103 protein-coding genes (1 of these 103 running past the window's edge) are annotated in these 103041 nt (G+C 64.1%); 49 read left to right on the forward strand and 54 right to left on the reverse strand.

Annotation, left to right across the window (positions count from 1 at the left end):
* A protein-coding gene (locus AC07SZ_RS16515) for a M3 family oligoendopeptidase (protein ID WP_056577928.1) crosses the window boundary here: on the reverse strand, positions 1-1018 show its 5' portion. Its footprint begins 821 nt before the window's first position; the window shows 1018 of its 1839 coding nt (coding positions 1-1018); it begins with the start codon at positions 1016-1018; its stop codon lies beyond the left edge, outside the window.
* Between the two features lie 172 nt (positions 1019-1190).
* Here AC07SZ_RS16515 and AC07SZ_RS16520 point away from each other — a divergent pair, with 172 nt between their 5' ends.
* The 3 genes from AC07SZ_RS16520 to AC07SZ_RS16530 all read left to right on the forward strand — a co-directional run bounded on the left by AC07SZ_RS16520 (position 1191) and on the right by AC07SZ_RS16530 (position 5368).
* Positions 1191-2711, forward strand: a complete 1521-nt coding sequence (locus AC07SZ_RS16520) for a sigma-54-dependent transcriptional regulator (RefSeq protein WP_494915100.1) — start codon at positions 1191-1193, stop codon at positions 2709-2711.
* Between the two features lie 502 nt (positions 2712-3213).
* Positions 3214-5016 (forward strand): peptidoglycan L,D-endopeptidase MepK, encoded by a 1803-nt coding sequence (locus AC07SZ_RS16525; RefSeq protein ID WP_494915102.1) that lies wholly within the window; start codon positions 3214-3216, stop codon positions 5014-5016.
* A 175-nt stretch (positions 5017-5191) separates the two neighbouring features.
* Positions 5192-5368, forward strand: a complete 177-nt coding sequence (locus AC07SZ_RS16530; protein ID WP_081295183.1) for a hypothetical protein — start codon at positions 5192-5194, stop codon at positions 5366-5368.
* Between the two features lie 103 nt (positions 5369-5471).
* Here AC07SZ_RS16530 and AC07SZ_RS16535 read toward each other — a convergent pair whose 3' ends face one another.
* The gene (locus AC07SZ_RS16535; protein WP_494915104.1) at positions 5472-6365 is read right to left on the reverse strand and encodes an AraC family transcriptional regulator; all 894 of its coding nucleotides are present in this window, start codon (positions 6363-6365) and stop codon (positions 5472-5474) included.
* 130 nt (positions 6366-6495) lie between these two features.
* On the opposite strand from AC07SZ_RS16535, the gene AC07SZ_RS16540 reads away from it, so the two are divergent.
* Positions 6496-7245: an SDR family oxidoreductase gene (locus tag AC07SZ_RS16540; protein WP_056578353.1), complete on the forward strand. Its 750-nt coding sequence runs from the start codon at positions 6496-6498 to the stop codon at positions 7243-7245.
* A gap of 11 nt (positions 7246-7256) precedes the next feature.
* Here AC07SZ_RS16540 and AC07SZ_RS16545 read toward each other — a convergent pair whose 3' ends face one another.
* A complete protein-coding gene (locus tag AC07SZ_RS16545) occupies positions 7257-7895 on the reverse strand; it encodes a 2-dehydro-3-deoxy-phosphogluconate aldolase (RefSeq protein ID WP_056578350.1) in 639 nt (212 codons plus the stop codon).
* Between the two features lie 229 nt (positions 7896-8124).
* On the opposite strand from AC07SZ_RS16545, the gene trhO reads away from it, so the two are divergent.
* The 3 genes from trhO (at position 8125) to AC07SZ_RS16560 (ending at position 10958) form a co-directional block, all read left to right on the forward strand.
* A complete protein-coding gene (trhO, locus tag AC07SZ_RS16550) occupies positions 8125-9054 on the forward strand; it encodes an oxygen-dependent tRNA uridine(34) hydroxylase TrhO (RefSeq protein WP_494915106.1) in 930 nt (309 codons plus the stop codon).
* 120 nt (positions 9055-9174) lie between these two features.
* Positions 9175-9915 (forward strand): tellurite resistance TerB family protein, encoded by a 741-nt coding sequence (locus AC07SZ_RS16555; RefSeq protein ID WP_056578345.1) that lies wholly within the window; start codon positions 9175-9177, stop codon positions 9913-9915.
* Between the two features lie 287 nt (positions 9916-10202).
* Entirely contained in the window at positions 10203-10958 is a 756-nt protein-coding gene (locus tag AC07SZ_RS16560) for an SDR family oxidoreductase (RefSeq protein WP_494915108.1), read from the forward strand.
* A gap of 30 nt (positions 10959-10988) precedes the next feature.
* On the opposite strand, the gene AC07SZ_RS16565 is transcribed toward AC07SZ_RS16560, so the two are convergent.
* A complete protein-coding gene (locus AC07SZ_RS16565) occupies positions 10989-11363 on the reverse strand; it encodes a YciI family protein (protein ID WP_056578342.1) in 375 nt (124 codons plus the stop codon).
* 151 nt (positions 11364-11514) lie between these two features.
* The gene (locus AC07SZ_RS16570; RefSeq protein ID WP_494915110.1) at positions 11515-12699 is read right to left on the reverse strand and encodes a pyridoxal phosphate-dependent aminotransferase; all 1185 of its coding nucleotides are present in this window, start codon (positions 12697-12699) and stop codon (positions 11515-11517) included.
* An 83-nt stretch (positions 12700-12782) separates the two neighbouring features.
* On the opposite strand from AC07SZ_RS16570, the gene AC07SZ_RS16575 reads away from it, so the two are divergent.
* The 4 genes from AC07SZ_RS16575 to denD all read left to right on the forward strand — a co-directional run bounded on the left by AC07SZ_RS16575 (position 12783) and on the right by denD (position 15765).
* Positions 12783-13469 carry a GNAT family N-acetyltransferase gene (locus tag AC07SZ_RS16575; RefSeq protein ID WP_056578405.1) on the forward strand — a complete coding sequence of 229 codons (687 nt, stop codon included), beginning with the start codon at positions 12783-12785 and terminating at the stop codon, positions 13467-13469.
* Between the two features lie 32 nt (positions 13470-13501).
* Positions 13502-14473, forward strand: coding sequence for a cation diffusion facilitator family transporter (locus AC07SZ_RS16580; protein WP_056578338.1), 972 nt, complete (start codon positions 13502-13504; stop codon positions 14471-14473).
* An 89-nt stretch (positions 14474-14562) separates the two neighbouring features.
* Positions 14563-14775 (forward strand): hypothetical protein, encoded by a 213-nt coding sequence (locus tag AC07SZ_RS16585; RefSeq protein WP_081295203.1) that lies wholly within the window; start codon positions 14563-14565, stop codon positions 14773-14775.
* Between the two features lie 12 nt (positions 14776-14787).
* The gene (gene denD / locus AC07SZ_RS16590; protein WP_056578337.1) at positions 14788-15765 is read left to right on the forward strand and encodes a D-erythronate dehydrogenase; all 978 of its coding nucleotides are present in this window, start codon (positions 14788-14790) and stop codon (positions 15763-15765) included.
* A 36-nt stretch (positions 15766-15801) separates the two neighbouring features.
* Here the strand turns inward: denD and AC07SZ_RS16595 are convergent, their stop codons facing one another.
* The 4 genes from AC07SZ_RS16595 to AC07SZ_RS16610 form a co-directional block, all read right to left on the reverse strand.
* Positions 15802-17022 carry a nickel/cobalt transporter gene (locus tag AC07SZ_RS16595; RefSeq protein WP_494915112.1) on the reverse strand — a complete coding sequence of 407 codons (1221 nt, stop codon included), beginning with the start codon at positions 17020-17022 and terminating at the stop codon, positions 15802-15804.
* A complete protein-coding gene (locus tag AC07SZ_RS16600) occupies positions 17019-17687 on the reverse strand; it encodes a DUF1007 family protein (RefSeq protein WP_056578333.1) in 669 nt (222 codons plus the stop codon). The genes AC07SZ_RS16595 and AC07SZ_RS16600 overlap by 4 nt, the downstream gene beginning before the upstream one ends.
* Before the next feature lie 200 nt (positions 17688-17887).
* Positions 17888-18787, reverse strand: coding sequence for a LysR family transcriptional regulator (locus tag AC07SZ_RS16605; protein ID WP_056578331.1), 900 nt, complete (start codon positions 18785-18787; stop codon positions 17888-17890).
* A 3-nt stretch (positions 18788-18790) separates the two neighbouring features.
* On the reverse strand, positions 18791-19987 hold the full coding sequence (locus tag AC07SZ_RS16610) for an amidase (protein ID WP_494915115.1): 1197 nt from the start codon (positions 19985-19987) through the stop codon (positions 18791-18793).
* 541 nt (positions 19988-20528) lie between these two features.
* Between AC07SZ_RS16610 and odc2 the strand changes: the two genes are divergently transcribed.
* The gene (odc2, locus tag AC07SZ_RS16615; RefSeq protein ID WP_056578400.1) at positions 20529-21662 is read left to right on the forward strand and encodes an ornithine/lysine decarboxylase; all 1134 of its coding nucleotides are present in this window, start codon (positions 20529-20531) and stop codon (positions 21660-21662) included.
* A gap of 152 nt (positions 21663-21814) precedes the next feature.
* Positions 21815-22384 carry a GNAT family N-acetyltransferase gene (locus tag AC07SZ_RS16620; RefSeq protein WP_056578328.1) on the forward strand — a complete coding sequence of 190 codons (570 nt, stop codon included), beginning with the start codon at positions 21815-21817 and terminating at the stop codon, positions 22382-22384.
* 84 nt (positions 22385-22468) lie between these two features.
* On the opposite strand, the gene AC07SZ_RS16625 is transcribed toward AC07SZ_RS16620, so the two are convergent.
* The 4 genes from AC07SZ_RS16625 to AC07SZ_RS16640 form a co-directional block, all read right to left on the reverse strand.
* Positions 22469-22753, reverse strand: coding sequence for an SCP2 sterol-binding domain-containing protein (locus tag AC07SZ_RS16625; protein ID WP_013529756.1), 285 nt, complete (start codon positions 22751-22753; stop codon positions 22469-22471).
* 193 nt (positions 22754-22946) lie between these two features.
* Positions 22947-23468, reverse strand: coding sequence for a hypothetical protein (locus AC07SZ_RS16630; protein WP_056578326.1), 522 nt, complete (start codon positions 23466-23468; stop codon positions 22947-22949).
* Between the two features lie 29 nt (positions 23469-23497).
* Positions 23498-23923: a hypothetical protein gene (locus AC07SZ_RS16635; protein ID WP_056578324.1), complete on the reverse strand. Its 426-nt coding sequence runs from the start codon at positions 23921-23923 to the stop codon at positions 23498-23500.
* A gap of 13 nt (positions 23924-23936) precedes the next feature.
* Positions 23937-24545 (reverse strand): rod-binding protein, encoded by a 609-nt coding sequence (locus AC07SZ_RS16640; RefSeq protein ID WP_494915117.1) that lies wholly within the window; start codon positions 24543-24545, stop codon positions 23937-23939.
* Positions 24546-24641: 96 nt separating this feature from the next.
* Here AC07SZ_RS16640 and AC07SZ_RS16645 point away from each other — a divergent pair, with 96 nt between their 5' ends.
* The 3 genes from AC07SZ_RS16645 to AC07SZ_RS16655 are packed head-to-tail and all read left to right on the forward strand — an operon-like array spanning position 24642 to position 27111.
* Entirely contained in the window at positions 24642-25499 is an 858-nt protein-coding gene (locus tag AC07SZ_RS16645; protein ID WP_494915119.1) for a DUF1295 domain-containing protein, read from the forward strand.
* The gene (locus tag AC07SZ_RS16650; RefSeq protein ID WP_172372231.1) at positions 25496-26524 is read left to right on the forward strand and encodes an SAM-dependent methyltransferase; all 1029 of its coding nucleotides are present in this window, start codon (positions 25496-25498) and stop codon (positions 26522-26524) included. The genes AC07SZ_RS16645 and AC07SZ_RS16650 overlap by 4 nt, the downstream gene beginning before the upstream one ends.
* The gene (locus AC07SZ_RS16655; protein WP_494915121.1) at positions 26521-27111 is read left to right on the forward strand and encodes a hypothetical protein; all 591 of its coding nucleotides are present in this window, start codon (positions 26521-26523) and stop codon (positions 27109-27111) included. Before AC07SZ_RS16650 ends, AC07SZ_RS16655 begins: the two co-directional genes overlap by 4 nt.
* A 6-nt stretch (positions 27112-27117) precedes the next feature.
* Here the strand turns inward: AC07SZ_RS16655 and AC07SZ_RS16660 are convergent, their stop codons facing one another.
* The gene (locus tag AC07SZ_RS16660) at positions 27118-27528 is read right to left on the reverse strand and encodes a DUF2177 family protein (RefSeq protein ID WP_081295205.1); all 411 of its coding nucleotides are present in this window, start codon (positions 27526-27528) and stop codon (positions 27118-27120) included.
* Positions 27529-27657: 129 nt separating this feature from the next.
* Between AC07SZ_RS16660 and AC07SZ_RS16665 the strand changes: the two genes are divergently transcribed.
* The 4 genes from AC07SZ_RS16665 (at position 27658) to AC07SZ_RS16680 (ending at position 31612) form a co-directional block, all read left to right on the forward strand.
* Positions 27658-28041 (forward strand): DUF2147 domain-containing protein, encoded by a 384-nt coding sequence (locus AC07SZ_RS16665; protein ID WP_494915123.1) that lies wholly within the window; start codon positions 27658-27660, stop codon positions 28039-28041.
* 152 nt (positions 28042-28193) lie between these two features.
* Positions 28194-29540: an NAD(P)/FAD-dependent oxidoreductase gene (locus AC07SZ_RS16670; protein WP_056578314.1), complete on the forward strand. Its 1347-nt coding sequence runs from the start codon at positions 28194-28196 to the stop codon at positions 29538-29540.
* Positions 29541-29553: 13 nt separating this feature from the next.
* Entirely contained in the window at positions 29554-30411 is an 858-nt protein-coding gene (locus tag AC07SZ_RS16675; protein ID WP_056578312.1) for a DUF1365 domain-containing protein, read from the forward strand.
* Positions 30395-31612, forward strand: coding sequence for a class I SAM-dependent methyltransferase (locus tag AC07SZ_RS16680; protein WP_494915125.1), 1218 nt, complete (start codon positions 30395-30397; stop codon positions 31610-31612). The genes AC07SZ_RS16675 and AC07SZ_RS16680 overlap by 17 nt, the downstream gene beginning before the upstream one ends.
* Positions 31613-31683: 71 nt before the next feature.
* Here AC07SZ_RS16680 and AC07SZ_RS16685 read toward each other — a convergent pair whose 3' ends face one another.
* From AC07SZ_RS16685 to flhA, 3 genes are read right to left on the reverse strand one after another with little or no spacing between them, the layout of a single operon-like run.
* Positions 31684-32067, reverse strand: a complete 384-nt coding sequence (locus AC07SZ_RS16685) for a hypothetical protein (RefSeq protein WP_056578308.1) — start codon at positions 32065-32067, stop codon at positions 31684-31686.
* Position 32068: 1 nt separating this feature from the next.
* Positions 32069-32821, reverse strand: coding sequence for a flagellar biosynthetic protein FliR (gene fliR, locus AC07SZ_RS16690; protein WP_038649353.1), 753 nt, complete (start codon positions 32819-32821; stop codon positions 32069-32071).
* On the reverse strand, positions 32818-34905 hold the full coding sequence (gene flhA / locus AC07SZ_RS16695; protein WP_056578306.1) for a flagellar biosynthesis protein FlhA: 2088 nt from the start codon (positions 34903-34905) through the stop codon (positions 32818-32820). The genes fliR and flhA overlap by 4 nt, the downstream gene beginning before the upstream one ends.
* A 172-nt stretch (positions 34906-35077) precedes the next feature.
* On the opposite strand from flhA, the gene AC07SZ_RS16700 reads away from it, so the two are divergent.
* Positions 35078-35377 carry a putative quinol monooxygenase gene (locus AC07SZ_RS16700; protein ID WP_494915128.1) on the forward strand — a complete coding sequence of 100 codons (300 nt, stop codon included), beginning with the start codon at positions 35078-35080 and terminating at the stop codon, positions 35375-35377.
* Positions 35378-35416: 39 nt separating this feature from the next.
* On the opposite strand, the gene AC07SZ_RS16705 is transcribed toward AC07SZ_RS16700, so the two are convergent.
* Complete coding sequence (locus AC07SZ_RS16705; protein WP_494915130.1) at positions 35417-35890, reverse strand: MarR family winged helix-turn-helix transcriptional regulator; 474 nt, start codon at positions 35888-35890, stop codon at positions 35417-35419.
* Between the two features lie 56 nt (positions 35891-35946).
* Between AC07SZ_RS16705 and AC07SZ_RS16710 the strand changes: the two genes are divergently transcribed.
* The 10 genes from AC07SZ_RS16710 (at position 35947) to AC07SZ_RS16755 (ending at position 45691) form a co-directional block, all read left to right on the forward strand.
* Entirely contained in the window at positions 35947-36681 is a 735-nt protein-coding gene (locus AC07SZ_RS16710) for an NAD-dependent epimerase/dehydratase family protein (RefSeq protein ID WP_494915132.1), read from the forward strand.
* A gap of 16 nt (positions 36682-36697) precedes the next feature.
* Positions 36698-37210: a cupin domain-containing protein gene (locus AC07SZ_RS16715; RefSeq protein ID WP_494915134.1), complete on the forward strand. Its 513-nt coding sequence runs from the start codon at positions 36698-36700 to the stop codon at positions 37208-37210.
* A gap of 156 nt (positions 37211-37366) precedes the next feature.
* Entirely contained in the window at positions 37367-39148 is a 1782-nt protein-coding gene (locus tag AC07SZ_RS16720) for a chloride channel protein (RefSeq protein ID WP_056578298.1), read from the forward strand.
* A gap of 123 nt (positions 39149-39271) precedes the next feature.
* Positions 39272-39931: a helix-turn-helix domain-containing protein gene (locus AC07SZ_RS16725; RefSeq protein WP_494915136.1), complete on the forward strand. Its 660-nt coding sequence runs from the start codon at positions 39272-39274 to the stop codon at positions 39929-39931.
* Between the two features lie 39 nt (positions 39932-39970).
* On the forward strand, positions 39971-41047 hold the full coding sequence (locus AC07SZ_RS16730; RefSeq protein ID WP_172348746.1) for an extracellular solute-binding protein: 1077 nt from the start codon (positions 39971-39973) through the stop codon (positions 41045-41047).
* A 24-nt stretch (positions 41048-41071) separates the two neighbouring features.
* Positions 41072-41941: an ABC transporter permease gene (locus AC07SZ_RS16735; protein ID WP_056578292.1), complete on the forward strand. Its 870-nt coding sequence runs from the start codon at positions 41072-41074 to the stop codon at positions 41939-41941.
* Positions 41941-42738: an ABC transporter permease gene (locus AC07SZ_RS16740; protein WP_056578290.1), complete on the forward strand. Its 798-nt coding sequence runs from the start codon at positions 41941-41943 to the stop codon at positions 42736-42738. The genes AC07SZ_RS16735 and AC07SZ_RS16740 overlap by 1 nt, the downstream gene beginning before the upstream one ends.
* The gene (locus AC07SZ_RS16745) at positions 42735-43850 is read left to right on the forward strand and encodes an ABC transporter ATP-binding protein (RefSeq protein ID WP_494915139.1); all 1116 of its coding nucleotides are present in this window, start codon (positions 42735-42737) and stop codon (positions 43848-43850) included. The genes AC07SZ_RS16740 and AC07SZ_RS16745 overlap by 4 nt, the downstream gene beginning before the upstream one ends.
* 83 nt (positions 43851-43933) lie before the next feature.
* A complete protein-coding gene (locus tag AC07SZ_RS16750) occupies positions 43934-45319 on the forward strand; it encodes an NAD(P)/FAD-dependent oxidoreductase (protein WP_056578391.1) in 1386 nt (461 codons plus the stop codon).
* A gap of 3 nt (positions 45320-45322) precedes the next feature.
* On the forward strand, positions 45323-45691 hold the full coding sequence (locus tag AC07SZ_RS16755; RefSeq protein WP_081295200.1) for a cupin domain-containing protein: 369 nt from the start codon (positions 45323-45325) through the stop codon (positions 45689-45691).
* 27 nt (positions 45692-45718) lie between these two features.
* Here the strand turns inward: AC07SZ_RS16755 and AC07SZ_RS16760 are convergent, their stop codons facing one another.
* From AC07SZ_RS16760 to AC07SZ_RS16910, 31 genes are all read right to left on the reverse strand, one after another.
* The gene (locus tag AC07SZ_RS16760; protein ID WP_056578287.1) at positions 45719-47362 is read right to left on the reverse strand and encodes an MFS transporter; all 1644 of its coding nucleotides are present in this window, start codon (positions 47360-47362) and stop codon (positions 45719-45721) included.
* Positions 47363-47701: 339 nt separating this feature from the next.
* Positions 47702-47968, reverse strand: coding sequence for a flagellar biosynthesis protein FliQ (gene fliQ, locus AC07SZ_RS16765; protein WP_013893193.1), 267 nt, complete (start codon positions 47966-47968; stop codon positions 47702-47704).
* A gap of 13 nt (positions 47969-47981) precedes the next feature.
* The gene (flgD, locus tag AC07SZ_RS16770) at positions 47982-48377 is read right to left on the reverse strand and encodes a flagellar hook assembly protein FlgD (protein WP_171883351.1); all 396 of its coding nucleotides are present in this window, start codon (positions 48375-48377) and stop codon (positions 47982-47984) included.
* 11 nt (positions 48378-48388) lie between these two features.
* Positions 48389-48832 (reverse strand): flagellar biosynthesis repressor FlbT, encoded by a 444-nt coding sequence (gene flbT, locus AC07SZ_RS16775; RefSeq protein WP_056578283.1) that lies wholly within the window; start codon positions 48830-48832, stop codon positions 48389-48391.
* Positions 48829-49176 (reverse strand): flagellar biosynthesis regulator FlaF, encoded by a 348-nt coding sequence (gene flaF / locus AC07SZ_RS16780; protein WP_056578281.1) that lies wholly within the window; start codon positions 49174-49176, stop codon positions 48829-48831. Before flaF ends, flbT begins: the two co-directional genes overlap by 4 nt.
* 29 nt (positions 49177-49205) lie before the next feature.
* Positions 49206-50249 (reverse strand): flagellar hook-associated family protein, encoded by a 1044-nt coding sequence (locus tag AC07SZ_RS16785; protein ID WP_056578279.1) that lies wholly within the window; start codon positions 50247-50249, stop codon positions 49206-49208.
* A 3-nt stretch (positions 50250-50252) separates the two neighbouring features.
* Complete coding sequence (flgK, locus tag AC07SZ_RS16790) at positions 50253-51707, reverse strand: flagellar hook-associated protein FlgK (protein WP_056578277.1); 1455 nt, start codon at positions 51705-51707, stop codon at positions 50253-50255.
* Positions 51708-51734: 27 nt separating this feature from the next.
* Positions 51735-52991, reverse strand: a complete 1257-nt coding sequence (locus AC07SZ_RS16795) for a flagellar hook protein FlgE (protein ID WP_056578275.1) — start codon at positions 52989-52991, stop codon at positions 51735-51737.
* A 79-nt stretch (positions 52992-53070) separates the two neighbouring features.
* A complete protein-coding gene (locus tag AC07SZ_RS16800) occupies positions 53071-53739 on the reverse strand; it encodes a response regulator transcription factor (protein ID WP_019860967.1) in 669 nt (222 codons plus the stop codon).
* Between the two features lie 224 nt (positions 53740-53963).
* Positions 53964-54551 (reverse strand): transglycosylase SLT domain-containing protein, encoded by a 588-nt coding sequence (locus AC07SZ_RS16805; RefSeq protein WP_494915180.1) that lies wholly within the window; start codon positions 54549-54551, stop codon positions 53964-53966.
* On the reverse strand, positions 54481-55842 hold the full coding sequence (gene fliK, locus AC07SZ_RS16810) for a flagellar hook-length control protein FliK (RefSeq protein WP_494915143.1): 1362 nt from the start codon (positions 55840-55842) through the stop codon (positions 54481-54483). Before fliK ends, AC07SZ_RS16805 begins: the two co-directional genes overlap by 71 nt.
* The gene (locus AC07SZ_RS16815; RefSeq protein WP_172372253.1) at positions 55839-57209 is read right to left on the reverse strand and encodes a MotC family chemotaxis protein; all 1371 of its coding nucleotides are present in this window, start codon (positions 57207-57209) and stop codon (positions 55839-55841) included. The genes fliK and AC07SZ_RS16815 overlap by 4 nt, the downstream gene beginning before the upstream one ends.
* Complete coding sequence (locus tag AC07SZ_RS16820; protein WP_494915145.1) at positions 57206-58555, reverse strand: MotB family protein; 1350 nt, start codon at positions 58553-58555, stop codon at positions 57206-57208. The genes AC07SZ_RS16815 and AC07SZ_RS16820 overlap by 4 nt, the downstream gene beginning before the upstream one ends.
* The gene (locus AC07SZ_RS16825) at positions 58552-59175 is read right to left on the reverse strand and encodes a hypothetical protein (protein ID WP_494915147.1); all 624 of its coding nucleotides are present in this window, start codon (positions 59173-59175) and stop codon (positions 58552-58554) included. Before AC07SZ_RS16825 ends, AC07SZ_RS16820 begins: the two co-directional genes overlap by 4 nt.
* Before the next feature lie 3 nt (positions 59176-59178).
* Complete coding sequence (gene fliF / locus AC07SZ_RS16830) at positions 59179-60831, reverse strand: flagellar basal-body MS-ring/collar protein FliF (protein WP_056578263.1); 1653 nt, start codon at positions 60829-60831, stop codon at positions 59179-59181.
* Positions 60832-60961: 130 nt separating this feature from the next.
* Positions 60962-62032 (reverse strand): flagellin N-terminal helical domain-containing protein, encoded by a 1071-nt coding sequence (locus AC07SZ_RS16835; protein ID WP_056578261.1) that lies wholly within the window; start codon positions 62030-62032, stop codon positions 60962-60964.
* Between the two features lie 274 nt (positions 62033-62306).
* Positions 62307-63302: a flagellin N-terminal helical domain-containing protein gene (locus AC07SZ_RS16840; protein WP_056578259.1), complete on the reverse strand. Its 996-nt coding sequence runs from the start codon at positions 63300-63302 to the stop codon at positions 62307-62309.
* A 251-nt stretch (positions 63303-63553) separates the two neighbouring features.
* Entirely contained in the window at positions 63554-64285 is a 732-nt protein-coding gene (gene fliP / locus AC07SZ_RS16845; RefSeq protein WP_056578257.1) for a flagellar type III secretion system pore protein FliP, read from the reverse strand.
* Positions 64282-64776: a flagellar basal body-associated FliL family protein gene (locus AC07SZ_RS16850; RefSeq protein ID WP_056578255.1), complete on the reverse strand. Its 495-nt coding sequence runs from the start codon at positions 64774-64776 to the stop codon at positions 64282-64284. Before AC07SZ_RS16850 ends, fliP begins: the two co-directional genes overlap by 4 nt.
* 20 nt (positions 64777-64796) lie before the next feature.
* Positions 64797-65507 (reverse strand): flagellar basal body L-ring protein FlgH, encoded by a 711-nt coding sequence (gene flgH / locus AC07SZ_RS16855; protein ID WP_056578253.1) that lies wholly within the window; start codon positions 65505-65507, stop codon positions 64797-64799.
* Positions 65504-66088, reverse strand: a complete 585-nt coding sequence (locus AC07SZ_RS16860; RefSeq protein WP_056578251.1) for a MotE family protein — start codon at positions 66086-66088, stop codon at positions 65504-65506. Before AC07SZ_RS16860 ends, flgH begins: the two co-directional genes overlap by 4 nt.
* Before the next feature lie 3 nt (positions 66089-66091).
* Positions 66092-67333: a flagellar basal body P-ring protein FlgI gene (locus AC07SZ_RS16865; protein ID WP_494915151.1), complete on the reverse strand. Its 1242-nt coding sequence runs from the start codon at positions 67331-67333 to the stop codon at positions 66092-66094.
* Positions 67330-67866 (reverse strand): flagellar basal body P-ring formation chaperone FlgA, encoded by a 537-nt coding sequence (gene flgA / locus AC07SZ_RS16870; protein ID WP_494915153.1) that lies wholly within the window; start codon positions 67864-67866, stop codon positions 67330-67332. The genes AC07SZ_RS16865 and flgA overlap by 4 nt, the downstream gene beginning before the upstream one ends.
* Positions 67867-67872: 6 nt before the next feature.
* Positions 67873-68661, reverse strand: a complete 789-nt coding sequence (gene flgG / locus AC07SZ_RS16875; protein WP_056578245.1) for a flagellar basal-body rod protein FlgG — start codon at positions 68659-68661, stop codon at positions 67873-67875.
* Positions 68662-68671: 10 nt separating this feature from the next.
* Positions 68672-68995, reverse strand: coding sequence for a flagellar hook-basal body complex protein FliE (gene fliE, locus AC07SZ_RS16880; RefSeq protein WP_172224748.1), 324 nt, complete (start codon positions 68993-68995; stop codon positions 68672-68674).
* Complete coding sequence (gene flgC, locus AC07SZ_RS16885) at positions 68992-69408, reverse strand: flagellar basal body rod protein FlgC (protein ID WP_056578241.1); 417 nt, start codon at positions 69406-69408, stop codon at positions 68992-68994. Before flgC ends, fliE begins: the two co-directional genes overlap by 4 nt.
* A 2-nt stretch (positions 69409-69410) precedes the next feature.
* Complete coding sequence (gene flgB / locus AC07SZ_RS16890; RefSeq protein WP_056578239.1) at positions 69411-69791, reverse strand: flagellar basal body rod protein FlgB; 381 nt, start codon at positions 69789-69791, stop codon at positions 69411-69413.
* A 155-nt stretch (positions 69792-69946) separates the two neighbouring features.
* Entirely contained in the window at positions 69947-70801 is an 855-nt protein-coding gene (locus AC07SZ_RS16895) for a hypothetical protein (RefSeq protein WP_494915156.1), read from the reverse strand.
* Positions 70782-72179: a flagellar protein export ATPase FliI gene (gene fliI, locus AC07SZ_RS16900; RefSeq protein WP_056578236.1), complete on the reverse strand. Its 1398-nt coding sequence runs from the start codon at positions 72177-72179 to the stop codon at positions 70782-70784. Before fliI ends, AC07SZ_RS16895 begins: the two co-directional genes overlap by 20 nt.
* Before the next feature lies 1 nt (position 72180).
* Complete coding sequence (gene flgF, locus AC07SZ_RS16905; RefSeq protein ID WP_056578233.1) at positions 72181-72906, reverse strand: flagellar basal-body rod protein FlgF; 726 nt, start codon at positions 72904-72906, stop codon at positions 72181-72183.
* Positions 72907-72908: 2 nt separating this feature from the next.
* Positions 72909-74030, reverse strand: coding sequence for a DUF1217 domain-containing protein (locus AC07SZ_RS16910; protein WP_056578231.1), 1122 nt, complete (start codon positions 74028-74030; stop codon positions 72909-72911).
* Positions 74031-74191: 161 nt separating this feature from the next.
* On the opposite strand from AC07SZ_RS16910, the gene motA reads away from it, so the two are divergent.
* The 6 genes from motA to AC07SZ_RS16940 are packed head-to-tail and all read left to right on the forward strand — an operon-like array spanning position 74192 to position 79025.
* Positions 74192-75067 carry a flagellar motor stator protein MotA gene (motA, locus tag AC07SZ_RS16915; RefSeq protein ID WP_494915158.1) on the forward strand — a complete coding sequence of 292 codons (876 nt, stop codon included), beginning with the start codon at positions 74192-74194 and terminating at the stop codon, positions 75065-75067.
* Between the two features lie 32 nt (positions 75068-75099).
* Positions 75100-76047 carry a FliM/FliN family flagellar motor switch protein gene (locus tag AC07SZ_RS16920; protein WP_056578227.1) on the forward strand — a complete coding sequence of 316 codons (948 nt, stop codon included), beginning with the start codon at positions 75100-75102 and terminating at the stop codon, positions 76045-76047.
* Between the two features lie 17 nt (positions 76048-76064).
* A complete protein-coding gene (fliN, locus tag AC07SZ_RS16925; protein WP_056578225.1) occupies positions 76065-76451 on the forward strand; it encodes a flagellar motor switch protein FliN in 387 nt (128 codons plus the stop codon).
* Positions 76452-76497: 46 nt separating this feature from the next.
* Positions 76498-77508 carry a flagellar motor switch protein FliG gene (locus AC07SZ_RS16930; protein ID WP_056578223.1) on the forward strand — a complete coding sequence of 337 codons (1011 nt, stop codon included), beginning with the start codon at positions 76498-76500 and terminating at the stop codon, positions 77506-77508.
* Between the two features lie 3 nt (positions 77509-77511).
* Positions 77512-78594, forward strand: a complete 1083-nt coding sequence (gene flhB / locus AC07SZ_RS16935; RefSeq protein ID WP_056578221.1) for a flagellar biosynthesis protein FlhB — start codon at positions 77512-77514, stop codon at positions 78592-78594.
* Entirely contained in the window at positions 78591-79025 is a 435-nt protein-coding gene (locus AC07SZ_RS16940; RefSeq protein ID WP_056578219.1) for a BspJ family T4SS effector nucleomodulin, read from the forward strand. Before flhB ends, AC07SZ_RS16940 begins: the two co-directional genes overlap by 4 nt.
* Before the next feature lie 115 nt (positions 79026-79140).
* On the opposite strand, the gene AC07SZ_RS16945 is transcribed toward AC07SZ_RS16940, so the two are convergent.
* The 4 genes from AC07SZ_RS16945 to AC07SZ_RS16960 form a co-directional block, all read right to left on the reverse strand.
* Positions 79141-79911 (reverse strand): response regulator transcription factor, encoded by a 771-nt coding sequence (locus AC07SZ_RS16945; protein ID WP_056578217.1) that lies wholly within the window; start codon positions 79909-79911, stop codon positions 79141-79143.
* The gene (locus AC07SZ_RS16950) at positions 79908-80618 is read right to left on the reverse strand and encodes a helix-turn-helix transcriptional regulator (RefSeq protein ID WP_065005772.1); all 711 of its coding nucleotides are present in this window, start codon (positions 80616-80618) and stop codon (positions 79908-79910) included. Before AC07SZ_RS16950 ends, AC07SZ_RS16945 begins: the two co-directional genes overlap by 4 nt.
* Before the next feature lie 447 nt (positions 80619-81065).
* On the reverse strand, positions 81066-82097 hold the full coding sequence (locus AC07SZ_RS16955) for a histone deacetylase family protein (RefSeq protein WP_056578213.1): 1032 nt from the start codon (positions 82095-82097) through the stop codon (positions 81066-81068).
* Positions 82098-82120: 23 nt separating this feature from the next.
* On the reverse strand, positions 82121-82774 hold the full coding sequence (locus AC07SZ_RS16960) for a TetR/AcrR family transcriptional regulator (protein WP_056578210.1): 654 nt from the start codon (positions 82772-82774) through the stop codon (positions 82121-82123).
* A gap of 258 nt (positions 82775-83032) precedes the next feature.
* On the opposite strand from AC07SZ_RS16960, the gene AC07SZ_RS16965 reads away from it, so the two are divergent.
* The 8 genes from AC07SZ_RS16965 (at position 83033) to AC07SZ_RS17000 (ending at position 93837) form a co-directional block, all read left to right on the forward strand.
* Positions 83033-84712: an amidohydrolase gene (locus AC07SZ_RS16965; RefSeq protein WP_056578208.1), complete on the forward strand. Its 1680-nt coding sequence runs from the start codon at positions 83033-83035 to the stop codon at positions 84710-84712.
* Between the two features lie 138 nt (positions 84713-84850).
* Positions 84851-85945, forward strand: a complete 1095-nt coding sequence (locus AC07SZ_RS16970) for an ABC transporter ATP-binding protein (protein ID WP_056578206.1) — start codon at positions 84851-84853, stop codon at positions 85943-85945.
* A complete protein-coding gene (locus tag AC07SZ_RS16975) occupies positions 85945-86865 on the forward strand; it encodes an ABC transporter permease (RefSeq protein WP_056578204.1) in 921 nt (306 codons plus the stop codon). Before AC07SZ_RS16970 ends, AC07SZ_RS16975 begins: the two co-directional genes overlap by 1 nt.
* A complete protein-coding gene (locus AC07SZ_RS16980) occupies positions 86858-87658 on the forward strand; it encodes an ABC transporter permease (protein ID WP_056578203.1) in 801 nt (266 codons plus the stop codon). Before AC07SZ_RS16975 ends, AC07SZ_RS16980 begins: the two co-directional genes overlap by 8 nt.
* Positions 87659-87680: 22 nt before the next feature.
* Positions 87681-88715, forward strand: coding sequence for an ABC transporter substrate-binding protein (locus AC07SZ_RS16985; RefSeq protein WP_056578200.1), 1035 nt, complete (start codon positions 87681-87683; stop codon positions 88713-88715).
* 62 nt (positions 88716-88777) lie between these two features.
* Positions 88778-89974, forward strand: coding sequence for a serine hydrolase domain-containing protein (locus tag AC07SZ_RS16990; protein WP_494915161.1), 1197 nt, complete (start codon positions 88778-88780; stop codon positions 89972-89974).
* Positions 89975-90007: 33 nt separating this feature from the next.
* Complete coding sequence (locus AC07SZ_RS16995; RefSeq protein WP_494915162.1) at positions 90008-91189, forward strand: serine hydrolase domain-containing protein; 1182 nt, start codon at positions 90008-90010, stop codon at positions 91187-91189.
* 329 nt (positions 91190-91518) lie between these two features.
* Complete coding sequence (locus AC07SZ_RS17000; RefSeq protein WP_494915164.1) at positions 91519-93837, forward strand: Tex family protein; 2319 nt, start codon at positions 91519-91521, stop codon at positions 93835-93837.
* Here AC07SZ_RS17000 and AC07SZ_RS17005 read toward each other — a convergent pair whose 3' ends face one another.
* Entirely contained in the window at positions 93838-94749 is a 912-nt protein-coding gene (locus tag AC07SZ_RS17005; RefSeq protein ID WP_494915166.1) for a LysR family transcriptional regulator, read from the reverse strand.
* Between the two features lie 157 nt (positions 94750-94906).
* Between AC07SZ_RS17005 and AC07SZ_RS17010 the strand changes: the two genes are divergently transcribed.
* The 4 genes from AC07SZ_RS17010 (at position 94907) to AC07SZ_RS17025 (ending at position 102884) form a co-directional block, all read left to right on the forward strand.
* Positions 94907-96103, forward strand: coding sequence for an acyl-CoA dehydrogenase (locus tag AC07SZ_RS17010; RefSeq protein ID WP_494915168.1), 1197 nt, complete (start codon positions 94907-94909; stop codon positions 96101-96103).
* A 115-nt stretch (positions 96104-96218) separates the two neighbouring features.
* Positions 96219-99578, forward strand: a complete 3360-nt coding sequence (locus AC07SZ_RS17015) for a transglutaminase family protein (protein ID WP_494915170.1) — start codon at positions 96219-96221, stop codon at positions 99576-99578.
* 6 nt (positions 99579-99584) lie between these two features.
* On the forward strand, positions 99585-101996 hold the full coding sequence (locus AC07SZ_RS17020) for a circularly permuted type 2 ATP-grasp protein (RefSeq protein ID WP_494915172.1): 2412 nt from the start codon (positions 99585-99587) through the stop codon (positions 101994-101996).
* 3 nt (positions 101997-101999) lie between these two features.
* Positions 102000-102884, forward strand: a complete 885-nt coding sequence (locus AC07SZ_RS17025; protein ID WP_494915173.1) for a transglutaminase family protein — start codon at positions 102000-102002, stop codon at positions 102882-102884.
* The last annotated feature ends 157 nt before the right edge of the window (positions 102885-103041 follow it).

Raw genomic sequence — 103041 nt, forward strand, 5'->3', positions numbered from 1 at the left:
GCACGGTATTCCTGGCTTCGTCCCAGCCGATCACCGCCTGTGGCGTCTCCGGCAGTGGAGCGTTGCGATCCCAGTGGTTCATTACTTCCATGCCGAGCCACCGCGCCTTCATCGCGTAGTAGCGGTGCGACAGGCGCGGATAGGCCTCGCGCACCGCGGCGGCGAGCGCGTCGACCACGCCGCGCTCGACACGGTTGGCGAGATGGCGTGAATCGGCGATGTCCTCGAAGCCGCGCCAGCGGTCGGATATTTCCTTGTCCTTGGCCAGCGTGTTGGTGATCAGCGTGAAGGTGCGCAAATTCTTGCGGAAGGTCGCGGCCAGCGCCTCTGAGGCGCGGCGGCGCACCTCGCCGTCGGCATCCTGCAAACGGTTGAGTGCCGGCTCCAGCGTCAATTCCTCGCCATCGACGTTGAAGCGAAGGTCGGTCATCGTCTCGTCGAACAGACGGTTCCAGGCTCCGCGTCCGGTGATCGACTTCTCATGGAAAAGCTGCTCGACACGATCCTCGAGCTGGTAGGGCTTGTCCATGCGCAGGTCGAGCACCCAGGGCCGATAGTGGCCGAAAGCGGGATCGCCGGCCAGCGCGCTTTCGATCGCGGCGTCGTCGATCAGGTTCAGTTCGAGCGCGAAGAACAGAAGATGCGCGCTGGCGTCGGTCATCCTCTCCTGGATGTCGCCATAGAGCTTGGCGCGCTGCGGGTCGGCGGTGTTGCCGGCATAGACCAGGCCGGCATAGGAGACGATGCGGCCGATCAGTTCCTCCAGGGCCTCGTAGGCGACCAGCGCTTCGCCCAGCTTGCCGGCGCCGCCGCGCCCGGCCTCGGCGGCGAGCGTACCCTTCCAGCGGGTCTCGAAGGCGATCGCGTCGGCGGCGGCCCTGGCGATGTCACGCTTCAGTTCCGGGGCTTCCATGCCGGCATAGAGGTCGGCAAGGTTCCATTCCGGCAGATCGCCAAGCTCGGCCGCGCCCTGACCGGACGCTGGTGCCGCAAGCCGCCGACCAAACATCATGCGCATCGACATACCTTCTGTGAATCACGGGGTCAGAATCAAGGGCCCAGAATCAGGGAGAACGGAGAAGCCGGTCAAATCCTAAGGAATTCGTTCACCGGGTTTTTTGAAACCTTGTTTAGAACCCTGTGCCAAGATGATCCATGGGGATTTCGGGCGCGGGCAAATCAAGACAGTCATGACAGGTTCCATACTCATAGTCGATGACGATCCCGTGCAGCGCCGGCTGCTCGAGGCGGCAGTGACGCGCTTCGGCCACGCGGCAATCGTCGTCGACGGCGGCGCCGCCGGCCTTGAAGTGCTCGACGGGCCAACGGCCCGCGACGTTTCGGTGGTGATCCTCGATCTGGTCATGCCCGGCCTCGACGGCATCGGCGTGCTGAAGGCGATGCGTGAACGCGACATCACCGTCCCGGTCATCGTCCAGACCGCCCAGGGCGGCATCGAAACCGTTGTGTCGGCGATGCGCCATGGCGCCTTCGATTTCGTCGTCAAGCCGGCGTCGCCCGACAGGCTGCAGGCGTCGATCGCCAAAGCGCTCAAGGTCGAAGCGGTCGAGGGTGAGGTCAAGCGCACGTCGCGCAGGCGCGGCGGGCTGCTGACCTTCAGGGACATGATCACCCACAGCCAGGCCATGGACAGGGTGATACGGCTTGGCCAGAAAGCGGCCGCCTCCAACATCCCGATCCTGATCGAAGGCGAATCCGGCGTCGGCAAGGAGCTGGTGGCGCGCGCCATCCAGGGCAGCGGCGACCGCCGCTCGAAGCCTTTCGTCACGGTCAATTGCGGCGCCATTCCCGACAATCTGGTCGAATCGATCCTGTTCGGCCACGAGAAGGGCTCGTTCACCGGCGCCACCGACAAGCACACCGGCAAGTTCGTCGAAGCGCATACGGGCACGCTGTTCCTCGACGAGATCGGCGACTTGCCGCTCGACGTCCAGGTCAAGCTGTTGCGCGCCGTGCAGGAGGGCGAGGTCGATCCGGTCGGTGGCCGCTCGACCGTCAAGGTCGACATAAGGCTGATTTCGGCGACGCACCGCAACCTGCTGCAGCAGGTCAAGGACGGCAAGTTCCGCGAGGATCTGTTCTACCGGCTGAACGTCTATCCGATCTTCGTGCCGCCGCTGCGCGACCGCCGCGACGACATTCCGCATCTGGTCACGCATTTCATGGAGAAGGTGGCACCCGCCGACCCGCGCCATCGCCTGCAAGGCATTTCGGCGCCGGCACTTGCCGTGCTGCAGGCCTATGACTGGCCCGGCAACATCCGGCAGCTGGAAAACGCCGTCTTCCGCGCTTCGGTGCTGTGTGACGGCGACGTGCTCGGTGTCGATGATTTTCCACAGATCCGGGCGCAGGTCGAAGGCACCGTCAATCTCGAAACTGACGTCGCCGCGCCACCGTCGCTGGAACCTCGCGACGACGATATCCTGGGCGGCGAGGCGATGGCCGAGGCCGAACTGCCCCCGCGGCTTCAGCCTCGCTTCGGCACCCTGCGGGCGCTCGACGAACGCGGCAATGTGCGGGCGCTCGCCGACGTCGAGCTCGAGATGATCAAGCTCGCCATCGACCATTACAACGGCCAGATGAGCGAAGTCGCGCGCCGCCTCGGCATCGGCCGCTCGACGCTTTACCGCAAGCTCAAGGAATATGGCATCGACCCGGAAACCGGCCGCGTGGAACGGTTGGCGTCCTAATCGCGTCGCGCCGAACCGGACCTCCGCGCCGCGTGTCAGGTCATGTCCCGTGCATGTCGTTCGCCCCGAAACCGAAGCCAGGTTTGGGCAACATGCATCGGACGCAAGGCCGGGACCAGCTTGCGATGCCAGAGTTTGTCCCGCTGTCAGCGGGGTTCGGCCGGAATATGGCATGCCCGTGGACAGCTCTGTTCACGCATTAAGGCTAATGGTAACAGATCGTGTTCTGTCAAAAGCCGGAATCCTGATCTAAACCAGCGGTTTACCAAGAAACCTTGTGAACAATTTTTGACGGGATATCGCCATGGTGTTACCGCATTTCGGCTTCAATAAGCGATGATTAACCATTAGGATTGATATTCGGATGTGAAAACGACACGTCCGTTTGGGCAAATCCGGGGACAAACGGCAGCCTGCAAGGCCTTTTGATTTGAACAGAATCGAACGACTCACAAACGGGCGGCATCATCATCTGAGCGTCTGGCCGAGATGGCTGGCAGCGGTGATTGTCGCTTTTGGTTTTGTTGCCGCGGTCGCCACCAGCGCCCAGGCCGAAGTTCGTTCGCTGAAGCTTTACCACCTCCACACGCATGAGAAGGCGGAGATCGTCTACAAGCGCAATGGCCGCTACGATCCGGAGGGCCTGAGGAAGATCAACATCATCCTGCGCGACTGGCGCCGCAACGAACCGACCAAGATGGATCCGCGCCTGCTGGACCTGGTCTGGGAAGCATATCGCGAAAGCGGCGCCACCGACTATATCCAGGTCGTCTGCGGTTACCGTTCGCCGTCGACGAACTCGATGCTGCGCAGCCGCAGCCGGGGCGTTGCCGAGAAGAGCCAGCATATGCTCGGCAAGGCGATGGATTTCTATATTCCCGGCGTGCCGCTGAAGAAGCTGCGCAACATCGGCCTGAAGATGCAGGGCGGTGGCGTCGGCTATTACCCGACCTCCGGTTCGCCGTTCGTCCATATGGATGTCGGCAATGTACGCCACTGGCCCGGCATCAGCCGGCAGGAACTGGTCAGCCTGTTCCCCAACGGCAAGACCCTGCATGTGCCGAGCGACGGCCGGCCGCTGCCGGGCTATGAGCAGGCGATGGCCGCCTACAAGGCGCGCAAGGGTGCCGGTACGCCCAATGTCGAGCTTGCGAGCGCCGGCGGCAGCGGCAAGAAGTCCGGTGGCTTCCTCTCCGCCTTCTTCGGTGGTGGCGGCGACGATGAAGCCGACGACAGCGCCGACGTCGAGACCGCTTCGGCCGCCCCTGCGCCCAAGGCTAGAAACCTGAAGCCGGCCGCGACCGCCAAGAGCAACCTGCCGGGCATCGCCATCGTAGCGCCCGAGAATGCACAGCGCGCCAACATCCCGCAGATTGCCGACGAGCAGGCTCCGGAACCGGTGAAGGACACGCCGGAAACGATCATCGCCGCGCTGCCGGCTAGGGAGATTCCGCTGCCCGATTTCGCGCCGCGGCCGAAGGCCGATGTCGGTGCTCAGCCTGAGAATGTTCCGTTCGCCATGGCGGACGCGACGGCGACCACCGAACAGGCCGTGGCGACCGCGCAGGCGCCGGCGAACATGCCGTTCGCCAAGGCTGATCCCGCCACTGTGGCGGCGGCGGCCGATCCGGCGCAGGTTGCCGTCAACAACATCCCCTTGCCGACGTGGCGTCCCGAACGCACGCTGCCGGCTGATCTCGCACCGCCGCCCAGCAAGGATGTGCTGATGGCGCTGGCGGATACGGCCGAACAGGGCAAGACCGCGTCCGATGCGTTCTCGGTGCTGCCGACGGCGCGTCCCGAACCGGCCAAGCCGGACGCCGTCAAGGCCGTGCTTGACGAGGCCAATGCCCAGGTCGGCAATGCCGACGAATACAAGGTTGCGTCGCTGTCGCAAGAACCGCGCTCGGCCTTCAACGATCCGTCAGGTGTCGATGCCGCATCGCCGCGTCAGGCGGTTGCCGCCCGCCCGGCCGGTTCCGATCCGGCCGCCGCGATCGGCGCCGGCGTGAAGACGACCCGCAAGGAAGCCAGGGCCACCCCCCGCGACCAGAAGCCCGGCCCCAGGGCCATGGTGGTCGCCGCCGCGCCCCAGGCCGCCCGCTGGGCGCTGACCAGCGGCGAGAACGTCGCCACCGCTTCGGCTGCGACGACGGCGCCGGGCTACGCCTACAACATCGTGCATACGCCGCCGAGCGAGGTCTACACGGCCGGCTTCCAGCCGAGCAACCAGGTCGCCGACGCCAACCGGTTCACCGGCAACGCCGTCAAGTTCATGTCGGTGGCCCGCTTCCAGACGAAATAGCCTGCTGGCCAGACGAGACAAAGCCGCGCCGGGCGACCAGCGCGGCTTTTTGCTGTCCGGGGTGATGCATCCGGCACCCAACCCGGTGAATCACGCGGACTGAACTTCTCGTGAAGCCGGAACGGCCTGGCTGTTTGCGGGTTAGCGTGGGTACGTTCCAACCCTGGGGAAATTCATGAAGAAAATTCTACTGGCATCCGTTCTGGCATTGGTTGCAGCATCCGCCGCGATCGCTCCGTCGCGAGCCGAAACCGTGATCATCAAGAATGGCAAGCATCACTGCAGGACCAAGCTGGTCACGCATTGGGTGCACCATCACAGGGTGACCGAGAAGGTCAAGGTCTGCCGCTGATCCGGAAGCGATGGGATCCGGGAGAATTGGCCCGGTCGACGAGAGTCGGCCGGGCTTTTCATGTGCCAGCCGACGCAGCGCTCAGGGCTTGGTTCCGAGCGCTCTAGTCGATTTCCAGCGTGGCTGCTTCGCCCTTGGCCAGAAGCCGGGCGGCGTCGCGCGCCGGCGGTAGTCCGAAATGGCGCGCATATTCCCGGCTGAACTGCGAAGCGCTTTCATAGCCGACGGCAAAGGCGACACGCATGGCGCTGCCCGGCTCCGCGATCAGCAGATGACGAGCCTGCAGCAGACGCACCTGCTTCTGATACTGCATCCGGCTCATGGCGGTCGCCGCCTTGAAATGGCGATGGAACGAAGCGTTGCTCATATGCGCGAGTTCGGCCAGCTCCGTTACATCGATGGGTTCGTTGTAGTGTGCTCGTATCCAGGCGGTGGCGCGGCGTATCTGTGACAGGCGGCCATCGGCGTGCGCGAGCTGCCGCAACTTCGCCCCTTGCGGACCTTGCAGCAAGCGGAACGCGATCTCGCGTTCGAGCATGGGCGCGAGCACGGGAATTTCGGTTGGCCGGTCGAGCAGCCGCAGCATGCGGCGCCATGCATCGAGCAGTTCATCATCGGCCCGGTTGGTCATGAAGCCGTCGCCGTCCACCGCCGGCTTGTGGTCGATGATCAGGGCGGCGATCAGCCCGACATCGAGGGCGAAGGCGATGGCCGTGTAAGGACGGGCGCTGCTCGCCTCGATGAGCTGGCTGGTGGCCGGCGTTTCCACCGCATAGATGAAATAGCTGCCGGCGCCATAGCGAAGCGTGCGGTCGCCGATCAGCACCGTCTTGGTCCCCTGCAGCACGAACAGCGCCGTCGGTTGGCAAAGCTCGGGCAGGGGCGGGGTCGCGACCTCGCTGCGGCCGATCGTGACGCGCGGGATCGCCGTCTTGGTGCGCCGCCCATGCGCATGGCGGCCGGCGATGCCGATCAATTCCCGCAAAACCTCTTCCATCCCCCAGCATTGCCGATCCGGGCGGCCCGCGCAACCAATTGAGAGGATTAGGCAAGAGGGCGCGAGTATCCGGCGCGCGAAACCGGCCGAGGCACGTCATCTCCAGGTCACCAAAGACGGAGACATCGACATGACGACGCAGAGAAATGCGCTGGTCACCGGCGCCAACAAGGGTATCGGCCTCGAGACCACTCGCCGGCTGGCGGCCCTGGGGTTCAAGGTCTGGGCCGGCGCCCGCGACGCCGAGCGCGGGGAGGCCGCGGCAAAGGCGTTGTGCAACGAAGGGTTCGACGTCAAATGGCTCGAGCTCGACGTCTCCAGCGACGACAGCGTGGCAGCCGCGGCCAAGACCCTGGGAGCGCAGGTATCCAGCCTCGACGCGTTGGTCAACAATGCCGGCATTGCCCCCGGCTATGTTGACGCGCTGGGACCGGACGGCCGCTACGAACGGCCGCCGAGCCGCGAGGATATCACCGATATGAAGGCCACCTATGACGTCAACGTCTTCGGCCCGGTGCGCGTCACCCAGGCGTTCCTGCCGCTGCTCCTGGCATCGCCCGCCGCGCGCATCGTCATGGTGAGCAGCTATCTCGGCTCGATCGCGCGCGCCGCCGGCAACAGCCAGTCGCCCAATGTGATGAGCTATGGCAGCTCAAAAACAGCGCTCAATGCCATCACCGTGGCCTTCGCCAGGGAGCTCTCCCCGCGCGGCATCATGGTCAACGCCGCCGCTCCCGGCTACACGGCGACGGACCTCAATGCGCATAGGGGCGGGCGTACGGTGCAGCAGGCTGCCGGGATCATCGTGCAATTGGCGACGCTGAAGGCGGGCGGACCCACCGGCGGCTATTTCGATGAGAACGGTCCGTTGCCCTGGTGAGCGGGAATCGACTATTTCCTGAGCTTGCTCGCTTCACGTGCAAGCGCTTCGATCTCGTCCCATTTGCCCGCCTTGACCATGTCGTCGGGCGCGACCCAGGAACCGCCGACGCAGATGACATTGGGCAGGCTGAGATAGTCGGCGGCATTCTTGCCGGTGATGCCGCCGGTCGGGCAGAATTTGACGTCGGCGAGCGGCGAGGCGAAAGCCTTCAGCGAGGCGATGCCGCCGGACTGCTCGGCCGGGAAGAATTTCAGGAAGCGCAGGCCTGCCTCGCGCGCGGCCATGATCTCGCCGGGCGTGATGGCGCCGGGCAGCAATGGGACGGCGCTGTCTTTCGCCGCGGCCAGAAGCTGGCTGGTGATGCCGGGGCTGACAATGAATTTCGATCCAGCGGCCGCCGCTTCGTCGAACTGGCGGGCGTCGAGAATGGTGCCGGCGCCGACAATGGCATCCTCGACTTCGGCCGCCACGCGGCGGATCGCTTCCAACGCATCGGCGGTCCTGAGCGTGATCTCGATCGCCGGCAGGCCGCCACGTGCCAGGGCACGGGCCAGAGGCACCGCATCGGCAACATTGGCGATCTTCAGCACCGGTATGACCGGCTGGCCATTGAGGAGTGACAGGAGTTTCTCGGTCTTGCTGGGCATCTGTCTCTCCGTATCCCAAGCGCGCCGTATGAATCCGTCTCGGCGTGGCGCGCTCCTGGTTCATTTCAACCGATTAGCAGACGCGTGTTTGCCTGTCCACGAAACCGGTCGCGTCGCGATGTCACGCGCTGTCGGACAACTTATCGGCTCTTCCCCGACAGGGCCATGACAAGCACCAAAGCCCGTTTCACCTTGAAACAGGATTTACGAGCGTCTAGTTGCTCTGGCAATGACACCGTCCACAACAAGCCAGCCCATCCGCGTCGCCGCGCTCTACCGGTTTGCCCGGCTCGATGCCTTTGACGAACTGCGCGCGCCGCTCGCCGCCTTCTGTTGCGGCCGCGGCATCAAGGGCACGTTGCTCCTGGCGCATGAAGGCATCAACGGCACGGTCGCGGGCAGCGAAGCAGCGATCGCCGAACTGATCGACTATATCGAAGCCATCGACGGGCTGGCGGGCCTCGAGGTCAAGTACAGCGGCGCCGCGGAAATGCCCTTCCATCGCATGAAGGTGCGGCTGAAGCGCGAGATCGTCACCATGGGCATCGAGACTATCGACCCGGCGACGAGCGCCGGCACCTATGTGGCACCAGCCGATTGGAACGCGCTGATTTCCGAGCCCGACACGATCGTCATCGACACACGCAACGCCTACGAAGTTTCGATCGGCACCTTCAAGGGCGCGGTCGATCCGGCGACCGCGAGCTTTCGCGAATTTCCGGCCTGGGTGGAAGCGCATCGAGCCGAACTCGAAGGCCGCAAGGTGGCGATGTTCTGCACCGGCGGCATTCGCTGCGAAAAGGCGACGGCCTACGTGAAGTCGCTCGGCTTCGAGGGCGTGTTCCACCTCAAAGGCGGCATCCTCAAATATCTCGAGGAGGTTCCGGCCGCGCAGAGCCTGTGGCAAGGCGAGTGCTTCGTCTTCGATGAGCGGGTTTCCGTTTCGCATGGCCTCGCCGAGGGAGACGCGGAACTCTGCCGTGCTTGCCGCCATCCGCTGACGGCAGGCGAGCTGTCGTCGCCGAAATATGCAGCGGGTATCTCGTGCCCGCATTGCTTCGATGCCCGGTCGGACGAGGACCGTCAGCGTTATGCCGAGCGCCAGCGGCAGGTCGAGCTCGCCGAGGCGCGGGGCAAGGGGCCGCATATCGGGTCCTGAACCCAAGGCTCCGGGGCCGCGGCAAAGCGGCGACCTGTCATTGCAATGTCAAGTTCCGGGACCTACGTCTTCGGCGTTCGAAACCTGCCCGTTCGGCCGGGCGCATGCTGGAGGCACTGAATGTTCGATCCCAAGAAGCTTCTCGACGATCTGCTCGGCTCGCAAATTCCCGGCACCAGCGGCACCGTCCGCGACAAGGCGGGCCAGGCTGTGCAGATGGCCAAGGACAATCCGCTTGCGGCCGGCGCGCTCGCGGCCGTGCTGCTTGGAACCGGCGCCGGGCGTCAGGTGACGGGCACTGCGGTGAAGCTCGGTGGCTTGGCCGCGATCGGTGGTCTCGCCTACAAGGCCTACCAGAACTACAAGGCCGGCAATGCTCCGGAGCAGGCGCCCGCGGCCGGCGAACCGGAATTGCTGCCGCCGCCCAAGGACACCGCCTTCCACCCTTCGCAGGCGCCGCAAGGCGAGGATGAGTTCACGCTGACGCTCGTTCGCGCGATGATCTCGGCGGCCAAGGCCGACGGCCATGTCGACGATGAGGAGCGCAAGAAGATCGCCGGCAAGCTCAGTCTTGCGGGAATCGGCACCGATGCCGAGAAATTCCTGATGGCGGAGCTGGAAAGCCCGCTCGACCTCGACACGCTGGTCGCGGGTGCCAAGACCGACGCGCAGAAGCTCGAACTCTACACCGCATCGCGCCTCACCATCGATCCCGACACACGCGCCGAGCGCGGCTATCTCGACCTGCTGGCCGGCCGGCTCGGTTTGCCGGACCCTCTGGTCGATCATGTCGAGGCAACGGTTTCGGCGGCCAAGGTTCCGGCTGGCAAGGCGGGCACCTCGCCCAACCCGCGCTGGTAGGCCAAAACGGCACAGAGAGCCGTTTACCTTTCGTTAACTCAGGAAGCGCATGATTCTACACAGTCGGATCGGCTTTTCCTCCTCCCAAGCCCGGTTCAGATCAGGGCGGTCGCCAATGACCGCCCTTTTTGTCGGCCCCTGCCGGGCTTCCTCCGAAAGCGGATTCCAACTTCTCAAGGGCGTGCCCTGGGGCGCTTGCCATCGCTGCCGTCATTTGCGATGCCTGCTGCCGAGCAAAATCCTGGAAAATCAGTCAGGCGCGCGCGGCGCTGCCGGAGGTATCTGTCATGACCGAGCAAAAAACCGCCATCGTCACCGGCGCAGGGACGGGTATCGGCAAGAGCGTTGCCACGGCACTGCTCAAGGCCGGCTGGAACACCGTGTTCTGCGGCCGCCGCAAATCGGTGCTGGATGGCGCCATCGCCGAGGCCGGCCGGACCCCGGCCAGGGCGTTGGCGGTCGCCTGCGACATCAGCAAGGCCGGCGAGGTCGACGACCTGTTCGAGACGGTGGCGGAGGCCTTCGGCCGCGTCGACCTGCTCTTCAACAATGCCGGCATGGGTTACAAGTCGACGCCAATCGACGAGATTCCGGTCGAGGTCTGGAACGATATCGTCGGCGTCAATCTCACCGGTTCGTTCCTGTGCGCCCGTGCCGCCTTCGGCGCCATGCGCAAACAGCGGCCGATGGGCGGCCGCATCATCAACAACGGCTCTGTGTCGGCCTACGCGCCGCGACCGGGCTCGGTGCCCTATACGGCGACCAAGCATGCCATCACGGGATTGACGAAGACGCTGGCGCTCGACGGCCGGCCCTATGACATCGCTTGCGGCCAGATCGACATCGGCAACGCGCTGACCGACATGGCGCAGCCGATGACCGTCGGCGTACCGCAAGCCAACGGCTCCATCGCCGCCGAAGCGGTAATGGATGTCCAGCGCGTTGCCGACGCCGTCGTGCACATGGCGAGCCTGCCGCTCGACGCCAATGTGCTGTTCATGACTGTCATGGCGACCAAGATGCCGTTCGTCGGACGTGGTTGAGCCGAGGGCACAGGCAGGGCTCTCGCCACCTCATTTTCCCGCCAGTGGTACGCCCGGCTTGAAGAGCAGAATGGGCCTGATCTCGTAGACGGCGGTCGGATTGACGCGGCGAAGGTCGCGGGCGATCGCGATTGCCTCGTCCCGCGCGGCGCAGTCCACGACATAGAGGCCGAGCAACTGTTCCTTGGTCTCGGCGAACGGGCCGTCGATGATCACGCCGTCGCCAGGGCCGCGCAAGGTGCAGGCGTCCTGTGTCGCTCCCAGACGCGCGGACGGTCCTAGAGTGCCTTCCTCATGAAGCCGGGTGTTGATCTTGAGCAGTTCGGCCATCAGGGCCGCGTCTTCCTGCGGCGTCAGCGCCTTGATCGCGTCTTCCACGTGATAGGCAAGGATTGCATAAAACATCTAGGGCATCCCGGTTCGATCCTGATCTCGGGACCGTAACCGTTCCAGACATGGACGCACAGTCTTGGCCGTGAGCCTCCGGACGGATCATGACATCGACATGGCGGCCCGCCGCAAGCCATCCGGAAATGGCTCCGGCCTGCCTTGAGGCCTACTTGGCCAGGAACGCCCCGATCCGCTCCAGAGCGCGCAAGATGTTCTCTTCGGAATTGGCGTAGGAGAGCCTGACATAGCCTTCGCCGAGAATGCCGAAATCGGGGCCGCCGATCAGCGCCACGCCGGCGCCGTCGAGCAGCGCCGAGGCCAGCTTCTTTGCCTTCCAGCCGGTCTTCGACACGTTGGGGAAGGCATAGAATGCGCCCTTGGGCGTGATGCAGGAAATGTTTGGCAAGGCGTTCAGGCCCTCGACGACGACCTTCCTGCGGCGGTCGAAGGCGCGCATCATGGTGTCGACGTCGTCCTGCGGGCCGTCGATGGCGGCGATGCCGGCGAACTGGCTCGGCGCGTTGACGCAGGACCAGCAATTGACCGCCAGCTTGCGCACCTTGTCGTAGAGATGCGCGCCCTTGTCGCCGTTCGGCCAGATCGACCAGCCCATGCGCCAGCCGGTCATCGCCCAGGTCTTGGACCAGCCATTGAGCACGATCAGCCGGTCGCGGATCTCGGGATAGCCGAGCAGCGAGCAATGCGTCTCGCCGTCATAGGTCATGACATCGTAGATCTCGTCGGAGAGGATCGCGACATCGGGATGCTTCTCCAGTCCCTTGACCAGCTTTTCGATCTCGGCACGCGGCGTGACGCCGCCGGTCGGGTTGGCTGGTGAGTTGAGGATCAAGAGCCTGGTCTTCGGTGTGATCAGCGCCAGCGTTTCTTCGGCCGAAAAGGCAAAGCCGTTTTCCTCGCGCATCGGCACAGGAATGGGGGCGGCACCGGTGAATTCGATCATCGAGCGGTAGATGGGAAAGCCCGGATCCGGATAGAGGATTTCCGCGCCGGGCTCGCCGAACATCAGGATGGCGGCGAACATGGTCGGCTTGCCGCCGGGCAGGATCATCACCGTCTCGGGCGAAACCTCGACGCCCGTGGTGGTCAGCGTGCGGCGAACCACTGCCTCGCGCGTTGCCAAAAGCCCGTTGGCCGGCGTGTAGCCGTGGTGGCCGTCACGCAGCGCCTTGATCGCCGCCTCGACGATATGCTGCGGCGTCTTGAAGTCCGGCTGGCCGATGCCGAGATTGACGATGTCGCGGCCCTGCTGGGCAAGTGCCGTCGCCCTCGCGAGCACCGCGAAGGCATTTTCCTCGCCGAGACGGTCGAAGGCCGAAATCGTGTGGAGCATTTTTCCCGTCCATGTGGTTCTTGCTGTGAGGTCGTGTTTTTGTGAGCTTCGGCCCGCAAAAGTCAAACGGATTGGAGTCTTCGGTGTCGGAAAATCTCGCGAATTGGCAGCCACGCCCGCGTCCGGAGCGCAAGGCGATCGACGGTCGATATGTCCGGCTTGAACCGCTGAGCGCCGCAAGGCACGGTGATGGGCTCTATGAAGCGTCTTCCGTGTCCGACGTCGACGGCCGCTTCGCCTGGCTGCCCGACTATCCGCCGGAAACCCGCGCCGCCTTCCAACCCTGGCTGGACAAGGTCGAGGCCAGCGAGGATCCGCTGTTCTTTGCCGTCATCGACAAGGCCAGCGGCAAGGTCGCCGGACGCCAGACATTGATGCGCATCGATCCCGCTTACGGCGTCATCGAGATCGGCAACATCTATTGGGGGCCGCTGATCTCGCGCAAGCCGGGCGCGACGGAAGCGCAGTTCCTGTTCATGAAATATGTCTTCGACGATCTTGGCTATCGCCGCTACGAATGGAAATGCAACAACCGCAACGAACCGTCGAAGCGCGCCGCGGAACGGTTCGGCTTCAAGTTCGAGGGCATTTTCCGCCAGCACCTCATCGTCAAGGGTGAAAACCGCGACACCGCATGGTATTCGATCATCGACAAGGAATGGCCGGCCCTTCGCAACGCCTATGGGGCGTGGCTCGATCCGGCCAATTTCGATGGCGACGGCCAGCAGACGCGGCGGCTCGAGGATTTTCGCTCGCAGTTCGGGGCGTGAGCTGAATTCGGGGCTCAACGGGAGTTTGCCATTTGGCGCATACGCATTCCCACGACCACAGCGGCCATGATCATGGCAGTGCCGGTCACGTGCACGGCTCTACCGACAAGAAGCGTGTGCTGGTCGCGGCCTGCCTGACGGCAGGCTTCATGGTTGCGGAAGCGCTTGGCGGCCTCTTCACCGGGTCGCTGGCGCTGCTGGCCGATGCCGGCCACATGCTTGCCGACGCGATCGCGCTCGGCCTTGCCTGGTATGCCTTCCATCTTGCGGGGCGACCGGCGACCGGACAACTCACCTACGGTTTCGGCCGGGTGAAGACCCTGGTGGCCTACACCAACGGCATCGCTATCTTCGTCATCGCGCTGTGGATCGTCTACGAGGCGTGGAGGCGCCTGCAAATGCCTGCGCCAGTGCTGGGCGGACCGATGCTGGCGGTGGCGATCCTCGGCCTCCTGGTCAATGTCGCCTCCTTCCTGGTGCTGCATGGCGGCGACCGCGAGAGCCTCAACATGCGCGGCGCCATCCTGCATGTGCTTGGCGACCTGCTCGGCTCGGCGGCGGCTATCGTGGCGGCACTGGTGATCCTGGCGACCGGCTGGACGCCGATCGATCCGATCCTGTCGGTGCTGGTCTCGCTGCTGATCCTGTCGACGGCATGGTCGCTGATGCGCGCCGCCGCCCACGTGCTGCTGGAGGGCGTGCCGCCAACCCTCGACCGGGATCTCATCGCAAGTGATCTCGCGGTAACGGTGAAGGGCGTGCGCGAAGTGCACCATATGCATATCTGGTCGATCGACGGCTCAAGCAACATGGCCACGCTGCATGCCTGCCTTGACGAGGGCGTCGACGCGCATCAGGCGGTCAGCACCATAAAGAAGCGGCTTGCCAGCGAGCACGGCATCAGCCATGCCACCGTGGAGCCGGAATTCGACCAATGCGCCGACGAGGGCGACGGCCACGATCACGGGCACGATGCGGCCCCGCATCACGACCACCACCACTAGGTTCGATCCGTTTGATATCGATCGGCCTTGCCTCAGGAGTTCCACAGTTTGAAAGCCAGCCCGACGAACGCCTGCTGTCCCGGTGCAGCATGATGGACCGCGACACCAGGAACGCGGCCATTGCCGCGCTGTGGATCATGCTTCTGTTCGGCATCGCGGCCTTCTACCTGCCGACGGTGATGCTGGCACTGGGCAGTCTTTCGACCGTGCTGGCCGGCATCTTCGGCATCGTTTTCGTGCTGGCGTTTTTCCTCGTGTTCTGGCTGCGCGCGCGCAGCCAGCGCAAAAATCAGGGCAAGTAAGGGATATCTGACATGCGCATTCTGATCACTGGCGCCGCGGGTATGGTCGGCCGCAAGCTCATCGCCAGGCTGGCCAAGGACGGCATGCTGCGCGGCAAAAAGATCACGGCGCTCGATTTGCATGACATCGTGCCACCGCAGGCCCCGGCCATGGACGGCGTCAGCATCGACACCCATACCGGCGACCTTGCGGAGGCGGGCGCCGCCGAGAGCCTGGTCGCGTCGCGACCGGATGTCGTCTTCCATCTCGCCGGCATCGTGTCGGGCGAGGCGGAAGCGAATTTCGATCTTGGCTACCGCGTCAATCTCGACGGTACGCGCGCGCTGTTCGATGCCATCCGCCTGGCGAGTTTTGCGCCACGCGTCGTCTTCACCTCGTCGATCGCGGTGTTCGGCGCGCCGTTCCCGGATGTCATCCCCGACGAGTTCCATCCGACGCCGCTGACCTCCTATGGCACGCAGAAGCAGATGAGCGAGGCGCTGCTGGCAGACTATTCCAGGCGCGGCTTCTTCGACGGCATCGGGATCCGGCTGCCGACGATCTGCGTGCGGCCTGGCAAGCCGAACAAGGCGGCCTCCGGCTTCTTCTCCGGCATCATCCGCGAGCCGTTGAGCGGCCAGGAGGCGATCCTGCCGGTGCCGCGCTCGGTCGTGCATACCCATGCCAGTCCGCGCTCGGCGGTGAATTTCCTGATCCATGCGGCCGAGATCGAAGGTGCCGCCGTCGGACCGCGCCGCAACCTGACGATGCCTGGCGTCGGCGTCACCGTCGGCGAGCAGATCGAGGCGCTGGAGCGCATCGCCGGGCCGAAGACGGCAGGCCTGATCCGCGAGGTGCCGGACGAGACGATCTGGGCGATCGTCAAGGGCTGGCCGACCCGCTTCGAGGCAAGACGCTCACGAGAACTCGGCTTCAGCGCCGAGAAGAGTTTTGACGAGATCATCCAGGCGCATATCGAGGATGAGCTGGGCGGCAAGATTCCCGGTTAGGAGTTTGACATCCCATTCTTACGGGATGGGGATGGCCTAGACGCTGCCGGTCAGGCTGGCTGACAAAAGCAGCAACCCGAACAGGAAGACAAAGGCGGCGCCGCCGATCTCGACGATCGAATGGATGCGGTTGCCCATGCGGCCATCGCCGGCGAAATACACCGCCCAGTTCTTGGCGGTCACGGCAAGCGTTGCCAACGCCGAGACGGTGATGGCGGTGCCCAGCGACATGGCCAGCACCGACAGCAGGCCGCCGAGCCAGAGTCCGTTGAGCAGCGCGAAGCTGAGCACGATCAGCGCGCCGGAGCAGGGGCGGATGCCGACGGCCGCCACCGCCGACCAGGCGGTGCGCCAGTCGAAGCGGTCGCCCGACAGCAGCGCCGGATCGGGCGCATGCGAGTGGCCGCAGGTTTCGCAGACCTCGCCATCCGCATGATCGTGATGCGCATGATCGTGGGCGCCGTGATCGTGATGGTGGTCATGCGCGGCGTGGTCGTGCGAATGGTCATGAACATGGTCGTGATCGTGATGTACCTTGAGCGCGTGCGAATGGGCATGCGCCGAATGGCCGTGGGCCGCATGCGAATGACCGGCATGGGAATGGCCCGCGTGAGAATGCCCTGCATGGGAGTGGCCACCATGCGAATGCCCGGCCTGCGCGGCCGACAGGCTGTAGGCGGGCGCTCTGCCGAACAGGCGCAGGATGGACGGGCCGAGCTTGCGCCACAACAGCCAGGCGCCGAACAGGGTGACCAGGGCAAAGCTCATGATCTCCATGAACCAGGCCGCGTCTGTCATCGAGATGGTGGTGCCGCGCAGGACGAAATAGGCGAGCAGCATGACCACGATCGCCGTCAGGCCCTGCAGCAGGGCGGAGACGAAGGACAACAGGATGCCGCGCCGCAGCGCCACTTCATTGGCGACCATGTAGGACGAGATCACCGCCTTGCCGTGGCCGGGGCCGGCGGCATGGAAAATGCCATAGGCGAAGGACAGGCCGATCAGGATCCAGATCTTGCTGCCATCCTGGCGCATCGCTTTCATGGCGCCCGCGAGAGCGCGGTAGAATTCCTGCTGCCGCAGGTTGATCCACATCAGGATGTGGGCGAACGGACCGGTGGTCGGCGCCATGCCGTCATTGACGCCGATACCAAGTGAACTCTGGGCGTGCGCGGCGCTGGCGAAATGCATCGCGGCAAAGGTGAGGGCCAACAGGCCGAATGCCAAACGCAGGGACGGTTTCGTCACCGGCTTCATCCTTCTGGCTGACAGGTCAGTTCGAGCTTGGTGGCAAAGATCTTGCTCATGTCGGTGCCTGTCGGGTCGTTGAAGAAGGCATCCGTCAGGGTCTTCTGGTTTTCCTTGATGGCCTCATCCGGATCCGGACGGATCACCTTGCTGGTGCAATTCGACGGCAGGCCTTCGACCGTGATGTTGGAATCCTCAGTGAAGTCGATCGCCGTGTAGAAAGTCGGATCATAGACGCCGATGTCGATCGTGCCGGTCAGCTTGATCGGCTCCTTGGGTTCGGACTCGAACAGGATGATCAGCTGATCGTTGTCGAAATTGGCCATCAGGTGTGGCGGCGGCACCATCGTCACGTCCTTGCCGTTCTGCGTGACGAGCTGGAAGTAGTTGAATTCGGCCAAAGAGGCATGAACGGTGTCGGCGACATCCTTCAGCTCCTTGTCGTCAAGCTTCAGGTCCGAGTTCTTGTCGAACTCCATCATGACTGTACTCGAAAACAGGTCGTCGAAGCGCCAGAGATGGCGCAGTGCTTTCACGCTTTGGTGATCCGGGGACAGGATCACGTCGAGGCGTGCCTCGGCGAAGACATGCGGATGCACGTAAGCCGGTCCCGTGGCGGCAAAGGTCGCCACCAAGGCCGAAGCCAGTGTGATTGCGTGCCGCTTGAGATGCATTCCCGGTCGCGATTCCCTTGGCTTTGGAGAGGAACCGAAGGTCACCAGAAAGGGGGCGAAATTGGGACCGCCAGTGCGTGTCACCCAAAAGTGCGCAGCGGCTCTGGGGCGACGACACCCGCCAAGCTCAAAGCGTGTCGCCCAAAGGTGCGCGGCGGTCTTGAGGTAACGACAGGCACGCAGCGAGAATTCGAGGCCGCTCACGCGATCTCACGCGTCCTGAACCACTGCACCAGGAAGTCGACGAAAACGCGGACCTTGGCCGGCAGATAGCGGCGGTGCGGGTAGACGGCGAAGATGCCGCCGCCCGACAGGATTCGGTCATCGAGCACCGTCACCAGCTGGCCGCTCTTGAGATCGGGAGCGGCGATGAAATCCGGCAGGACGCAGAAGCCAAGTCCAGAAATGGCGGCGGCCCGCGCCGCCATCGGGCTGTTGACCTCGATCGGGCCCGACACCGCGACGCTCAGCTGATCGTTGTTGTCGCCCTTGAACGGCCAGTTGTTCAGCCCGCGGCCGTTGGTGTCGACGATGCAGGGCATGTGGCCGAGATCCTGGGGCCGCGTCGGCATGCCATGCTTGGCGATCAGTTCGGGAGAGGCGCAGAGTTTTATCGAAAATGGCGCCAGCCGCCTGGCGATCAGCGACGAATTCTCCAGGCGCGAGATGCGCACCGCGAGGTCGAAGCCCTCCTCGACCAGGTCGACGAAGCGGTCGTCGAGCTGGATGTCGAGCACGATGTCGGGGTGCTGCTTGGCGAAGTCGATCAGCGACTGGCCGATCGGCGCGTCGGCGAAAGTGCGCGGCGCCGACACTTTGATCCTGCCGCGCACGTCGCCGGAGGATTCGCGCACGGCGTCCGCCAGGCTGTCGACCTCGCGCACGATCTCCGAGGCACGCCGGTAGTAGGTATGGCCGGCCTCGGTCATCGAGAACTGGCGCGTGGTGCGGTTGAGAAGCAGCGCGCCGAGCTCGTCTTCCAGTTCGCGCACATATTTCGACAGCAACGCCTTGGAGCGGCCGATCTTGCGCGCCGCCGCCGAAAAGCCCTCGGCCTCGACGACGTCGATGAAGGCGCGCATGCGGGTCAGTGTGTCCATGGTTCAGGCCCTCTTGGCTGCGTCGAGTAGTTTTCGGCCGAGCCGTATCAGGGCAACGTCGCTGCCGGAAGGGCCAAGCAGCGACAGGCCGAACGGTGCGCCGGCGACAGAGCCGATGGGCAAGGTGATTTGCGGGAAGCCGGAAAGGCCGGCGAGACACAGAAGATGCAGGGCTCGCTCGCGATAGGCCTGGAACTGCTCCGGCGTCGAGTCGATATAGGGTGCCGGGCCCGGCACCGTCGGCAGGATGAGGAAGCCGTCCTTGCCGAGCAGGGCGCCCAGTTCGCCGCGAAAGGTCAGCCGGCGCACCTTCTCGGCTTGCGCTGTCCGGTCATCGACGGCACGGCCAAAGCCAAAACGCTCCTCGACGCCGGGGCCAAGGTCGCGCTCGCCGCTGGTGATCCATTCGCCATGCACGCCCCAGGCTTCCTTGGCCTGCAGCCGGCGAAAGCACCAGTAGAGTTCATCCGGGGAAGAGGAGAAGTACGTCGTCGGCGTCGCCAAGGCACCAAAAACCGCGCCCGCCAGGGCCTTCATCCTGGCATATTCGGCCAGCGCGGGGCGCGCCACCATCTCGTCGAGCCAGGTGAGCGACAGCGGGCGGTCCAGCGAATGCTGGTGCGGATCGCGGCCGAGCAGCAGCTTGCCGACGGTCTCGTAGGTCTCGATGTCGTCGGCGAACCAGCCGAAGGTGTCGAAGCTTGGCGCGAGCTTCATCGTGCCATCGAGCGAAATGCGGCCATGCGTGGTGCGCAGCCCGATCAGCCCGCAAAAACTCGCCGGCGCGCGGATCGAGCCGCCAGTGTCGGAGCCGGTGGCAATGTCAGCCAGCCTGCCCGCCACCGCCGATGCCGACCCCGACGAGGAGCCGCCGGTGACGCGATCGGGCGCGACGGGATTCACCGGAAACGGAAAATGCGCGTTCTGGCCGAACAGCGCGAAGGCAAGCTCGTCGGTCTGGGTCTTGCCGGCGAAGCGCGCGCCGGCATCGAGAATCGCCTGCACGGCGGGCGCCGTGCGCGAGGCGGCCTGGCTTTCGGCGAACTTCCGCAAATTGCCACAGCCGGTGCGATAGCCGGCAACGTCGTAGATGTCCTTGACGGCCAGCCGCAGGCCGGCGAGCGGGCCGATTTCGGCATGGGCCACCGGCATCTGGCGAAGATCGAGGAAGGCGTTGTATGGGCCGTGCGTGCCTGTCATCGTTCGATATCCGGATACGGTTGCACCAACATTGTTCGATGCCAGAAATTTTACAACCTGCGATACGATTTTTATTGATTGTGAAATCCTTCGCCCCTATATCGCGCTTGCCCAAAGTCGCACGTGCCTGTGGGTGTCCGCCGATCCTCGAATGGTGAGGGAAATCGGTAAGGTAACTGGAGCTAACCCCTCCAGTCGGTTTAGCGGCCAACCGCCAGACCGAGGACACCTTGAAGCAACGACGGTGCGGGCCTTTCTGGTTCTCTGCCGGTTGTCCAAAGACCGGGGTTACTGAAGAGGCACACCTTCATTGCCGGCAGTGCGGAACGGGGTTCTCCCAATCCAAGCCAAGGCAGACAAAGCGAACCGAAGCCGGGCAAGGCTAGGTTCATCGCCGCGAGACGGCGTTTCATGGTTCCGGGGTCTCCACCGGCTGGTTCCATGGAATTTTCGTCCCGCCTTTGTTTGACCGCGTGTTCGCGAGGCCGACAGCCCGCGTCCGCACCCTTGTGCGCGCCGAAAGGCGTGATGGAGAAACCCGATGGCTACCCAGCGCATCCTCGACTTCCTCGCCACCCGACGTCCGTCCGGCCCCTGCCTCGTCGTCGACCTCGATGTCGTGCGCGATAATTTCCGCGCCTTCGAGAAGGCTCTGCCCGATTCCAAGATCTACTATGCGGTGAAAGCAAACCCGGCGCCGGAAATCCTGCGCCTCCTTGCTGCGATGGGCTCGTCCTTCGACACCGCTTCCGTTGCCGAAGTCGAGATGGCGATGGACGCGGGTGCGCCCGCGGACCGCATCTCCTTCGGCAACACCATCAAGAAGGAGCGTGACATCGCACGCGCCTACCAGCTCGGCATCCGCCTGTTCGCGGTCGATTGCGTCGAGGAGGTCGAGAAGATCGCCCGCGTCGCTCCCGGCGCGCGCGTGTTCTGCCGCGTGCTGACCGACGGCGAAGGCGCCGAGTGGCCGCTGTCGCGCAAGTTCGGCTGCGTGCCTGCCATGGCCGTCGACGTGCTGCGCCATGCCAAGGGCCTCGGCCTCGATGCCTATGGCGTGTCGTTCCACGTCGGCTCGCAGCAGACCGACCTGACCGCCTGGGACCGCGCGCTGGCCGACGCCAAGAAGGTGTTCGCCACGCTCGCCGAGGAAGGCATCGTCTTGAAGATGGTCAATATGGGCGGCGGTTTCCCGACCCGTTACCTCAAGGACGTGCCGGTGGCACAGGCCTACGGCCAGGCGATCTTCTCGGCGCTGCGCAAGCATTTCGGCAACGCGCTGCCCGAGACCATCATCGAGCCGGGTCGCGGCATGGTCGGCAATGCCGGTGTCATCAAGTCGGAAGTCGTGCTGATCTCCAAGAAGGCGGACAACGACAATGTGCGCTGGGTGTTCCTCGACATCGGCAAGTTCGGCGGCCTCGCCGAGACGATGGACGAGGCGATCCGCTATCCCCTCGTCACCCGCCATGACGGCTCGGAGACCGCGCCTTGCGTGCTCGCCGGCCCGACCTGCGATTCGGCCGACGTGATGTACGAGAAGACACCGTATCCGCTGCCCCTGTCGCTGACCATCGGCGACGAGGTGCTGATCGAAGGCACCGGCGCCTACACGACCACCTACTCGGCGGTCGCGTTCAACGGCTTCGAGCCTCTCCGATCCTACGTGATCTGACGGCGCTCTCTCAGCGCATTTTCGAACGGCGAACCGGACACAACTTCGCCTGAAAATGCGCTGAGAGGCGGTCAGATCATCCCAGGTGGTCGCCTGTCGTCCACCCGGGTCTCGCTTGTGGAACAGATCTCCGCTCGTGAAGGATTGCGGAAATGGAAATGTCAGTTGAAATCGTAGCTCATGCGCCGGCCTTCTCCATGGTCGCCGAAACCGCCGCCGACATGGCTGTGCGCGAAGCCTTGCTCGATCGTGCCATGGGGCCGAAGCGCAAGACCAAATCGTCGGAGAAGCTGCGGCGTGGCCGCCGGCCCTCGGAAGGCCTGGCCTTCGTCGCGCGCGATGCGTCGGGCGACGTGGTCGGCACGGTGCGGCTGTGGGATGTCACGCTGGGCGAGGGCGGTCCGGCAGCGCTGCTGCTTGGCCCGCTCGCGGTCGATCCGTCGCTCAAGAATGCAGGCATAGGCTCGGCGCTGATGCGTCATGCCGTGGCCGAAGCGGCGCGTCTCGGTCACGCGGCGATCCTGCTGGTTGGCGATGCGCCCTACTATGGACGTTTCGGCTTCTCGGCCGAAAGGACCGGTTCGCTCGCGATGCCGGGACCTTATGAGCGGCACCGCCTGCTGGCGCTGGAGCTGGTGGACGGCGCGCTTGACGGCGCGCATGGTACGCTGAAGGCTTCCGGCCGCAAGCTGAAGGCGTCGGCCCCGACAATGGCGGCCTGAGCGCCAAGTCCGCTCAAAACAGAACGCCGCCCGAAAAGGCGGCGTTTTTCGTGGCCATGAGCCCGTCGCGGCAATGGAGTCGGCTCAGCCGATCAACTGGCTGAGCGCCATGGCGACGGTCATGTCGCCTTCGACTTTGATCTTGCCGGTCATGAACGCCATGGTTGGGTTCAGATCGCCAGCGATCAGCGAGTCGAGATCGTCGAGCGAGAGCTTGATGGTGCAGTCGGTCGGGGCATCGGTGTTCGAGACGGTCGCGCCGTCGATGACGATGACGCCGTCGCTGCCGGTGTCGAATTTCACGGAACGATCGAATCCGCTGCTGGCCACGCGCGACTTGATCTTCTCGGCAATCTCCTGAACGCTCACGCTGTTCTCCTGTCTGGTTGCATCTATCGCGCAGGGCATTTCGGTCCGGCTGGAGCCCACGCAGCACTTCGCGATCATGGTCGCAGGCGCATATAGCTTTGGATTGACGTTTACGTCAACGCGAATTGCGGAGACTGGTTCCTATCGCCGCACCGGGCGAGGTGCCGAACCAGCCATGCCCGGCCAGTGCCGCTCAGTGCGCGCTGACCGGCTTGGCCGCCTCGGGTGCCGTGGTGCCGGCATCCTGCCGGCGGCGCAGCCAGTTGTCGCGGATCTCGTCCTTGCTCAGGAAATTGACCTGGTCGATCAGAACTTCATGCACGAGGGTTGCGCCGACGCGGGCGTTGACGGTGTCGCGGATCGCGGCGCGGAAGGTGTCGAGGTCGATTGGCTGCTTCTTGCCGAAGTCGATCTGGGGGTGTGCGTAGAGATAGCTGTAGACCTGGTCGGTGATCAGCGCCTCGGCCGGAATCGACAGTTTCTTTATCTGCTCCGGCTCGACGGTGTAGACGAGCTTGGCCAGGAAGTAGCCGTCGATCCTGGAATCGTGGATCAGCGGCACCGAAATGACGTCGGTCTTGACGTAATCCAGCCCGCCCAGCATCGGCTTGGGTTTCTCGCCGACGCCGCGGTCGCCGGCGGCCTGGAACGAATAGAACACCGCGCCGAGCGTGGCGGCGCAGACCCAGACCGCGATGGCGATGACCTTTATCATTCGGAATTCGAGCCCGGCATGACCGCGCTCTAGCCTTTCAGCCGGCCGAACTCGCCGGCGGAGTAGGTGCCGTCGGTTTCGGCGCGCTGTATGGCACTGCGCAACAGGTTGGCGACCTCGTTGACGGCGCTCAGATGCGCCAGGATCGCCGCCTCGTTCTTCACCAGTTTTTGGCGCAGCCGGGTCAGGCCCTCGCGGTGCTGTTCGAGGAACTCGGCTTCGCTGCCGCCCTTCATGGCGCGGGTCAGCTCGTAGAGATAGCGGCTCTTGCGGGCGTTAGAGGCCTTGAGGTCATAACCGGTATCCCTGCGGATGCCGGCGGTCTCTTCCTCGACCACCTCCTCGATGCGGCCAATGATGGCGGCAAGGTTTCCAGGCCGCGCGAACGGGATCGGAGCCTCCGGCGCGGTCGTGCGCGCTGGCAGGTTGGCGGTGAATTCGGAAGAGTCGGCCATGGCGTTTCCCAGTCTAGATCTTGGTGTCTGTTTTTATGGTTGTCTCGTCGCCGGTCATCGACCTGGCGGCCTTGCGCTGCAATTCCTGGACGAGCGAGGTGGACAGACGGGTTTGCTGATCGATCTCGGCCTTTTCCGGGCCATTTGAAACCGGCCCGATCGGCACCTTGCGCTTGCCGTCTAGATAGTGGTCGGCGAGCAGCGACTTGGCGATGCCGATGCCGCCGCGCTCGGCCATGACGTCGGCGACGCGCTCGGCCAGCTGCGATTTCCACATGTCGCCGGCAAGACCCGCGCCGTAGACGCCTTCGGTGTCCTTGGGCAGCATGTTCTGGATGAAGGTTTGCAGGACCATCGCCTCGAACTTCTTGAATTTCTTGGCCGGATCGGTTCCGGCCGCATGTTCGGCGGTGGCGCGCGACAGGATGGAGCCGGCATCGACCGACGCGGCGGTGTCGACCGAGAACGTGCCGGCAGCGCCGCCCGCACGCTTCGTCAGCGCGGCACGGGCAGCCTTGATGTCCGCTGGCTCCGCGGCTCGGGCGACATCCATAACGATGTCGCTGGGTGGAGAAATCGCCAAGAAGGTCCGCCTTTTGCCAGGTTTCCTTAGCCAGACCATGCCTCAACAAGCTTGTGGCAGGCTTGCCGGTTCGAATTTGAGTGGGGCGCGGAAACTTGCCTCCACACCGATCCGTACCTCACGCAACAGATCGCGATGATCGTGCAGGGCTACGATGTGACGTTTGCAAGCTTGTTTTTCGGTGCAGCCATATGCCTGTCGCTTGTAATGGCGATCGCGTGGGCGATTGCCATTCGAAGCGGCAAGTCCGGCTGGGTGGATGCGATATGGTCCTTTGCCGTGGGCGCCGCCGGCATCGCCATGGCGATTGTTCCACTGCCCGGCTGGCAGCAATCGACGACAAGACCTGTCATCGTCGCCTTGCTCGCGGCGATCTGGTCGATCAGGCTTGGACTGCATATCGTCGTCAGGACCCTGCACGGTGGCGACGATCCGCGTTACGCGCAGTTGCGCAGCGAATGGGGCAAGGATTTTCCTCGCCGGCTTTTTCTGTTTCTGCAGGTGCAGGCCGGCGCCGCCTTGCTGCTTGTGCTCTCCATTTTCGCCGCAGCACGCAATCCGGTGCCGCATCTGCAAATCGGCGACTGGCTGGGCATCGCGATTATGGCGATTGCCATCCTTGGCGAAGGCCTGGCCGACCGCCAGCTTGCGCGATTTCGCCAGGCTCCAGCCAGCAGAGGAAAAGTATGCGACGTCGGTCTCTGGAGCCTCTCGCGCCATCCCAATTATTTCTTCGAGTGGTTCGGTTGGCTGGCCTATGTCGCGATCGCGTTGGACATGACCGGCGCCTACCCATGGGGCTGGGTCGCCATCTCAGGCCCACTCTTCATGTACTGGCTCCTGGTTCATGTGTCCGGCATTCCGCCGCTCGAAGCGCACATGCTGAAATCGCGTGGCGAGAAGTTCCGTGCCTACCAGGCGCGCGTCAATGCGTTCTGGCCGGGGCCGCCCCGCAATATCCCTCCACAGACATCGAAAGGCCAGGCATCGTGAGCCTCATCGCATCCGCCATACGCACCGTCGAACGCAGCCCGTTTCCAGATCCCGTGACCCGAACGGGTATCGGCTTTCTGGTCGGACGCACGCGTCGAAACCTACTCGAACACCCGGCCATGCAAGAGCAGGCTTTCGCTGATGCCATGGCCGATCATCCGATTGCCGAGCACACGCAAGCGGCCAACGAGCAGCACTATGAATTGCCGCCGGCCTTCTTTGGACTGGTGCTCGGGCCGCAGCGCAAATACTCCTCCTGCCTTTACCGGCGCGGCGACGAGAGCCTGGCGCAGGCCGAGGTGCTCGCGCTGGAGGAAACCGTTGCTCACGCCGATCTCGCCGATGACCAGGACATCCTCGAACTCGGGTGCGGCTGGGGTTCCCTGACGCTGTTCATGGCGGAGCGTTTTCCCGCCGCCAGGATCACCGCGGTCTCCAACTCGGCGCCTCAAAAGGCGTATATCGAAGCGCAGGCTCGAAAGAGGGGCTTCGCCAACATCCATGTCATCACGGCCGACATGAACGCCTTCCATCCAAACGGCATGTTCGATCGCATCGTCTCGGTGGAGATGTTCGAGCATATGTCGAACTGGCAAAAGCTGCTCGAACGCGTACACTCCTGGCTGACACGGGAGGGGCGGCTTTTCATCCATGTCTTCACCCACAAGAGCCGGTCCTACCGTTTCGATCATCGCGACAAGTCCGACTGGATTGCGCAGCACTTCTTCACCGGCGGCATCATGCCGAGCCACGATCTGATCCGGCATTTCCCGGCGCTGTTCGACGTCGAGCAGGAATGGCGATGGAATGGCCGCAACTACCAGCGCACCGCAAACCAGTGGCTCGCCAATATGGACGCCAACCTGCCCGAGGTTGACCGCATCCTCGCCGAGGTCTACGGCAAGGAGGCCCTGATCTGGCGCCGGCGCTGGCGTCTGTTTTTCCTCGCCACCGCAGGGCTGTTCGGACATGCGAATGGCGAGGAATGGGGGGTCAGCCACTATCGCCTGCGCGCGGCTACATGAGATTGGAAACGCGCGCCCGATCGGGAATATTGAGGACGTTCTGGAACGCGGCGAAGGCGTATTTCGCCCACGACGACCCTCTCGTGGCCACCGCCAATCTGGTCGCTCTTGTCGTGCTTTGGAACCAGCCGTTCTATCCGCTCTATGTCTACTGGTCCGTGGGCACCGACATCGCGCCAACCTTCTACACATTCCTTTCGACGCCGTTCTTCCTGGCGGTTCCGGCAGTGGGTCGCGCCAACGGCCGTGCCGGGCGTGCATTGCTGCCGATCGCCGGGATCGGTAACACGGTGCTTAGCGCCGAGGTCTTCGGCGTCGCCTCCGGCGTCGAGATGTTTCTGTTGCCCTGCGTGCTGCTCGGCTTCGTGCTGTTCAGGCCTGGAGAACGCATCATCGCGATCGCCATAGCGGCGGTCGGCATGCTGGCGTTCACTGTCCTACACGGGCGCTACGGCGCGCCCGTCCACCTCTACTCGGCCGAGGAATATGCGGGTTTTCTGAAAATGAACGCCCTCAGCGCTGGCACGCTTACCGCCTTCATAGGTCTTCTCGTGATGAACTTGATCAATCCCCCGGCCAAGCGCTGACGACTGCTACGCAGATCGCGACAAGGCACTGGAGACGAGGAAACCCGCCGTCGCCGCGATTGCGGTGAGCACGATTCCCCAGCAGATGTCGGCGATGGTGACCGCGACGGGCCAGTTCCTCAGTGTCGCCTGGTTAGTCAGATCGTAGGTGGCGTAGGCGCATAAGCCGAACACGGCGCCGTTTACCGCCGCGGTCGTCCATGATCCGCTCTGAAAGGCGGGCAGCACCGCGAAATAGACGGCGCCTGCGATGTAGATGACGTAGAAAAGTGCCGCCGCCGCGACGTTGAAATCATCGAGCAGGATCGGCCCCAGCAGCGGCTTGTAAAGCCGGCTGCTCATCACCGTCAGCCAGACAGCATCGATGCACAGGAACACGACTGCCGTCGTCAGATAGGCGATGCCGTAGGTCTTGATCATGTCCGCTCCTGAAATCCCATTGGCTGTTGATCTCAGCAACGGTTTTCAGCCGCGATAGTTTCGACCGGCCGAAACTCACCAGGCATGTCGTCCGTAGCTTCGTAAACCGAATGACAAGGAGGAATGATGAACCGACTGGCAGTGGCGGCAGGTCTTCTTTTTCTTGTCTCGTTCAGCGGCGCGGCGTTTGCCGCATCGGCGCCTGACCCCAGCGGAACATGGAACCGCGGCGATGGAAACGCAAAAGTACGGATCGCCCCGTGCGGTTCGAACATCTGTGCCACAAATGTCTGGATCAAGGACACCAGCGGCGGTGAAGCTGTCGGCGACAAGCTCGTCATGACGCTGAAGCCGAAGTCCGCCGACACGCTGACCGGCAAGGCTTTCGATGCAAAGCGCGCGCTGACCTATGCGATCCAACTCAAGGTGGCCGGGCAGAAACTGGTCACGCGAGGTTGCCTGGTCGGCGGCCTGGTTTGCAAGTCGGTCAACTGGTCCCGCGCCCGCTGACGATGCAAGTGACTGGGCAGGTCGGACGCCTCTTCACCTCGCGACAAAATACCTCGACTGCACAGTGAAACTCACGCCGGATCCTCCCGTATCTACAAAAGTTCCAGGGTGCCGCCCGCACCTTACAGGCTTGATTTCCAAAAGGATTTTCGATGAACATTGTGCCCATTCACCGTGGTGGCTCCAACGGCCGGAAGAAAATCGCCGTCATCGGATCGGGCATATCAGGCGCCGCCGCCGCATGGGCTTTGCACCCGAGTGCCGAAATCATCCTTTATGAGGCGTCGCATCGCGCGGGCGGCCATACCGCCACGGTCGACATCGACTATGACTCCACACCGATTTCTGTCGACACAGGTTTCATCGTCTACAACGAACTGGCCTACCCGGATCTCAGCGCGATGTTCTCGCATCTTGGTGTGGCCACGCATGAGAGCGACATGGGCTTTTCGCTTTCGCTCGATGGCGGCAAGCTCGAATGGTGCGGCTCGACGCTGCGCACCATCTTCGCCCAGAAGCGTAATGTCTTTTCGCCCGGCTTTCTGTGGATGCTGAGGGAGATCCTGCGCTTCAACAAGGCGTGTATTGCCGAGCGCGACAACGGCACGCTGGGCGACGTCTCGATAGGCGACTATCTTCGCACCCGCGGTTTCTCCGCAGGCTTTCGCGACAATTATCTCATTCCAATGGCGGCGGCGATCTGGTCGACGCCGCGCGCCAAAATGCTGGACTATCCGGCTGCAAGCTTCATCAGCTTCTTCGAGAACCATCGCCTGATCGACAATGATACGCGACCGATGTGGCGCACGGTAAGCGGCGGTTCGCGCAACTATCTGCAAAAGCTGCTGGCGCCGCTCGGGTCGGCACTACGCCTATCGTCACCGGTCAAGACAATGGTGCGCGATGCGTTTGGCATTACCGTGTGGGCTGGTGATGACGCGCCGGAGCGCTTCGACAATGTCATCATCGCCAGCCATAGCGACCAGGCACTGGCCATGCTCGGCGACGCCTCGAGCGTCGAGGAGAGGATCCTGTCAGCCATATCGTATCGCCCCAACCGGGTCGTCCTGCACCGGGACCCGCGCCTGATGCCGAAGCGGCGGGCCGCCTGGGCGGCGTGGAACTATCTGCGCTGCTCATGTGACCGCGACGAACCGGAAGTGTCGGTCACATACTGGATGAACCGGCTGCAGGGGATCGACGCGGCAAAGCCGCTCTTCGTGTCGCTCAATCCGGTCGTCGAGCCACGCCCGGAATTGGTCTTCGGGGAATGGATGTTCGACCATCCGCAGTACGATGCGCGTGCCTTGTCAGCGCAAGCCCGTCTCGATGATATCCAAGGTGCGCGCGGCACCTATTTCGCCGGTGCGTGGACCGGACACGGCTTTCATGAGGATGGCTTGCGTTCGGGGCTCGACGCGGCGATTGCGCTCGGCGCCGATGTGCCGTGGCGTCGACGCGAGACGGCTTTGTCCAAAGCGCTGCTGACGGCGGAATAAGGCCTCTGTAGGAATGGGCGAACGGATCACAACACTGGAGCAGAACGGCCCGCCGCCGCAGGCGGCCGGCGTGCTCTATCCCGGTGAGGTGATGCATGCGCGGCTGAAGCCCTTCGGCCACCGCTTTGTCTACCGCGTGTTCTCGTTGCTGGTCGATATAGACAGGCTCGCCGAGCTCGGACGCATGACATGGCTGTTGCGGGTCAATCGGCCCGGCCTGGCATCTTTCCATGAAAGCGATCATGTCAACACCCCAGGCGAGACGCTACGGGCTTTCGTCGACGGGCTGCTCGTCGATGCCGGCCTTGGCAAACCGGCGGCGCGCGTGCTGCTGCTCGCCTATCCCCGCATCTTCGGCTACGTCTTCAATCCAATCTCGGTGTATTTCTGCTACGACGCCACGGGCGCGCTGATCGCCTTGATCTATGCGGTGCGTAACACGTTCGGTGGCCGGCGAATCTACGTGTCGCCGATCCGACCGGGCGAACTCGGCCCCGCAGGAGTGCGCCAGACACAAGCCAAGCTCTTTCATGTCTCGCCCTTCATCGGCATGGATGCGCGGTATCACTTTCGCATTCTGCCGCCAGGCAAGACGGTCAGGCTTCGCATCCACGAGACGGAAAATGGCGAACCACTCTTGGCAGCGGCCTTTGCTGGGACAGCACGCCCGCTCGCCACGCCGGATATTGGCGCATGCCTGGCCAAGTTTCCACTGATGACTTTGAAGATCATTCTCGGCATTCACTGGGAAGCACTGAAGTTGTGGCTGAAAGGCGCGCGGTTTCATCCGAGCCCTGAAACTCCTGAAGTCGCGCAGTCCGCGCAATACAGCATCCCGATAGGGCCGGAGCCGCATGTCCCTCGAAAGTGAAACCGGCGCCACGCGGACCGTGGCCCGTGCGAGCGGTCCAGGAGCCTATATCCTCAAGCTTATGATTGCTTGCCTCGAAAGAGGGCGGATCACGATCGTGACGCCCTCGGGCCAGCGGATCGACCATCGATCCGATGCGCCTGGTCCGGAAGCGGTTCTGATCGTGCACCGGTGGCGCGCGATCCGCCGCCTCCTGACGGGGGGCGACCTCGCTTTCGCGGAGGCCTACATCGAGGGCGACTGGTCCAGCCCCGACCTCACATTGCTCATTGAACTTGCCGCGCTCAACCTGGAACACATCGAACAGGTGGTTGGCGGGCTTCTTCCGGTCCGCCTTGTCAATCGGCTTCGCCACGTGCTGAAGGCGAACAGCAAGGCCGGGAGCCGCCGCAACATTGCCTTCCACTACGATCTCGGCAACGACTTCTATTCGCTTTGGCTTGATCCCAGCATGACCTACTCGTCCGCGCTCTATCGGCAGTCCGGGCAAACCCTTGAGACAGCCCAGCAGGCCAGACTGCAACGCGTCGTGGAATTGCTCGATCTGGGCGGTGGCAAGGAGGTTCTGGAGATCGGCTGCGGATGGGGAAACCTTGCCGTTGTTCTGGGTCGGCACGGGGCGCGCGTCACCGGCATAACGCTCTCCGCGGAACAACTGGCCCACGCAAGAAATCTCGTTCAAAAAGAGAAACTCGACGGCACGGTGGCCTTGGAACTGCAGGACTACCGCGACACGCAGGGAACGTTCGACCGCATTGTCTCGATCGAAATGTTCGAGGCTGTCGGCGAAAAATACTGGCCAACTTACTTCAGCATATTGCGCGAGCGCCTGAAGCCTGGCGGGAAGGCTGTTTTGCAGGTCATCACGATCGATGAGAAGCGTTTCGAAAGCTACCGTTCAAACGCCGACTTCATCCAGCGCTACATTTTCCCAGGCGGGATGCTTCCTACCAAGACGATCATGACCGAACTGGCGAAGCAGGCCCATCTCACACTGGCTTCGGTGGACAGTTTTGGCGCCAGTTATGCCCTGACACTGGCTGAATGGCGGCGTCGATTCTTGAAGGCCTGGCCGATGATCGAGGCAATCGGCTTCAGTCACAACTTTCAAAGAATCTGGGAATATTACCTCAGCTACTGCGAAGCAGGCTTTCGGGTCGGCACGATAGATGTCGGGTTGTATGTTCTGGAGAAGGACTAAGCTGAAGCCCGATCCCTCTTGCTTGATCGGGAAAAGCTCGATTTCCGGCGGGGATCAAAAGCGATAGGTCGCTACTCCTCGGCCCGCTTCTGCGCGATCAAATCAAGCCGCTCGCGGTCGGTGCGTTCGCGTTCGTCGCGGTTGCGCACATCCTTGTAGGCGCGCTCGACCATATTGGTGCGCGCGTTTGCCGTGGCGATAAGGCCGACCTCCTGCCGGGCGCTTTCCAGGCTTTTCTCCTGGCGTACCACCGCCTGCGCGATGCGGCGATGATAGAGATCGGGGAACAGGCCGGAGAGGGAATTCTCCTGGTCGAAATGGCCGATCAATTCCCTGGCCTCGGCCTCGGCGGCGTTTGCCGCGGCCAGGAAGGTGGCGTGTCGGGTCTCGTGCAGCGCCTTCAGCTGCTCCTGCACCTTGACCAGTTTCCGCAGGCGGTCCTTGCGCGTGCTCATGTCACCTCGCCAGAGTCAGGTCGACGAAGCCGTCGACGAACAGCGACAGCATGGTGCCGATGGCGAAATAGAAGATGATCATGCCGCCGGCGATGACGAAGGGCTGGGAGATGAAATAGATCGGGATCTGCGGGGTCAGCTTGTTGACGAAGCCGATCGTCAGATTGACCAGAATGGCATAGGCGACGAACGGGCTGCCGAGGCGGATGACCAGGAAGAAGGTGTCCGACACGGTGTCGGTGATGTCGACGAGCGCCGCCTGCGGGTTGAAGAAGACGTTGACGGGCGCGACCGTGTAGGACGCCACCAGGGCGCGCACGATCTCGTGGTCGAAATCGAAGACGAACAGCATCAGCAGCGCCGAGAACGAGATGATCGCGGCAAGGGCGGCTTGTGGTTCCGGTTCCTCGATCGCCGGTCCGCCCGAGCCGCCATAGCCGATCAGCATGGCGATGGCCGAGCCCATGAAGCGCAGCGCCTCCATGTAGAGCCTGGTCATGGCGCCGATCAGCCCGCCGACCAGAAGTTCCGAGATGATCATCGGCACCAGGATCTGCGGGCGCGGATCGACGAAGGGAATGATGCGGTCCCACAGGAAGGCGAGCAGGCCGCCGGTGGCGGCGACCGCCACGAACAGCCGGACCTGGACCGGCACGCGGGCGCTGGACAGGCCCGGCATCAGCATGAAGCAGGCGCCGATGCGGCAGAAGGCGAGGAACGCCGCGATGACGACGCTCTGCGAGAGAACGCTCACGATATGGTTCCGAGCACCTTGATCTCGACGCCCTTGGCGATTTCGACATGGGACAGCACCGGCAGCGTGGTGAACAGGCGCTCGATGATCATGCGCACATAGGGACGGGCGTCCGGGGCGGTGACAAGGACGAAACGCTCGCCGGCCTCGAGGAATTTCTTGATCGCCTTGGTGGCGTCCTGGCCGAATTCCTCGAGCTGGCGCGGATCGATGTCGAACTCGCGCACCTCGCCCTTGGCGTCGCGCTTGAGGCTCTGGTGGAAGGCGAGGTCCCAGCGGTTGCCGAGGCGCAGCACCTTGAGCACGCCGCCTTCCGATAGGTCGCCGCAGATCTGCTGCGCCATGCGGATGCGGACATGTTCGACGATCTGCTCGGTGCGGCGCACATGCGGCGCGATCTCGGCGATGGCCTCGATGATCAGGTGGAGATTGCGGATCGAGACGCGCTCGGCGAGCAGCAGCTTCAGCACCGCCTGCAGGCCGGGATAGGAGATGTGCGTTGTGCAGATCTCATCGGCGAGCTTGCGATATTCCTGGTCCTGGCGTTCGAGCAGCGCCTTCATGTCCTTGTAGGACAGGAGTTGCGGCAGGTTGTTGCGGATGACTTCGGAAAGATGGGTGAGCAGCACCGACATGTTGTCGGCGAAGGTGTAGTTCTCGCGCTTCAAATCCTCGGCGAAGGTTTCCATGACGGAATAGGCGCGCATGCCGAAGGCCGGCTCGCGGATTTCTTCGCCAGGGATCTCGGGCACGTCGCGGCTGCCGAGCAGCACCATGATCTCACCCACGCGCATCGAATATTCGGCCACCACCGTGCCATGCACCTTGATCTGGTAGCTCTTCGGCGGGATGGCGAAGTCGTCGGCAACGCGCACCTCCGGCACGACGAAGCCGTATTGCTGGGCGAATTTCTTGCGCATCTTGGCCATGCGGAAGACCAGTTCCTGATGCGAGACCAGGAGGCGGGTCGACAGCTGCTTGCCGATGAGCAGTTCGATCTCGGCGGTGGCGAGCGAAGCCTTGACCGAGTTCTTCTCTTCCTCGGCCTTGGACACCTTCTCCTGGGCCTTCAGCGCCTCGGCCTCGGCGAGGACGCGGTTGGCGCGCATCGGAATGACGTAGCCGAGCCCGGCCATGCCACCGGCCAGCGCGAAGAAGGGAAACAGCGGCAAGCCCGGCATGAGGCCTAGCAACACCAGCAGCGCGGCCGCCACGTAAAGCGCGCGCGGATGGGCGCCCAGCTGGCCGAACACGGCCTGGTTGGTCGAGCCACGGGTGCCGCCCTTGGAAACCAGCAGGCCGGCGGCGAGCGAGACGATCAGCGCCGGGATCTGTGTGACCAGGCCGTCGCCGACCGACAGCTTGATGAACACATCGGCGGCCTCGCCCATGCCCATGCCGTGCCTGATGTAGCCGATGGCGATGCCGCCGACGATGTTGATGGCGGTGATGATGAGGCCGGCTATCGCGTCGCCGCGCACGAATTTCGAGGCGCCGTCCATCGAGCCGAAGAAGGAGGATTCCTCCTCCAGTTCGCGGCGGCGCAACTGCGCGGTCTTGTCGTCGATCATGCCGGCGGAGAGATCGGCGTCGATCGACATCTGCTTGCCCGGGATGGCGTCGAGGGTGAAACGGGCGCCGACTTCGGCGATACGGGTGGCACCCTTGGTGATGACGATGAAGTTCACCACAATCAGGATCATGAAGACGATGAGGCCGATGACGAAGTCGCTGGCCATCACCAGCTTGGAGAAGCCGGCGATCACGTATCCGGCGGCATGCGTGCCCTCATTGCCATGCGACAGGATCATGCGCGTGGTGGCGATGTTGAGCGATAGCCGCAGCATCGTGGCGATCAGCAGCACGGTCGGGAACGAGGAGAAATCGAGCGGCCGCTGAATCCACAGCGCCACCATCAGGATCAGCACCGAAAGTGCGATCGAGAAGGCGAGGCCGATGTCGATGAGGAAGGCCGGGATCGGCAGGAACAGCACGGCCAGGATGATGACGATTCCGAGCGCGAAGAAGATGTCGCGACCGTTCTTGGCCACCGCGCCGGGCTGGATGCTTTCGCTGATCGCCATTTAAGTCCTCGAACCATAGCCTGCCGTGCATACGACAGCCCGGCGAGGGTAGCTGGCCAAGCTTGCGCGAGGGTGGGAGACTCTGGTTTATGCATGTCGTCTTCCCAGAGCCGCGGCCACTTTTGGGCGACTTGCAGCAGGCGGATAGACTATTTCGCAAGAAGGAAAGCCCATGCTCGTGATCATCGGCACGATCCGTTTGCCGCCCAGCCGGTTCGAGGAGGCAAGGTCCGCGATGGAGCGCATGATCTCGGGCAGCCGTGCCGAGGCTGGCTGCCTCGAATATTCCTATGCGCGGGATGTGCTCGACGCTGGGCTGATCCGGGTGACCGAGGTGTGGCGCGACAAGGCGGCACTCGATGCGCATTTCAGCTCGCCGCACATCGCCGAGTGGCGCTCGAGCTGGCCGGCGCTTGGCATAGGCGAGCGCAACCTCGTGCTCTATGAGGCGGGTGAGCCGATGCCGAGCTGATCGGTCGCCGCTCGATAATCGTCAGCCGCCGGCAGACAGTCAGGGCCTGGCTGTGTCGGCCGTGGCGACGCCGACCAGCCAGCGCCTGACGGCCCTTTCTTCTCCGGACGAGAGGCCTTCCGTCAGTTCACGCTCGATGGCATGCACCCGCTCGCGGCATTCCCGCAGCAGCGCCTGTCCGCTATCGCTGAGCTCGATATGCTGGATGCGGCCATGGACGGCATGCGGCCTGCGCACCAGCGAGCCGGCCCGTTCGAGATTGGCGACGATGACGCTGAGCGTTTGCGGGGTGAGCAGTGCCAGCCGGGCCAGATCGGCGTTGGAAAGGCCGGGATAGGCGCCAAGCATGGTCAGCGTGGCGAATTGCGGCTGCGTCACGCCAAGATCGGCCAGCGCCCTGTCGACCCTCAGCCGATGCGCGCCGGCGGCCTGCCGCAGGAGATAGCCGAGATAGCCTTCCTCGCCGCGTTTGCCTTCGCCCGGGGCGGGAACTGTCGGATTTGCCTTGCGCATGATATCAGAGCTCTTATATATTGTTCGTGTGCTGATACTATGACGATGTAGAGTTCATGACGATGGGGCATCGAATTTTTCTTGCCGGCGCCTCGGGCGCCATCGGACAGCGGCTCATCCCGCAGCTTCTGGCCGCCGGCCATCATGTGACGGGTACCACGCGCAGTCCTGACAAGGCCGCGACATTGCGTTCCCTCGGCATCGAACCGGTGATCGTCGATGTCTTCGATGCCGAGGTCCTGTCGCGCCGCATGCTTGCCGCCCGGCCGGACATCGTCGTCCATCAGCTGACCGACCTGCCGCCAGGGCTGGATCCGAGCCGGATGGGCGAGGCGGTTGTTCGCAATGCCCGCATCCGCGAGGAGGGTACCCGCAATCTGGTCGCTGCGGCCGCCGCGTCCGGCGCCCGGCGCATGGTCGCTCAAAGCATCGCCTGGGCCTATGCGCCGGGACCGGAGCCGCATGGCGAAGCCGACCCGCTGGATAGCGAGGCGAGCGGCAACCGCGGCATCAGCGTCGGCGGCGTCATCGCCTTGGAAAAGGCTGTTCTAAACACGCCATTCGCCGGAGTCGTCCTGCGATATGGCCAGCTCTATGGACCGGGAACGGGAACCGATGCGGCTGCCGGCGCGTCGCCGGTGCATGTCGATGCTGCCGCCCATGCGGCGCTGCTGGCACTCGAAAAGGGTGCGCCCGGCGTCTTCAACGTGGCGGAACCCAACCAGGCTGTCTCGACGCAAAAGGCGGTCGAGGAACTGGGTTGGCGTGCTGATTTCCGTTTGCCTGCCTGAATTCGGAGACGTCGAGATGATCGGCAATCAAGCTCGTCCGCGCGCCGGCCAATCTGTCATCGCGGTCAGCGCTGTCGGGGTTTTGTTCGCGCTCGCGGCAAAGTGGACCGGCCCGGATTTCACGCGCGTCGCGTCGAAAGGCATGGAAATGCATATGCAGATGGCAAATGCCGATGTGAACGGTGTTGCCGGGGCGCGGCCGAAAACGGTCGTCACGCCGGTCTCCTGCGAAAAACTGCCTGACGTGCCGGGCAAGTCGATCACCACGGTGATCGTGGCATTTCCACCAGACGGTTTTACGCCTCGTCACCGGCATCCGGGCTCGGTCAGCGCCTTCGTCCTGAAGGGCACTCTGCGCTCGCGGCTCGAAGGCAGCCCGGCCAGTACCTACACCCAAGGACAAACATGGTTCGAGCCGTCCGGCGCGGTCCATCTCTTCGCCGAGAATGTCAGCACCACCGAGCCCGCCGAACTCTTGGCGACCTTTGTCGCCGACGACGATTGCGGGACGCTGACCATACCGGACTGAGCGCGGGGCAGGCTGCCTCGCGATCAGAGGCCTGCAAGACGAAATCAGCTGGTTTCACGGGCACAATGGCGCCTTTGATGTCGCCATTGTGGTTGTCATGTCGTGCCGCCCGGCGTATCAGGCGGGTCTGCCTTTTGATGTCGGCGAGCCGCCCCGGTGCTTTCCAGAAACCACAGCGAAGTCTACGCCCGCCGGCTGCGCGCGGTGCTTCTGAGATCCATTCCTCTGCTCGAGGCGCGCGGCATCGCCGTGGTCATCCTCGCCGGCGTCGTCGGCATCATGGCCGGCATACTGGTGACCGCGATGAGCCAGATCGTGCAGGATTTGCACGGGCTTCTGTTCGGCGTTCAGCCCGGCGGCCGGCTGTCCGGAATGTTCTCGCTCGCCAATCCCGTGCAGGCGCTGATACCGGCGATCGGCGGCGCCCTGCTCGGGCTGACGGTGATCTGGCTGCGGTTGCGTAAATTCCGCACTCCGGTCGATCCGATCGAGGCCAACGCGCTCTATGGCGGGCGCATGTCGCTGACCGACACGTTCATCATCGCCGGCCAGACCATGATCTCCAGCGGCTTCGGCGCGTCGGTCGGACTGGAAGCTGGCTACACGCAGGTCGGGTCCGGCCTGGCATCGCGGCTGGCGCGCATCTTCAGGCTGCGGCGCAACGATGTCCGCGTCCTCGTCGGTTGCGGCGCGGCCGGCGCCATCGCCGCCGCCTTCGATGCGCCGCTGACCGGTGCCTTCTATGGTTTCGAGCTGGTCATCGGCATCTACTCGGTCGCCAATGTCGCGCCTGTCATGACGGCGGCCATCTGCGCTTCGCTGACGGCGGAAATGTTCGGCGGCGTGCCGTTTCCGCTCGAGCTTTCGGGACTGCCGCAACTCACCGCCAGCCAGTACGTGCCGTTCCTGCTGCTCGGACTGCTCGGCGGCGCCGCTTCGATCGCCATCATGCAGCTGGTGACGCTGATCGAACGTGGTTTCAACAGGCTGTCGGTCGATGCCTCGCTGCGCCCCGTCATCGGTGGCGTCATCGTCGGCCTCCTGGGGCTGATCACGCCGCAGGTCCTGTCCAGCGGCCACGGCGCGCTGCATCGCGAGTTCGCCATGAACTATGGTCTGACCGTGGTGGCCAGCGTCTTCGTGCTGAAATTGGCGGCGTCGGCGGTCTCGCTTGGTTCGGGCTTTCGCGGCGGCCTGTTCTTTGCGTCGCTGTTCCTCGGTGCGCTGCTCGGCAAGGCATTCGCCGGCGTGATGGCGCTGGTTTCGCCGGCAACCGGTATCGACCCCTCGGTCGCCGCCGTCGTTGGCATGACCTCGCTTGCCGTCGGTGTCGTCGGCGGTCCGCTGACGATGACTTTCCTGGCGCTGGAATCGACCCGCGACCTGACACTGACCGGCGTCGTGCTGGCGGCCTCGATCATGGCGGCGATCCTGGTGCGCGAGACATTCGGTTATTCGTTCTCGACGTGGCGCTTCCACCTGCGCGGCGAGACGATCCGCAGCGCGCACGATGTCGGCTGGATGCGCAGCCTCACCGTCGGCTCGATGATGCGCAAGGACATCAAGACCATCGATGCCTCGACGACACTTGGCGCCTTCCGCAAGCAGATTCCGCTGGGCTCCGCCCAACGCGTCATCGCCGTCGACCCGGGCGATCAGTATGTCGGCGTGCTGATTGTGGCCGAACTGCACAGCGACCCCTCCGGCGGCGACGTGCCGGTACGCGATCTTGCCCAGTACAAGGACGCGGTTCTGGTTCCCAGCATGAACGTGCAGGCCGCCGCCGAGACGTTCCAGCGCGCCGGAGCCGAGGAACTGGCCGTCGTCGAGGATTTCACCGACCATATCGTGCTCGGGCTGCTGACCGAGGGACACCTTATGCGGCGCTATGCCGAGGAGCTCGAAAAAGCGCGTCGGGACCTGTCCGGCGAGGGGTAGAGGTTCTCCCTGCTTCCCAGCTTGCGAGCCTGGCCCAGCCATTGGCGAGGTCCTGGCGCCACGCGTGGCTTGCCAGTTGTGCAGTGGTACTGTACAGATTGTTAAGTGAAGCGAGGAGACAGCATGCGCAAGGCCTCTGGCGCGGCTTCGGCAAAGACGGGCGACGCGCCCGCCGCGACCCATGCACATGAAGTGCTGGGCATGCGCCTCAAGAGCCTTCGCCTCGCCCGCAGGCTGTCATTGCGGGAGCTTGCGGAGGCGACTGGAACCAGCGCCAGTTTCATCAGCCAGCTCGAACGCGGCCTGACCGGGGCCAGCACCGCATCGCTCAACCAGATGGCTTCGGCGCTTGGCGTCAGCGTCGCCATGTTGTTCGAGGAAAGCGCGGCGCAAAATCATGGCGTCCTGAGACGAAGCGAGCGGCCGAGCCTGCCGCCCAGCGACGGCTGCCGCAAGATGCTGTTGTCGCGCCCGCCGCTGAGCGACATGGAAGTCTATGTCGGGGAATTCGACATTGGCGGCTCGACCGGGCCCGATCGCTACACTCACGGCGACGCGCACGAGATGCTCGTCGTGCTGCGCGGGATCGTCGAGGTCTCGCTGGGCGAGGCGCGTCACGTCCTCGAGGAGGGCGACAGCATCGAATACACGACGTCGACACCGCATCGCTCAGAGAACATCGGCAGCGGCCGAGCCGAAGTGATGTGGATCATCGCGCCGCCGACCTCGGCGCGCGCCGAACTCGAACAATATACGGCCTGGAGACCGCTCGCGGCCAGGTAGTCCGATCAAAACGCGGGCATGAATGGGAGAGTTAGTGTGATGTTTAAATCGAGATTTGCAGGCCTCGGCGCCATTCTGGCGCTTGGCGTTGTGGCCGGCGCGGCCTTTGCGCAGGACAAGCCGGTGGCGGGCGAGGTGAAGGAAGGTTCGCTCAAGGGCAAGACCCTGACGCTCGTTTCCTATGGCGGCATCTACCAGGACGGCCAGGCCGCGGCGCTGAAGGAATTCGTCGACAAGTCCGGCGTCAAGCTGCTCAATGACGGCCCGACCGAGATCGCCAAGTTGCAGGCGCAGGTCGAGTCCGGCAACGTCACCTGGGACGTTGTCGATACCGACGACCTGCCGCCTTACGTCTATTGCGGCAAGCTGTTCCAGAAGCTGGATCTGACGAAGCTCGACGTCTCGAAAATCCCGGAAGGCCAGGTCGGCGAATGCTCGGTGCCGGCGATGAACTACGGCGTCGTGCTGATGTACAACACCGAGAAGTACAAGGATAATCCGCCCAAGAGCTGGGCCGACTTCTTCGACACGGCAAAGTTCCCGGGCGTGCGCGGAATCGACGGCTCCGGCAGCCCGACCGGCGGCTTGCTCGAACAGGCGTTCAAGGTCGCCGGCGGCGATCCGAAGGCGATGACGGTGGCCGATATCGACAAGGCCATCGACGTGGTCCGCAAGCTCGGCCCCGACACGATTTTCTGGAAGACGGGTGCCGAATCGCAGCAGCTCGCCGAATCCGGCGAAGCCGATATGCTGATGATGTGGACCGGCCGCGCCATGACCGCGGTCAAGAACGGCGCCAAATATGCGCCCGCCTGGCAGGATTGGCTGGTGGTGATGGACCAGATGACGATCCCGGTCGGCGTCAAGGACACGGACGCGTCCTACGCGCTGCTCAATGCCTATCTCGGCAAGCATGCCCAGGAAGTCCTGGCGGAACAGACGTCCTACACGCCGATCAACAGCGACGCGCAGCCCAAGGTCGACGCTTCCGTCGCCGCCTTCCTGACCAATACTCCGGACCGCCAGAAGCAGGGCTACAAGCAGAACTTCAAGTTCTGGGTCCCGAACTTCGCGGTGGCGCAGGAGAAGTGGTCGGCGCTGATGGCCGGCAACTGACCGGCTGAAGCAAAGGCAAGGCCCGTGAGCGCGCACGAACCGACGACGCCATCCGCCCCGACACGGGCCGGATGGGCATGGCGGCCGTTCGCGCTCACGCTGCCGGCGCTGGTCTTGCTTGCCGCGGTGATAGGCTATCCGCTGCTCACCATCGTGCTGCGCAGCCTGTCGGAGCCGCAATGGGGCGCGCAGAACTACGTCTGGTTCTTCGGCGCGCCCATCAATCTCACGGTGCTACAGCGCACTTTCACCATCTCAGCCTGGGTGACGATCGTCTGCGTGATCTGCGCTTACCCTTACGCCTATCTGATGACCGCCGTCGGGCCGCGCGTGCGGCTCGTCCTGGTGCTCTGCGTGCTCATCCCGTTCTGGGTAAGCGGTGTCGTGCGCACGCTCTCCTGGGTGATCCTCTTGCAGGATTCGGGCGTCATCAATTCGCTGCTGCGGGCGGCCGGTTTTGACGGCATCCGGCTGATCCGTACGCAGACCGGCGTGGTTATCGGCATGGCGCAAGTGCTTCTGCCCTTCATGATCCTGCCGCTCTATTCGGTGATGAAGGGCATCGACCTCAGGCTGATGCGGGCCGCGCAAAGCCTGGGCGCGCGACCTTCGCGTGCGTTCTTTACCGTCTACCTGCCGCTGTCGCTGCCCGGCGTCTATGCCGGCGCGATCATCGTGTTCATCCTGGCGCTGGGCTTCTACATCACGCCGGCGCTGCTCGGCGGACCGCGCTCGACCATGCTGTCGACGCTGGTGCAGACCCAGGTGCTCAGCCTGCTGCAATGGGGCCGCGGCGGCGCCATGGGCGTGGTGCTGCTCGTCACCACGTTCGTGCTTCTGGCGCTCGCGGCACCCGTGATGCGCTCGCGATACCGGGAAGCGGGACGGAACTGATGGAGATGAAGCCGCTCACCCGCGTGATCCTCGGCCTCGTCTGCCTGCTGGTGGCGATATGGCTTGTCGCGCCGACCCTGGTCGTGGTGCCGATGTCGTTCAACGAGAACAAGTCGCTCGCCTTCCCGCCGCAAGGCTTCTCCTGGCAGTGGTACCAGAATTTCTTCACCAATCCTGACTGGTCGTCGAGCTTCCTCAACTCGCTGAAGGTCGCCTCGGTGGTCGCGGTACTGGCGACGGTGCTTGGCACGCTGGCGGCCTTCGGCCTTGATCGCATGAAGGCAGGGCCCGCCAATCTGTTGCGGATGCTGATGCTGACGCCGATGGTGGTGCCGGGCGTGGTGCTGGCCATCGGCATCTACGCCGTCTATCTCGACACCCATCTCGTCGGCACGCTGCTGGGCTTCGTGCTTGCCCACACCATCCTTGCTCTTCCCTTCGTGCTGATCGCGGTTTCCGCCAGTCTCGAAGTGTTCGACAGGCGCCTCGAGACGGCGGCGGCAAGCCTCGGCGCGGGAGCGCTGACCGCGTTTCGCACGGTGACGCTGCCGCTGATCCTGCCCGGCATGCTGTCCGGCCTGCTCTTTGCCTTCGCCACCTCCTTCGACGAGATCGTCGTGTCGCTGTTCATCACCAACCCCTACCTCAAGACCTTGCCCGTGCAGATATTCGCCTCGATCACGCGTGACGCCGACCCGACGGTTGCCGCCGTCGGCACGATCCTGCTTTTGGCCACCACGATCCTGATCGGCGGGGGCATGCTTCTTCTTGGCCACGAGCGGAAAGGACGCCCATGAAGCCGGAACAGGAGAGCAAGGGCGCGGCGATCGATCTCGAATCGATCAGCAAGGCCTATGGCGGCTTCAAGGCGCTGGATGGCGTTTCGCTGCGGATCGAGCCCGGCGAGTTCATGACGCTGCTTGGCCCGAGCGGCTCCGGCAAGACCACGACGCTGAACGTCGTGGCCGGCTTTACCGACGTGACCAGCGGCAAGCTGCTGGTCGGCGGCAAGAACGTGGTCGGCGTCCCGGCGCACAAGCGAAATATCGGCGTTGTCTTCCAGCACTACGCGCTTTTCCCGCATATGAGCGTCGGCCGCAACGTCGCCTATCCGCTGACGCTGCGTGGCGTCGAACCCGCAGCGCGAAAAGCACGCGTGGCAAGAGCGCTGGACATGGTCAAGATGGGCGACTTCGCGCATCGCTATCCCAGCGAGCTGTCGGGTGGCCAGCAGCAGCGCGTCGCGCTGGCCCGTGCCATCGTCTTCGATCCGCCGCTGCTTTTGATGGACGAGCCGCTCGGCGCGCTCGACAAGAAGCTGCGCGAATGGCTGCAGCTCGAGATCAAGCGCATCCATCGTGAGCTCGGCACCACATTCGTCTACGTGACGCACGACCAGGAAGAGGCGCTGGTCCTGTCGGACCGCATCGCCGTCTTCAACCGCGGGCGGATCGAGCAGGTCGGCACCGGCCGCGAACTCTACGATGAACCGACGACGCTGTTCGTCGGCCGCTTCATCGGCGATTCCACGGTGCTGCGCGGAGAGGCGCGAAGCGATGGCGCCAGCACTGCGTTGCGCATCGCCGGCGAGACGGTGACAGTGCCGCGGCGGATGGCGGGTGAAGCCCGTCCGGTCATGCTGCTGCGCCCCGAAAAGCTTGCCATCCGCCGGCCCGGCCAGATCGCGGCGGGCACCAACAACCGGCTGCCGGGGACGATCGCGGAAGCCATCTATCTCGGCTCGGGATCGAAATATGAAGTCAGGCTCACCGACGGCTCCACGGCGATCGTGCGCTCGCCGCTGACCGGCGAGAGTTTTGGCCTGGGCGAGAAGGTGGAGCTTTGCTTCGACGGTGCCGATGCCAAGATTCTGGCCGATGACAGCACGGCCGACGCGACGCTGACCTGATCCAACTCTTTGTTTTAACGCAATCCCGGACGGAAAACCGTTTCACACTTTTCCTGGAATTGCTCTTCCTGAAAGTCCATCCCATGCAAGCCAAACGCAACGGCGACATATCATTCTGGTATGCGGATCTGGGCGGGGTTCCCACGCCCCGGCCGCCCTTGCCCGGCGATATCGAGGCCGATGTCGCGATCGTCGGCGCCGGCTATACCGGGCTGTGGACCGCCTATTATTTGAAGAAGGCCAGGCCGTCGCTGCGCGTCGTGCTGATCGAGCGCGAGTTTGCCGGTTTCGGCGCTTCGGGCCGCAATGGCGGCTGGCTGTCGGGTGGCTTCTCCTGGTCGCGCGAAAAGTATCTCAAGACCTCGACCCGGCAAGGGGTAAGCGCCATGCAGGCGGCCATGGCGGGTTGCGTCGACGAGGTGATCCGGGTGGCGAGCGCGGAAGGTATCGATGCCGATATCCGCCGCGTCGACAATCTGACGGTGGCCACCAACCCGGCGCAGCTCGAACGCGCGCGCGAGGAATGCGAAACGATCCGCGCCTGGGACGTCGATCCGGGCCGCGTCGAGATGCTGGATCAAGCGGCGACGCGGGCGCGCATCAATGTGCGCAATGTCATGGGCGGTTTCGTGGTCCATGGCCAGGCGCGGGTGCAGCCGGCCAAGCTGGTGCGCGGGCTTGCCGCCGCCGTCGAGCGGCTGGGCGTGCCGATCTACGAACAGACGACGGTGACGTCCATCGCCAAGGGCATCGTGACGACCGACCGCGGCACGGTGCGGGCGGAGACCGTCATCCGCGCGACGGAGGGTTTTACCGCAGGCATTCCCGGCGAGGAGCGGACCTGGCTGGCGCTCAACAGCGCGCAGATCGTGACCGAGCCGCTGTCCGAGGCGCTTTGGCGCCAGATCGGCTGGGAAGGCCACGAGCTTCTCGGCAACGCCGCCCACGCCTATTGCTATGCCCAGCGTACGCGCGAGGGGCGCATCACCATGGGCGGGCGCGGCGTGCCCTATCGCTACGGCTCGCGCACCGACATCAATGGGCGGACGCAGCAGGCCACGATCGACCAGTTGCATCAGATCCTGACGACGCTGCTGCCGCAGACGGCGAACTGCCGCATCGAGCACGCCTGGTGCGGCGTGCTCGGCGTGCCGCGCGACTGGTGCACGACCGTTGGCCTCGATCCCGCCACCCGTATCGGCTGGGCCGGCGGCTATGTCGGGCTTGGCGTGTCGAGCTCCAATCTTTCGGGGCGCACGCTGGCCGACCTGATCCTTGGCCAGCAGACGGAGCTGACGAAGCTGCCCTGGGTCAACCGCAAGGTCAGGCCATGGGAGCCGGAGCCGTTTCGCTGGCTCGGCGTGCATTCGATGTACCAGCTTTATCGCATCGCTGACGGGCGCGAGGCCGCGGGCCTTGCGCATACGTCGAGACTGGCCGCGCTCGCCGACAGCATTACCGGTCACTGATCCATGGAGCCCAATTTGATCGATCTTTCGACCTTCCACGATCTCGCCAAGGCCGACATCGGCGCGTTCTCACCCAAGCCCACATCCATCGAGGGAGATCAGGTCGAAGCCGCGCGCTCACTTTTCCAGTCACCGGACGGCACCGTCGATATCGGTATCTGGGAGTGCACGCCCGGCCGCTTCACCGCCGACCGGTCGGATTCGTCCGAAATTTGCCACATCATTTCCGGACGGGTGGAGGTGAGCCGCGCCGACGGCGAGGTGCGTGAGTTGGGGCCGGGCGACCTTCTCGTGCTGCCGCGGGGATGGAAGGGCGAATGGCGGATCCGGGAGACCACGCGCAAGCTCTATATGATCCAGTCGGCGGGGTGATCGACGGACGTCGGCGCCGCACCGAAATCAGTGCTCGATCGGCCCCTTGGCCATCACCAGCGCCGTGCCGGCGGTGGTCGGACGCTCGATGACGCGGCGTACGCGCGGTGGCTCGTCGCCACTGTGCAGAGCCCGCAAGCGTTCGCCGACCATGGCGTCCGCATGGGTGATGCGGCCGTTGTGCCTGACATATTCGAGCCAGGTCGGGGTGTGGTAGTGCTCGATCCATATCGTCGGATTTTCGAGATCGCGCGCCAGCGTCCAGTTGCGGGCACCGTCGCGGCGGCGGATGCGGCCGCGTTCGGCCATGGTGGCTAGGAACTCCGCCTCGTCCTCATGGCGGATGATGTACTCGATCATGATGGCAATGGGACCGCTGCGCGGCTTCAGGTCCAGCGCCAGATGCGGCTCCTTGAAGCGGTTGAGCGGGTCGAGGTTCAGCACCTGCTGCTGCGGCAGCGGTAGCACAAATCCGATGGCGCCGCCGGCGAGCATGGCGATGGCGGCCGCGATCAGCGCCGTCTCTGCGCCATGCGCATCGGCCACGACACCCCAGATCCAGCTGCCCAGCGCGATGCCGCCAAAGGTCGCGGTCTGATAGACCGACAGCACACGGCCGACCACCCAGCGTGGCGTTGCCATCTGCACGGTGACGTTGAAGTGCGACAGCGCGATCACCCAGCAGGCGCCGCCGACCAGCAGGCCAAGCGACGTCTGCCAGGCGTGATGGCTGATCGCGGCATTGAAGGCGCAGACGGCGAAGCCGGCGAAGGCACAGCGCACCATCGTCTCGCTGGAGAGCATTTGCCGCAGCCGCACGCTGATCAGCGCGCCGCCGACGGCACCGATGCCGAAGGAACCCAGCATGATGCCGTAGGTCAAGGCGTCGCCCTTGACGACGTCGCGCGCGACGAGCGGCAAGAGCGCCAGGACGGCACCGGCGCTGAAGCCGAAGGCGGCACCCCTGACCAGCACCTTGCCGATGTTGGGCGACATGGCGACATAACGCAGGCCGGCGCCCATGGCAGCACCCAGCGACTCGCGCGGCAAGGTCGATACCGGCACGTCAGGCTTCCAGCGCGCCATCACGACGATAAGGCCGATATAGCTGACCGCGTTCGCCGCGAAGGCGGCCGCGGCGCCGGCGGCCGCGACAATGATGCCGCCGATCGCCGGCCCGACGCTGCGTGTCAGGTTGAAGCCCATGGAGTTCAACGCAACGGCCGCGGGCACCTTGTTGCGGGGCACCATATCGCCGACGGACGCTTGCCAGGATGGGCTGTTGAGCGCTGTGCCGCTGTCGATCAGGAAGGTGAAGGCGAGCAGCGTCCAGGGCGTCATCAGGCCATACCAGGTGAACACCGTCAGAAGCACCGAAACGACGAGCATGAAGGTCTGCGCCACCAACATCACCTTGCGCCGGTCGAAGCTGTCGGCGATGGCGCCGGCGACAAGCGCGAACAGCATGATCGGCAAGGTGGTCGAGGCCTGGACCAGGGCGACCTGATAGGGCGAGGTGGCGATCGTGGTCATCATCCACGCGGCACCGACGCCCTGGATCAGACCACCGAAATTGGAAACGAGACTTGCGGACCAGACGGCGCGGAAAATGCCATGCCGGAAGGGCGCCAGCGCCGAAGCGCCTTCGCTTTCCGGTTTCTCGTCAATCATGGATAGGTCCCTGCCACGGCGTGCTGATCCTTGCGGTGATCCGTTTCTCCGCATCGTTTGCCGAAACTATGGCATCGCGCCGCAAAGGGCGAATGTCATGCGAGGAAGATCATGGTCCAACAAGGGGATAGAGGAGGGCCACACCTCCGCATCGCGAAAAGCCAGGCCATCACTCGCGGCCGGACGCCGGCCATGGCGCACATGGTCCGGCGATCGGCCAGGGCTAACCTGGGGGTTTTGCGAGAGGCCATTGCGACGACTACCGCGCTATCGAGCTCCGGCGACTTGCCGGATGATGGACGTCGCGGGCAAAAGCCCCGTGCATCCCCGCAGGTTGCTTCAGAACCCGTTCTGGATGCGCTCGAAGATGACGTTGGTGAAGGCCGATATCTGGCCACCGATGAACGGACCCGTGAGCGCCACCACCAGCATGATGGCGACGATCTTCGGCACGAAGGTCAAGGTGATTTCCTGGACCTGCGTCAGCGCCTGGATGAGGGCAATGCCGATGCCGACCGCCATGGCGACCAGCACAACCGGCGCGGAGGCGGTCAGCACCGTCCACACCGCGTACTGGACGATGTCGAGTGCGTCGGCCTCGTTCATGCGGGACGTTGGCCTAGCTTGCCGGCTTGATCGACACGCCGGAGCCGACGGGAACCGTGGTGCCATCCTGGAGCACTGCGATCAGTCCGTTGCTGCCAAGCGTCACCGAAGCCACCGTGCCGGTAGTCTTGCCATCGGCCGAGGTGATGTTGCGGCCTATGAGAGCGTCGGCCTGCGACAACGCCGAGGACTGCATGATCTGGTTGAGCTTGGTGTTGGTCTGCACCGATTGCTCGACCTGCGAGAAGGTGGCGAGCTGCGCGACGTACTGCGTCGAATCCATCGGCTTGGTCGGGTCCTGGTTCTTCATCTCGGCGATCAGAAGCTTCAGGAAGGACTGGTAGTCGACCGCTGTCTTCGAAGTCGGCGTGGTCGTCGAATTGGCGCCAACCGGAATCGTCGTCGTCATGTCCACGGTCATCAGTAGCGTGCTCCCACGGCCAGCGGGCGCGGTGCGCCCGGAACATCGTCATTGCCGCCAAGCGCGCGGCGTTCGAGAGGATAAAGCGAACGGATCGCCTTCAAAGCCTCGTAGATATGATCCTCGCCGACCATGCGGTCGATCTGCTTCAGGGCGCTGCAGATGTCGGCGTCCTCGAAACTCGCGATGAGCAGCGGCAATGAGCGGCGGAACATCTCGCGCGCCTCGCCAGCACCAGCCGGGTTGATCAGCATGACCTGAACGATGAAATACAGCTGCCTGAGCGGCGTCGATGCCTGGTCGGCCTGGATCACATGGCTTTCGAGCAGGAATTGTACGTCGTTCATCAGTTCAATGGTGACCTTGCGGTCGACACGGATGACGGCACCATTGATGTAGATCTTCTCGTTGGGCTTCAGCGATATCTTCAGCGTGTTGGTCATTGAATGCCGTCGCGGATGATCTGGGACACTTCGATCAGTCCTTCGAAATTGTTGGTGCGGCCCTGGCGAATGTCCTCGGCCTCGCGCAGCAGCCACAGGCCGATGGAAATCAGGTTGGCGCGCAATTCCTTGGGTAGCGCGTTGTCGCTGGAGCCGAGATCCTCGACGAAGGTGGTCCAGACGCGGTTGGTGAAATGCAGCGCCTCCACCGCCTCCATCGAAGCCTGGCCGGCCACCGCCGCCGCCGCCAGCATGTCGATCGAGCGGGTCAGGAGTTCGCGCTCACGATCCTTGGCGTCCGAGACGGAGGTGCTTTGGACGTCGGCATAGGAAAATTGGTACATCGTTGGCTCTACCGTTCCGCTGGGAGTTGTCAGGTCAGGTAATTCAACAGGCTGAGCTGCTGCAGGCGCGCCGTCAGAGCGAAGGACGTCTCGATATGCTGCGTCAGATCGGCGACGCGGGTCGCGGCTTCGGCCGGGTCGACGGCCTCGAGATCGAGGATGTGCCGTTCGAACAGGTCGACCTGCGTCTTCATGCGGTCGCTGGCATCGGAGACACGTTTCTGCACGATGCCGGTTTCGGACTGGACCTGGGCGATGCCGCTCAGCGCCTCGCCGACCAGTGTCTGCGAGTGGCTGACGATGCTGTCCTTCGCCGCCTGGCTGATGTTGGTGGACATCAGGCTGGAGACGATGGCGGCGGCCATCGCGAGCTTCTTGATGCCGTCGCTGTTGGCACTGGTCGAGGTGGCGGTGGTTTCGTTGAGGGCGATGCGGCTGACGATCTGCTGGTCGGTGGCGTTCGACATGTTGGCCTGCCAGCCCGCGCCGAGGAATTGCGGCGTAACATCATTGGTGATGAAGTCGTCCATCTGGGCGGTGGTGATATTGGCGGCGGCCGGATCATTGGGCGTGAAGCCGAATTTGGCGACGAAGGAGGCATCGAAGGCGGCCTTGGCCGTTGAGCCCGCGGCGGTGAAATCGTTGATCGGCTTGACGTCGGTGTTTGTGCCGGCGAACAGATACTCGCCGTTGACACTGGTGTTGAGGATCGAGGCAAGCTGCTGGATCGTCGTCTGCCCGGTCGATTGGGTCAGGCTGTCGGAGTTGTCGCCCGAAGACGCGGTGGTCAGGCTGGACAGGAAGGTCTGCGCCACGCCGGAGAGTTGGCCGAGCGCGGTCTGGGTCGACGCAAGCCGGGCGGTGACCAGACCGTTGGAATCGACGATCACGTTCAGCCGGTCGAGGTCGCGCGAGAAGGTGACGGATTGGGCGGTGCGTCCGCCCAATGCCAGGCCGACATCGGCGACCTTGCCAGTCGATGATTCCTTCGTTGCTTTGACGAGGTCGGCTTGCATGCGCATCTGTTGATAGCGCATGGCATTGGAGAGGGCGGCCGAGGAAACTGAGGTCATGTATTATCCCACCGCGTTCAACAGGGCCGTCATCATGTCGTCGACGGTCTTCATCATCCGGGCCGATGCCTGATAGGTGTGTTCGAGGTCGAGCAGCAGCGACATCTCCTGGTCGACATTGACGCCGGTCGCATTGGACAGCGCCTCGGAGCTGCGCTGTGCCAGCGCTTCCTTCGCGTTGGCGGCTGTCGAAGCCTGCTGGCGCATGCCCTGGAGCCAGCCGATCGAATTGGCGGCGTAGTCGGAAACGCTGGAGGTAGCCGAAATGCCGGCGGCGGGATCGAACGTCATCGGCTGGTCGAGCCGATCGCCATAGGCAACCAGAAGGCTGGAATAGGAAGCACCGCCGCTGGTGTTGGAGACGTAAGCAGCGCCGTTGGCGCCGCCGTCGCGCAGCAAGGTCGGATTGCCGCCGGTGCTCGGATCCATCGCCGTATTGATGCTGATCGTGGAAGCCAGGCCATTGACCAGAGTGCCCGCGGCCGGCACCGCCGGCGCGCCGGACCAGGTGAACAGGCCAGCGGCATTGGGCATCGAGGTCGCGGTCTCGGCAAAGGCCGTGATCAGGCCGCGCGCGGTCTCGTCGAGCTGGCTCTGCATGGTCGAGGCGACGCCGTCGCGCAATTGCAGCAGGCCGGCGAGCTTGCCGCTGGCGCTGGTGTTGCCGCCGGCTCCCGCGGAGACCGGCACGTTGTCGATATAGACGGTGTTGCCGGTGGCTCCGGCGGCATAGCCGGCCGATGGCGTGAAGCTCACCGTGCGCGGTATGGTCTCGAACAGCGTGGTGCCATCGCCCGTCGTGATGACCATGTCGTTGTCGCCGCGCGTGAAGGTCGATACGGGAACATACTCCGAGATCTTTTTCAGCAGCGCGTCGCGCTGGTCAAGCGCGTCGGAAACGTCGGTGCCTGAACGGGTCCCGGACATGACCGCCTGGTTGGCGTCCTGGAACTGGCTGAGCAGCGAGTTGAGGTCCTTGACCGCCGTGTCGATCTGGCTGTCGGTCTGGGTACGGAAATCCTGAACGGCCTGGGAGCCTTCATTCAGGGAGCGCACGACCTGCCTGGCCGCGTCGATGACGCTGGAGCCGAGATTCTGGTTGGACGGCGAGGTGGCGTAGAGTTGCAGCGCCTGCTGCAGATTGGCGATGGCGGTCGAGGGCGAGGAGGCGTTGTCGACGCCGTTGACCGAAACGTCCAGCTGATCCATGCCGCTGTAGAGCGCGTTCTGGCCGCTATACGCCGACAAGGCGCTGAGATTTTGCCGGAAGAGCAGGTCGTTGGTTACGCGCTGGATATCAACCGAACGCGCGCCTGGCGCCGTGCTGGTGACGACGGCGATGCGGCGCGTATAGTCTGGATTGGAGGCGTCTGCGACGTTGCGCGAGACAACGCTGGTCTGCCGCGCGGTGTTCATAAGCGCCGATTGGGCGATGCTCAATGCGGAAGATAACGACATGCTGGTCTTTCACGGGCCACGCCCGGTTTATCTCTTCAGGTTGACAAGGACGTCCATCAGGTCGGAACCGGTCTGGAAGACTTTCGAATTGGCGGTGTAGCTGCGCTGCGCGGCGATCATGTCGGTCAGCTCTTCGGCGATATCGACATTGGAATTCTCGAGCGCGCCGGAGATGATCGAGCCCAGCTTGCCTTCATTGGCAAAGCCGACGCGGATCGCGCCGGATTCGGTGCCCTGCGCGTAGACATTGCCGGGGAGGGCCTTGAGCTGGTCGGGGCTCTGCACATCGGCCAGCGGAATCTTGTAGAGCGCCTTGGTGGAGCCATCCTTGTACTGGGCGTAGATGGTGCCGTCCTTGCCGATCTGGACCTTGTCGATGGTGCTCGGCGCGTTGCCGTTCACCTGGGCGTCGGAAACCGTGTAGCCGGTGCCGAGCTGGGTCAGTTTCGACAGGTCGAGATCGAGGCTCGCGCCGCCCGGCACGGTGAACGTGACGTCGGTGGGCGTGCCGGTGAGCTTGCCGGTGGTGGCGTCGAAGGTCAGGTTGGCGGTGCCGAGTGCGCCGCCGGTGTAGGGGAACGATGTGCCAGGCGTCGCCTTGGACTGATCGAAGACCGCCACCTCCCAGGTGCCGGCGCCGGTGTTGGTGAAATAGACGTCGAGCAGCTTCTTGTTGCCGAGATTGTCGTAGGTGACCATCGACGATTTCTGGGTGTATTGTGCGGTGGCGGCGTTGGCACTGGGCAGGTTGGCGGCGACGACCGGTGTCGCGCCCGCCGGCAGATTGCCACTGAAAATGCCTGCGGTGCTGGGCGTTGCGGTCAATCCCTGGTCGGAGATGACAACCGGCACCAGACCTTCGAAGCCGTTCACCGTCGCCGCCGGCACGCCGTTTTCGTAGCTGTAGGCCATGAGCTGGAAGCCGGCCGCGTTGACGAGCCTGCCCTGTGCGTCGGGAACGAAAGCGCCGGCGCGGGTCAGGAAGGGCGTGCCGCTCGGGTCCTGGACGACAAAGAAGCCATCGCCGCTGACGGCTAGGTCGGAGACCGAGGTCGTGTATTGCAGGACGCCCGGATCGCTGACCGCTTGCCGGATCGTCGTGGTGACGCCGCCGGAATTGTAGGCGCCGCCCGTGGACGGCATGATCAGCGTCGAAAATTCGGTGGAGGATCGCTTGTAGCCGTTGGTGTCGGAGTTGGCGATGTTGTCGGCTGTCGTCGACAGGCGGTTTGCCTGGGCGTTCATGCCGGAAACGCCGGTCCGCATCATTCCGTAGAGGCTCATCGAGATGTCTCCGCAATATCCATGCCACTGGCGGCGAGGCTACGCGCCCTGTCTTGCGCGAGGCTGGCGCGGCACGGCATCAGAACACGAGCCGGTAGCCGAGGAAGCGTTTGGAATCGATCGGGTCGGTGCCCAGCTTCTCGCGCAGCTTCTTGCGCAATTTGCTGATGTGGCTTTCGACAACGTTCTCCTCGACCTCTTCGTCGAAGATGCCGTAGATGGCGTTGAAGACCTGGGTCTTGGTAACCCGGCGGCCGCGGTTGCTCGCCAGATATTCGAGGATGCGGCGTTCGCGGCGCGGCAAGGGCAGCGGCTGGCCGTCGATCTCGGGATCGCGGCCGTCCATGAAGATGCGCATGGCGCCGATCTCGGTGTAGGCGACATCCTCATGGGCGCGACGGCGGATGGCGGTGATACGGGCCAGGATCTCTCTGATATGGACGGGCTTGCGGATGACGTCGTCGACGCCGCTCTCGAACAACCGCAGCGTGTTCTCAAGCGAATGCTGCTCGCTGAGCGCAATGACAGGAGCGCCGGTGCGGTCGCGGATCTGGCGCGGCGAAATGGCGCCTTCGCGGCAGTCGCCGATAAGGAAGGCCCGCACCGAACGCAGGTCGGTGTCGGCGGCCGAGTTCACCCACTCGCCGAATTCGCCGGGCGCGAAGCCCGCGCAGGCGACGCCCTCGCGATCAAAAAGTGAATTGTATCCCTCAGTCACGAGCTCTCGCTCGTCAACGATAACGATCATCGGCCCCGCCTTCCGAATCAGCACATCTGCCCCGTGGGGAAAGGCGTAACCGCTGGTGGGAATCGTGAACAACCGTCATTTCTTGTAACTAGTTTCTTGGGAGTCTGGAATCGTGTCGGTTGCATTAGCGTGCAGCCAGATATGCTTGCGGCGGGAAGTTCTGGGCAAGTCAAAACGGCAAGCCCAAAGCAGCGGAATCGGCACATTAGAAGCAGAAAATGCGCTCACTGGTTGCAGAAGGCGCGGGCGTTGGTTGTCCATCTGCCAAAGCCGGTGGCAACCATGTTGGCGATCACCCGGCAGACATAGACCTTCTGCGCCGGGTCGTTGTCCGGGCCGGCATGATAACGGGCGACGGCCATCGACCATGTTTCGTGGCGGGCATGGAGACTGGCCAGGAAACGCGCCGCGTAGTCGACGTTCTGGCGCGGGTCCAGCATGTCCTCGACGCTGCGGAAATGCGACGCGTGGTAGTGGTGGTTGATCTGCATGCAGCCGAGATCGATCAGCGTCTTGCCCTCGCGCTGCGCGTTGGCGAAGGTGGCAAGCGCCTCGGTCCGGCTCCTTGGGAAAACCGCTTTTCCTACTATATTCAATGCGTTAGGCTGCAGGCTGCCTTTCTTGCCCGTCTCGGTCAGGCCGACAGCATAGAGGATGCCGGCGGGCACGCCGTAGCGGTCGGCGGCGCGCAGGATCTCGGGCTCGCAGGGATTGGTTGCGGCGAGGGCGGCGTTCGCGAGGCTAGATAAATATATCGCCGCCAGCGCGCTCGCGAGATGGCGAAGCGGCGCGGCCGTAATCCTGCGCGTCATCATGGTTACCCCTTGCGGACTGCTGGCCCGGTTGCTGGCCGCCGGCGCCGTTGTTGCCACCGCCAGAGTTTCCAGGTTGGAAGGAGGACTGGTCGCGGCCAGGCGCGGCGGCGGGCGAGGCGGTTGTATCCGCCCGGGTTGTAGCCGGAACGGCCACTGACGGTTGCATGATGGTGACCTTGTCAACCTCGAAGCCGAGCCCACGCAGCGACTTGACGATCGCCTCGCTGTCGCTGGAAAGCCTGCGGTAGGCATCGTGTGTTTCGGGCTTCAGTTCAATCGAGAGTTGTTCTCCGGAGAGGCGAAGATGGGCGGTGACCATGCCCAGTTCGGCCGGGTGAAGTTCGATCTTCAACACATGTGTCGGAACGGCAACAGAGCCGGCCGTCTGGGCGGCCGCGGAGGTCGTCGAAAACGCCTGCCGCGGGCCACCATCTGCCGCTACGGCGTTGATTATGCTGAGCGCTGCCTGGCTCATGGGAGCCTGAGGCGGGGCAGGGAAGCTGCGTTCGGAGACCACGTCGATGCGCGCCGACGCCGGAAGCTGTTTTCCTGGCTCCAGCCGCAACGAGGACTGGACGTCGGCGATGGATTTCATTTGCGGTGCCGCCTGCTTCGACCCGGTACCAGGCACCTCGGCGGCCGTGGGCTCGGGTAGCGGGCCGGCAGCGATTGCATTGTCATGTCGCGATACGCCAGTGGCGGCGTCGCGGACGGACTGGCTGTCGAGCTTTGTCAGCGGTCCGTCGACGAGCGATACCCGCTCGGGCTTCGATATCGGCTCGAGGTCGTCATGCCCGGCGGAAGTCGCCCGATAGGCCTTGGGCAAGATCTGTCCGTCGGGCGCCGATCCCTGTCCGGCCTGGCCCGCTACGTCCGTCTTGGCCGATGTCGAGAAATGGCGCAGGTCATGAAACGCCATCAGCAAAGGCAGATGGTCGTCGAGCGGTGTTGCGCCGGCGTCGGTCGTCTGTGTTTCGGTGTCGGCGTCCTTGTCCGCCTCGACGTCTTTCATGGATTTCGCAGTCGTCAATCCGGTCTCTGCGATCCTCGCCTTGCATGCCGGCACCGGTTCGTCCTCGCCGGTTTGCGCCGCAAGGCCGGCGGCAAGCTTGCTCCAGCGCGGATCGCGTGCCCCGGTCTCGGTCGTCGGCTGCTTTTCCGCCTGGCCTGCGCCGCGATGCACCATCCTGCCGAAACCAGCATCATCCTTCTTTCCAGGCACGGCCGGCTGCTCCGCCGTGCGCGTGGCGGTAAATCCTGGGAGGGCCGGGCCGAGGCTGGGGGTCATTTCGGGGCGGCTCCAAGCATCTGGTCGATCAGGTCGAGCTGTCGACGGGTTTTCATCATGGCGGCGTCGGTCGGGTCATTCGTGTCGGGACTGGCAGGGGTTGCCGGTGCCGATGCCGGCAGGACCGTCGCCGATGGGGCAGAAGGCGCCGGCGCGCTTGGTGCAGCCGGCGCGGCGGCGGATGGCGCGACAGCGGGCTGTTCGGAGACCGCACCCTCGACGGGCGGCAATCCGGCCTCGTCGGCGGCCTGCGTGGCGGTGACCTCGGTCCCGGACCGCGGTGCAACGGTTGCCGGCGCCGTATTCGCGGCGGGAAGGGAAGCAGGCGGCGCCACAACCTCACCGGCGATGGCCTGGGCGGCGTCGAGCAGGGCACGGTCACCGTCCGACAGCCTGCTGCGGTCGATCTTGCCAAGCTTGGTGCGCACGTCCTCGATCGTGTCCGACGTCACCGTGGACAGGCTGGAGTAAAGCTGGGCGCGCGGATCGCCCTGATTGGTGTTGCCGTCGCGGCCCTGTTCGGCCCGCGCCGAGGCGAAGGCCGACAATTCACTGAGGCCGTCGATCGCGGCACGGCGGGCAATGCGCAGGTAAATCACCTTCTCGCGCTCGGGATCCATCATCGAGGTGATATCGGCCAGCTTGTCCTGGCTGATCGACATGTGCAGCGCGATGACGCCGGAAACGAAGGAATCAGCGAACTGGCTGGCATAGGGCGAATAGAGATAGCGCTCGACATACTGGGTGGAAGTGAGCGCGAACCGCGCGGCATCGCCTTGCGCCGCGGCGATGCCGACCGAGCGCCGCAAGGCGGCTTCCTCGACAAGGGTGCCGGGGCTGAGCAGCTTGGCCTCGTCGAGCAGCGTGAGCGCCGCCGCCGGGTCGTCCGTCGCCATCAGCGATCCTTTGACCAGCGCCACAAAGGCCCCGAGGTCGCTTGGCAATGTCATGGGGTCGATCGGCTTCAGGACTTCAATAGCGCCGGCGGGCCGGCCAACCAGATAGTTGATGACGCCCTTGGCAATCGAGAGATCCTGGGCATCCACCGGGTTGGCGCGGGAGACCGCCGCCTCGACGGTGGATGGATTGCCACCGCTCATGCCGTAGACCAGCAGCGCGCGAAAATTCCTGGGATCCTTGAAGTCCTCGGCGTCCGCTGCGCGCAGGCGCGCGTCGGTCATCTCGAGCAGCTTGGCCTGCATCGGCATCGCGGCGTGGTCGCCGGCGGCGATCCGATCCTGGATAAGCTGCAGCGAGCGCACCAGCTGGTAAGGCTGCAGCGTGTCCTGGGCAAAACCGGCCGACGGATACACTGCGGCCAGCAGCAACAGGCCCATCAGCCGGCTGGTGACGGCCGCGCGCTTCATCCGCCGGTCGCCATCAGGATCTCGATGCGGCGGTTGACCGCCGACATGGGGTCGGCGGGATCCTTCGGCTGGCGGTCGGCGAAGCCGGCAACCTCGGTGATACGGCGTTCGTCGACGCCGCCGCGCACGAGCATGTAGTAGGCCGAATGCGCGCGCGCCGTCGACAGCCGCCAATTGTCATAGCTGGCGCTGCGGAAGGGGCGCGCATCGGTGTGGCCGTTGATGCTGATGGTGCCCTTCTGGCCGTTGACGATGCGACCGATCTTTTCCATCGCCAGCACCAGTTCGCGGCTCGGCACGGCCGATCCGACTTCGAACATGCCGAAGTCGAGCTGATCGGTGATCGAGATGACGACGCCCTTGTCGGTGGCCTCGACCGAGACGCCATCATGAAGCTTGTCGCCGGGCTTGAAGACGTCAGCCAGCTGCTGCTTGACGTCGGCCGCCGCCTTCAGCGCGGCGGCGGTGGGCGCCTTTTCCGCAGTCTCGGGCCTTGCAGCCTCTTGCTTCTCGACGGTTGCATCCGGCTGGGGCGCATCGGCCGCCTTGGCATCGCTGGCTTTGGTCTCGCCGGCCCTGGCCACAGCCGTGGCAACCTCCTTGCCATCCTTGGCCAGGGGCTCGAGCGGCGCGTCCTCGGCTGGCGGGGCGGGCGGCACGGCCTTGACCTTGGCAACTTGCGTCTCGGCGGCCTTGTCGCCTGGCTTGAGAGGGTCGCCCTCGATCTTGGCGCGCTGTGCACTCGCCTCTGCGGCCGGCGTGGCCACCTGCTGCGACCAGAAATCGGGTTCGAAGGGGTCGCGATAGGATGCACCGCCCGAGGCGCCCGTCGCGGGACCGGCGCTCTGCGCGCCGCCGTCACCCTTCTGGCTGACATTCTGCATCACGCCGGTGTCGGTGGCGATTTCCGAGAGCACCGCGTAAGGGTCGGCGAAGAGATGATCGTCGGATTGTTGCGGCTGCTGTGGGGCCTGCTTGTCCTGCTTGCGGTCGGATGAGCCCGCCTCGCCATTGCCGCCCTGACCTGGCTTGGCGGTCGCCGGTTGCGGGTTTTGGGCGGTCGTGCCAATCGCGCTCGGCCCGTCGCCGAGGTCTTCCAGGCCCTTGCGGCTTGAATTGCGGTCGACCAGCTTGACGGGGTTGAAGTAGCTGGCGACGGCCGCCTTTGTCTGTTCATTGGCGGCGTTGATCAGCCACATGACCAGGAAGAAGCACATCATGGCGGTCATGAAGTCGGCGAAGGCGATCTTCCAGACGCCACCATGGTGGCCTTCGTCGTCATCACCATGACCCCGCCGCACGATGATGATCTCGTGCCTGCCGTGATCGGCCTCGGCGACGCTCATGACAAGACCTCGGAAAGGGTTGCCGACCATTCGGCCATGCGTGTCTCGAACACGGCCTCGTCGATGGTCACCGTCAGGTCGAAGCCGGGCGCCTCGATGAAATCGAGATTCGCGGCGCGTGGTCCAAGCGATGCCTTCAGCGTTTCAAACAGCGACAGCGGCCCGCGCACCGCGATGCGCACCGCTTCGCCATCGCCGACCGCCTCACGAACCGCGCCGGCAAGCACTTCGAGCGAGCGCTTCTGCAGATCGTCGCTGACGACACCGCCGATGATGCGGGCGACCGTGGCGGCGACAAGCCCCGTCACGCGAGCCTCCATGGCGTCGATGCGTGTCGAAACGGCGTTGCCGACGTCGCCGCCCAAGCTTTCGAGAAAGATACGTGCTTCCTCGGCATTGGCCTGACGCTCCGCTTCCAGTGCCGCGTCATGGGCAGCGGCAAGCCGTTCCGCCAGCGTTGCCTCCGCCTGGGCGACCGCCTCGGCGATCAGCGTGCCGATATCGGCCTGCGGCGGTGCGGATGCCTCGAGCTTGTGCTCGGACGTGGCCTGGGGCTGGCTGACACGCGGCGCGCGCGTGCCGAAATCAGGGAGAAGATCGAAAAGGGCTGCGGAGGCCATGGGTTACGCCGCGACTTCCTGGGCCGCCCATTTGCGCAAGATCTGCGCGGTGCGCTCCTCATTGAGGTCAACCATGCGGGCAAGCCGCTCCTGTGGCGCCGGCCTGATCTTCTGGCGAAGATCATCGAGCGGGGTGGCGCCGCCGGGCCGCGCGCCGGGCAAGGCGCCGATGGCGGCACCCGCATCGGCGGAAGCGGCTGCCTCCGGTGTCGGCAGCGAACGCTGGACTTCATCGAAATTGGGGCCCGACAAAGCGGGCGTCGCCTTTGCCGTGAGCGCCGCCGCCATCGGCCGCAGGCCGAAGAAGGCCACAAGGAACACCACCACTATGAAAGCGCCGGCGTTGATCAGCGTGCCGGCGTGCTGGCCGATGGAATCCAGCATTCCAGCCTGCGGGATCGCCTCGCCATCAAGTCCGTCGATGAACTCGACCGCGGAGACGTCGATCACGTCGCCGCGCTTGTCGTCGAAGCCGGTGGCGGAACTTACCATCTTCTGGATATCGGCGACGCGCTTGGCGATCTGCTCGGGGGTCGCGTCCTTGCCCAGGATCGTCTTCAGCCGGTCCTGGTTGACGACCACGGCGATCGACATCTTGGTCACCGTGTAGCCGTTGGAGACGGTGGCGATCCTCTTGGAGTTGATCTCGTAGTTGGTGATCTCTTCCTTGCGGTCGTTGGCCGAGGAGGTCTGTGGACCCTCGGTGCTGGTCGCCTGGGTCTCCGGCAGGTTCTGTTCGACGCTGGCCGGGGTGGAGGCCTGCTTCTGGTTGCTGTTCTCATTGGCGCGCACCGACTGCACCGAGCGTTCGACGCGCGATTCCGGATCAAAGATCGTCTCTTCGGTCTGGCGGGTGTCGGTGTTGACATCGGCCTTGACGCTGGCGCGGAAATTGTCGGGCCCGAGATAGGGGGTCAGCGCGCGGCGGATGTTGTCGCCGATCTGCGCCTCCACGGTCTGCTCGACGCCGAGCGTGCGGGCCGCGCTGGTGTTGGAGGGATCATCGCCGGCGGCCAGCAGGTTGCCGTTGGAATCGAGCACCGTCACCTTGTCGGCCGAAAGGCCGGGGACGGCGGCGGCAACGAGATGGCGGATCGACTGGGCGCTTTTCTCGGCGTCGATGCCGGCGTAGCGGATGACGACCGATGCCGAGGGCTGCTGTTCGTCGCGGCGGAAATTGGCGCGCTCGGACATGACGATGTGGACGCGTGCCGCCTTGATGCCCGATATGGACTGAATGGTGCGGGCGATCTCGCCTTCGAGCGCGCGCACGCGGGTGATCTGCTGCATGAACGAGGTGAGGCCGAGCGAGCCGACATTGTCGAACAGCTCGTAGCCGGCATTGGAACTGGTCGGCAGGCCCTTTTCGGCAAGCAGCATGCGTGCCTGCGCCGTGGTGCCGGCAGGCACCAGAACGGAGGTTCCGTCCGAACCGACGTCGAAGCCGATGCCGGCCTCACCCAGCACCAGGCCGATCTGGTTCACGTCGGAGCGATCGAGCCCGACATAGAGCGTGTCGTAGGCGGGACGGTTGAGGTAGACCGAGGCGATGCCGATGACACCCATCACCAGAACGGCGATGCCCGCGAGCATGGCGAGGCGCTTCACACCAAAATCGCGGAGATTCGAGATGATGCTCTGGATCTGTTCCGGCACGGTAGAGCGACTCCCAGCATGATTGTCCGCCGGAACACTAGCCCTCGAAGCTTGTGCGAAAATGAAATCGGGCCGCGCTTGCGGCGCGGCCCATGAATTGGAAGTAGGGGTGGCGTCGGTTACGGCTGAATTAGCCGTTCTTGAACAGCGACAGGATCGACTGCGAGGAGCTGTTGGCGATCGACAGGGACTGGATGCCCAGCTGCTGCTGGACCTGCAGCGCCTGCAGCCGGGTCGATTCCTTGTTCATGTCGGCATCGACGAGCTGGCCGACGCCGCGGTCGATGGAGTCCATCAGGCTCTGCGTGAAGGTCTTCTGCAGGGAGATGCTGCTCTTGGCCGAGCCGAGGATGGTGGCCTGGTCGGTCAGCTGGCTCATGACGTTGTCGATCTTGCCGATCATCTGGGTGATGATGTCGTCGGTTACGCCTGCAGCCGTGATGTCGAGATTGAAGGCGGAAACGTTGTCGATCCTGGCAACCGTCGATCCCGCCGCCGTCTGGCCGGCGGTGTTGGCGGCGATGTCGGTGGCGCCACCGGCAAGCGCGGTCTTATAGGCGTTGTCGTAAAGGGTCTGGGCGGCGGCTGTCGCGTATATGGAAGTCTTGCGGTCGAGCGTGCCCTGGTTCTTGACGGCGGTGGAGAGACCGGAATCGAACAGTTTCGTGCTCTCGACATTGATGTCGATCGTTCCGAGCGAGATGGCGCCTGACGAGGAGCGATTGAAGGACGAGACGATCTTGGCGTCGGGCTGGACGCCGTCATTGTTGGTGGCCACCTGCGTTGACGTCACCGACAGGAAATTGGAACCCGAAAAAGTGGCGGCATCGGCAAAGGACTTCATCTGCGCCTGGAGCGCGGTGATTTCCGTCTGCGTCTTCGCCTTGGCGGCGTCCGTCTGGCCGACGGTGGAGAGCAGCTTGGTCTTGATCTGGCCGATCGTCGTCAGAACATTGTTCATGCCGGTATAGGCGGTGTCGACCTTCGAGGCGCCGAGGCCGAGCGCATCCTGCACCGTCGACAGCGCCTGGTTGTCGGAGCGCATCGTCGTGGCGATCGACCAGTAGGCGGCGTTGTCGGCGGCCTCCGAGACCCTGTAGCCCGTCGAGATTCGGGATTGTGTCTGCTCAAGCGATTTGTTGGTGGCGTTGAGGCTTTGAAGTGCAGTCAACGCCGCAGCGTTTGTCATGATGCTCGCCAAGAAACTCGCTCCTTTTTCCCAGGCCGGCTTTCTTAAAACCGGCGTTGCCCTCGCGAGCCGCTGGCCCGCCCCATCGATTGCCGTCGACCGACCGGGCCGATTCGCCAATCCGTTGTAAGCTATGGTTAACCATGACTAGCGCGTTATGGTTAACGCCCTGTTAAAGGCGTGCTTTCGAGGGTTAAGAAACGAGGGTTGCGTGGGGCTGGAGCAAACGCAAAACGGGCCGCGCTTTTGGCGCGGCCCGTTTGACTTTGAAGCCGTTTGAGAGCGATCAGCCGCGGAAGAGCGACAGGATCGACTGCGACGAACCGTTGGCGATCGACAGTGCCTGGACGCCCAGCTGCTGCTGAACCTGCAGAGCCTGGAGGCGGGTCGATTCCTTGTTCATGTCGGCATCGACGAGCTGGCCGACGCCGCGATCGATGGAGTCCATCAGGCTCGAGGTGAAGGTCTTCTGCAGGCTGATGGAGCTCTTGGCGGCGCCGAGCTTGGTGGCGGCGTTCGTCATGTCCTTGAGCGCGGCATCGACGACGGTCATCATCTGCTGGATCTGGGTGTCGCTGGCAGCAGTGGTGCCCGAGAAGATGGCCATGCTGGCGACCGTATAGGTGTCGGTTGCCGCCGCGGCATTACCCAGGGTCGGAGCCGAAGCAGCGGCGACTGTGGCGCCGGTGGTGCCCAGGCGATTGGAGTCGAGAATACCCTTCGACACGGTCGCGGCTGTGCCGGCTTCATACAGCTTGATGCTTTCCACGTTGACATCGATCGTCGAGATCGAAACCGAACCGGTGGACGTACGGTTGAAGGCCGAAACGATCTTGACGTCCGCAGCGCTGGTGGCAGTCGCGCCGCTGTCTACCGAAAGCATGTTGGTGCCGGAGAAGGTGGCGCCATCGGCGTAGGCCTTCAACTGCTTCTGAAGGGCGGCGATTTCGACCTGGGTCTTTTCCTTGGAAGCATCCGTCTGGCCGTAAGATGCGGTCAGCTTCTGCTGGATCTGGTTGATGGTGCTGATCGCGCTGTCCATGCCGGTGTAGGCGGTGTCGACCTTCGAGGCGCCGAGCCCGAGCGCGTCCGAAACGGTGGACATGGCCTGGTTGTCGGAGCGCATTGTGGTGGCGATCGACCAGTAAGCGGCGTTGTCCGAAGCCTGGGAGACGCGATAGCCCGTCGAGATGCGGGCCTGGGTGGTGTCAAGGTTCTTCTGCGTGGCGTTCAAGCTCTGCAGCGCGGTCAGCGCCGAGGCATTGGTCATGATACTGGCCATGGCTACTCGTACCCTAATTTTACAGGTTTTTTTGACATACCGGTTTGTCCGGTATGACGGAGCGGCATCATGCCAATGACCGTTGCGTTTGGGTCACCCGCCATCTGCGAGCGACTATGGCGGCAAGTCCCTACCAAAGAACTAAATCGGACGGTTAATCGAAAATAATTCGGTAGAATTCGATGACGGCTCCGCACCGCCCAACCCCTGTCGGGGATGGCCTCCTTCGCCGGTGCGCGGCGGAAAAAGAATCAGGTGAAGGAGCGCACCAGGCTGCCGACGAGCAGGTTCCAGCCGTCGATCAGGACGAAGAACAGGATCTTGAAAGGCAGCGACACCACGGTGGGCGGCAGCATCATCATGCCCATCGCCATGGTGATGGTGGCGACGATCAGGTCGATGACCAGGAATGGCAGCACGATCAGGAAGCCGATCTCGAAGCCGCGACGGATCTCGGAGATCATGAAGGCGGGCACCAGGATACGCAGGTCGACCGTCTCCTTGGCAACGACCTGGCCGCGCTCGCGGGCGAGATCGGCGAAAAGGTCGAAATCCTTGTCGCGCACATTGTGCAGCATGAAGGTGCGGAACGGATCCGAGATTTTTTCGAAGGCCTCGGTCTGGCTGATCTGGTTGTCCATCAGCGGCTTGACGCCGGTGTTCCAGGCCTGATCGAAGGTAGGCGCCATGACATAGAAGGTCATGAACAGCGACAGCGAAATCAGGATGAGGTTCGCCGGCGTCGACTGCAGACCGATACCGGCGCGCAGGATCGAGAAAGCGATGACGAAACGGGTGAAGCTCGTCACCATGATCAGCAACCCCGGCGCCACCGACAGCACGGTCAGCAGGCCGAACATCTGGATGATGTAGCCGACGGTGGTGCCGTCGGCCTTGCCGATGCCGCCGAGGTCCAGCTGCTGCGCCGCCGCGACGGAGGTGGCGGCACCGATCAATGCGATTGCGAGAAGGAATTTTCTCATTCGAGCAGCAATGTCCTGATGAGAATTTGCTTGGCGTGCCCCTGGCTGCGGATCGAAGCGCGTTCCTCGAGGTCCGCCTTCAAGTGCTGGTAACCGCTGGCGCCCTCGATCTGATGCATCTTCAGCGTACGCACGAAGGCCAGAAGGTCCTGATGGATGTCGTCCGTCATCGTTGGCGGCTGCGGTGCATCGTAGACCACGGATACTTCCATCCTGATCCAGGTGCCGGCGGGCGAGGCCATGTTGGTGGTGATCGGCGCCAGCGCGACCAGCGTCGGTCCCGTGCCAGGTTCTTGCGCGGCGGCAGGCTCTGCGACCTTGCCTTCATTCTCGGGCGCAACCGGCACCGATGACGGTGCGCCGACGCCCTTGAGATAGCCGCCGGACATCCAGCCCATGCCGATCGCGGCGGCCGTCACCACCAGCAGCATGGCGCCCTGGACCGCAAGGGAAGGACCCTTGCGAGGCGGAACCTGTTCGATATTGGCCATGGCGTCTTGTTCTCCAATTCCTAGAACGGAAGAACCTGGTCGAGAACCTGCTGGCCGTAGGCCGGCTGCTGAACCTCGCTTATGCGGCCGCGTCCGCCGTAGGAGATGCGCGCCTCGGCGATACGCTCATAGGGGATCGTGTTCTCGGCGCCGATATCGGCCGGCCGCACTATGCCTGCGATGGTCAGCACCCTGAGTTCATAGTTGACGCGCACTTCCTGCGAGCCGCTGATCATCAGATTGCCGTTGGGCAGGACGTCCGTGACGACAGCCGCGACGTTGAGCTCAAGTGTTTCCGATCGCTTTATCTCGCCATCGGCGGTCGTGTCCGTCTGGGAGTTGAGCGCTCCGGAGCCCTTGCCGGCGGTGCTGCCCACCTTGTCCCATTGCGCGCTGAGGTCGAAACCGAGCTTGCGATTGGCGGTGCGGCTCCTGTCGTTCTGGTTCTTGAAGTTGGCGCGGTCGTTGATCTTGATCTTGACGGTCAGGATGTCGCCTTGGGACAGCGCCCGGGGATCGGTGAAAAGACGGCTCTGCCGATCGTCCCACAGCGAGAACTTCTTCACCGGCTGCCGCGGCGTCTCGGGATATTTGTACATGGATCCGGTGCTGCCGCCGTCGATACCGGAGCCCACCGGCGAAAGCGACGGTTCCTTGCCGACCTCCTTGAGGTTGGTTCCGCAGCCGGACAGTGCTGTGACCGCGCACAGGATGAGCATTCTGCGGATCATGACGGATCTACCCTTCGGGCTGCGCTGGCCATGATGCCGGTGAGCGTCGCCGCCGCCTTCTGGTCCATTTCGTTGAGAATGACGCCGGCCTTGCGTGAATCGAGCTTCATCAGGATGGCCGCCGCCAGGTCGGCATTGACCATTGCCAGCCGTTCGGCCGCCGCATCGGGTTTCATGCCGGCATAGATCTTGACGACGCCGTCCTCGGCCCGGGCGAGAAATACCTCGCGCCGCTTCAGCCAGGTCTCGTATTCGGTTTTCTTTGCGTCCAGCGCCTTCATGCGCTCGTCGATACCGGCCTGGAGCTGCTTCAACTCCTCGGCCTGCAAGGCATAGCGCCGGTCGCGTGCGGCGTCGGCGATGTTGGAGCAGAAGCGCTCGATCTCGCTCTGGTCGGGCGCTTTCTCCCGCGCCAATTGCTGCGGTGCCACCGCGGGCTGCGCTCCCGGCAGAACCTGGCGAACAGTATCCTCACCATGTGCGCCACCGGATACGGACACGGCCGCGAGAGCCGCGGCCGCGAACAGGATTGCGCCGGGGCGGCGCCTTTCATGGGATGAGGGAGACGAGATCATCGGCATGGCCTATTGGAGAACCAGATCGGCTTGCAGGGCGCCGGCCGACTTGATGCCTTGCAGGATGGCAATGATGCCATCCGGCTTGACGCCGAGACGGTTGAGGCCGGAAACGAGGGTTTGCAGGTCGGGGCCGTCAAGCACGGCGACGCGGGCGTTGGGTCGGCTGACATCGATGGCGGTGAACGGTTCGACCGCGGTTTCGCCCTTGGAGAAGGGTTCGGGCTGCACGACGCGCGGCGCCTCGGTGATGCGCACCGTCAGCGTGCCATGGCTGATGGCGACGCGCGAGATCTTGACGTCGTTGCCGATGACGATGGTGCCGGTGCGCTCGTCGATGACGACGCGGGCCGGCGTGTCGGATTCGACCACCAGATTCTCGATCTCGGCATAGAAGCGGGCCGCCGAAACGCTCTTCGGCCGTCTGATCTGGACGGTGCGGGAATCGCGCTCGGCCGCCACGCGCATGCCGAAGCGCTGGCTGGTGTAGTCGTTGATCGCGTCGGCGATGCGGATGGCGGTCGAAAAATCGGGATTGCGCAATTGCAGCGTCAATGTCGACTGGTCGTCGAACTCGGCTTTCACCTGCCGCTCGACGATGGCGCCGTTCGGCACCCGGCCGGCGGTCGGCACGCCTTGCGTCACCTGCTCGGCCTGGCCCTGCGCGGTGAAACCCGAAACGATCACCGCGCCCTGGCCGACGGCGTAGATCTCGCCATCCGCCGCCTTCAGCGGTGTCATGATCAGCGTGCCGCCGGTAAGCGAGGTGGCGTCGCCCATCGAAGAGACGTCGATGTCGATGCGGGCACCCGATTGCACATAGGGCGGCATGTTGGCGGTGACGATGACGGCGGCGACGTTCTTGGCGCGCGCGCTGCCGCCTTCGGTGGCGATGCCGAGATTTTCGAGCATGGCGCGGATAGACTGTTCGGTGAACGGCGAATTGCGCAGGCTGTCGCCGGACCCGGCGAGCCCGATGACGAGGCCGTAGCCGACCAGCTGGTTATCGCGCGAACTCTGCAGCTGGGCGATGTCCTTGATGCGCGAGGCGACCTGGCCGGGCGGCAACGAGCTTGGCCCGGGCGAGACGCGGAACATGCGGGTGGTGGTCGCCGGATCATATTCCGGATCGTCGTAGACGCCGCCATTCTTGGCGGCGAGATCGCGCTTGGCCTTGAGTGTCAGGCCGTCGGCCAGCGCCGGCTGCAGGCCGAGCGCGGTCGCGAGCAGAAGGGCAAGCGGACGCATCATGAAGCGCTGACCTGGACGGTTCCGTCGGCCATCACCGTGCCGGAGAGGATCTTGCCGCTGTCGCTGTTGCGAACCTTGATGAGGTCGCCGGCCGAACCTGGCTGCAACGTTACGGCGGTTGCGGTGATCGTCAGCCCGCCAGCGACAAAGAAGACCTGCACCGCGGCACCCTGTTCGACCAGCCAGGCCTCGCGGATGGCGGCGGACGGAATATAGCGGCCGGGCAGCAGCGTACGCTTGGCGATCTTGCCTTGAAGCTCCTCGGCGCGGGTCGCCATCGCTTCAGGCTTGTGCTTGCCCGGGATCAGGGTCACCTGCTTCAGGGCTGCAAGCTCGATCGTCTCGCCGGGATAGATGACCCGGTTGGGGATCAGCACGACCTCGCCGGCAGTCTGATTGCCGGCGATCTGCGTCGCCGATTGATTTGCCGATTGATTTGCCGATTCCTGGGCGAAAGCCGGCATGCCGCCGGCCACCAGCGCAAGGATCAGCGCGGTGCGGCGGAATGCGGAGCAGGAGATCGGCATGATCATCATCCGTTACCTGATGTTCTTGGAGACGACCGAGGCCATGTCGTCGGCGGCCTGGATGACCTTGGAATTCATCTCATAGGCGCGCTGCGCCGAGATCAGTTCGGTGATTTCCTTGACAGGGTCGACGTTGGAAGCCTCGAGATAACCCTGCTGGATGGTGGCGAAGCCGGGGTCGCCGGGCACGCCGACATTGGCCGGTCCGGAGGCCGTCGTTTCCTGGAACAGATTGTCGCCGAGCGGTGCGAGGCCGGCCTCGTTGGCGAAGTTGACGATCTGGAGCTGACCGAGATTCTGCAGGTCGGTCTGGCCTCCGATGCGGGCAAAGACCTGACCGGTCTTGTTGACGATGACCTCGACGGCGTCGACAGGCACGGTGATGGCCGGAATGACATTCGCGCCATCCACCGTCACCAGCTGGCCGGTGGCGTTTGTGTTGAAGGCCCCGGCGCGGGTGTAGAGCGTACCGCCATCGGCGCCCTCGATCTGGAACCAGCCCCTGCCGGTCAGCGCCATGTCGAAACTGTTGCCGGTGCTGGTCAGTTCGCCCTGGGTGTGCACGTTGCGCACGGCCGTCGTCTTGACGCCGAGGCCGATCGAGACGCCCTCCGGCACCAGCGAGGCGTTGGAGCGGTTGGGCACGCCCTGCGTGCGGTCGACCTGGTAGAGCAGGTCGGAGAATTCGGCGCGGGCACGCTTGTAGCCGGTGGTGTTGATGTTGGCGATGTTGTTGGCGATGACTTCCAGGTTCGTCTGCTGGGCATTCATGCCGGTGGCGGCGATGGCGAGTGCTTTCATGACCTACTCCTCAGATGCCCATGCGACTGACTTCGAGATAGGCCGAGACGACCTTGTCGCGAATGGCGACGGCGGTCTGAAGCGCCTGCTGGGCGCTCATCACGGCATCGACGACCTGGCGGGTATCGGCATCGCCCTTGAGCGCCTGCAGCGACACTTGCTCGGCATTCTGCAGCGTGTTGACGGTCTTGGACGCCGCCTGGCTCACCGCCTCCGCGAAGGAGGTGCCAAGGTTGCCGGCCGTGGCCGGCGCGACGCCGCCCTGGAGCAGGTCCGTCGCCGTATCGCCCAGCCCGGGCTTCAGGTTCAGCGCGCCGATGCCGTTCACGATCATTGGTTCCTCATCAGGTCGATGGTCATTGAAATGAGGTCGCGCGCCTGCTTCACGACTTGCAGGTTGGCCTCGTAGGAGCGGTTGGCCTCGGTCATGTCGGCCATTTCGATCAGCACGTTGACATTGGGCATCTTGACGTAGCCCTTCTCGTTGGCGGCCTCGTTGCCGGGCTGGAATTCAACGGGAAAATCACTCGGATCGCGGTCGATCGAGTTCACTTCAACCGTCGAGCTGCCGGTCGCCCGGTCGAGTTCGGAGACGAAGCTGATGGTCTTGCGGCGATAGGGGTCGGCGCCGGGCGTGGTGCCGGTCGACTGGGCATTGGCGAGGTTTTCCGAAACCACGCGCAGGCGCTCGGACTGCGCGCCGAGGCCGGATGCTGCGACTTTCAGGGCTGCGGTCAGCGCGTCCATGATCAGCTCTTCACCGCCATCATCATCATCGAGTGGAAAGCCTTGACGATCGCCGTGTTGAGCTCGAAGGAGCGGCGCACTTCGCCGGCCTTGAGAAGCTGGTCTTCAAGCACGACGGTGTTCTTGGACGGCATGATCACGCCGTCATTTTCCTGCGGCTTGATGGTGAAGCCGGCATTGGTCGCCGCGCTGCCGAGATGGCCGGCCTCGGTGGTCTGCAGCGACACCGCGGTACGGTCGAGCACCTTCTCGAAGGGTTCGACATCGTTTGCCGTGTAGCCCGGCGTGTTGGCGTTGGCGATGTTGCCGGCGATCGCCGACTGGCGCACGGAAAGCCACTGCGCTTGCTTGGCGGCGAGATCGAAAAGGGAAACAGGCTCCATGGGAATCTCCGGGCATGTGCCCAAAGACTAGGCCGCCAGTCTTGCGCGGACCTTGCGGAGAGCCGCTAGGGCATGACGCCGAAAAGCATGAGCCGGTTTTCGGAAGACATCATGCCCTCTCTCCTGATCCAGGGCAGGGCACAACCGCGACGGTCTTACCTGGAAAGCGGGATTACCTGGTTGGTGCTGGTCAGCATGACCCATTTGCCGTTGCGCTGCTCGATCGACGACACCGTGCTCGAGTCCGGCAGTGTCGAGCCGCGCTGGACCATCCACAGGCCGGTATCGTCCTCGATCATGGCGCGGCCGTTGGCGACATGGACCATGCGGAATTTCGCGACATCGGCGGGGAAGGGCTGGTCGCCGGGCGGCTGTGCCGGGGTGGCGCCATCCGGAACCGTGCCGGTGGCGAAAAGATCGATGCTGGTGTTGGGAACATCCCTGGTCGTCAGCGGCGCGCTGCGCTCGGCGACCACGCCGCCACCCTCGCGTCCCGAATTGGTGCCGGTGCCGCCAAACTTGATCGCCTGAACGCCGAATTGGTCCTGGTTGAAGAAGATATACCAGGGAAACAAAGCGCAGATCAGGCCGAGCGTGACGCCGAGCGCGGCGATGACGAAGTCGCTCCGCCGGTCCGCCTTCCTGGCCAGTTTTGGAAATTGCGGCTTTGGCGGCTGCGGCCATTCAGTGACGGGAAACAGGCCGTCGATCAACGATTCGCGGCTTGCCTGGGTCGTCTCGGCGGCCTCGACGTGGGGAACAGGCATGGAGGGCACGGCAGTCTGAGCAAGAACAGGCTGGGATCTGGGTACAGCCGGCTTGGCTCTGGCCAGAGCGGGTTTGGCGGCCCTGGCCAGGACAGCGGCGGTCTTGGCGGCTATGGCGCTGGCGGCCTTTGCCTTGGCGATCCTGGTCTCCTCGGCTCGAGCTTCCTCGGCGGCTTTCGCCTCGGCAAGCATCTCGCTCAGGATGCGCTCGGTATACTGGCGTTCAGTCTCCTGGTTCGGCATTCAGCTTTCCCTTGAGATGGCGGGCAAGATCGGAGAACGGATCGGCCGAAGGGCGGTCCCTGGGCGATTGCGTGAGCGCCTCGTAGATCAGCGGCACCTGGCGCACGGCGATGTCGAGTTCGGCGTCGGCGCCGCCCTGATACGCGCCGAGCAGGCGAATGTCGCGCGTGTCCTCGAAGCGGGCGATCATCGATTTCAGCCGCGTCACCAAGGCGCGCTGTTCGACGCTCCAGGCCTTGCCGGCCAGGCGCGATATGGACGACAGCGGATTGACCGGCGGATAGCGGCCCTGTTCGGCGATCGCGCGGTCGAGCACGACATGGCCGTCGAGAATGCCGCGCACGGAATCTGCGACCGGATCATTATGGTCATCGCCGTCGACCAGCACGGAGATGATGGCGGTGATCGAGCCCTTGCCTTCCGCGCCAGGCCCGGCGCGCTCGAGCAGCTTGGGCAGCTCGGTGAAAACCGATGCGGGATAGCCGCGCGCGACCGGCGGCTCGCCGGTGCCTGTCGCCACCTCGCGCAAGGCATGGGCGAAGCGGGTGATCGAATCCAGCACCAGGAGCACGCGATGGCCCTGGTCGCGAAAGTGCTCGGCGACCAGCATGGCTGTGTCGGGTGCGCGCCGGCGCATCATGGCGCTCTCGTCACTGGTGGCGACGACGGCCACGGTCTTGGCCATGCTGTCGCCGATCGTGTCCTCGAGGAATTCGCGGACTTCGCGGCCGCGTTCGCCGATCAGCGCGACCACGACGGTATCGAACGCATCGGCGCCGGCGAGCATGGCGAGCAGCGTCGACTTGCCGACGCCCGAGCCCGCGAAGACACCCATGCGCTGGCCGAAGCAGAGCGGCGTGAAGATGTCGATGACCTTGACGCCGGTCATGAAGGCGGTGCCGACGCGTTGACGTGCCATGGCACCGGGCGTGGTGCCGCCCGACATGTCGTCGCCCCTGATCAGCGGCGGGCCGCCATCGATCGCCCTGGTGAGTGCGTCGATGGCACGGCCGCGCCATGAGCCGTGCGGCGCCACCGCGAGCGGACCCCTGCGGAACACGGCATCGCCGATACCGGCATCGGCGCTGCGTTCGAAGGGAGCGATGACGACCTCGTCGCGGCTGATCTTGACAATCTCGCCGCGGCGCGTGCCGGCCTGGCCGCGCTGCTCGACGATGTCGCCCAGCCTGGCGAAATCGGAAAGGCCGCGAACCTTGTAGTGCGTGGGCGTGACTTCGGTGACCAGACCGCCACGCTTGACCAGCCCATCGGCGCTGCTGAAGCGCCGCCATACCCGCTCCAACGCGGCAAGCCGATCTTCCGGCGTCGGCTGGAGCGGAATTTCGGGTGCGCGGATGGATGGCTGGCCGAGCGGCATGCTACGACTTCGAGCCGAGCGTCTTGATCGCCTCGTCGGTGGAGGAATCCGTCTGCCGCATCAGGGCGGCGGTGTTCTCGAAGGCGCGCTGGACCATGATCAGGCGGGTCATTTCCATCACCGGATTGACGTTGGATTCTTCGACGAACCCCTGGGCGATGCCGACATCGGAGCGATCGGTGACCGGATCGGGAGTGCGCGAAGGCACGATGCCTGAATTGCCGTAGCGCACGAAATTCTCGCCCGGGTCGAAATTGTAGAGGCCGATCGAACCGACAAGCTGGTCGTTCTGACGCAGCGAGCCGTCGGCGCCGGCCTTGGGCGGGCCGTTGCGAGGGTCGAGCTGGATCGGCGCGCCGCCGGCGTCGAGCACCGGATGGCCTTCGATCGACATCAATTCGCCATTCTCGTTCATCGAGAATCGGCCGTCGCGGGTCATGACGGTGCCGGCCGGCGTGTCGATGGCGAACCAGGCGTCGCCCTGGATGGCGAAATCGAATGGATTGCCGGTCTCGGTCAGGGATCCGTGGGCACCGGAAAGATAGGTCTTGCCGGACGAAGCGAAGGATACCGATTTCTGCCCGGTGCCCGACACGACGTCCTCGAATTTCACGCCAGTAGCGCGAAAGCCGACGGTGTTGGCGTTGGCGACATTGTCGGCGATCGTGTCGAGCCGGCGCTCGAGCGCCATCTGAGCGGAAAGGGCGACGTAGAGACTGTCTTGCATGGTCAGAACTTCAACTTCTGCATGGCCATCATCAGGTCGGTGGAGATGCCCGACGTGACTGGCTTGGCAAAGAGCACGCTGATGGACGTCACCGCGGTCGAGGTCGGGTTGTTGATCTCGTACATGCTGGTGAAGCGCGTCAGGAACTTGCTGAGCTTCGCGGGATCGGTGAAATCAGTGAGGTCGAGCTTTTGCTCGAACAGCTGTGCCTGCTTGTCGATGTCGGCGGTGGCAAAGGAATCGGGGAGCCCCAGCGCGGTTCGAACGACGCTGGCAAGCGCCGTGTCGGCCAGCACGTCGTACCAGCTGGTGATGTCGGGCGCCTTGCGCTGGAAATAGAGCGCCAGCCGCACGCCCTCATTGGTCTTGCCGGCATCCTCCTCCAGCGTCTGGCGCATGTATTTGTCGACGGTCGGCTGTTGGGCCGCATTGATGGTGGTGGCGTTCTCGCCGTACTGCTCGAAGTTGAAGGCCGAGGCCAGTGCCGCGTAGGCCGGATCCGTCTGCTTGTTGGCGACGCTGTCAGGGTCGCGCACGCCACCCTGCAGGACCTGTTTGATGAGGTCCTTGTTCTCGGTCGCCGAATCGAGACCGAACGCTGCCAGTGCATAGGTGTAGAGCCGGCCGTTCGACATCAGGTCGTCGATGGACTTCACCTTGGTGATGTTGGCGAGATAATAGGTGGTCTCGCCCTTCACATAGTCTGAATTCGGGTCGACGCCCGCGATTTGAGCCTGCGTGGCGTAGTTCTTTGTCACCAGCTGCTGCGCCTTGTTGTAGATGGTGGCGTCGGCGCCGTTGGCGGCGAAATTGAAAGCGCTGACGAACTGGGCATAGCGCTTGTCGGTCAGCTTGTTGGCGAAGCTGTTGGGGTCGGTGACACCTTCCTTGAGCGCCTTGACCATGAAGGCCTTGGCGTAGTCCATGTTCTCCAGCCCGTAGGCCTTCATGGCATATTTGAACAGCCGGTCATTGTTGACGAAATCGTCGATCGATTTCACCTTGGTGATGTTGGCGAGATAATATTTGGTGTCGCGATCAACCGTCGGCTGTTGCTCGATGCGGTCGATAGACTTGTTGATGTCCTTGGTGATCAACTGGTAGCTGGTAAATGTATCGAGCAAGAACGTGCCTCCGGCCGAAGCTATGCCGGTACAGTAGCCGCACTTCCTTGCGCGAAACTGAATCGCCCTGACATTCGGTTCCACGGCAGCTCGGATTCAAGCCTCACACAAGGCACGGGGACTATCCCTTGCACCTGGTGTGAAATGCGGAAGGACCTGCCGTGGGCATTCTGATCGGACTTGTGGTGACGCTCGGCTGCGTCCTCGGCGGCTTCATGGCCATGGGCGGGCACCTGCACGTGCTGGTCCAGCCCTGGGAAGCCGTGGTCATCTGCGGCGCTGCGTTGGGCACCTTCCTTGTCGCCAATCCGATGAAGACGGTCAAGGACACCGGCAAGGGCATTCTGGAAGCCTTCAAGCAGGCGGTGCCGAAGGAACAGGATTATCTGGAAACGCTCGGCGTGCTGCACAGCCTGATGCGCGAACTGCGCTCTAAGTCGCGAAGCGAGGTCGAGGCGCATATCGACAATCCGGAAGAATCAGCCATCTTTCAGGCCTTTCCGACGGTGCTCAAGAATCACGATCTGATGGCCTTCATCTGCGACTACTGCCGCATCATCATCATCGGCAATGCCCGCTCGCACGAGATCGAGGCGCTGATGGACGAGGAGATCCAGACCATCAAGACCGACAAGATGAAGGCCTATCACGCGCTGGTCGCGGTCGGCGACGGTCTGCCGGCGCTGGGCATCGTCGCCGCGGTGCTGGGCGTGGTTAAGGCGATGGGCGCGCTCGACCAGTCGCCGGAAATCCTCGGCGGCCTGATCGGCGCCGCACTGGTCGGCACCTTCCTCGGCATCTTCCTGTCCTATGCCGTGGTCGGACCCGTGGCCACCAAGATCAAGACGGTGCGCGAGAAGAAGAACCGCCTCTACATCATCGTCAAGCAGACGCTGCTCGCCTACATGAACGGCGCGCTGCCGCAGGTGGCGATCGAATTCGGCCGCAAGACCATCTCGTCCTATGAGCGGCCGACCATCGACGCCGTCGAGCAAAGCACCATGAACACCACCGCCGCTGAAAAGAAGGCCGCCTGAGCGATGTTCGACAGAACGGCGGCAAAACTGTCATGACCAGTCCGGGCAGCCCCGCGCAGGCGCGCTCGCTGATCATCGAGCGTCTGGTCGGCGACAGCGGCGAGGCCGACCAGGTCATCGAAGCCGGCCGCGCCATGGCCGAACGCGCCGTGCCGCTGCTGCAGAACGGGCTCTCGGGCGAGCTTCGCGTTCCCGTGATCGTCGACCTCAAGGCCGTCGAGGTCAGCCGCGTACCCGACGCACGCTCACGCGCCGGCGACAATTTCGCCATGACCGTCGTCGGCTCGCCTGCATCCTCGGATGCGATGACGCTCGTCATCGACGCCGCCGCGATCGCGATCATGGTCTCGACGCTGTTTGGTGGCGACCCGGATATGCCGGTGTCGCCGATCGAGCGCGACCTCTCGCCGATCGAGACCGATGTCTCGACCATGGTGTTCCAGCAGGTCGCGCAGGCGCTGAACGGATCGGGCCCACGGTCGCTCGACCTGCGGCTGCCGGTGCCGCGGGCGATGTCGGGTACCGAAGCGAAACGGCATGTGCTGCGCGATGGTGCTGCCATCCGCGTCGTCCTCGGCATCTCGACGCCGGTCGACAGCGGCTCCATCACCGTGACGATGCCGCAGCGTGTCGTGCTCGCCGGCCGCGACGGCACCGCCAGTGTCAGCGAGGCCGATCACGGCACCAGTTGGCGCGCGCGTTTTTCGGAAGAGGTGATGCGCTCGGCAGTGGCGCTCGAAGCCACCATGCCGCTGACACGGCTGACGCTTGGCGACCTCGCCAATCTCGAAGTGGGCCAGGTCATCGACTTCGACGAAACGGCGCAATCGCGGGCGCGCCTCAGCGCGCGCGGCCAGACGCTGTTCGTATGCGAGTTCGGCAAACTGGGGCAGAATTACACCGTCCGAATCAAGCATCCTTTCGATGCCGGGCAGGATTTCATCGATGGGCTCATGCCGGCCGGTGCCGGGCGCGCCTGAGCTTTTGGAGACGATTCATGGCCAAGACCAAAGTGGAAGCAGAGCTCGACCAGCCAGACGAGCAGCTCGACCGTGCCATCGAGGAATTGCGCGGGGTCCTGCATGAGGAAGAGCAGCGCCCCGACGCGGCGTTCAGGTCCGCCGCGGGCGCCAATTCGAACGTCATCATGAACATTCCTGTCGATGTCCAGATCATCCTCGGCAGCACCGAGATGGCGGTTGCCGACCTGATGGCATTGCAGAAGGGCTCGACGGTGGCGCTCAACCGCCGCATCGGCGAACCGGTTGACGTCGTGGTCAACGGCCGCAAGATCGCCCGCGGCGAGATCACGGTGCTTGAAAGCGACCCCTCGCGCTTCGGCATCAGGTTGACCGAAATCATCACCGGCACGAAGGGCGCCTAGCCATGGCTGGTGGGGCTTGCCGGTTGCAGCGGAGGCGAGAGGCAGCATGACGCCGCTGATGAGCCTGACGCGCGCGCAGAAGGCGGCCGCCATATTGGTGGCGATGGGCAAGCCGTCCGCCAGCCGCCTGTTGAAATTCTTCAAGCAGGAAGAGCTGAAGGCGCTGATCGAGGGCGCCCGGCTGCTCAGGACCATTCCGCAGAACGATCTCGAACGCATCGTCGCAGAATTCGAGGCAGAGTTCACCGAGGGTGCCGGCCTCCTCGATTCCGCCGACAGGATGGACACGATCCTCAACGAGTCGCTGTCGCCCGAAGAGATGAGCGCGATCATGGGCGACAAGAAATTCGAGGTCGCGCCGGAAGGACCGCCGCCGATCTGGCCGGAGCTCGAGAAGCTCGAACCGGCGCGGCTTGGCACCTTCCTGGCGGGCGAACATCCGCAAACGGCGGCCATGGTGCTTTCGAAGCTGGCGCCGCAGACGGCGGCGGGCGTTCTTTTGACGCTGACCAAGCCAATGCGCGGCGAAATCATCAAGCGCATGGTGACGATGGCCAATGTTCCGGATGCCGCTGCCAGGATCGTCGAGAACCGGTTGCGGACCAACGTGCTGGCGGAGACGTCGACCAAGGACACCTCGGCGGGACAGGCGCGCGTCGCGAGCGTGCTCAACGAACTGGACAAGCCGCTGCTCGAGGAGGTCATGCAGGATCTGGAAGCAGCCGGCACGCCCGACCTCGACGGTGTGCGGGCACGGCTGTTTTCTTTCGACGATCTGCCGCTGCTCACCCAGAAGGCGCGCGTGCTTTTGTTCGACGGACTGTCGACCGAGCTTGTCACACTGGCGCTGCGCGGCACCTCGGCGGCGCTCGCCGAATCCGTGCTGTCGGCGATCGGCGCGCGGTCGCGGCGCATGATCGAGGCCGAACTCGGGCAGGGGTCGGACGGAGTGCCTGCCGCCGACATCGCGACGGCGCGCAAGACCATCGTAACGACCACCATCCGGCTGTCGCGTGAAGGCGCATTCGAACTTCCCTCGACCCAAGACGCCGCCTAAGGCATGTCCGACGCCACCGACAAGGACTCGAAAACCGAGGAGGCGACGGAGAAGAAGATCCGCGACACCATCGAACAGGGCAAGCTGCCCCATTCGAGGGAAACCGCGATCCTGGCCTCCTTCGTCGCCATACTGGTTTTCACCGTCTTCTATGCCAAGGACGCGATCATCGATCTAGGCATGTTCCTGTCGATGTTCCTCGAGAAGCCCGAAGCCTGGCCAATGGACACCGAGACCGACGTCATCGAGCTCTACAAGATTGTCATGATGGAAGTGGGCCGAGCCATCCTCAGCCTGCTGGTGCTTTTGACCGTCGCCGGTATCGGTGCCTCGGTGCTCCAGAACATGCCGCAATTCGTCGGCGAGCGAATCAGGCCGCAGCTTTCGCGCATTTCGATCACCAAGGGCTGGAACCGTATGTTCGGTGCCCAGGGCTGGGTCGAGTTCCTGAAATCCCTGGCAAAGGTCGGCTTCGCCATCGCCGTGCTCACCTTCACACTGTCGGAGGATCACCGCAAGCTGCTCGCCGGGATGATCACCAATCCAGTCGCCTTCGGTCTCGTCATCCGCGGCATCGCGGTCGACATACTGGTGGCGATCGTCTTCGTCATGGGACTGATCGCGGCAATCGACATCGTCTGGTCGCGCTTCCACTGGAGGCAGGACCTGCGCATGAGCAAGCAGGAGGTCAAGGACGAATTCAAGCAGTCCGAGGGCGACCCGATCGTCAAGTCCCGGCTGCGCTCGCTGGCGCGCGATCGCGCGCGCAAGCGGATGATGACAGCGGTGCCGCGCGCGACGCTGATCATCGCCAACCCGACCCACTTCTCGATCGCGCTGAAATATGTGCGCGACGAGGATGCGGCACCGCTCGTGGTGGCCAAGGGGCAGGATCTGGTGGCGCTGAAAATCCGCGAGATCGCGAAGGAGCACAACATTCCGATCTTCGAGGACGTGACGCTCGCCCGCTCCATGTACAAGCAAGTTTCGGTCGATAATGTGATCCCGTCGCAATTCTACCAGGCCGTCGCCGAACTGGTGCGGATCGTCTACTCGAAAAAGGCTGAGCGCAGACAGATTTCATGAACCGCCAACCGCACGCAAAATCCCGCGAGATCATCGTCGCCAACGCCATCGAGCAGGTGGTTGGCGAATTGCGGCTGATCGATGTCGCCGACTATATCGCCTTCATCCGGCTGGAGCATTTCGCGTGCCTGTCGGACCTGGTCGATTCAGCGGTGGAACTGTTCTTCATGCCCGGCACGCTCAGGCTCGGCCACGGTGGCGAGGCGCATGTCGACTGGAGCGGCGGCCCGCGCATCGTGCTCGATCTGGAGTTGCGGCCGCCTGGGGTGACCGTCTATTTCCAGCTGACGCTGAGCGAGGCCGGTAACTCTGTGGTGGTCAATTACGTGTCGTTCGAAAAGCCTGGCGAGGATCCCGAGCACAATACGGCGCTGCTGGAAGCGGTGATCGAACAGGCCCGCATCCGCAAGGTGGAGCCCATGGCTTTCTGAGGGCTGTCGCGGGTCAGGTGTGGCGGGCCTGCAAAATGGCGGTCCCCCGCGTTTCGGGTGCTCACATACCCAAGCCTACGCTCCGCTCCGGCTCTCGCGCCTCATCGTTTCATTACTACTCAATCAGACCGAGCCGCAGCGCCTTGGCGACCGCCTGGTTGCGGTTGACGGCGTTGAGCTTCTGGGTCGACTGGGTCAGATACTGATTGGCTGTGTGCACGGACAGCTTCAGGAGCCGCGCGATCTCCTCGCTGGTGTTGCCGTTGGCGGTCAGCTTCAGGCACTCCAACTCGCGCTTTGAGATGGCACGCATCCTGCCGGTGTCACCTGGACGGATGCGGGCGACCGCGGCGAACAGGGAAAAGCAGCGGGCGTGGATCTCGTAGAGTGCATCCTGCGGCAGCGCGATCTCCGACCCCAGGAAGACGACAAGGCCGCACTGACCGCGATCGGCATGGACGGGAAAGGCGATGCCGCTGGTGCCGGGCGCCAGCGGTGCCATCTGCTCGGTCCAGGCGAGGTTGCCGAACGTCTCGGTCATCGCGGCGACGCCATCATCCGTCCACCAGCGTGGCTCCGTCGAGTTGTGGGTGTGGCGCACGATCTCCTCGCCATTGGCGCCCGAGATAAACTTCGTCGCCACGGCAATGCCGGGATAGTCGGAATCGAAACACGGGACCAGCCGTGCGCGTTCCGGCGACGGGCTGACGAAGAACAGGCCGAAGGCCGAGGCGTTGATGTCGACCGCGATCCACCGGCAGCGGCGGACGGCATCGGGAATGGTGACGGCGTGATGTGTTTCGGAGCCGAGCGAGAAGGCGCCGAAGGGGCTGCGCTGATCGTTGAAGATCGCCTCCGCGGCGTCCTTGATGTCGGCCTGTTTCAAATGATGCCACTCCTGATCGCCGTGGCGATGGCCATCGCACGGTTGCTGGCCGCGAATTTCTGGATGGCGTGGGTGATGTAGCTGTTGACGGTGTTGGAGGAGACGCCAAGGATGACCGCCACTTCATCGGTGGTCTTGCCTTCCGAAACCCAGAACAGGCATTCGCGCTCACGATCCGACAGTGGATCCTGCATGGCGGCGGCGGCGATCAACTGCGGAATATGCGAGAGCGCGTAGCAGCATTTCAATTGCGCCTTCATCAGCGCCGGCTGGTCGATCTGGCCGGTCGTCGCCGCCGAGAACAGGGCAAACAGGCGCTGGCGGCCGACATTCAGCCTGAGCGAATAGATCTCGGCATGGCCGAGCACGTCCAGGAGACGGGCCTCTTCGCCGGAGACCAGCCCGCCGACGTCTGGCGCCTCCGCCGCCACCAGCGGTCTGGGCCGGATGCCGGGCGCGACGGTAAGCGCGCCTTGGGCAAGGCCGGCGATCAGCCGCTTGCCGATCAGTTCGATGGCGTCGAAGATCCAATTGGAGGAGACGATGCGCGCGTCGTTGCGGTCCTGGTCGTGGACGATGGCAACCAGCATGTAGCTGTCGGCGCCGATCTCGGCGGTCAACTCCATGAAGAAGCTGGTCAGATCACCGCGCGACGCCAGGCGCGAGCCCAAAGTGTCGGATTGAAGAGGCGCGGCGGGACTGCTCATCTGTTGCTTTTGGCCGGAATCGTTTCTGATGTCCGGATGCTGGAGAGCCAGCCGCCGAACCCGAAAACGCGTTACTTTTACGAGACACACACGAGGCGCGGGGTCGCGCCCAACCAGACGGAATCCATTCAGGGAACGCGAAGCCGTCCGCGTCTGGCGCCGGAAGATTCCGGAACGTGAGACTTTGGGTGGTCGCCGCGCCCCCCGAGGACCGGCTGATTCGGGTCTAATCTACCCGCAGATGAATCTGACATCAAACGCGATTTGACAAAATCGAATCCGATGGACTCAGGCGCGACTCAGGAAGCCATTTTCGCTAATTTCGAGGGTGTGAAAATGCCGGGACTGCGCAAGCCGGCCATATCGGCCAGATACATAGAGGGCGGCTGACGCCGCCCTTCGCTTTGTCCTTTTCTCCTAAAGGGCTGCCGCTTTCAGGCGGTAGGCTTACCGATCCTCGAAACCGGTCAGTACGCCGACGGCATTGATGCCGATCTCCTCGACGGCATAGCCGCCTTCCTGGACGAACAGCGTCGGCAGGCCGAGCTTTGCGATGCGGCGGCCGATCTTGGGATAGTCGGCGCTCTTCAGCTTGAACTGGCTGATCGGGTCCTTCTCGAAGGTGTCGACGCCAAGTGAGACGACGACGATGTCGGGCGCGTAGGCGGCGAGCCTGGCGCAGGCATCCTCCAGCGAGGCGTTCCATGCGTCCCAGTTGGTGCCGAACGGCATGGGATAGTTGATGTTGAAGCCTTCGCCGGCGCCCGCGCCGCGTTCGTCGGCATGGCCGAGGAAGAATGGATATTCGACCATCGGGTCGCCATGCAGGTTGAGGACCTGCACGTCGGCGCGGTCGTAGAAGATCTCCTGCGTGCCGTTGCCATGGTGGTAGTCAACGTCGAGGATGGAGACGCGGGCTGCGCCCTGGTCGAGGAACCATTGAGCGGCGACGGCGGCGTTGTTGATGTAGCAATAGCCGCCCATGAAGCCGGCGCCGGCATGGTGGCCGGGCGGGCGGCAGAGCGCGAAGGCCGACCTTTCGCCGCCCTTGACCAGGCCGGCCGCGGTCAGCGCCACGTCGTAGGAGGACTTGATCGCCGCCCATGTGCCTTCGACGAAGGTGGCGCCGCCGTCGAACGAATAGTATCCGAGCAGGGCGTCGATGCGCTTTGGCGGCACGTCGCCGCGCAGGCCGCGCGTCGGCCAGGTGAACGGCATCGCCGAACCCTGGAAGCCGGATTCCACCCATTGCGGCCAGACCGTCGGCAGGAAGTCGATGTAGTCAGCCCTGTGGACGCGCTTGGCGGCGGCAAGGTCGTGCTCGAGCGGCAGGACGATCGGACCGAGCTTCTCGCTTTCAACCCGCGCCTTGATGAATTCGGCCCGCGAGGGCTTTTCGAAACCCGGCACGATGGCCGATGTGACCAGTTCCATCTGGCCGGCATGGCCGGCATGAAGCGGCGAATAGACAGTCTTCATGAAATTCCTCTCGAAATGCGAAATCAGTCCAGGTTGAGATAGGGGTTCACCAGAGCCAGCCACATGGCTTCGACGTCGTCCTCGATGAGGTCGAATGTCCTGCGGTCTCTCTTCAGTCCGACCAGCCGGCAGGCATGCCCGACCTCCATCATCACCAGGCCGAGCCGTTTGGCGATCTTGTCCTCGAGAGCCGGATTCACATGCCGCAGCCAGGCGGCGTAAAGCGCGACGATCTGCTCGTCATATTCGTCCTGGATAGGCCTGAGATCGGCGTTGCCTGAAATGGCCTCGATCACCGGCATCAGCGTCGCGTTCTCGAGATAGATACTGGACGTGTCGATGAAGAGCTTGCGCACTTCGCGCCGGAATTCCTCGCGATTGGTGGGCCGCGGGACCTTGATGCGCTTCTCGATCACCTGGGGAAAGGAGGACAGCCAGCGCCGGGCGAGGTCCAGAAGAATGGCTTCCTTGTTGGGAAAGTATTGATAGACCGAACCGACCGACAGGCCCGCTCGCTGCGCTATGGCGAGCGTTGTCGGCGTCCTGGTTCCTTGCTCTCGCGTCAAGATCAGCGCCGCGTCGAGAATCCGGTCGACAACCTTGCTCGACCGTTGCTGCCGCGGCTGCTTGCGCGGCTCGAGCGCTATCCTGGTCTTGCGGTCGAGACTGCGCTTCACTGCTCGATGCCCTCGTTCCCCGCCTGGTCCCAACACAGGCGCGGGGTGCTGTCCACAATACATTCTAAATTCCGCATGTTGACAAACGCGAATAATCAGTCGCATTCTTTATCCACGCTGTCCCAAGGGATAACAAGGGGAATTTCGAAGGCAGCGGACTGGCATCGTTTTTTGTTCCGTGGCGCCGCTCAGGTGGGTGGCCGGTCGTTGAGCGCAGGGTTGTCGGTCTCAGTCGGTCATCAAGAGCGCGGAGTCGCGATGTCTGTCACGGGTGCGGGTCGCAATGCGGATCTGATCGTCATCAACGGTCGTGTGCTGACCATGGACGACGACAATCCCGCAGCCGAGGCCGTGGCCGTCAAGGACGGCGCCATCATCGCCATCGGCAGCCGTGCTGTGATCGAAGAATTCAAGGGATCGACCACCAAGGTGATCGACGCCAAGGGCGGTTCGGTCCTGCCCGGTTTCATCGAAGCCCACATGCATCTGTTCTCGGGAGGCGCCGAACTCGCGCATCTTCAGCTTGGCGGTGTCCACGGCTTCGAGGCGCTGCAGAAGGCGATCCGCGACTATGCATCGACAAAGCCCAATGCCCCGATGCTGGTCGGGCAGGGTGTCGACTATACGGTGCTCGGCAGCGAGCGGGTGACGCGCCACCATCTCGACGCCATTCTGCCCGATCGCCCGTTCTGCATGGCTGCGCCCGATCATCATACGATGTGGGCCAACACCAAGGCGCTGGAGATGGCCGGCATCCTGCATGGACGCGCGCTTGGTCCGGGCAATGAGATCGTCATGGGCGATGATGGCCTGGCGGCGGGCGAATTGCGCGAGGGCGAGGCCTTCGGGCCGGTGCTCGATCTTGCCGGCGAGGGCCGGGTGCGGCTGGGGCTGGCCACTGGCGGTGAGCCGGATCCGATGCCCTCGGCCGCCGAACGCGCCGCCGACCGCGACATCATGCGGCGCGGCCTCGCCTGGTGCGCGCGCCACGGCATCACCTCCATCCAGAACATGGACGGCAATCTTTACCAGCTCGAACTGCTGGCCGAGATCGACGCCGAGGAGGGCTTGCCTTGCCGCGTGCAGATCCCCTTCCACTACAAGAATTTCATGACGCTCGACATGCTCGACAAGGCGTCCGCCATGGCCGAGCGCTACAGCAGCGAGTGGCTGTCGTCGGGCATGGTCAAGGTGTTCTATGACGGCGTGCTCGATTCCTGGACGGCCGTCATGGTCGAGCCCTACGCCGACCGTCCGGACTGGGTTGGCGAGCCGCTGTTCACGCCGCGGCAATTCATCGATCTGGCCGTCGCCGTCGACAGGCGCGGGCTGCAGATCGCCGTCCACTCGATCGGCGATGGCGCGGTGCGTGCGGTGCTCGACGGCTACGAGGCGGCGCGGAAGGCCAATGGCAAGCGCGACAGCCGTCACCGCGTCGAACACATCGAGGTTACCACCACGGCTGACGTGCCGCGGTTTGCCGAACTCGGCGTCATCGCCTCGATGCAGCCGCCGCATCCGCCCGGCGCGATGGATTTCCCGCTGGAGCCGACCGTGTCTCGCATCGGGCCGGCCCGCTGGCCGCTGAGCTATGCCTGGCGAACCCTGAAGAACGCCGGCGCGCACGTCGTCTTCGCCTCGGATTGGCCGGTGTCGCCGATCGACCCGATCCTGGGCATTCAGGCGGCAGTGATGCGCAAACCGTGGGCAGACAGCGATCCGGACCAGAGTTTTTCGCTGCGGGAATCGATCGCCGCCTACACGGTCGAGGGCGCCTATGCCGAATTCGCAGAGCATCGCAAAGGTGCGCTGAAATCAGGCTATATGGCCGATCTGGTGGTTCTGTCTGATGACATCGAGAAAACGGCGCCGGCCGACCTGCACAAGGTGCGCCCGGTGACGACGATCTGCGGTGGCAAGATCACCTATCAGGCCTGACATGGCATGAGGCTTGCTGGCTAAAGACGGACTGAACTGTGATTCAATGCCGGGCTTGCCAACCTACCGGCCGTGTGGTCACATCGAACAGGGGAACAGCTCCGCCGGCAAGAGCGGGGTCAACAGTGAGGCGTAATCGTGCCGGACAAACCGGATCGGAATGCGATTGAAGTTGTAGACGTCAGCAAAATTTTCGGATCGGGTGAGGGGCAGGTGGCTGCCCTCGACAAGGTCTCGGTTTCCATTCGCGAGAACGAGTTCTTCACGCTGCTGGGACCGTCCGGCTGCGGCAAGACCACCCTTTTGCGGCTGATTGCCGGCTTCGACTTTCCAACCGCCGGCGAGATCCTGCTCTACGGTCAGGACATCGCGCCGCTGCCGCCGTTCAAGCGGCCGGTCAACACCGTCTTCCAGTCCTATGCGCTGTTCCCGCACATGACCGTGGCCGACAATATCGGCTTCGGCCTGGAGATGCTCGGCAAGCCCAAGGCCGAGATCAAGGCGCGCGTCGCCGAGATGCTCAAGCTGGTCAAGATGGAAGCGCTGGCGGGCCGTCGCACGGCCCAGATTTCCGGTGGCCAGCAGCAGCGCGTGGCACTGGCACGGGCGCTCGCGCCGCAGCCGAAAGTGCTGTTGCTCGACGAACCGCTCTCCGCGCTCGACTACAAGCTGCGCAAGGAGATGCAGATCGAGTTGAAGCGGCTGCAGCACGAGACCGGCATCACCTTCATCTTCGTCACCCATGATCAGGAAGAAGCGCTGACCATGTCGGACCGCATCGCGGTGATGTCGTCGGGCAAGATCCTGCAGGTCGGCTCGCCCTGGGACATATACGACAAGCCTGCGGAACGCTTCGTGGCCGACTTCATCGGCGAAACCAATTTCCTCACCGCCGCCATATCGGGCGCCGGCAATGGCAAGGCACGCGCGACGCTCAAGTCCGGCACGACCATCGAGGCCACCGTTGCCGAAGGGTTCCAGCCGAAGGACAACGCCACCGTGGTGGTGCGGCCCGAGCACGCCAAGCTCACCAAGGACAAGGGCGACCTGTCGGGCACGGTCGAAAACATCGTCTATTTCGGCACCGACACGCATATCCACGTCCAGCTCGACAGCGGCGATCCCTTCACCGTGCGCCAGCAGAACACGCGCAGCGCCGGCTGCGGTTTCGAGCGCGGCGACAAGGTCGGCATCCTGATCGGCAACGACGCCGCGCAAGTGCTGAGGGACTGATGGCCACCGCGGAAGAAGTCGCCAAGGCCGCCGAACGGCGTGATGTCCGTGACCGCTGGCTTTTGTCGGCGCCGGCGCTGCTGGTCATCCTGCTCGCCGCCACCGGCCCGTTGCTGATCGTTCTCGTCTATTCGTTCCTGACGCCCGGCGCCTATGGCGACGTGAAATGGCAGTTCTCGTCCGACGCCTGGACATCGGTGTTCCTGGAACGCGATATTTTCGACGACACGCTTTCACTGGCCGCGGCGCATGTCACCATCTTCTGGCGCTCGATCAAGCTTGCCATAGTGACGACACTGGCGACCTTGGCGCTCGGGTTCCCGACCGCCTATTTCATGGCGACGCGCAGCGAAAAGACTAGGGATCTCTGGCTGTTCCTGATCACCATCCCGTTCTGGACCAACTTGCTGATCCGTACCTTCGCCGTGCTGCAGATCATCCGCAACGAAGGCATCATCAACACCATTCTTTTGAAGCTCGGCATCATCTCGGCGCCGATCCAGATCCTCTACACCGACACGGCGATCCTGATCGGCATGGCGTATGTCTACCTGCCGCTGATGGTGCTGCCGATCTACGCCAGCATGGAGAAGCTCGACTTTCGCCTCGTCGAGGCGGGCTATGATCTCTACGCGACACGCTTCAAGGTGCTCCGGAAGATCATTTTTCCGCTGGTCAAACCCGGCGTCATCGCCGGCTCCATCCTTGTCTTCATTCCAGCCCTCGGCGCTTATGTGACGCCGAGCGTGCTTGGCGGCGGCAAGAACATGATGCTGTCCAACCTGATCGAATTGCAGTTCGGGCAGGGTCGCAACTGGCCGCTTGGCTCGGCGCTTTCGATCACGGTGATGATCATCGTCATGGTGGCGCTGCTGGCCTATGTGCGCAATGCCGGCAAGTCGGGGGTGCGTCATGGCTAGCAACTTCTCCATCAAGCACCAGCCGGGCTTCACCGCGATCGCGGCGACATGTTTCGTCGTGCTCTACCTGCCGATCGTGGTGCTGGTGATCTATGCCTTCAACGCTGCCACCTCGACCTCAGAATGGGGCGGCTTCTCGCTGAAGTGGTTCCAGTCGGCGTACCAGAACACGCAGGTCATCGATGCAACGCTGCGCTCGTTCCAGATCGGCGCCATCGCGGCGGTGCTGTCGACGATCTTCGCCACCATGGCGGCGCTCGCCACCACGCGCACCGCCTCCTATCCCGGCCTTACCTTCAAATACGCGGCGATCAACCAGCCGCTGATGGTGCCCGAGATCGTCACTGGTGTGGCGCTGCTGATCTTCTTCTCGCGCATCAAGATATTCACCGGCTATTCCGGCATCGGCTACCTGGTCGCCGCGCATACGGCGTTCTGCATTCCGTTCGCCTATCTGCCGATCCGGGCGCGGCTGGAGAACATGGACCTGACGCTGGAGCGTGCCGCGGCCGATCTCTACGCAACGCCGTGGAAGACCTTCCGCCGCATCACGCTGCCGCTTTTGTGGCCGGGCATACTGGCCGGCCTGATGCTGGCCTTCGTCATCTCGCTCGACGACGTCGTCATCACCGAGTTCGTCAAATCGGGCGGCCAGGACACGCTGCCCACTTACATGCTCGGCCAGATCCGCCGCGGCATCACACCCGAGATCAACGCGATATCGACCGCTTTCCTGCTGCTTTCGGTCGCGATCGTCACGTTGTTTTTCTTTGTCAGCAGGAAACGAGACTGAACCTGAAATGGGAGTTAGAACGATGAACTGGAAGACCACAGCGACCGCCATGGGGTTGGCGCTGCTCGCTTCGACGGGCCTCGCCCACGCCGATGGCGTGCTCAACATCTACAATTGGGGCAACTACACCAGCCCCGACGTGATCAAGAAGTTCGAGGACAAATACAACATCAAGGTGACCATCACCGACTACGATTCCAATGACACCGCGCTCGCCAAGGTCCGGCAGGGCGGCACCGGTTTCGACATCGCCGTGCCCTCGCAGACCTACGTGCCGATCTGGATCAAGGAAGGTCTCGTGCTCGAGACCGATCCGGGCAAGATGGAGAATTTCAAGAACGTCGCTCCGGAATGGGCCAATCCTGAGTTCGATCCGGGCCGCAAATATTCCGTGCCATGGGCCTGGGGCACGATCGGCGTCGTCGTCAACACCGATGCCTACAAGGGGCCGGCCAACACGTGGGGTATCGTCTTCAACACGCCCGACGAGCTGAAGGGCAAGGTCAACGTCGTTCCCGAGATGGGTGACGTGATCTTCGCGGCGATCAAATATGTCGGCGGCGAGCAGTGCACGGACGACAAGGCGGTGCTGAAGAAGGTGCGCGACCTCCTGGTGGCGGCCAAGCCGAACTGGATCGCGATGGAATACAACACCATCGAGAAGATGGGCGCCGGCGACTTCAAGGCCACCAGCGACTGGAACGGCTCGGCATTGCGCCAGCGTCTGGCCAACCCGGCCATCCACTACAACTATCCAAAGGAAGGCTTTGGCCTGTGGAGCGACAACGTCGTCGTTCTCAAGGAAGCCAAGAACGTCGAGAACGCCAAGCTGTTCCAGAACTTCATCATGGACCCGGAAAACGCGGCGGGCCTCTCGGCCTTCCACCGCTATGCCAACGCCATCACCGGCTCGGACAAGTACATGCCGGCAGACATGAAGGATGCGCCCGAAGTCGTCATTCCGGCCGACGCCAAGCCGCATGGCGAGTTCCAGAAGATGTGCGCTCCCGAAACGCAGGAACTCTATACCAAGATCTGGACCGAACTGCAGAAGTAATCGCTGCATGAGAGACCCGGCGGTACCCGCCGGGTCTTTTTCTTTTCCGGGAATAGCCTTTCATGGACTCCTATCGCAACAGCGATCCGCGGCCGCCGATCATGCAGGGCTCGCCGCCCGCCATGGTGCCGCCGAAGCTCGACTGGGACCGGCCGCCATGGAACCGCTGGGCGTTCCAGCACATCCGCGAAATCTTGCCGACCGCCGAAGTCTGGCGCGGTAATGGCCATCGCCATCGTCTCGAACGCGCCGAGGTCGATCTCGACGGGCTGGCGGTCGAGGACAGCGAGGGCAAGCCGACAACGCTCGCCGGGCTGCTCGACGAGACCTATACGGACGGCTTCCTGGTGCTCAAGCACGGCAAGGTCGCCTATGAGCGCTATTTCAACGGCATGGACGAGCGCACGCTGCATCTGTCGCAGTCGATGGCCAAGTCCGTCACTGGCGCGGTGTTCGGCATACTGGCCGGACGCGGCCTGATCGACCCGGCCAGGCCGGTGACCGACTATTTGCCCGAACTCGGCGCCACCGGCTGGGCCGAGGCCAGCGTCCAGCATGTGCTCGACATGACGACGGGCGTGCGTTTTTCCGAGGAATACACCGACCGCTATTCCGATATCGGCCAGGTCGATGTCGCCACCGGCTGGAAGCCGGTGCCGTCAGGCAGCGATCCGGATTTCCGATGGCCCTCGCACATGTTCGAGCTTATCCTGGGCCTGAGGGACACGGTCCGCCCGCATGGCGCCGCATTTGAATACCGCTCCATCGAGACCGACGTGCTCGCCTTCATCATGGAGCGCGTGACCGGCAAGCGGCTGGCGCAGCTGGTTTCGGAAGAACTCTGGCAAAAGCTCGGTGCCGATGAAAGCGCCTGCTTCACCGTCGACAGCGCCGGCTATGCGCTCGCCGATGGCGGCTTCAACGCGACGCTGCGCGACTATGCCCGCTTCGGCCAGATGATCCTCGAAAATGGCGGCGGCATCGTGCCGGCCGGCTGGATCGAGACGACACGCAATGGCAAGCACGGGCCGGATTTCTCCGCCAGCCTGCCGGAAGGCAGCTATCGCAACCAGTTCTGGATCGAGGATCCCGGCTCGCGCGCACTGATGTGCCGGGGCGTGTTCGGGCAAATGATCCATATGGACTGGAACACAGGAATGGTCGTGGTGAAGCTTTCGACCTGGCCGGATTTCAGCAATCTCGCCTATTCCACGGCGACGCTGAAGGCCGTGCACGCCATCGCCGCCGCACTGCTCTGAACCCCTACAAGAAACGACCTGGAAGGAAACGCCATGACCGGCAAGACCGCGTTCGAGACCCGCTACGGCTTTCCCCGCAACGAGGTGCTGCTTTCCAACTGGCGCGTGAATCCGTTCAATCGATGGTCGTTCCAGAATCTGGGCGAACTGGTGCCGACAGCGCGCGTGGCCGCGGCGTCGGGCGGTGCCGAGGCACCCGCGCGCGATTTCGGTGGCTTGCTCGGTGAAAAGGTTTCGGTTGCCAGCGCTCCGGAGACGGTGGCGGACTTTCTCGTGCGCTCCAGCACCGATGCGCTGACGGTGATGAAGGGCGGCAAGGTGATCGGCGACTGGTTCGCGCCGCATATGGATTTCGGCGCCCGCCATATCATCTTCTCGATCAGCAAGTCGGTGACCGCCATTATCGCCGGCATATTGGAAGGCGAGGGCGTGTTCGATCCGGAAGCGCCGGTGACGACCTACATCCCCGAAGCCGCCGGCTCGGCCTATGGCGATGCGAGTTGCCGGCATGTGCTCGACATGAGCGTCAGCCTCGATTTCGAGGAAGCCTATCTCGATCCGGAAAGCGCTTTCGCCCGCTACCGGCGCGCCACGTTGTGGAATCCGGGCGGCGGCACGGAAAGCCTGCGCGAATTCATCCTGACCCTGCAGCGGCTGGCCGAGCCGCATGGCCAGACCTTCCGTTATCGCTCGCCCAATTCAGACCTGCTCGGCCTGTTGCTGGAACGGGCTTCCGGCCAGCGCTTCCCCGACTTGATGCGCGAGAAGCTGTGGCTGCCGCTTGGCGCCGTCAGCGAAGCCTCGATCGGCGTCGACATGGAAGGCACGGCGCGCACCGCCGGCGGTATTTCGGTGACGCCGCGCGACCTGGCGCGCGTCGGCGAAATGATGCGGCAAGGGGGCACCGCCAATGGTCGCCGCATCGTGTCCGAGACCTGGGTGCGCGACACGACAAGCACCGGCGGCAGTACGGAAGCCTGGCAGCGCGGCGCGATGCTGCCGCTGTTCCCCAAGGGCCGTTACCGCAACAAATGGTACCAGACCGGACATGAGAATGGTGCCTATTGCGGCATCGGCATCCATGGCCAGTGGCTTTATATCGATCCCAGGACCGAAGTGGTGATCTCCAAGATGTCGTCGCAACCGGAGCCGGTCGATGACTCGCTTGATCTCGAGATCGTCGCCTTCTTCGAAGCGCTGAGCCGGATGATTTGAGTTGGGATGGTGAGCCGGTTTATCAAACGGCAGCGCCGCCCCTCACCGCCCTGCCGGGCACTTCTCCCCGTATAGCGACGGGGAGAAAGGCTGGCCGCAATGTCGGCTCGCTTCTTGCGGCGTTGGTGATTGGCGCAGCCAATGACACAGCGCCCTCTCCCCGTCACTATACGGGAGAGGATGCCGGCAGGCAGGTGAGGGGCAGCGCCGGCTTTCGACAGCAGATATGCTTTCCTGTGGACCGGCCGCGACGGTTGAAAGCGTCGCGGTTGGCGAGGTCGGCATCTGCGCCTATGGTCGCCGCTCTTTTCGACGAGAGTGGGAATGACATGGCATCCGACATCAAGCGCATCGCAGCCATCATCGCGGCCGAGATCGCTGCCCGGCCCGAACAGGCGGCCGCGGCGATCGAACTGCTGGACGAGGGCGCGACGGTGCCGTTCGTGGCACGTTACCGCAAGGAAGTGACCGGCGGGCTTGACGACACGCAATTGCGCGACCTTGCCGAGCGGCTCGCCTATCTGCGTGAGCTCGACGCCCGCCGCGACACCATCCTTGGCTCGATCCGCGAACAGGGCAAGCTGACGCAGGAGCTTGAGACCAAGATCGCCGCCGCCGCTACCAAGGCGGAGCTGGAGGACATCTATCTGCCCTACAAGCCCAAGCGCCGCACCAAGGCCGAGATCGCCAGGGAGCGCGGGCTGGGGCCGCTGGCGGAGGCCATTCTTGCCGACCGTTCCCTGGTGCCCGCCGAACTGGCGGTGGCCTATGTCACCGAGGAGGTGGCCGATACCAAGGCAGCCCTTGAGGGCGCCCGCGACATCCTTTCTGAACAATTCGCCGAGAATGCCGATCTGGTCGGCAAGCTGCGCAGCTACATGAAGGAACGCGCTTTCATGCGGGCGCGGGTTGTCGACGGCAAGCAGGAGGCTGGCGCGAAATTCTCGGACTATTTCGATCATGTCGAGCGCTGGGCAAATGTGCCGAGCCACCGGGCGCTGGCCATGTTGCGCGGCCGCAACGAAGAGGTGCTGTCGCTCGACATCGAGGTCGACGCCGACGACACCTCGCCGGTGAAGCCGGTCGAGCGGATGATCGCCAACGCCTATGCCATCGGCGCCAGCCTGCCGGGCGACCGCTGGCTGATGGATGTGGCCGGCTGGACCTGGCGGATAAAACTGTCGCTGCACCTGACGCTGGACCTGATGCGCGATCTGCGCGAACGGGCCGAGGAAGAGGCGATCCATGTCTTCGCCCGCAATCTGAAGGATCTGCTGCTGGCCGCGCCCGCCGGTTCGCGGCCGACGATGGGGCTCGATCCCGGCATCCGCACCGGCGTCAAGGTGGCCGTGGTCGACGGTACCGGCAAGCTGGTGGCGACCACGACGGTCTATCCGTTCCCGCCGAAGAACGACGTTCGCGGCACGCAGGCGGAACTCGCCAAACTCATCCGCCTGCACAAGGTCGAGCTGATTTCGATCGGCAACGGCACCGGCAGCCGCGAGACCGAGAAGCTGGTGGCGGACATGCTGTCCGATATGCCCTCCGACGGCGGACCCAAGCCGCTCAAGGTCATCGTCAGCGAGGCGGGCGCCTCGGTCTACTCGGCGTCGGCAGCGGCGGCGGCGGAATTCCCCGGTCTGGACGTATCGTTGCGCGGCGCGGTGTCGATCGCGCGGCGCTTGCAGGATCCGCTCGCCGAACTGGTCAAGATCGAACCCAAGTCGATCGGCGTCGGCCAGTATCAGCATGACGTCGACCAGTATAGGCTCGGCCGTTCGCTGGAGGCGGTGGTCGAGGACGCGGTCAACGCCGTCGGCGTCGATCTCAACACCGCTTCGGCGCCTTTGCTGGCGCGCGTTTCGGGCCTTGGCGCGTCGCTTGCCGACGCCATCGTCGCGCATCGCGACGCGACTGGTCCCTTCGCCAGCCGCAAGGACCTTCTCAAGGTGCCACGGCTTGGGCCGCGCGCGTTCGAGCAATCCGCCGGCTTTCTGCGCATTGCCAATGGCAGCGAGCCGCTCGATGCCTCGTCGGTCCACCCGGAAGCCTATGGGGTGGCGAAGAAGATCGTCGCCGCCTGCGGCCGTGATGTGCGTTCGCTGATGGGCGACAGCGCCGCGCTCAAGGCGCTCGACCCGCGCGTCTTCGTCGACGAGCGTTTCGGCCTGCCGACGGTCCGCGACATCCTGGCCGAGCTGGAAAAGCCTGGACGCGACCCGCGCCCCGGCTTCAAGACAGCGACCTTTGCCGACGGCATTGATGACATCAAGGACCTGAAGCCAGGCATGCTGCTGGAAGGCACCGTCACCAATGTCGCGGCCTTCGGCGCCTTTGTCGATATCGGGGTGCACCAGGACGGCCTGGTGCACGTCTCGCAACTGGCCGACCGTTTCATCAAGGATGCGCATGAGGTGGTCAAGGCGGGCGACGTGGTGAAGGTGCGCGTCGTCGATGTCGATATCAAGCGCAAGCGCATCGCGCTTTCCATGCGCAAGGACGGCGGTGAGGCGTCAAAAGGTGGGCCCCGCGACAATGGCGGCGGCAGGCCGGCGCCACGTGGCCCGGCACCGCAACGCCAGCCGGAGCGGCCGGCCCAGCAGGGCGCGTTTGGTGCCGCGTTGGCGGATGCGCTGAAGCGGAAGTAGCTACCACGCCAGGACGGCCGGCTCCTTCTCAACCTGGCTCAGCAGCCAGTCGCGAAAACTGGCGACCGGGGGATGGCCGCGTTTGTCGTGCGGGACGACGAGATAATAGGCGCTGCGGCTTTGCATGGGCTGGCCGGGCGCCGGCACAAGCTGGCCGCGCTGCAATTCGCCTGCGATGAGGAGTAGCGGCAGGAGCGCGACGCCAAGCCCTTCCATGCAGGCCTGGGCGGCGGTGCCGAACTGCTCGAACTGCATGCCGGGCCCGGTCGGCGCGCTCAGGCCCTGATGCTCGAACCATTCGGTCCAGGCACCGGGGCGCGTTGCCATATGCAGCAAGGGCAGGCGGCCGATGTCAGCCGGCGTGGCGATGGCGCGGCCGGCTAGGAATTCGGGCGACACCACCGGCGACACCGTTTCGCGCACCAGGAGGGTCGAGTCGGCGTCCGGCCAATCGGGCAGGCCATAGTGGATGGCGGCGTCCAGCCTCTCCCTGGCGAAGTCGAAACGGCCGACGCGGGTGACGAAGTTGATGGTGATGTCGGGGTTGTTCTCGACGAAATCGGGGATCATCGGCATCAGCCAGCGGGTGCCGAAAGTCGGCAATATGGCAAGGTTCAAGATGCCACTATGCCGATTGCTCATCAATCCAAGGGCGGCGTCGCGCAACTGACCAAGCGCTGAACGTACCGCTTCGGCATAGATTTCGCCTGCCGTGGACAGCCGGACATTGCGGCTGTCGCGCTCGAACAGCCGGCGGCCAAACTGACCCTCCAACAGCTTGATTTGGCGGCTTACCGCGCCTTGGGTCAGGTCCAGCTCCTGGGCCGCGGCGGTAAAAGACCCAAGCCGAGCCACCGCTTCGAAGGCGGCGAGGGCGCTGATGTTGGGCAGGAGGCGGCGCTGGACACTCATCATCCATTCCTAACGCTCATTGATCGGTGAAGCAATTTCGTTTGATTTTTTCAGGCCCCGGGTCGATAAGCCGGGCCAAGATTTTGCTGCACGCATGCCGTTGTTGCCAAGGATCCAGAGATCCTTCGCCGGCATTCATCGAGTCCGGGAGAGAGCCATGGCCGCCGATAAGAATGCCTTCGTCTGGGAAGATCCGTTCCTGATCGAGGACCAGCTTTCAGAAGATGAGCGCATGGTGCGCGATGGTGCCGCGGCCTTCGCCGCCGACAAGCTCGCGCCGCGCATCGAGGACGCGTATCTCAACGAGACCTTCGACACCGCGATCTTTCGCGAGATGGGCGATGCCGGCCTGCTCGGCATCAACATCCCGGAAGAGTTCGGCGGGCTCGGCGCCAACTATGTGACCTACGGGCTGGTCGCGCGGGAAGTCGAACGCGTCGATTCCGGCTATCGCTCGATGATGTCGGTGCAGTCGTCGCTGGTGATGTATCCGATCTACGCCTATGGCTCGGACGAACAGCGCAAGAGGTACCTGCCCAAGCTCGCCAGCGGCGAGTGGATCGGCTGCTTCGGCCTGACCGAGCCTGATGCCGGCTCCGATCCGGGCGGCATGAAGACGCGCGCCGAGAAGACCGCCAAAGGCTACAAGCTCTCCGGCTCCAAGATGTGGATTTCCAACGCGCCGGTCGCCGACGTGTTCGTCGTCTGGGCGAAGCTGAAGGGTGAGAACGGCAAGGACGAGATCCGCGGCTTCGTGCTGGAGAAGGGCATGAAGGGGCTTTCGGCGCCGAAGATCGGCGGCAAGCTGTCGCTGCGGGCGTCGATCACCGGCGAGGTGGTGATGGAAGGCGTCGAGGTCGGCGAGGACGCGCTGCTGCCCAACGCCAAGGGCCTGGGCGGCCCGTTCGGTTGCCTCAACCGGGCTCGCTACGGCATCTCCTGGGGCTCGATGGGGGCGGCGGAAGATTGCTGGCATCGCGCCCGCCAGTATGGCCTTGACCGCAAGCAGTTCGGCAAGCCGCTGGCCGGCACGCAGCTTTACCAGAAGAAGCTCGCCGACATGCAGACCGAGATCGCGCTCGGGCTGCAGGCATCCTTGCGCGTCGGACGGCTGCTCGACGAAGGCAAGATGGCGCCGGAGATGATCTCGATCGTCAAGCGCAACAATTGCGGCAAGGCGCTCGACATCGCCCGCCAGGCCCGCGACATGCATGGCGGCAACGGCATCCAGATCGGCTACCACGTCATGCGCCACGCGCAGAACCTGGAGACCGTCAACACCTATGAGGGCACGCACGACGTGCACGCGCTGATCCTGGGGCGGGCCCAGACGGGGATGCAGGCGTTCTTTTGAGCGACTTTAAGCCGGCAACCGGTTCTTTAATTTAGGTGCAGCGCAACATCCGCTTGGAGAATGGCGGCCAGATGTGTCAGGGTTCGGCTGAATAAACGCCGTTCTCCGGGGTCCCATGGCAATTCTGGCAGCCGTCTACCACCTGACCCACTACAAATATGACCGGCCCGTGGTTCTCGGGCCACAGATCGTCAGGCTGCAGCCGGCACCGCATTCCCGCACCAAGGTCTTGAGCCATTCGCTCAAGGTCGAGCCGGCGAACCACTTCGTCAATTTGCAGCAGGATCCCTACGGCAACTTCCTCGCCCGCTTCGTTTTTCCCGAGCCGGTGAGTGAGCTCAAGATCGAGGTCGACCTCGTCGCCGACATGACGGTCTACAATCCGTTCGATTTCTTCGTCGAACCATCGGCCGAGACATTCCCGTTCGAATACCCGGAAGAGATCAGGGACGACCTCGCTATCTACCGGACGCCGGAACCGGCGGGGCCGCTGCTTTCGGCGTTCCTGACAACCATCGACACCAGCGCGAAAAACACCGTCAATTTCCTCGTCGACCTCAACGCCCGGCTGCAGCGCGAGATCGCCTATATCGTGCGCATGGAGACCGGCGTGTTCTCGCCGGAGGAAACATTGGCCGCCGGCAAGGGATCGTGCCGGGATTCAAGCTGGTTGCTGGTGCAGATCCTGCGCAATCTCGGCATCGCCGCGCGCTTCGTGTCGGGCTATCTGATCCAGCTCAAACCCGACCTCATCGCGCTCGATGGGCCGGCCGGCACATCGGTCGACTTCACGGATCTGCACGCCTGGTGCGAGGTCTATCTTCCCGGCGCCGGCTGGATCGGCTTCGACCCGACTTCCGGCCTGCTCACCGGCGAGAGCCATGTGCCGCTTGCCGCGACCCCGCATTTCCGCAATGCGGCCCCCATTTCCGGCATGGCGAGCTTTGCCAATGTCGAATTCGGCTTCGACATGCGGGTCGACCGCATCGCCGAGCATCCGCGCATCACCAAGCCGTTCTCGGATGAAAGCTGGCGGGCGCTCGACGCGCTCGGCAACAAGGTCGACGCAGCACTTGGCGAAGGCGACGTGCGGCTGACGATGGGCGGCGAGCCGACCTTCGTGTCGATCGATGATTTCGAGTCGGCCGAATGGAACACCGCCGCCGTCGGGCCGACCAAGCGCGAAAAGGCCGATGCGCTGATCCGTCGGCTGCGCGAACGTTTCGCGCCGGGCGGCTTCCTCCATTACGGCCAGGGCAAATGGTACCCCGGCGAAAGCCTGCCGCGCTGGACCTTTTCGCTCTACTGGCGTGCCGATGGCGAGCCCGTATGGAGCGACCCGTCGCTGATCGCACGCGAAAAGAGTTCGGCCGATATTGGCCCCAAACAGGCCGAAAGCCTGCTCACCGCCATCGCCGGTGAACTCGGCATCGACACGTCGATGGTCAGCGAAGCTTATGAAGACCCGGCCGAGTGGCTGCTCAAGGAAGGCAAACTGCCGGAGAATGTCGATCCGTCCAATTCCAAGCTGGAAGACCCGGAAGAGCGCAGCCGCATGGCGAAAGTGTTCGAGCGCGGGCTGACCAAACCGTCGGGCTATGTGCTGCCGGTGCAGCGCTGGAACAGCCAGGCGTCCGGGCCGCGCTGGCGCTCGGAAAAATGGAAGACGCGACGCGGGCGGCTGTTCCTGGTGCCTGGCGATTCGCCGGTCGGTTATCGCTTGCCGCTCGGCACGCTGCCTTATGTGCCACCGGCGCAATTCCCCTACATCGTGCCGGTCGATCCGTCGCTGCCGCGCGGAGCGCTGCCCGCGCGTGAAGCCATCTTGCCCCTCGCCGCGCCGGCCGAACTTGAAGGTGCCGACGAGATGGCGCGCCGGCAACAGGCGGCGTCGTTCACCGCCGTCACCGGCCAGCAGGACCGGGTCGAACAGGAGATCACCGAGATAGGCGGCGCGGTGCGCACCGCGCTCTCGGTCGAGCCGCGTGACGGAAGGCTCTGCGTGTTCATGCCGCCGGTTGAAGCACTTGAGGACTATCTCGAACTCGTCGCGGCCGCCGAGAACGCTGCGCGAGCCATCGGTCTTCCCGTCCATATCGAGGGCTATGGCCCGCCGCATGATCCGCGCCTCAACGTCATCCGCGTCGCGCCCGATCCAGGCGTCATCGAGGTCAACATTCATCCGGCTGCCAATTGGCAGGATTGCGTGGCGACGACGACGGCAATCTATGAGGAAGCGCGGCTGACGCGGCTTGGCGCCGACAAATTCATGATCGACGGCCGCCACACCGGCACTGGCGGCGGCAATCATGTCGTCGTCGGCGGCGCGACACCAAACGACAGCCCGTTCCTGCGCCGGCCCGATCTGTTGAAGAGCCTGGTGCTGCAATGGCAGCGGCATCCGTCGCTGTCCTACCTGTTTTCGGGCCTGTTCATCGGCCCGACCAGCCAGGCGCCGCGCTTCGACGAGGCGCGCCACGATTCGCTCTACGAACTCGAAATCGCCATGGCGCAGGTGCCGCATCCCGACCAGGGCGCGGCACCCCTGCCGTGGCTGGTCGACCGGCTGTTCCGCAACCTGTTGACGGACGTGACCGGCAACACGCATCGCTCGGAAATCTGCATCGACAAGCTGTTTTCGCCGGATGGGCCGACCGGACGGCTCGGCCTGGTCGAATTCCGCGGCTTCGAAATGCCGCCCAACGCGCGCATGAGCCTTGCGCAGCAGCTTCTGGTCCGTGCCATCATCGCCCGTGCGTGGAAGAACCCGCTCGACGGCCGTTTCGTGCGCTGGGGCACGTCGCTGCACGACCGCTTCATGCTGCCGCATCATGTCTGGGCTGATTTTCTCGACGTGCTCGACGACCTCAAGCTCAACGGTTTCGAATTCCGGCCTGAATGGTTCGACGCACAGCTCGAATTCCGCTTTCCCTTCTGCGGCGAGGTGCGGCATGCCGGAATCAAGCTGGAACTGCGGCAGGCGCTGGAGCCGTGGCATGTCATGGGCGAGCAGGGCGCGATCGGCGGCACCGTGCGCTTTGTCGATTCCTCGGTCGAACGGCTTCAGGTCAGGACCGAAGGGCTCAATCCGGAACGCCACGCAATCGTCTGCAACGGCCGCATCGTGCCGATGAAGGTGACGGACAATCGCGAGGTGGCGGTGGCGGGCGTGCGCTTCAAGGCCTGGCAGCCGGCGTCCGGCCTGCATCCGGCGCTGCCGGTCAACACGCCGCTGGTGTTCGACATCTACGACCGCTGGTCGGGCAGGGCGGTCGGCGGCTGCGTCTACCATGTCGCGCATCCCGGCGGGCGCAACTACGACACGTTCCCGGTCAATGGCAACGAGGCGGAAGCGCGGCGGCTCGCCCGCTTCGAACCGCGCGGCCACACGCCATCAGGCTATGTGCTGCGCGAGGAACAACCAGCGGAAGATTTCCCGATGACCCTTGACCTTCGGCGTCCACCCAGACTGTGATCGGACATGGCAAAGGGGAATCACAAGAGGGCACGCGGCAAGCCGCAGATCCACAGCCTGCTGGAGCACTACCAGCCGATCGACGGTGTCGTCGACGAAATGGTCGATGCGTCAGGCAATCCCCGTCCGGTGTGGAAGCAGTTCATCGAGGCGCTCGACGAAATAGGGTCTGAAAAGCTCGGCCAGCGTTTCGCCCGCGCCGACCAGTATCTGCGCGATGCCGGCGTCTATTACCGCGTCTACGACAAGGCCGGCGCCAATGAGCGCGAATGGCCGCTGGCGCATGTGCCGTTGCTCATCGAAGACGCCGAATGGGCCGCAATCAGCGCCGGGCTGATCCAGAGGGCCGAGCTGTTCGAGGAAACCATTGCCGATATCCATGGGCGCAACCGGCTGGTCGAAAAAGGCATCCTGCCGGCGGGATTGATCGCGGCCAGCCCCGAATATCTGCGGCCCGTGATCGGTACCACGCCGGCCGGTGGGCATTTCCTGCATTTCTGTGCTTTCGAGCTCGGCCGTGGGCCCGATGGCCGCTGGTGGGTGCTGGGCGACCGCACGCAAGCGCCATCGGGCGCCGGCTTCGCGCTGGAGAACCGCGTCGCCACCACGCGCGCGCTGTCCGACATCTACGGCGAAATGCACGTGCACCGGCTCGCCGGCTTCTTCCGCCGCTTCCGCGATGCGCTGATCGGCATGGCCAGGGAAACCGACGGCCGCGTCGCCATCCTGACGCCGGGGCCGCTCAACGAAACCTACTACGAACACGCCTATATCGCCCGCTACCTCGGCATCATGCTGCTCGAGGGCGAGGATCTCACCGTTTCCGGCGGCAGGCTGATGGTGCGCACCGTTTCCGGCCTGATGCCCATCAGCGTGCTCTGGCGGCGTCTCGACGCCGCCTTCGCCGATCCGCTCGAATTGCGATCGGATTCGCAGATCGGCACGCCGGGGCTGGTCGAAGCGATCCGCCAGGGTGCTGTTGCGACCGTCAACGCGCTGGGCTCGGGCCTGATGGAAACGCGGGCGCTGCTTGCTTTCCTGCCCAAGATCGCACGCGAATTGCGCGGCGAGGAGCTGCTGCTGCCGAGCGTAGCGACCTGGTGGTGCGGGCAGGCGACGGAACGCGCCCATGTGCTAGCCAATATCGACCGCATGGTGGTCGGTCCGGCGCTCTCGACGAGACTTGCCTTCGAGGATGATGGCCAGACCACGCTGGGCTCGACGCTGTCGGCCGGCGAGCGGGCCGAGCTGGTGGCGCGCATCGAACGCGATGGCGGTGCCTTCGTCGGCCAGGAAGCGGTGACGCTGTCGACGACACCGGTCTTTGTCGGCGGCTGGCTGGAGCCGCGGCCGGCGAGCCTGCGCGTTTATCTGGCCCGCACGCCCGAGGGCTGGACGGTGATGCCGGGCGGGTTCGCCCGCGTCGGCCTGTCGCTCGACCCGACCGCGATCGCCATGCAGCGCGGCGGCCAGGCGGCTGACGTCTGGGTGGTCAGCGACAGGCCGGTCGAGCGTGAAACGCTGCTGCCGCAGGAGGGCGACAGCTTCAGCCGCACCCGGCCGGGCAGCCTACCCAGCCGCGCGGCGGAGAACCTGACCTGGCTCGGACGCTATATCGAGCGCTCGGAAGACACGGTGCGCATCCTGCGCGCCTACCATGTGCGACTGGCCGAAACCTCCGATCCGGACATGCCGCTGCTGGCCGATATCAGGGACTATCTCGAACCGTTCGGCATCGACGTCGCGACGGCGATCCCGTTGGGGCTGATCGGAACGCTCGACAGCGCCGTCTACAGCGCCGGACAGATCCGCGACCGCTTCTCGCCCGACGGCTGGCTGGCGCTGAAGGACCTGTCCAAGACCATCCATCAGTTCGCCAAGACGGTGGCGCCGGGCGACGATGCGACACGCGCGATGACCGTCATCCTGCGCAAGCTCGCCGGCTTCTCCGGCTTGCTGCACGAGAACATGTACCGTTTCGCCGGCTGGCGTTTCCTCGAGATCGGCCGGCGGCTGGAGCGCGGCATCCAGATCGCCCGTACGCTGTCCCGGCTGACCGGCGCCAAGGCGCCCGATGGAGCGCTCGACATGATGCTGGAGATCGGCGACAGCGTCATGACCCACCGCCGGCAGTACCCGGTGCAGGCCGGCCGGCGCACGGTGATCGATCTTCTGGCGCTCGACCCACTCAATCCGAGATCCATCCTGTTCCAGCTCGAAAGGCTGAAGGCGGAGATCGGCCTGCTACCGTCGCTTGGCGGCGAGGGGCATATGTCGCCCGCGGCAAAGGAGATCCTGCAGCTCAACACCCAGATCGCCATCAAGGAGCCTTCGGACATGACGGCAAAGGCGCTCGACGAACTCGCCTATGAAATAGGCGGTCTCTACAACAGCCTCGCCAAGGCCTATTTCGGCTAGCGTATGCTCTACGACATCAGGCTCCATCTCCATTACGACTATGCAGCCGCGGCCGGCGGCGGCCGCCATCAGATCCGCGTGCTGCCGTCGACGATACCAGGCGTGCAGCGCGTCATCGCCGCATCCCTGTCCTTCACGCCGGCGCCGAATGAACGGTCGGATTTTTTGGACTTCTTCGGCAACAACGTCACCTCCATCGCCTTTCGCGACGCGCATGACGCGCTCGACATCCGTATGAGCGCGCGCGTTTCGGTGTCGCGGCCCGAACCCGGGCTCGACGTGTCGCCCAATATCGCCCGGCTGAGGCAGGAGCTGGCCGCCGTGCGGTCGCTGGCCCCTGATGCGCCGCACCATTTTCTGGTGGGAAGCGCTCACTCGGGCATCGACGCGGCGATAACCGCCTATGCGGGGGACAGCATTGCCGGCTCGGCCGCCGGTACGGCGATGAGCCTCTGCAATCGCATCCATCGTGACTTCACCTATGACGGCGAAGCGACCACGGTGCGGACCCGGGCCAGCGATGCCTTCAAGCTGAAGCGCGGCGTCTGTCAGGATTTTTCGCACATCATGATCGCCGGCCTGCGCGGGCTCGGCATTCCGGCCGGCTATGTCAGCGGCTTCCTGCGCACCATTCCACCGAAGGGGAAGCCCCGGCTGGAAGGCGCCGATGCCATGCATGCCTGGGTCAAGGTCTGGTGCGGGCGTGACGCCGGCTGGCAGGAGTTCGATCCGACCAACGGCATGCGGGCGAGCAACGACCACATCACCGTCGGCTACGGCCGCGACTATTCGGATGTCGCGCCGATCGTCGGCGTTCTCAAGACCACGGGCGGTCAGGTGGGCGAACAGGCTGTCGACGTCATTCCGGTCGCGCTCGAAAAGGCGTGAATGCGAGCGAAACGCCGAGGCGTCCCGTTGTTGCAATTCTGGATTGTCGAAGGCGACTTCTCAAACATTGAACGGGCCGCTAGAGCGTTTCCTAATTTGGGGGAATCGTAGGATTCCCAAAGTCGGATGTTTGTGATTCAAGATGCTGGCTGGATAG

The organism is Mesorhizobium sp. GW821-FHT07A06 (assembly GCF_059419085.1).

Coding starts and splice junctions, on each gene's coding strand:
- AC07SZ_RS16585 (WP_081295203.1), top strand. CDS start 14,563: ATGATGGACCGCGACACCAGGAACGCGGCCATTGCCGCGCTGTGGATC.
- AC07SZ_RS16565 (WP_056578342.1), bottom strand. CDS start 11,363: ATGTTTTATGCAATCCTTGCCTATCACGTGGAAGACGCGATCAAGGCG.
- AC07SZ_RS16995 (WP_494915162.1), top strand. CDS start 90,008: ATGACCGGCAAGACCGCGTTCGAGACCCGCTACGGCTTTCCCCGCAAC.
- denD (WP_056578337.1), top strand. CDS start 14,788: ATGCGCATTCTGATCACTGGCGCCGCGGGTATGGTCGGCCGCAAGCTC.
- AC07SZ_RS16805 (WP_494915180.1), bottom strand. CDS start 54,551: ATGACGCGCAGGATTACGGCCGCGCCGCTTCGCCATCTCGCGAGCGCG.
- AC07SZ_RS16985 (WP_056578200.1), top strand. CDS start 87,681: ATGAACTGGAAGACCACAGCGACCGCCATGGGGTTGGCGCTGCTCGCT.
- AC07SZ_RS16785 (WP_056578279.1), bottom strand. CDS start 50,249: ATGACCTCAGTTTCCTCGGCCGCCCTCTCCAATGCCATGCGCTATCAA.
- AC07SZ_RS16560 (WP_494915108.1), top strand. CDS start 10,203: ATGACCGAGCAAAAAACCGCCATCGTCACCGGCGCAGGGACGGGTATC.
- AC07SZ_RS16850 (WP_056578255.1), bottom strand. CDS start 64,776: ATGGCCAATATCGAACAGGTTCCGCCTCGCAAGGGTCCTTCCCTTGCG.
- AC07SZ_RS16715 (WP_494915134.1), top strand. CDS start 36,698: ATGATCGGCAATCAAGCTCGTCCGCGCGCCGGCCAATCTGTCATCGCG.
- AC07SZ_RS16700 (WP_494915128.1), top strand. CDS start 35,078: ATGCTCGTGATCATCGGCACGATCCGTTTGCCGCCCAGCCGGTTCGAG.
- fliQ (WP_013893193.1), bottom strand. CDS start 47,968: ATGAACGAGGCCGACGCACTCGACATCGTCCAGTACGCGGTGTGGACG.
- AC07SZ_RS16595 (WP_494915112.1), bottom strand. CDS start 17,022: ATGAAGCCGGTGACGAAACCGTCCCTGCGTTTGGCATTCGGCCTGTTG.
- AC07SZ_RS16840 (WP_056578259.1), bottom strand. CDS start 63,302: ATGGCCAGTATCATGACCAATGCCTCGGCGCTGACCGCGCTGCAGAGC.
- AC07SZ_RS17025 (WP_494915173.1), top strand. CDS start 102,000: ATGCTCTACGACATCAGGCTCCATCTCCATTACGACTATGCAGCCGCG.
- AC07SZ_RS16545 (WP_056578350.1), bottom strand. CDS start 7,895: ATGCCCAGCAAGACCGAGAAACTCCTGTCACTCCTCAATGGCCAGCCG.
- AC07SZ_RS16965 (WP_056578208.1), top strand. CDS start 83,033: ATGTCTGTCACGGGTGCGGGTCGCAATGCGGATCTGATCGTCATCAAC.
- fliN (WP_056578225.1), top strand. CDS start 76,065: ATGGCCAAGACCAAAGTGGAAGCAGAGCTCGACCAGCCAGACGAGCAG.
- AC07SZ_RS16975 (WP_056578204.1), top strand. CDS start 85,945: ATGGCCACCGCGGAAGAAGTCGCCAAGGCCGCCGAACGGCGTGATGTC.
- AC07SZ_RS16630 (WP_056578326.1), bottom strand. CDS start 23,468: ATGATAAAGGTCATCGCCATCGCGGTCTGGGTCTGCGCCGCCACGCTC.
- fliK (WP_494915143.1), bottom strand. CDS start 55,842: ATGACCCCCAGCCTCGGCCCGGCCCTCCCAGGATTTACCGCCACGCGC.
- AC07SZ_RS16610 (WP_494915115.1), bottom strand. CDS start 19,987: ATGACAGGCACGCACGGCCCATACAACGCCTTCCTCGATCTTCGCCAG.
- AC07SZ_RS17010 (WP_494915168.1), top strand. CDS start 94,907: ATGGCCGCCGATAAGAATGCCTTCGTCTGGGAAGATCCGTTCCTGATC.
- AC07SZ_RS16600 (WP_056578333.1), bottom strand. CDS start 17,687: ATGCATCTCAAGCGGCACGCAATCACACTGGCTTCGGCCTTGGTGGCG.
- flgD (WP_171883351.1), bottom strand. CDS start 48,377: ATGACGACGACGATTCCGGTTGGCGCCAATTCGACGACCACGCCGACT.
- AC07SZ_RS16570 (WP_494915110.1), bottom strand. CDS start 12,699: ATGCTCCACACGATTTCGGCCTTCGACCGTCTCGGCGAGGAAAATGCC.
- AC07SZ_RS16820 (WP_494915145.1), bottom strand. CDS start 58,555: ATGAGCGTCGCCGAGGCCGATCACGGCAGGCACGAGATCATCATCGTG.
- AC07SZ_RS16760 (WP_056578287.1), bottom strand. CDS start 47,362: ATGATTGACGAGAAACCGGAAAGCGAAGGCGCTTCGGCGCTGGCGCCC.
- AC07SZ_RS16740 (WP_056578290.1), top strand. CDS start 41,941: ATGGAGATGAAGCCGCTCACCCGCGTGATCCTCGGCCTCGTCTGCCTG.
- AC07SZ_RS16680 (WP_494915125.1), top strand. CDS start 30,395: ATGTCCCTCGAAAGTGAAACCGGCGCCACGCGGACCGTGGCCCGTGCG.
- flbT (WP_056578283.1), bottom strand. CDS start 48,832: ATGACCAACACGCTGAAGATATCGCTGAAGCCCAACGAGAAGATCTAC.
- AC07SZ_RS16755 (WP_081295200.1), top strand. CDS start 45,323: ATGGAGCCCAATTTGATCGATCTTTCGACCTTCCACGATCTCGCCAAG.
- AC07SZ_RS16725 (WP_494915136.1), top strand. CDS start 39,272: ATGCGCAAGGCCTCTGGCGCGGCTTCGGCAAAGACGGGCGACGCGCCC.
- AC07SZ_RS17015 (WP_494915170.1), top strand. CDS start 96,219: ATGGCAATTCTGGCAGCCGTCTACCACCTGACCCACTACAAATATGAC.
- AC07SZ_RS16665 (WP_494915123.1), top strand. CDS start 27,658: ATGAACCGACTGGCAGTGGCGGCAGGTCTTCTTTTTCTTGTCTCGTTC.
- flhA (WP_056578306.1), bottom strand. CDS start 34,905: ATGGCGATCAGCGAAAGCATCCAGCCCGGCGCGGTGGCCAAGAACGGT.
- flgK (WP_056578277.1), bottom strand. CDS start 51,707: ATGTCGTTATCTTCCGCATTGAGCATCGCCCAATCGGCGCTTATGAAC.
- AC07SZ_RS16675 (WP_056578312.1), top strand. CDS start 29,554: ATGGGCGAACGGATCACAACACTGGAGCAGAACGGCCCGCCGCCGCAG.
- AC07SZ_RS16980 (WP_056578203.1), top strand. CDS start 86,858: ATGGCTAGCAACTTCTCCATCAAGCACCAGCCGGGCTTCACCGCGATC.
- flgB (WP_056578239.1), bottom strand. CDS start 69,791: ATGGAGCCTGTTTCCCTTTTCGATCTCGCCGCCAAGCAAGCGCAGTGG.
- AC07SZ_RS16745 (WP_494915139.1), top strand. CDS start 42,735: ATGAAGCCGGAACAGGAGAGCAAGGGCGCGGCGATCGATCTCGAATCG.
- AC07SZ_RS16865 (WP_494915151.1), bottom strand. CDS start 67,333: ATGATGCGTCCGCTTGCCCTTCTGCTCGCGACCGCGCTCGGCCTGCAG.
- flgG (WP_056578245.1), bottom strand. CDS start 68,661: ATGAAAGCACTCGCCATCGCCGCCACCGGCATGAATGCCCAGCAGACG.
- AC07SZ_RS17020 (WP_494915172.1), top strand. CDS start 99,585: ATGGCAAAGGGGAATCACAAGAGGGCACGCGGCAAGCCGCAGATCCAC.
- AC07SZ_RS16955 (WP_056578213.1), bottom strand. CDS start 82,097: ATGAAGACTGTCTATTCGCCGCTTCATGCCGGCCATGCCGGCCAGATG.
- AC07SZ_RS16815 (WP_172372253.1), bottom strand. CDS start 57,209: ATGAAGCGCGCGGCCGTCACCAGCCGGCTGATGGGCCTGTTGCTGCTG.
- AC07SZ_RS16605 (WP_056578331.1), bottom strand. CDS start 18,787: ATGGACACACTGACCCGCATGCGCGCCTTCATCGACGTCGTCGAGGCC.
- AC07SZ_RS16940 (WP_056578219.1), top strand. CDS start 78,591: ATGAACCGCCAACCGCACGCAAAATCCCGCGAGATCATCGTCGCCAAC.
- AC07SZ_RS16895 (WP_494915156.1), bottom strand. CDS start 70,801: ATGCCGAACCAGGAGACTGAACGCCAGTATACCGAGCGCATCCTGAGC.
- odc2 (WP_056578400.1), top strand. CDS start 20,529: ATGGCTACCCAGCGCATCCTCGACTTCCTCGCCACCCGACGTCCGTCC.
- AC07SZ_RS17005 (WP_494915166.1), bottom strand. CDS start 94,749: ATGAGTGTCCAGCGCCGCCTCCTGCCCAACATCAGCGCCCTCGCCGCC.
- AC07SZ_RS16555 (WP_056578345.1), top strand. CDS start 9,175: ATGTTCGATCCCAAGAAGCTTCTCGACGATCTGCTCGGCTCGCAAATT.
- flgF (WP_056578233.1), bottom strand. CDS start 72,906: ATGCAAGACAGTCTCTACGTCGCCCTTTCCGCTCAGATGGCGCTCGAG.
- AC07SZ_RS16860 (WP_056578251.1), bottom strand. CDS start 66,088: ATGCCGATGATCTCGTCTCCCTCATCCCATGAAAGGCGCCGCCCCGGC.
- flgH (WP_056578253.1), bottom strand. CDS start 65,507: ATGATCCGCAGAATGCTCATCCTGTGCGCGGTCACAGCACTGTCCGGC.
- AC07SZ_RS17000 (WP_494915164.1), top strand. CDS start 91,519: ATGGCATCCGACATCAAGCGCATCGCAGCCATCATCGCGGCCGAGATC.
- flgC (WP_056578241.1), bottom strand. CDS start 69,408: ATGGACGCGCTGACCGCAGCCCTGAAAGTCGCAGCATCCGGCCTCGGC.
- trhO (WP_494915106.1), top strand. CDS start 8,125: ATGACACCGTCCACAACAAGCCAGCCCATCCGCGTCGCCGCGCTCTAC.
- AC07SZ_RS16520 (WP_494915100.1), top strand. CDS start 1,191: ATGACAGGTTCCATACTCATAGTCGATGACGATCCCGTGCAGCGCCGG.
- AC07SZ_RS16670 (WP_056578314.1), top strand. CDS start 28,194: ATGAACATTGTGCCCATTCACCGTGGTGGCTCCAACGGCCGGAAGAAA.
- fliE (WP_172224748.1), bottom strand. CDS start 68,995: ATGATCGTGAACGGCATCGGCGCGCTGAACCTGAAGCCCGGGCTGGGC.
- AC07SZ_RS16645 (WP_494915119.1), top strand. CDS start 24,642: ATGATCGTGCAGGGCTACGATGTGACGTTTGCAAGCTTGTTTTTCGGT.
- AC07SZ_RS16825 (WP_494915147.1), bottom strand. CDS start 59,175: ATGGCCTCCGCAGCCCTTTTCGATCTTCTCCCTGATTTCGGCACGCGC.
- flgA (WP_494915153.1), bottom strand. CDS start 67,866: ATGATCATGCCGATCTCCTGCTCCGCATTCCGCCGCACCGCGCTGATC.
- AC07SZ_RS16730 (WP_172348746.1), top strand. CDS start 39,971: ATGTTTAAATCGAGATTTGCAGGCCTCGGCGCCATTCTGGCGCTTGGC.
- fliP (WP_056578257.1), bottom strand. CDS start 64,285: ATGAGAAAATTCCTTCTCGCAATCGCATTGATCGGTGCCGCCACCTCC.
- flaF (WP_056578281.1), bottom strand. CDS start 49,176: ATGTACCAATTTTCCTATGCCGACGTCCAAAGCACCTCCGTCTCGGAC.
- AC07SZ_RS16800 (WP_019860967.1), bottom strand. CDS start 53,739: ATGATCGTTATCGTTGACGAGCGAGAGCTCGTGACTGAGGGATACAAT.
- AC07SZ_RS16530 (WP_081295183.1), top strand. CDS start 5,192: ATGAAGAAAATTCTACTGGCATCCGTTCTGGCATTGGTTGCAGCATCC.
- AC07SZ_RS16640 (WP_494915117.1), bottom strand. CDS start 24,545: ATGGTCTGGCTAAGGAAACCTGGCAAAAGGCGGACCTTCTTGGCGATT.
- AC07SZ_RS16795 (WP_056578275.1), bottom strand. CDS start 52,991: ATGAGCCTCTACGGAATGATGCGGACCGGCGTTTCCGGCATGAACGCC.
- AC07SZ_RS16540 (WP_056578353.1), top strand. CDS start 6,496: ATGACGACGCAGAGAAATGCGCTGGTCACCGGCGCCAACAAGGGTATC.
- AC07SZ_RS16535 (WP_494915104.1), bottom strand. CDS start 6,365: ATGGAAGAGGTTTTGCGGGAATTGATCGGCATCGCCGGCCGCCATGCG.
- fliI (WP_056578236.1), bottom strand. CDS start 72,179: ATGCCGCTCGGCCAGCCATCCATCCGCGCACCCGAAATTCCGCTCCAG.
- AC07SZ_RS16705 (WP_494915130.1), bottom strand. CDS start 35,890: ATGCGCAAGGCAAATCCGACAGTTCCCGCCCCGGGCGAAGGCAAACGC.
- AC07SZ_RS16655 (WP_494915121.1), top strand. CDS start 26,521: ATGAGATTGGAAACGCGCGCCCGATCGGGAATATTGAGGACGTTCTGG.
- AC07SZ_RS16950 (WP_065005772.1), bottom strand. CDS start 80,618: ATGAGCAGTCCCGCCGCGCCTCTTCAATCCGACACTTTGGGCTCGCGC.
- AC07SZ_RS16930 (WP_056578223.1), top strand. CDS start 76,498: ATGACGCCGCTGATGAGCCTGACGCGCGCGCAGAAGGCGGCCGCCATA.
- AC07SZ_RS16990 (WP_494915161.1), top strand. CDS start 88,778: ATGGACTCCTATCGCAACAGCGATCCGCGGCCGCCGATCATGCAGGGC.
- AC07SZ_RS16920 (WP_056578227.1), top strand. CDS start 75,100: ATGACCAGTCCGGGCAGCCCCGCGCAGGCGCGCTCGCTGATCATCGAG.
- AC07SZ_RS16750 (WP_056578391.1), top strand. CDS start 43,934: ATGCAAGCCAAACGCAACGGCGACATATCATTCTGGTATGCGGATCTG.
- flhB (WP_056578221.1), top strand. CDS start 77,512: ATGTCCGACGCCACCGACAAGGACTCGAAAACCGAGGAGGCGACGGAG.
- AC07SZ_RS16620 (WP_056578328.1), top strand. CDS start 21,815: ATGGAAATGTCAGTTGAAATCGTAGCTCATGCGCCGGCCTTCTCCATG.
- AC07SZ_RS16685 (WP_056578308.1), bottom strand. CDS start 32,067: ATGAGCACGCGCAAGGACCGCCTGCGGAAACTGGTCAAGGTGCAGGAG.
- AC07SZ_RS16635 (WP_056578324.1), bottom strand. CDS start 23,923: ATGGCCGACTCTTCCGAATTCACCGCCAACCTGCCAGCGCGCACGACC.
- AC07SZ_RS16710 (WP_494915132.1), top strand. CDS start 35,947: ATGACGATGGGGCATCGAATTTTTCTTGCCGGCGCCTCGGGCGCCATC.